75 protein-coding genes and 3 tRNA genes are annotated in these 86,149 nt (G+C 71.2%); 52 read left to right on the top strand and 26 right to left on the bottom strand.

The features are described 5' to 3' along the window. Positions 1 to 33 precede the first annotated feature (33 nt). From leuE to Voc01_RS04180, 3 genes are all read right to left on the bottom strand, one after another. Positions 34 to 672, bottom strand: coding sequence for a leucine efflux protein LeuE (gene leuE / locus Voc01_RS04190; RefSeq protein WP_239159929.1), 639 nt, complete (start codon positions 670 to 672; stop codon positions 34 to 36). Positions 673 to 731: 59 nt separating this feature from the next. After that, positions 732 to 1,763, bottom strand: coding sequence for a vanadium-dependent haloperoxidase (locus Voc01_RS04185; protein WP_203925897.1), 1,032 nt, complete (start codon positions 1,761 to 1,763; stop codon positions 732 to 734). Between the two features lie 228 nt (positions 1,764 to 1,991). Further along, positions 1,992 to 3,707: an ABC transporter family substrate-binding protein gene (locus tag Voc01_RS04180; RefSeq protein ID WP_203925896.1), complete on the bottom strand. Its 1,716-nt coding sequence runs from the start codon at positions 3,705 to 3,707 to the stop codon at positions 1,992 to 1,994. A 208-nt stretch (positions 3,708 to 3,915) separates the two neighbouring features. Here Voc01_RS04180 and Voc01_RS04175 point away from each other — a divergent pair, with 208 nt between their 5' ends. Continuing rightward, complete coding sequence (locus Voc01_RS04175; RefSeq protein WP_203925895.1) at positions 3,916 to 4,833, top strand: helix-turn-helix domain-containing protein; 918 nt, start codon at positions 3,916 to 3,918, stop codon at positions 4,831 to 4,833. Here the strand turns inward: Voc01_RS04175 and Voc01_RS04170 are convergent. After that, on the bottom strand, positions 4,830 to 6,455 hold the full coding sequence (locus tag Voc01_RS04170; protein ID WP_203925894.1) for a serine/threonine-protein kinase: 1,626 nt from the start codon (positions 6,453 to 6,455) through the stop codon (positions 4,830 to 4,832). The genes Voc01_RS04175 and Voc01_RS04170 overlap by 4 nt on opposite strands. Before the next feature lie 87 nt (positions 6,456 to 6,542). Beyond that, positions 6,543 to 7,847, bottom strand: a complete 1,305-nt coding sequence (locus tag Voc01_RS04165; RefSeq protein ID WP_203925893.1) for a nitric oxide synthase oxygenase — start codon at positions 7,845 to 7,847, stop codon at positions 6,543 to 6,545. A gap of 132 nt (positions 7,848 to 7,979) precedes the next feature. Here Voc01_RS04165 and Voc01_RS04160 point away from each other — a divergent pair, with 132 nt between their 5' ends. Both Voc01_RS04160 and Voc01_RS04155 read left to right on the top strand, forming a co-directional pair. After that, the gene (locus Voc01_RS04160; protein WP_203925892.1) at positions 7,980 to 8,849 is read left to right on the top strand and encodes an MEDS domain-containing protein; all 870 of its coding nucleotides are present in this window, start codon (positions 7,980 to 7,982) and stop codon (positions 8,847 to 8,849) included. Continuing rightward, complete coding sequence (locus Voc01_RS04155; protein ID WP_239159934.1) at positions 8,839 to 9,273, top strand: ATP-binding protein; 435 nt, start codon at positions 8,839 to 8,841, stop codon at positions 9,271 to 9,273. Before Voc01_RS04160 ends, Voc01_RS04155 begins: the two co-directional genes overlap by 11 nt. A 596-nt stretch (positions 9,274 to 9,869) precedes the next feature. Here Voc01_RS04155 and Voc01_RS04150 read toward each other — a convergent pair. The 3 genes from Voc01_RS04150 to Voc01_RS04140 all read right to left on the bottom strand — a co-directional run bounded on the left by Voc01_RS04150 (position 9,870) and on the right by Voc01_RS04140 (position 12,674). Beyond that, positions 9,870 to 11,024 (bottom strand): DedA family protein, encoded by a 1,155-nt coding sequence (locus Voc01_RS04150; protein WP_203925890.1) that lies wholly within the window; start codon positions 11,022 to 11,024, stop codon positions 9,870 to 9,872. A gap of 246 nt (positions 11,025 to 11,270) precedes the next feature. Further along, positions 11,271 to 11,702 (bottom strand): hypothetical protein, encoded by a 432-nt coding sequence (locus tag Voc01_RS04145; RefSeq protein ID WP_203925889.1) that lies wholly within the window; start codon positions 11,700 to 11,702, stop codon positions 11,271 to 11,273. Between the two features lie 9 nt (positions 11,703 to 11,711). After that, positions 11,712 to 12,674, bottom strand: coding sequence for a PP2C family protein-serine/threonine phosphatase (locus Voc01_RS04140; protein WP_203925888.1), 963 nt, complete (start codon positions 12,672 to 12,674; stop codon positions 11,712 to 11,714). 165 nt (positions 12,675 to 12,839) lie between these two features. Here Voc01_RS04140 and Voc01_RS04135 point away from each other — a divergent pair, with 165 nt between their 5' ends. Beyond that, positions 12,840 to 13,778 carry a threonine ammonia-lyase gene (locus Voc01_RS04135; RefSeq protein WP_203925887.1) on the top strand — a complete coding sequence of 313 codons (939 nt, stop codon included), beginning with the start codon at positions 12,840 to 12,842 and terminating at the stop codon, positions 13,776 to 13,778. A gap of 123 nt (positions 13,779 to 13,901) precedes the next feature. Here the strand turns inward: Voc01_RS04135 and Voc01_RS04130 are convergent, their stop codons facing one another. After that, positions 13,902 to 15,983 (bottom strand): S9 family peptidase, encoded by a 2,082-nt coding sequence (locus Voc01_RS04130; protein WP_203925886.1) that lies wholly within the window; start codon positions 15,981 to 15,983, stop codon positions 13,902 to 13,904. A gap of 123 nt (positions 15,984 to 16,106) precedes the next feature. Between Voc01_RS04130 and Voc01_RS04125 the strand changes: the two genes are divergently transcribed. The 6 genes from Voc01_RS04125 to Voc01_RS04100 all read left to right on the top strand — a co-directional run bounded on the left by Voc01_RS04125 (position 16,107) and on the right by Voc01_RS04100 (position 23,110). Then, positions 16,107 to 17,390, top strand: a complete 1,284-nt coding sequence (locus Voc01_RS04125; protein WP_203925885.1) for an FAD-binding oxidoreductase — start codon at positions 16,107 to 16,109, stop codon at positions 17,388 to 17,390. Positions 17,391 to 17,405: 15 nt separating this feature from the next. Continuing rightward, complete coding sequence (purB, locus tag Voc01_RS04120; protein WP_203925884.1) at positions 17,406 to 18,824, top strand: adenylosuccinate lyase; 1,419 nt, start codon at positions 17,406 to 17,408, stop codon at positions 18,822 to 18,824. 143 nt (positions 18,825 to 18,967) lie between these two features. Then, the gene (gene purS, locus Voc01_RS04115) at positions 18,968 to 19,252 is read left to right on the top strand and encodes a phosphoribosylformylglycinamidine synthase subunit PurS (RefSeq protein ID WP_203925883.1); all 285 of its coding nucleotides are present in this window, start codon (positions 18,968 to 18,970) and stop codon (positions 19,250 to 19,252) included. Continuing rightward, positions 19,249 to 19,956, top strand: a complete 708-nt coding sequence (gene purQ / locus Voc01_RS04110) for a phosphoribosylformylglycinamidine synthase subunit PurQ (protein WP_203925882.1) — start codon at positions 19,249 to 19,251, stop codon at positions 19,954 to 19,956. The genes purS and purQ overlap by 4 nt, the downstream gene beginning before the upstream one ends. After that, entirely contained in the window at positions 19,953 to 22,367 is a 2,415-nt protein-coding gene (gene purL, locus Voc01_RS04105) for a phosphoribosylformylglycinamidine synthase subunit PurL (RefSeq protein ID WP_203925881.1), read from the top strand. Before purQ ends, purL begins: the two co-directional genes overlap by 4 nt. After that, positions 22,364 to 23,110 carry a 2-phosphosulfolactate phosphatase gene (locus Voc01_RS04100; RefSeq protein ID WP_239159928.1) on the top strand — a complete coding sequence of 249 codons (747 nt, stop codon included), beginning with the start codon at positions 22,364 to 22,366 and terminating at the stop codon, positions 23,108 to 23,110. The genes purL and Voc01_RS04100 overlap by 4 nt, the downstream gene beginning before the upstream one ends. Positions 23,111 to 23,132: 22 nt before the next feature. Here the strand turns inward: Voc01_RS04100 and Voc01_RS04095 are convergent, their stop codons facing one another. Next, positions 23,133 to 24,725, bottom strand: a complete 1,593-nt coding sequence (locus Voc01_RS04095) for a carboxypeptidase regulatory-like domain-containing protein (protein ID WP_203925880.1) — start codon at positions 24,723 to 24,725, stop codon at positions 23,133 to 23,135. A gap of 180 nt (positions 24,726 to 24,905) precedes the next feature. Here Voc01_RS04095 and Voc01_RS04090 point away from each other — a divergent pair, with 180 nt between their 5' ends. The 5 genes from Voc01_RS04090 to amcA all read left to right on the top strand — a co-directional run bounded on the left by Voc01_RS04090 (position 24,906) and on the right by amcA (position 29,623). Continuing rightward, positions 24,906 to 25,277: a sterol carrier family protein gene (locus Voc01_RS04090; RefSeq protein WP_239159932.1), complete on the top strand. Its 372-nt coding sequence runs from the start codon at positions 24,906 to 24,908 to the stop codon at positions 25,275 to 25,277. A 215-nt stretch (positions 25,278 to 25,492) separates the two neighbouring features. Beyond that, on the top strand, positions 25,493 to 27,055 hold the full coding sequence (gene purF, locus Voc01_RS04085; protein WP_203925879.1) for an amidophosphoribosyltransferase: 1,563 nt from the start codon (positions 25,493 to 25,495) through the stop codon (positions 27,053 to 27,055). A gap of 77 nt (positions 27,056 to 27,132) precedes the next feature. Next, on the top strand, positions 27,133 to 28,281 hold the full coding sequence (purM, locus tag Voc01_RS04080) for a phosphoribosylformylglycinamidine cyclo-ligase (RefSeq protein ID WP_203925878.1): 1,149 nt from the start codon (positions 27,133 to 27,135) through the stop codon (positions 28,279 to 28,281). A gap of 72 nt (positions 28,282 to 28,353) precedes the next feature. Continuing rightward, positions 28,354 to 29,448, top strand: coding sequence for a cyclophane-forming radical SAM peptide maturase AmcB (gene amcB, locus Voc01_RS04075; protein ID WP_203925877.1), 1,095 nt, complete (start codon positions 28,354 to 28,356; stop codon positions 29,446 to 29,448). Further along, on the top strand, positions 29,429 to 29,623 hold the full coding sequence (amcA, locus tag Voc01_RS04070) for a multiple cyclophane-containing RiPP AmcA (protein WP_203925876.1): 195 nt from the start codon (positions 29,429 to 29,431) through the stop codon (positions 29,621 to 29,623). The genes amcB and amcA overlap by 20 nt, the downstream gene beginning before the upstream one ends. Positions 29,624 to 29,788: 165 nt before the next feature. Here the strand turns inward: amcA and Voc01_RS04065 are convergent, their stop codons facing one another. After that, complete coding sequence (locus Voc01_RS04065; RefSeq protein ID WP_203925875.1) at positions 29,789 to 30,034, bottom strand: DUF3073 domain-containing protein; 246 nt, start codon at positions 30,032 to 30,034, stop codon at positions 29,789 to 29,791. A gap of 176 nt (positions 30,035 to 30,210) precedes the next feature. Then, positions 30,211 to 31,278, bottom strand: a complete 1,068-nt coding sequence (locus Voc01_RS04060) for a Glu/Leu/Phe/Val dehydrogenase dimerization domain-containing protein (RefSeq protein WP_203925874.1) — start codon at positions 31,276 to 31,278, stop codon at positions 30,211 to 30,213. Between the two features lie 187 nt (positions 31,279 to 31,465). On the opposite strand from Voc01_RS04060, the gene Voc01_RS04055 reads away from it, so the two are divergent. Beyond that, entirely contained in the window at positions 31,466 to 32,305 is an 840-nt protein-coding gene (locus Voc01_RS04055) for a DUF8083 family protein (protein ID WP_203925873.1), read from the top strand. A gap of 335 nt (positions 32,306 to 32,640) precedes the next feature. Further along, complete coding sequence (locus Voc01_RS04050) at positions 32,641 to 32,850, top strand: BldC family transcriptional regulator (RefSeq protein ID WP_007073996.1); 210 nt, start codon at positions 32,641 to 32,643, stop codon at positions 32,848 to 32,850. A gap of 91 nt (positions 32,851 to 32,941) precedes the next feature. Here the strand turns inward: Voc01_RS04050 and Voc01_RS04045 are convergent, their stop codons facing one another. Beyond that, positions 32,942 to 33,319: a PPOX class F420-dependent oxidoreductase gene (locus Voc01_RS04045; RefSeq protein WP_203925872.1), complete on the bottom strand. Its 378-nt coding sequence runs from the start codon at positions 33,317 to 33,319 to the stop codon at positions 32,942 to 32,944. Positions 33,320 to 33,337: 18 nt separating this feature from the next. On the opposite strand from Voc01_RS04045, the gene Voc01_RS04040 reads away from it, so the two are divergent. Beyond that, positions 33,338 to 34,033, top strand: a complete 696-nt coding sequence (locus tag Voc01_RS04040; RefSeq protein WP_203925871.1) for a glycosyltransferase family 2 protein — start codon at positions 33,338 to 33,340, stop codon at positions 34,031 to 34,033. On the opposite strand, the gene Voc01_RS04035 is transcribed toward Voc01_RS04040, so the two are convergent. Continuing rightward, entirely contained in the window at positions 34,023 to 34,988 is a 966-nt protein-coding gene (locus tag Voc01_RS04035) for an NAD(P)H-quinone oxidoreductase (RefSeq protein WP_203925870.1), read from the bottom strand. The two genes, Voc01_RS04040 and Voc01_RS04035, sit on opposite strands and share 11 nt — an antisense overlap. A gap of 9 nt (positions 34,989 to 34,997) precedes the next feature. Continuing rightward, positions 34,998 to 35,717, bottom strand: a complete 720-nt coding sequence (locus Voc01_RS04030; protein ID WP_203925869.1) for a class I SAM-dependent methyltransferase — start codon at positions 35,715 to 35,717, stop codon at positions 34,998 to 35,000. 392 nt (positions 35,718 to 36,109) lie between these two features. Here Voc01_RS04030 and Voc01_RS04025 point away from each other — a divergent pair, with 392 nt between their 5' ends. Beyond that, positions 36,110 to 37,711 (top strand): glycosyltransferase family protein, encoded by a 1,602-nt coding sequence (locus tag Voc01_RS04025; protein ID WP_203925868.1) that lies wholly within the window; start codon positions 36,110 to 36,112, stop codon positions 37,709 to 37,711. Positions 37,712 to 37,723: 12 nt separating this feature from the next. Further along, positions 37,724 to 37,808 (top strand) — tRNA-Ser (locus Voc01_RS04020). Between the two features lie 9 nt (positions 37,809 to 37,817). Here the strand turns inward: Voc01_RS04020 and Voc01_RS04015 are convergent. Further along, positions 37,818 to 38,117, bottom strand: a complete 300-nt coding sequence (locus Voc01_RS04015; RefSeq protein ID WP_203925867.1) for a MazG nucleotide pyrophosphohydrolase domain-containing protein — start codon at positions 38,115 to 38,117, stop codon at positions 37,818 to 37,820. A 24-nt stretch (positions 38,118 to 38,141) separates the two neighbouring features. Here Voc01_RS04015 and Voc01_RS04010 point away from each other — a divergent pair, with 24 nt between their 5' ends. Further along, entirely contained in the window at positions 38,142 to 40,088 is a 1,947-nt protein-coding gene (locus tag Voc01_RS04010) for a hypothetical protein (RefSeq protein WP_203925866.1), read from the top strand. A gap of 5 nt (positions 40,089 to 40,093) precedes the next feature. Here Voc01_RS04010 and Voc01_RS04005 read toward each other — a convergent pair whose 3' ends face one another. Further along, positions 40,094 to 40,882 (bottom strand): hypothetical protein, encoded by a 789-nt coding sequence (locus Voc01_RS04005; protein WP_373873783.1) that lies wholly within the window; start codon positions 40,880 to 40,882, stop codon positions 40,094 to 40,096. A gap of 251 nt (positions 40,883 to 41,133) precedes the next feature. Here Voc01_RS04005 and Voc01_RS04000 point away from each other — a divergent pair, with 251 nt between their 5' ends. Together Voc01_RS04000 and Voc01_RS03995 are read left to right on the top strand one after the other, a co-directional pair. After that, the gene (locus tag Voc01_RS04000; RefSeq protein WP_203925865.1) at positions 41,134 to 42,729 is read left to right on the top strand and encodes a peptide deformylase; all 1,596 of its coding nucleotides are present in this window, start codon (positions 41,134 to 41,136) and stop codon (positions 42,727 to 42,729) included. A gap of 69 nt (positions 42,730 to 42,798) precedes the next feature. After that, positions 42,799 to 43,059 carry a hypothetical protein gene (locus Voc01_RS03995; protein WP_203925864.1) on the top strand — a complete coding sequence of 87 codons (261 nt, stop codon included), beginning with the start codon at positions 42,799 to 42,801 and terminating at the stop codon, positions 43,057 to 43,059. Between the two features lie 640 nt (positions 43,060 to 43,699). On the opposite strand, the gene Voc01_RS03990 is transcribed toward Voc01_RS03995, so the two are convergent. Next, complete coding sequence (locus Voc01_RS03990) at positions 43,700 to 44,827, bottom strand: globin domain-containing protein (protein WP_239159926.1); 1,128 nt, start codon at positions 44,825 to 44,827, stop codon at positions 43,700 to 43,702. A 240-nt stretch (positions 44,828 to 45,067) separates the two neighbouring features. Here Voc01_RS03990 and Voc01_RS03985 point away from each other — a divergent pair, with 240 nt between their 5' ends. From Voc01_RS03985 to Voc01_RS03975, 3 genes are all read left to right on the top strand, one after another. Next, on the top strand, positions 45,068 to 45,796 hold the full coding sequence (locus Voc01_RS03985) for a CPBP family intramembrane glutamic endopeptidase (RefSeq protein WP_203925908.1): 729 nt from the start codon (positions 45,068 to 45,070) through the stop codon (positions 45,794 to 45,796). A gap of 215 nt (positions 45,797 to 46,011) precedes the next feature. Next, positions 46,012 to 48,978: a S8 family peptidase gene (locus Voc01_RS03980; RefSeq protein ID WP_203925862.1), complete on the top strand. Its 2,967-nt coding sequence runs from the start codon at positions 46,012 to 46,014 to the stop codon at positions 48,976 to 48,978. Positions 48,979 to 49,176: 198 nt separating this feature from the next. After that, complete coding sequence (locus Voc01_RS03975; protein WP_239159925.1) at positions 49,177 to 52,215, top strand: S8 family serine peptidase; 3,039 nt, start codon at positions 49,177 to 49,179, stop codon at positions 52,213 to 52,215. A 37-nt stretch (positions 52,216 to 52,252) separates the two neighbouring features. Here Voc01_RS03975 and Voc01_RS03970 read toward each other — a convergent pair whose 3' ends face one another. After that, complete coding sequence (locus Voc01_RS03970; RefSeq protein WP_203925861.1) at positions 52,253 to 52,864, bottom strand: EcsC family protein; 612 nt, start codon at positions 52,862 to 52,864, stop codon at positions 52,253 to 52,255. Between the two features lie 1,503 nt (positions 52,865 to 54,367). On the opposite strand from Voc01_RS03970, the gene Voc01_RS03965 reads away from it, so the two are divergent. The 5 genes from Voc01_RS03965 to Voc01_RS03945 all read left to right on the top strand — a co-directional run bounded on the left by Voc01_RS03965 (position 54,368) and on the right by Voc01_RS03945 (position 57,431). Then, a tRNA-Ser gene (locus tag Voc01_RS03965) sits at positions 54,368 to 54,457 on the top strand. A 37-nt stretch (positions 54,458 to 54,494) separates the two neighbouring features. Continuing rightward, positions 54,495 to 54,567, top strand: a tRNA-Arg gene (locus tag Voc01_RS03960). A gap of 285 nt (positions 54,568 to 54,852) precedes the next feature. Beyond that, positions 54,853 to 55,536: a response regulator transcription factor gene (locus Voc01_RS03955; RefSeq protein ID WP_203925860.1), complete on the top strand. Its 684-nt coding sequence runs from the start codon at positions 54,853 to 54,855 to the stop codon at positions 55,534 to 55,536. After that, the gene (locus Voc01_RS03950) at positions 55,533 to 56,975 is read left to right on the top strand and encodes a HAMP domain-containing sensor histidine kinase (protein ID WP_239159924.1); all 1,443 of its coding nucleotides are present in this window, start codon (positions 55,533 to 55,535) and stop codon (positions 56,973 to 56,975) included. The genes Voc01_RS03955 and Voc01_RS03950 overlap by 4 nt, the downstream gene beginning before the upstream one ends. 48 nt (positions 56,976 to 57,023) lie before the next feature. After that, complete coding sequence (locus Voc01_RS03945) at positions 57,024 to 57,431, top strand: SRPBCC family protein (protein ID WP_203925859.1); 408 nt, start codon at positions 57,024 to 57,026, stop codon at positions 57,429 to 57,431. A gap of 226 nt (positions 57,432 to 57,657) precedes the next feature. Here the strand turns inward: Voc01_RS03945 and Voc01_RS03940 are convergent, their stop codons facing one another. After that, positions 57,658 to 60,135, bottom strand: a complete 2,478-nt coding sequence (locus Voc01_RS03940; RefSeq protein WP_203925858.1) for an extracellular solute-binding protein — start codon at positions 60,133 to 60,135, stop codon at positions 57,658 to 57,660. A gap of 121 nt (positions 60,136 to 60,256) precedes the next feature. Continuing rightward, positions 60,257 to 62,866, bottom strand: a complete 2,610-nt coding sequence (locus Voc01_RS03935; protein WP_203925857.1) for a DEAD/DEAH box helicase — start codon at positions 62,864 to 62,866, stop codon at positions 60,257 to 60,259. Positions 62,867 to 63,129: 263 nt separating this feature from the next. Between Voc01_RS03935 and Voc01_RS03930 the strand changes: the two genes are divergently transcribed. The 3 genes from Voc01_RS03930 to Voc01_RS03920 all read left to right on the top strand — a co-directional run bounded on the left by Voc01_RS03930 (position 63,130) and on the right by Voc01_RS03920 (position 65,033). Next, the gene (locus tag Voc01_RS03930; protein ID WP_203925856.1) at positions 63,130 to 63,876 is read left to right on the top strand and encodes a phosphotransferase family protein; all 747 of its coding nucleotides are present in this window, start codon (positions 63,130 to 63,132) and stop codon (positions 63,874 to 63,876) included. Beyond that, entirely contained in the window at positions 63,873 to 64,202 is a 330-nt protein-coding gene (locus tag Voc01_RS03925; RefSeq protein WP_203925855.1) for a TraR/DksA family transcriptional regulator, read from the top strand. The genes Voc01_RS03930 and Voc01_RS03925 overlap by 4 nt, the downstream gene beginning before the upstream one ends. 123 nt (positions 64,203 to 64,325) lie before the next feature. After that, positions 64,326 to 65,033 carry a hypothetical protein gene (locus Voc01_RS03920; protein WP_203925854.1) on the top strand — a complete coding sequence of 236 codons (708 nt, stop codon included), beginning with the start codon at positions 64,326 to 64,328 and terminating at the stop codon, positions 65,031 to 65,033. A 44-nt stretch (positions 65,034 to 65,077) separates the two neighbouring features. On the opposite strand, the gene Voc01_RS03915 is transcribed toward Voc01_RS03920, so the two are convergent. Further along, positions 65,078 to 65,479, bottom strand: coding sequence for a winged helix-turn-helix transcriptional regulator (locus Voc01_RS03915; RefSeq protein ID WP_203925853.1), 402 nt, complete (start codon positions 65,477 to 65,479; stop codon positions 65,078 to 65,080). Positions 65,480 to 65,587: 108 nt separating this feature from the next. Here Voc01_RS03915 and Voc01_RS03910 point away from each other — a divergent pair, with 108 nt between their 5' ends. After that, complete coding sequence (locus Voc01_RS03910; RefSeq protein WP_203925852.1) at positions 65,588 to 66,490, top strand: NADP-dependent oxidoreductase; 903 nt, start codon at positions 65,588 to 65,590, stop codon at positions 66,488 to 66,490. On the opposite strand, the gene Voc01_RS03905 is transcribed toward Voc01_RS03910, so the two are convergent. Beyond that, a complete protein-coding gene (locus tag Voc01_RS03905) occupies positions 66,461 to 67,453 on the bottom strand; it encodes a helix-turn-helix transcriptional regulator (RefSeq protein ID WP_203925851.1) in 993 nt (330 codons plus the stop codon). The genes Voc01_RS03910 and Voc01_RS03905 overlap by 30 nt on opposite strands. Positions 67,454 to 67,530: 77 nt before the next feature. Here Voc01_RS03905 and Voc01_RS03900 point away from each other — a divergent pair, with 77 nt between their 5' ends. Beyond that, entirely contained in the window at positions 67,531 to 67,932 is a 402-nt protein-coding gene (locus Voc01_RS03900) for a RidA family protein (protein WP_239159923.1), read from the top strand. Here Voc01_RS03900 and lexA read toward each other — a convergent pair. Next, complete coding sequence (gene lexA / locus Voc01_RS03895) at positions 67,929 to 68,570, bottom strand: transcriptional repressor LexA (RefSeq protein ID WP_203925850.1); 642 nt, start codon at positions 68,568 to 68,570, stop codon at positions 67,929 to 67,931. The genes Voc01_RS03900 and lexA overlap by 4 nt on opposite strands. Positions 68,571 to 68,694: 124 nt before the next feature. On the opposite strand from lexA, the gene alr reads away from it, so the two are divergent. From alr to Voc01_RS03855, 8 genes are all read left to right on the top strand, one after another. Then, positions 68,695 to 69,807: an alanine racemase gene (alr, locus tag Voc01_RS03890; RefSeq protein ID WP_239159922.1), complete on the top strand. Its 1,113-nt coding sequence runs from the start codon at positions 68,695 to 68,697 to the stop codon at positions 69,805 to 69,807. Further along, complete coding sequence (locus Voc01_RS03885; RefSeq protein WP_203925849.1) at positions 69,804 to 70,478, top strand: ABC transporter ATP-binding protein; 675 nt, start codon at positions 69,804 to 69,806, stop codon at positions 70,476 to 70,478. Before alr ends, Voc01_RS03885 begins: the two co-directional genes overlap by 4 nt. Then, the gene (locus Voc01_RS03880) at positions 70,478 to 72,850 is read left to right on the top strand and encodes an ABC transporter permease (RefSeq protein WP_203925848.1); all 2,373 of its coding nucleotides are present in this window, start codon (positions 70,478 to 70,480) and stop codon (positions 72,848 to 72,850) included. The genes Voc01_RS03885 and Voc01_RS03880 overlap by 1 nt, the downstream gene beginning before the upstream one ends. A 17-nt stretch (positions 72,851 to 72,867) precedes the next feature. Beyond that, on the top strand, positions 72,868 to 73,812 hold the full coding sequence (locus Voc01_RS03875) for a D-alanine--D-alanine ligase family protein (RefSeq protein ID WP_203925847.1): 945 nt from the start codon (positions 72,868 to 72,870) through the stop codon (positions 73,810 to 73,812). 77 nt (positions 73,813 to 73,889) lie between these two features. Beyond that, the gene (locus Voc01_RS03870; protein ID WP_203925846.1) at positions 73,890 to 75,101 is read left to right on the top strand and encodes a sensor histidine kinase; all 1,212 of its coding nucleotides are present in this window, start codon (positions 73,890 to 73,892) and stop codon (positions 75,099 to 75,101) included. Beyond that, positions 75,098 to 75,760, top strand: a complete 663-nt coding sequence (locus tag Voc01_RS03865; protein WP_203925845.1) for a response regulator — start codon at positions 75,098 to 75,100, stop codon at positions 75,758 to 75,760. The genes Voc01_RS03870 and Voc01_RS03865 overlap by 4 nt, the downstream gene beginning before the upstream one ends. A gap of 99 nt (positions 75,761 to 75,859) precedes the next feature. After that, entirely contained in the window at positions 75,860 to 76,369 is a 510-nt protein-coding gene (locus tag Voc01_RS03860) for a SigE family RNA polymerase sigma factor (RefSeq protein ID WP_203925844.1), read from the top strand. Beyond that, on the top strand, positions 76,366 to 77,496 hold the full coding sequence (locus tag Voc01_RS03855) for a hypothetical protein (RefSeq protein WP_203925843.1): 1,131 nt from the start codon (positions 76,366 to 76,368) through the stop codon (positions 77,494 to 77,496). The genes Voc01_RS03860 and Voc01_RS03855 overlap by 4 nt, the downstream gene beginning before the upstream one ends. A gap of 250 nt (positions 77,497 to 77,746) precedes the next feature. On the opposite strand, the gene Voc01_RS03850 is transcribed toward Voc01_RS03855, so the two are convergent. Further along, entirely contained in the window at positions 77,747 to 78,964 is a 1,218-nt protein-coding gene (locus Voc01_RS03850; RefSeq protein ID WP_239159921.1) for an MFS transporter, read from the bottom strand. Positions 78,965 to 79,025: 61 nt separating this feature from the next. Here Voc01_RS03850 and Voc01_RS03845 point away from each other — a divergent pair, with 61 nt between their 5' ends. From Voc01_RS03845 to Voc01_RS03820, 6 genes are read left to right on the top strand one after another with little or no spacing between them, the layout of a single operon-like run. Further along, complete coding sequence (locus tag Voc01_RS03845; protein WP_203925841.1) at positions 79,026 to 79,547, top strand: winged helix-turn-helix domain-containing protein; 522 nt, start codon at positions 79,026 to 79,028, stop codon at positions 79,545 to 79,547. Then, positions 79,522 to 80,112 (top strand): nucleotidyltransferase family protein, encoded by a 591-nt coding sequence (locus Voc01_RS03840; protein WP_239159920.1) that lies wholly within the window; start codon positions 79,522 to 79,524, stop codon positions 80,110 to 80,112. Before Voc01_RS03845 ends, Voc01_RS03840 begins: the two co-directional genes overlap by 26 nt. Before the next feature lie 17 nt (positions 80,113 to 80,129). Then, positions 80,130 to 81,767, top strand: a complete 1,638-nt coding sequence (locus Voc01_RS03835; protein ID WP_203925840.1) for an ABC-F family ATP-binding cassette domain-containing protein — start codon at positions 80,130 to 80,132, stop codon at positions 81,765 to 81,767. 30 nt (positions 81,768 to 81,797) lie between these two features. Then, the gene (locus Voc01_RS03830) at positions 81,798 to 82,433 is read left to right on the top strand and encodes an SDR family NAD(P)-dependent oxidoreductase (RefSeq protein WP_203925839.1); all 636 of its coding nucleotides are present in this window, start codon (positions 81,798 to 81,800) and stop codon (positions 82,431 to 82,433) included. 12 nt (positions 82,434 to 82,445) lie between these two features. Further along, on the top strand, positions 82,446 to 82,652 hold the full coding sequence (locus Voc01_RS03825) for an RNA-binding S4 domain-containing protein (protein ID WP_203925838.1): 207 nt from the start codon (positions 82,446 to 82,448) through the stop codon (positions 82,650 to 82,652). Positions 82,653 to 82,699: 47 nt separating this feature from the next. Next, a complete protein-coding gene (locus tag Voc01_RS03820; RefSeq protein ID WP_239159919.1) occupies positions 82,700 to 83,848 on the top strand; it encodes an NAD(P)/FAD-dependent oxidoreductase in 1,149 nt (382 codons plus the stop codon). Here the strand turns inward: Voc01_RS03820 and Voc01_RS03815 are convergent. Beyond that, on the bottom strand, positions 83,842 to 84,501 hold the full coding sequence (locus tag Voc01_RS03815) for an aggregation-promoting factor C-terminal-like domain-containing protein (protein ID WP_203925837.1): 660 nt from the start codon (positions 84,499 to 84,501) through the stop codon (positions 83,842 to 83,844). The genes Voc01_RS03820 and Voc01_RS03815 overlap by 7 nt on opposite strands. Before the next feature lie 179 nt (positions 84,502 to 84,680). Between Voc01_RS03815 and Voc01_RS03810 the strand changes: the two genes are divergently transcribed. Beyond that, positions 84,681 to 85,601: a helix-turn-helix domain-containing protein gene (locus Voc01_RS03810; RefSeq protein WP_239159918.1), complete on the top strand. Its 921-nt coding sequence runs from the start codon at positions 84,681 to 84,683 to the stop codon at positions 85,599 to 85,601. Beyond that, positions 85,598 to 86,143: a dihydrofolate reductase family protein gene (locus tag Voc01_RS03805; RefSeq protein ID WP_203925836.1), complete on the top strand. Its 546-nt coding sequence runs from the start codon at positions 85,598 to 85,600 to the stop codon at positions 86,141 to 86,143. The genes Voc01_RS03810 and Voc01_RS03805 overlap by 4 nt, the downstream gene beginning before the upstream one ends. Positions 86,144 to 86,149 lie beyond the last annotated feature (6 nt).

Raw genomic sequence — 86,149 nt, 5'->3', positions numbered from 1 at the left:
AACGATCAACAGACACCCGAACCCCCAGCGCCATTAGCCTGACGCGAGTCGCAGACCGAAGCCGAGGAACACCGCGCCCACGACGCTCGTCATGCCCGCCGAGAGCCGCCGCCGGCGGCGGAACTGCGTGGCGAGGAACGTACCCGTGAAGATCAGCAGGCTCAGGTACAGCGCGCTGGTCAGGCTCGCGATCGCGCCGAGCAGGAGGAACGACACCGCCGGGTACGGGTAGGCCGGGTCGACGAACTGGATGAAGAAAGAGACGAAGAACAGGATCGCCTTCGGGTTCAGCAGGCTCACGACCAGCGCCTTGCGGAACGGGTTCTCGGCGGGCCGGGCCTCGGAAGCCGCGGGCAGGGAAGGCCGCCGCCACGCGCCGCGGATCATCCCGATCCCCAGCCACACCAAGTACGCCGCACCCAGGTACTTGACCAGCGTGAACACCGGCGGGTACGCCTTCAGGAGCGACGCGACGCCCGCCGCCGAGAGGACCATCAGCACCGCGTCTCCGACGAAGACGCCCGACGCGGCCCGGTAGCCGTCGGCGACGCCGCGCTTCGCGGCGGTGGTCAGCACGTACAGAGCGTTCGGCCCCGGCAGCAGGATGATCGCGACGGTGCCGACGACGTAGGTCCAGAGATCGGTGACTCCCAGCACGCGCTCATTGGACACCCGCCGAAGATCGCGAGCAGTAAGCGCCGTCACATCCAAAGCCCCTTACCGGGGAAAGCTCAGACCGAGTGGCCGGACCACCGGCTCAGGCACCGGAACGCCACCCGCCGGCCGAGCGCCGCGCCGGCCTCCGCCGACGTGCGCAGGTGGAGTCCGGCCCATACGCCGGCTTCGACGCACTCCGCGGTGAGCTGCCGCCAGTCGGTGAACGAGCGCCCGCCCACCCGCAACGGCGTCGCCGGGTGACCGGCGAGCGCGGTCAGCACGATCTCCGCGGCGCCCGCGTACGTGGTGTGCAGGCACGGGAACTCCGGCTCGCCGGGTTCGGGCTGCACGAGCGGCGTCCACACCGAGCGGGCCGGACCGCCCAGCGCCCGCGCCGGCCGCCACCGCGGATGCCGCTCCCCGGCGGCGTACCCGATGATCTGCGCGTCGAGCGTCACCACGTGCAGGACCGCGACCAGCCCGACCCGCTCGAGGATCGGCGCGTCGAGCGCGGCCAGGGCGGCCCGGACCGCCGGGGTGTACGTCGCCAGCGACGGCTGGGTCCAGAACCGGGCCACCTCCGTCTGCTCCGGGGTGCGCGCGGCGCTGTCGGCCGATCCGAGCGTGCGGACCTCCGCCAGGTCGCGGGCGTAGTCGGGGTGCTCGGGACCGGGCGGCGGCTCCGGCGCGACGTGCGCCGGCGACGCGATGAGGTACGGCCGCCACGCCGCCGGGTGCGGACCGTCGTCGGACCGCTCGGCCAGGACGTCGTCGGCGGCGAGCCGGCCGGCGTCGATGCCCCGGGCGACGGCGCGGCGGGCGAACAACTGGTCGCGACCGAGCCGGTCGAGGGTCGCGGCCGCGGCGGCGGCCAACGGCTGGGCGGCGGCCGGCACGAGCGTCTCCAGAACGTTCTGGACGGCGGTGACCAGCGCCGCCGGCGCGGCCCGCCCACGGCGGATGTCGCGGACCGCCCGGCGCGCAGCGAGCCAGGTCACCGCCCAGATCCGGCTGGCCTCGGGCGGGCTGACCGCGCCACTCAGATCGACGGCGTTCGCGGTGTGGTCGAACCACTCCAGCACGGGGTCGTCGGTCGAAACGGTCATGCCGAACCGGCCACCCGGTGTCGTACCGGATGACCGGTTCCGCCGTATCCGACCACTGGATCCCTTCCCCCAACCAGGACCACCATCAATGCCTACGCATCGCCCTACCCTGAAGTTCGCCGCAAGCATCGGTCTCTACCTAAACGATGCTTGTCGGTTACACGACGTGGATCAGGTCTGCGCGGGTGACTGATTGTCCGAACGGTCGGCGGAGGGGCGTCCCAACGGTCAGGCGCGCAGGCCCCACTCCTGCATGTTGTAGGTCGGGCCGGCACTCGTCGCGTTGTTGCGGACGTTCGCGAAGTCCGAGTAGACCGCAAGGAGCACAGCCTTCTGGAACAGCGGCAGGTTGTACGCCTCCTTCGTCATGATCTCATCCGCCTGGTTGAACAGGTCGCGCGCCTTCTTGGCGTCGAGCGTGCGCGCGCCCTCCTCCATCAGCGCGTCGGCTTCCTTGTTCGACCAGTTGCCGTAGTTGCCGCCGGCGTTCGTGCTGAACAGGTCCTTCTTGTCGGAGGTGAACGACGAGCCGACCCAGCCGAAGATGATGAGGTCGAAGTCGCCGGTCTCGAGGGTGTTGCCGAGCCGGTCGGTCGGATCGATCGTGATCGTCACGCCGATGTTGGCGAGGTTCGCCTGGATCAGTTCGGCGGTCTGCTGCCGCAACGCGTTGCCGGTCGTGAACCGGAAGCGCAGCGGCGCCACCGGTTCGCCCTGTGGCGTGATCAGCTTGCCGCCGTCGAGCCGGTAGCCGGCGTCGGTGAGGATCTTCTTGGCCTTGTCGAGGTCACCGGAGCCCTGGCCGGTGGCCGTCACGTGGTCCTTGTAGCCCTCGGTGCCGGGCATGAAGATGTGGTTGTTCAGCGGCTCGGCGCCGGGGAAGAACCGCCCGACGGTGCGCTCGATGATCGCCTTGCGGTCGATCGCGGTGAAGATGGCCTGCCGCAGCGCCATGTTCTTCAGGAACCTGTTCTCCAGGTTGGCGTCGACGTGCTCCCAGTTCGGGCCCTTGGCCAGGTTGAAGTTCACGCCGGGCAGGTTCTTGATCTGGTTGACGAGGTCCTCGTTCGGCTGGGAGAGGAGCGCCTGCACCTCCTTGTTGCGCAGCGCGACCGGGTGCTGGGCCTGGTCTTCGACGATCCGGAAGATGACCTTCTCCAGCGACGGCTTGGTCTGGCCGTACCACTTCTCGTTCGGCACCAGCGTCACCGACTCGTCCTGCTTGTTCTCGGCGATCTTGAAGGGGCCGCCGGACCAGGTGGGCGGTGCCGCCTTGAACGCGTCGAACGAGGCCTTGAGCCCGGCCGGCGTGCCGAGGTCGCCCGCTTTCGCGGCGATGTGCGCCGGGTACAGGAAGTTGAACAGGCTCATCCAGTCCGGGTACGGGTTGTCGAAGGTCAGCGTCACGGTGCGGTCGTTGTCCGACCCGGTCACCGCCGAGATGCCGTCGTAGCCGGCGGTGGCCGCGGGGGTGCAGTCCGGGCAGTCGCGGCCGTTGTTCCACTTCCAGAACGCCTCGAAGTCCTTGGCCGAGATCGGGGTTCCGTCGTCCCAGACGGCCTCGGGCCGGATCTTCAACGTGACCTTCATCGGGCTCTCGCCCTCGACCTTCGGCTCCTCGACGAAGAGGTCCCGGCTCCAGGTCACCGTCGAGTCGGGGTTGACGATGATCGGTGCCGGCAGCATGCCGGCCATCACCTGGCCGGTCTCGTACGTGTTGCCGTCGCTGTCGAACACGTTCCAGTTCGGCAGCTTCTTCTCGATCACCAGCGTGAGCGAGCCGCCGGGTTTGGTCGTTCCGGCGTTGCAGGTATTGGGTTTGCTGTCGCACTCGGAGAATCCGGCCGAGGACGTGTTCTTGTCCTCGCTGCCGGATGTTCCGCACGCCCCCAGGACCATAACGGCGATCAACCCGACCGCCGTCACCTTTCCTGATCTGCGCATGGGCAACTCCTCGATCGGTGTCGCGGCTGGTAGCCGCGGCGTAGCAGCCAGCGTCAGGGCCGGTCGGAGCGCGGAACAACGACTTTCAGCGGTGGCTGAAACTGCCGCTCGGAATTCCCCGATTCGTGATGCATCCTTCCGGCCGTCTCATGAATCCCTTATCTAGAAGGCTTCTGTTTCGTCCACAGTGGACAACAGGGGTGGGTGAATGCTGCGTCTGCGTTTCTCCGCAAGCGATCTGGGCCGGGTGCGCCTGCGCGGCACCCTGGGTCCGCTCGCCGAGACACTGTTGGCGCTGCAGACCGTCGGGCAGGCGCTGGGCGCCCGCGACGCGGGGCCGTACGGCGAGTGGCGCCGCCGGGTGCTGGCGCGGCTGCCGTCGGTCGCGGCCGCCGCCAGGTCGCTGCCGTCGGGAACGGCCGCCGGGCTCTACGCCTACCTCGGGCCGTCCGCCACGGTCGAACAGGCGATGGTCGCGCTGAGTCGGTCAAGATCTATGGGACCGCGTGAGCACGGCCCGGCAAACCGGCTGGCTGCCCTGCTCGCGGTGGGGTACGAGTCCGGCATCGCCCCGCACTGGCCGGCGATGCGGGCGCACCTCGACGCCGAGTACGCCAGCCGGGCCCGGGTGCTCGTCGAGGGCGGGATCGACCGGCTGTTCGGCACCCTGCACCCGGGCCTGTCCTGGTCGCCTCCGGTGCTGGAACTGCGTGGGTCGCCGGCGGACCCGGTGGTCGAGCACGACCTCGCCGGGCGCGGGCTCGACGTGGTCCCCGCGGTCTTCTGCCACGGGGTCCCGGAGATCTTCCTCCCGCCCGGCGGGCAGGCGGTGCTGATCTACCCGGCGGGCGCCGGTCCCGCGACCACACCGCGCGCCGACGCGGACCGCGCGGTTCCCGACGGCCTCGCCGACCTCCTCGGGCAGACCCGGGCCGCGGTGCTCGCCGCGCTCGCCGGCGGCGGCACCACCGGCGAGGTGGCGCGCAAGCTGCGGATCAGCCCGGCGGGCGCCAGCCAGCACGCCACGGTGCTGCGGCGGGCCGGGCTGATCCTGAGCACCAGGCGCGGCAACAGCGTGCTGCACACGCTCACCCCGCTGGGCTCGGCGCTGCTCAACGGGCCTTAGGACGTGCCCGCCGGCCAGAAGCCCCCGACGAGCACCGCGATGTAGGTCGTGTAGCCGAGCGGTTCGTAGGCGGGGAGGAGCACCGAGAAGGAGTAGCAGTAGCCGTCGGCGATGAACCAGCGGCTGACCGTACGGGTGGCTCCCCGGCCGGGGTCGTTGTAGGTGTACTCCCACTCCAGGCCCTGGTTGCGGAAGTACTGCACCGGCTCCAACCGGATCAGGGCGTAGTCAGCCGGTGCGCCGGCGGAGCCGTTCGTCCACGCCTGGCTGCGGGTCTGTGCCGCGGCCAGCGAGCCCTCGGGCGGCGCCGGCCACCGGTCGACCTCGATGACCTTCGGGCCGGTCGGTTCGTGCAGGGAGGTGACGGTGCCCTTGTGCCGCACCTCCCAGCCCACCGGGGCGAACATGGCGAACCGGCCGGCCTCCGCGTAGTAGGCCCAGCCCGTGGGCGGTGACATGCGCAGGCTCGGCGGCGCGCTGGCCGGTGCGACGAACACGGGCGCCGGCGTCGCGGATCCGGGTGGTGGGGTCGCGGTCCGGTCGGGGCGGTCGGTGGCCAGCAGCACGACGGCGGCCGCGAACACGCCGAGCGCGACGATCACGGCGGTGACGATCAGCCAGGCACGTCGGCCGGGACCGCGCAGCGCGGGCTCCGGTGCGATCTCGGCCTTCGCCGGTGGTGCCGGCGCGTCGGGCGGCGGCGGCTCGGGCAGGGCGTAGTCGGCCGGCCCGTCCGGGTCTTCTCTGGTGGCTGGTGCCGTGCGCTGGCGGGGGAGGAGCCTGCCGGCCCGCACCCGGTTCTCGCCGTCGGCGATGCGCATGAGGATCCGCTCGACCTCGCTGGCCCGCAGCCGCGCCCGCGGGTCCTTGCGGAGGAGACCGGAGATCACCGGCTTGAGCGGGCCGGCGTGGCCGGGCGTCGGCGGGCGTTCGGTGGCGAGCGCGGTGAGCGAGGCCATCGCGGTCGACCGCGCGTATGGGGAGGACCCCTCGACGGCGGCGTAGAGCGTGGCGCCCAGCGACCACAGGTCGGCCTCGACCGAGGAGACCCCGTGCTTGGCGCGCTCGGGCGCGACGTACTCCGGCGACCCCCACACCAGGCCGGGCCGGGTGACCGAGGACTTGCCGCCCTGGAACGTGGCCAGGCCGAAGTCGGTGAGCACCACCCGCCCGTCGTCGGCGATGAGGACGTTGCCCGGCTTGATGTCGCGGTGCAGCACGCCGGCCGCGTGTGCGGCGGCCAGTGCCCGCAGGACAGCGAGCCCGATCTCCGCCACCCGCGCCGGCGGGAGCGCACCCTCGTCCTGCAGGATCTGCTGCAGGCTGCGGGACCTGACGTACTCCATGACGATCCACGGCCGGTCGTCGACGCCGAGCACGTCGTAGATCTGCACGACGTTCGGGTGGCTGAGCCGGGCCGTCGTGCGGGCCTCGCGCAGGGTGCGGGTGCGCAGCTCCTCGCGTTCGTCGAGGCTGAGGCCCGCCGGCGGGTCGACCTCCTTGATGGCGACGTCGCGGTGCAGCACCTCGTCGCGGGCCAGCCAGACCCGTCCCATGCCGCCGGTGCCGAGCGGGTCGCGGAGGCGGTACCGCCCGGCCAGCAGGGCCGGCGACTGTGTCATCAAGGACACTGTATTGCCTGCACAGGGCCTTGGCAGAGGGCCTGACGGGTTCGTGCGCTTTTGCTATCTCGCTTGCTATTTCGCTCGCTATCTCGATTGCGGAACGGCCGGTCTGAGTGGAAGTCGGGGGGTGGGCACCCGTCCGCGCGCCGGGCACCGGGCCGGCTGCGGGTGCTGGTGGAGCGCGTGCTGGTGGGGGCGCGGCGACGGGCGCGGCGACGGCCGGTGCAGCTGCGGCCGTCCGCTGGTGGCCAGGTCGCGGGCGTCCTCGTCCAGGTAGAAGTTCGGGCGCTGGTCGATCTCGGCGTAGTAGCGGTGGAAGACCGGCGTGATGCCGCCGGACACGGGCGGCACGATCCAGGTCCAGTCGGCCGGCACGACCCGGCCGGCCTTCTCCTCCTTGGCGCAGTGGGTGATGAAGTGCCGCGACTCGGTGTGGTGGTCGCTGATCCGCGCACCGGCCCGGTCGAACGACCACAGCACCGCCCGGTTGAGCTCGATCAGCGCCCGGTCGCGCCACAGCGACCGTTCGGTGCCGGTGTCGAGACCCATCAGCTTCGCGATCAGGGGCAGCAGGTTGTACCGGTCGGCGTCGGCGAGGTTGCGGCCGCCGATCTCGGTGCCCAGGTACCAGCCGTTGAACGGCGCGAGCGGGTAGTTGACGCCACCGATCGACAGCCGCATGTTGGAGATCGCCGGAACCGCGTGCCACCGCAGGTTGAGGTCGCCGAACCACGGCAGGTCGGGGTGCGCGAGCGGCACCTCCCACACGGCGTCGTCGGGCAGGTCGAACACGCGCACGCCGTCGCCGGGGGTCTGCACCACCACCGGCAGCACGTCGAACGCCTCGCGCTTGCCCTGCCAGCCCCGTTCGGCCATCGCCGTGGTGAAGTCGACGTAGCGCGGGTCGCCGAGCACCGACCCGTCCGGACGCCGGTAACCGGCGTAGCGCACCAGCTGTTCATTCCAGATCCGGGCGTACGGCTTCCGGGGCCCCGCGGGAGCGAAGATCGTGATCACCGGACGGATGACCTTCCGGTCCCGGTCACCGGCGGTGCGCAGGTGGTCGACGACCTCGCTGAAGATCTCGTCGGCACCGGTGACGTGCCGGCGGTCGCGGACCACGAGGCTCTTCCAGTAGAGGCGGCCGATGCACCGGCTGGCGTTGCGCCAGGCCAGTCTGGCGCCGTGCGTGAGCTCCGCCGGCGTGTGCGTGTACGTACCCGTGGCGGCGATCTCCGCGGCGACCTCGGCCAGCCGCGGTTCGGCTGGTCCGAGCCCGGGCTGGTCGGTGTGGACCCGTCGGATGAACTCGGCAGCCTCGGCGGAATCGACGGTCGCCTCCGGCTGCCACGGGAGCGCGGGCGCGTCACGGTATCCAGGAACAGGCACGATCCGGATTTTGTGAGTCACGCTCCGCAATGAATCGCACCGCGTGTCCGACCGGTTCGACGATCACCTGTGCGGGTAAAGATCGGGCGCGCTTGGAATACAGTGATCGGTTGTCCGGAGAGGGGGACGACAATGGCGCAGCCAGCCACCGTCGACGAGCTTGAGCCGGGTGACCACGCCTGCCTCACGTTCACCGACGCAGACGAGCGGCTGGACATCGTCGCGGCGTTCGTGCGTGACGGTCTCGACCGTGGCGACAAGGTTGTCTGCCTGACCGACACCCTCGACCCCGACCACCTGTCCAACGAGCTGTCCGAGCGCGGGCTGCCGGTCGAGTCGAGCATCTGCAGCGGGCAGCTGGAGGTGGTGCCGAGCGTGTCCGCCTACGTCGCCGGTGGAACGTTCGACGCGGCCGAGGTGATCCGCGGGTTGCGCGCCCGCATCGACGGTGCGCTCGCCGAGGGCTACCCCGGGCTGCGGATCTCGTCGGACATGGTGTGGGCGCTGCGTCCGGTGAGCGGCCTCGAGCAGCTGCTGACGTTCGAGGTGCAGTTCAACGAGCTGCTGGCCAGCCGTCCCGCGATCGCCGTGTGCCAGTACGACCGGGCCGGCTTCGACGCGGTGTCGCTCGCCGGTGCGTCGGCCGTGCACGGCCGGGGTGTGGCGGCGGTGACCTACCACAGCGACGCCGTCCTCCGGATCTGCCGCCAGCACATCCCGCCGGGTGTCCGCATCGCGGGCGAGCTCGACTACCGGGGGCTCGACCCGTTGACCCGCGCCCTGTCCGAGGCGGTGCGGCTGGACAGCCATCTCTTTCTCAACCTGGCACCACTAAGCTTCATCGACGTGGCGGCAGCGGGCGTAGTGCTGCAGACCGCGTACGGGCTCGTCGGGGGCAAGCTGATGACGGTGGTCTGCCAATCCACGGTCGGCAAGGTCCTCCGGGCCCTTGGCGGCGACGAGATCGCTGCCCTCAAGCTGGTCGTCCGTGATGTCGGCTAGCTGGCAGAGCCAAAGTGACGGTGGGGCGTCGGGCCGGGCGCCCGACGGGCTGGAGCAGCGCTTCGACTCGTCGAGCCTGGTGTCGCTGCGGTCGGCGGTGGCCGCTCACGGCAGCGCGCTCGGGCTGGCGGCGGGCCGGGTCAACGAGCTGGTGCTGGTGGCACACGAGATGGCGACGAACGCCGTCCGTCACGGCGGCGGCAGCGGCCGGTTGCGCATGTGGCGGGTCGACGGTTCCCTGTTCTGCGAGGTCGCCGACGACGGCGATGGTTTCCTGTTCGCCCGTCCGGACCACCGGCCCGACCTGAGCGCGTCGGGCGGCCGCGGCCTCTGGATCATCGCCTGCATGGTCGACGAGATGCGCGTCGACTCCGACGAGGCCGGCACCACGATGCGCGTCGAGCTCCGCCTCACCCGTCCCTGACGTGGCCCGGTGAGGGGGTTGGCGGTCGCTGCCTGCGTGTGCGCGGTGGCCGGTACGGTGGCGGTCGTCGTCGCCAGCGCGGCCACGGGCACGGGCTACGGATACGTCAGTGAGGCCGGCGTGCCGGGTGCGCCGCTGGCAGACCTGTACCGGGCCGGGGTGTTCGCCGTGGCGGCGGCTCTGGCCCTGCTGGCCGCGGCGCTGCGGGCTCACCTGGGTGTCGACCTGTCCGACCTGGGCCTACGGACCGGGGCCAACCCCTCGAAGCAGGCAAAAACCCCCACACCCGCGGACGACCTCGACCCCGCCTCCGGCGACCGGCCCTTAACCGCGCCGGCCGAGCCTTGCCCCGCCGACCGGTCCCTCGCCGCGGTGGCCGAGCCCCACCCCGCCCTGGCGGAAATACCCCTCGCCCTCGCGGACGACGTTCACCCCGCCCTCGGGAACGAGGCCCGCCCCGCCCCGACGAATGAGGCCGGCGCCGCCCTCTCGGACGACACCGGCCACGGAGTTCTCAGGGTTGCCAGGGACCCGTCTCCGGGCCGCCGAGGGCAGGGATTTCGAGGGCAGCTTTCCCGACTGCGGCAGGCGCTGGTTCAGGCGTGCTCGCGCCGGGTGGCCCAGACGGTCCGGCGCCTCGACCTGGACCGGCTCGCCGGAATGATCGCCGTGCTCGCGCTGGCGTTGGCGGCACCGCTGGCGGCGACCTCCGGAGCCGTCCCCTGCACCACCGGCTGCCCCCTGCCGCCGTACGAGAGCGCCAGCCACCAGGACATCGCACACGCCGTGGCCAGCATCGGCGGGTTCGGGTTGGCCGCGGTGGCCATGATCGTGCTGGCGTTGCCGTCGCTCTCGGCGCTCACCGTGCTCACGGACCCGGCCGGGACCGCGTCGCCGGTGGCGACCACCGCGTCGATGCCCGGACCGCTCGGAACCGCCACCGCCGGCCGCCTGCGGACCGCGAGCCGCCTGGGCGCCGGCCTCGCCGTGCCCCTGCTCGCCGCCGCCGGCCTGGCGATGCTCATCGTGGGCCGCGGCCTGCTGACCGGGACGCTCGAACGGGCCGCGCTGGTGACCTCGCTGGGCTGGCTGGTGGCGGCCGCCGCGACGATGGCGACGACCCGGCCCTCGCCGGCCGACTCGGACGGGGCGGCCATCCGCCGCCGCACCTGAGCCAGCGTGACCCAGCCGATCGCCAGCCCCGGCACGCCGAACAGCAGCGTGGTGTAGATGTTCGAGGTGCCGAAGACCGCGCTGCCCAGGCTGTTGGCGACCAGGCCCAGGGTGACGTACCCGGCGCCCCACAGGGCCGAGCCGATCGCCGCGTAGGCGAGGAACCGCCGGTACGGCATGCGCAGGCTGCCCGCCGCGATCGGGACGATCGTGTTGAAGATGGGCAGGAACGGCGCGGCCAGGACGACCCGGCCACCGCCCTTGGCGACCAGCTTCTCCGCGTTGTCCCACCGGTCCTGCCCGATGCGCCGGCCCAGCCAGCTGCGCCGCAGCGGCCCGGCCAGGAAGCGCCCGAGCAGGAAGGTACCGGTCCACCCGGCGAGCGTGCCGCCGACGACGGCCGCGACCACCGCGAGCCCCGCGAGCGGACCGCGGGCGGTGGTGGCCGCCAGGACGGCGACGTCGGCCGGAATCAGGATGCCGAGAACCGGCAGCGAGTCGAGTACCAGGGCGAAGCCGACGAAGACGCTCACGAGCGCGGTCGACAGCTCCGTGGCTGACCCGAGCAACTCGTCCATCTTCGTGCCCTTCCCCCTGCGTGACACCGGTTGATTCCGGCTGTAAAACACGCTATGAGCCTGAGGCGAGCGGGGCATCCGGGTTTAACCCCTGACTTGCTACCGGGGTTACCCCCGGACGCGACCCGCATCGCAACTGGCGCAATAGGTTCAGCTTCCGCCCAGTAGCCTGAGAATTAGCTGAAGGTGTGCCCCAGGGCACACGTAACCTGGGACACAAATCTGTCACGGGGGTACGACAGAAATTCAGGACGGCCGAGCTTCATGCCCCTGCCGTCCGTGGGAGCGCCGTTGCTCCTTCAGTTCGGCTTCGTGCAGATGCCGCCGGCCGCCGGCAAGCGTATCGCGGGCCAGCCGCTCCAGCTGCCGAAACGTCTCGTAGTAACCGTCGTCGTACTCTTCGACGATCTGAAAGGTCCAGCGGCCGGCGATCACGTTGCGCCCCACCAGGTCCGTGGTGATCCGGTCGGCGATCTCGTCGTGGCCGGCGGAGCGCAGCAGGGCGACGGTGTCGTCCAGCAGGAAGTCGGCCTTACCGGTGAGCTGGTGCAGGGAGTAGAGGTGGCCGCGGACCCGTTCGACGGTTTCCAGCGCCTCGGTGAGCTTGCCCAGGCCGGCGACGGTCTCGTCGGATACGCCGGCCGGCCTGACGTGCTCCTGGTCGGGGCTCTCGATCATGCGGGACGGCTACCCCGTGGCGATGTACCACACACCTGCGGCTGCGAGCAGCGCCACGAGCACCACCACCAGCACCACCGTGAGCCGGTGGCCCGACGAGCCGCCGGCACCGCCGGCCGACGGCGGCGCGTCCCCTGAGATCAGCTCGGGGGTGGGCGCCGTGCGCGGCCGCGGGCTCAGGCGTTCGCCGTTGGGTTCGTCGGCCCGGTGCGACACCGCCGCCTGCGGGCGCAGTGCGTCGGGATCGGTGTCGTCGACCTCGCAGATGTCGGCGACGATCACCGTGATGTTGTCGGGACCGCCGGCCCGCAGCGCCAGGTCGATGAGACGCTCGGCGCACTCCTCCTGGTCGCGGTAGTCGCGCAGGACGTCGCCCATCGTGGCCATGCTGACCACGTTGCTGAGCCCGTCGCTGCACAGCAGGTACCGGTCGCCCGCCACCGCCTCGCGCACCGAGTAGTTGGGCTCGATCGGCTCGCCCTGCAGCACCTGCGTCACCAGCGACCGGTGCGGGTGGTGGCTGGCCTCCTCGGCCGTGATCGCACCCTCGTCGACGAGCATCTGGACGTAGGTGTGGTCCTTCGTCACCTGCCGCAGCCGCCCCTCGCGCAGGAGGTACGCCCGCGAGTCGCCGATGTGCACCATCGCGATCGTGCGGCCCGAGATGAGGAGAGCCGTCAGCGTGGTGCCCATGCCCCGCAGCTCGGGGTTGGCGTCGACGCCGTGCCGCAGCTCGTCGTTGGCCGCGACGACGGTTTCGTCGAGAGCGCCGATCATCGCCTCGTTGGGCACGTCCTGGTCGAGCTCGGACAGCTTGGTGATGACGACGCTGCTGGCCAGGTCGCCCGCGGCCATGCCGCCCATGCCGTCGGCGACGGCGAGCAGCCGCGGGCCCGCATACACGGAGTCCTGGTTGGACGACCGGACCAGGCCCGGATCCGTGCGCACCGCGTACCGCAGCGACAGCCCCATGAGTACCAGGCCTCTCCCCTTGACATCACGCAAGCCCAGTGGTGCAGGTGAGCCTACTGACTCCGGGCCGACCGGGCGACCAGAGGACGCTCATGCGCGTCCAATGGGCTGGATCTGGCCCACGACGACGCCGCCACCGGCGCGCGGCGGCCTAGGCTCACGGACATGGATCTTGTCACATTGACGGACGTACGGGCAGCGGCCGGGAACATCGAAGGTCGCGTGGTCCGGACCCCGTTGATCGCCGCGCCCTGGGCCGGCCCGCTGTGGCTGAAGCCGGAGAGCCTGCAGCCGATCGGCGCGTTCAAGCTGCGCGGCGCCTACCACGCGGTGGCGTCGCTGCCGGCCGACGTGCAGAAGAACGGCGTGGTCGCGCACTCCTCCGGCAACCACGCGCAGGCCCTCGCCTACGCCGCCCGCGACTACGGGATCCCGTGCGTGATCGTGATGCCCGACGCCGCCCTGCCCGCGAAGATCGCGGCGACCCGGGCACTCGGGGCCGAGGTGGTGCTGGTCGGGGCCACCGAGCGGCTCACCGAGGCGGCCGCGATCGCCGCCGACCGCGGCATGAGCCTGATCCCGCCGTTCGACCACCCCGACGTGATCGCCGGCCAGGGCACCGTCGGCCTGGAGATCCTCGACGATCTCGCCGAGGTGGCGTGCGTGCTGGTGCCCGTCGGCGGCGGCGGCCTGGCGAGCGGGGTCGCGGCCGCGGTGAAGGCGCTGCGTCCGGACGTCACGGTCGTCGGGGTCGAGCCGGAGCTCGCGGGGGACGCGGCGGAGAGCTTCGCTGCCGGGGAACTGCGCCAGTGGCCGTTGGAGAAGACCTACCGGACGATCGCCGACGGGTTGCGGACGAACCTGTCCGAGCGCACGTTCGCGCACCTCCGGACGTACGTCGACGAGATGCTCACCGTGTCGGAGAAGCAGATCGAGGACGCGATGGGGCGCATCGCCGTGGGCTCGCGCCTCGTCGCCGAACCGAGCGGTGCCGTCTCGGTGGCCGGCTACCTGGCCCATAGGGAGGTGTTGCCCCCCGGCCCCGCGGTAGCGGTGATCTCGGGCGGCAACGTGGACCCGTCTGTACTCGCGCGCGTCCTGTAACCCGCCGCGCTCCGGTTCGCGCGTCGATCTTGCAGTGGTGGCCGCCGCTAAATCGCTCAAATCACGAAATAGGGGCGGCCACAACTGCAAGATCGACGGGAAGGTGGGGGCGGCGGCGGGGGGTCAGCCGGCCAGGCCCAGGCGGTCGAGGGTCCAGGCCGTCATGAAGGCCTCTTCCTTCCATGCGTCGTAGCGGCCGCTCGGCCCGCCGTGCCCAGCGCCCATCTCGGTCTTGAGGAGCACGTTCGTGGCCGGCGCGGTCGCTCGGAGCTTCGCGACCCACTTGGCCGGCTCGTGGAACAGCACCCGGGTGTCGTTCAGGCTCGTCATGACCAGCAGAGCCGGGTACTGGCGGTCGGCGACGTTCTCGTACGGCGAGTACCCCTTCATGTACGCGTACACCTCGGGGCTCTCCAGCGGATTGCCCCACTCCTCCCACTCGATCACCGTGAGCGGCAGCGACGGGTCGAGGATCGTGTTCAGCGGGTCGACGAACGGCACCTGCGCCACGATCCCGGCGAACGACGTCGGCGCCAGGTTCGCCACCGCGCCCATGAGCAGGCCGCCGGCGGAGCCACCGCGGGCGATCAGCTTGTCGGCGCTGGTCCAGCCGGCCTTGACCAGGTGCTCGGCGCACGCCACGAAGTCGGTGAACGTGTTCCGCTTCGCCAGCAGCTTGCCGTCCTCGTACCAGCGCCGGCCCATCTCGCCGCCGCCGCGGATGTGGGCGACCGCGTACACGACGCCGCGGTCGATCAGCGACAGCCGCGGAATGGAGAACCACGGGTCCATCGACGCCTCGTACGAGCCGTAGCCGTAGATGAGCGCCGGTGCGCTGCCGTCGCGCGGGGTGCCGCGCCTGTAGACCAGCGAGATCGGCACCTTGGTGCCGTCGTCGGCGACGGCCCACTCGCGCGTCTGCTCGTACCGCTCCGGGTCGAACCCGCCCAGCACGGGCTTCTGCTTGCGCAGGGTGAGCGCGCCGGTGTCGAGGTCGCAGTCGTACACCGAGTCGGGGGTAACCAGCGAGGTGTAGGCGAGCCGGAAGACCGACGTGTCGTACTCGGCGTTGTCGCCCGGCTCGACGGTGTAGATCGGCTCGGGGAACGAGATGTCGTACTCGCTGCCGCCGTCGAGCGGCACCACGCGCAGCCCGGTGAGACCGTCGCGGCGCAGCGACACCACGAGGTGGCGGGCCAGCGCGTCGACGCTGATCAGCCGGGTGCCGGGCTGGTGCTCGATCAGCGTGGTCCAGCCGCCGGGCGCGTCGACCGACGTGTACGCGAGCTCGAAGTCCTCGGCGCCGTCGTTGTGCAGGATCAGGAACCGGTGACCGTGGTGCTCGACGTGGTACTCCACGCCCTGGCGGCGCGGCGCGATCAGCACCGGCTCCGCCGACGGGTCGTCGGCCGGGATGTACCGGGCCTCACTCGTGATCTTGCTGCTGCACTCGACGAGGATGAACTTCTCCGACCGGGTGAGCCCGACGCCCACCCAGAACCGCTCGTCGGGCTCCTCGTAGACCACCACGTCGTCCGACGACGGGGTGCCGACCACGTGCCGCCACACCTTGTTCGGCCGCCACGCGTCGTCGACGGTCAGGTAGAACAGCGTGGACCCGTCGGCCGACCAGGCCGATCCGTAGAACACGCCGGGCACCTCGTCGGCGAGCGTCTCGCCGCTGGCGAGGTCCTTGATCCGGAGCGTGAACCGCTCGTCGCCGCTGAAGTCGGTGGAGTAGGCCAGGCGCTGCCCGTCGGGGCTCACGCTCAGGGTGCCGAGCGCGAAGAACTCGCTGTCGCCGGCGAGGGCGTTGCCGTCGAGCATCACCTCCTCGCCGTCGAGAGGGGCACCGTCGGCGGGGACCGGCGGGGCGGTCTCACCGTCGAGCACGGCCCGCCGGCAGTGGATGGCGTACTGTTTGCCCTCCTCGGTGCGGGCGTAGTACCAATGTCCCTTCTTGCGCACAGGCAGGGACAGGTCGGTCTCCTTGGTACGGGTCTTGATCTCGGTGAAGACCGTCTCGCGGAGGCCGGCAAGGTGGGCGGTGGCCGCCTCGGTGTACTCGTTCTCGGCCGTCAGGTACGCGATCGTGTCGGGGTTCTCCTTGGAGAGCAGCCACGCGTACTCGTCGACGACCGTGTCGCCGTGGTGCGTGCGCTCGCTGGGGACCTTCTTCGCCACGGGCGGCTGCTGCGTCGTCACTCCGCAGACGTTACCGGTCACCGCCGTCATCCCGGTTGCGGTGCCGCCTTCTCGAACATATGTTCTATGGCGACCGGGCCGGAACCTTGGAAAGGTAGCTCCGGCAGGCCAGAGGGGGTGCCGGTGGCGTTGCTCGCGGAGTTGCAGGAGATCTGCGGGCGGGCGCACGTGCGCGCGGCCGGTTCCGGCGACACGGTGGCGGGCGTTCCGGCCGGGTTCGTCGCCACCCCGGGCAGCGCCGAGGAGCTGGCCGCGCTGGTCGGCCGCGCGGCCGACGACAAGCTGGCGGTCGTACCGGTGGGCGGCGGCACGAAGGCCGACTGGGGCGGCCCACCGTCCACTGTGGATCTCATCGTCGACACGGTGCGGCTGGCCGGGTGGCACCGGCACGAGGCCGGCGCGCTCACGGCCACCGTCGGCGCCGGCACCCGGCTGCGCGACCTCGACCCGTTGCTGCGGCCCACCGGGCAGCGGCTCGCGCTCGACCCGGCGTCGATGTGGGCCGGCGCCACGGTCGACGGCGCGCTGGCGGCGGCCGAGACCGGTCCGCTGCGGCACTTCACCGGTCCGGTCGGCAACCTGGTCGACGCGATCGGGTACGTCGACGCCGAGGGTTCGGTGCGCACGGTCTCCGGGTTGGCGGCGGCCGCGCTGTGCGGGTCGCTCGGCACCATGGGCATCATCGCCACGGTCACGTTGCGGCTGCATCCGCGCCCGCCGGCCACCGTGTGGCTGCGCCGCTCGGTGTCCAACCCGGCCGAGCTGTTCGAGCTGATGCTGCTGATGGAGACCACGCCGCTCGGTGTCGCCGCCGTCGAGGCAGACTGGCCGGCCGCCGATCCGGTGCTCGCGCGCATCCCGCGGCCGGCGACGGAGCGCACGGCCGGTGCCGCCGCGCGTCGGCCGGGTCCGGGATCGGTGGTGGTCCAGATCGAGGGGACCGGGGCGGGCGCCCACGACCGCGTCCGTACCGCCGCCACCCTCCTCGGCGGCGACGCGGGCCCGCTCCCGCAGCCACCGGCGTGGTGGGGGCGGCTGCCCGGCGGTCCCGACGACATCCTGCTCCGGCTGGGCGGGCCGCCGGCGGCGCTGAACGCGGTCGAGTACGCGTTGCGCGACGCCACCGCCGGCAGCGCCTCGATGCGCGGGTCGGTGGGCGCCGGGGTGATCGTCGCGTCGCTGCCGGGTCACCTCGCACCGCGCCGCGTGGTGAGCGTCATCGAGGCGACCCGGTACACGATGACGGGCCGCGACGGCTGGTGCACGCTGCTGCGCGGGCCGGCCGACGTGCACGCCGCGCTGCGGGCGTCCGATCCCGATCTTCCCGACGCCGCGCGCCGCAAGGCGGCCGCCGACCCCGACGGACGCTTCGCGCCCGGCCGCCTGCCGCTGCGCTCCCGGGGGTAGGCGAAGATTGGCGGCGTGATCCCTGACGTGCTCGCCAACCGTTACGCCTCGCCCGAGATGGTGACCATCTGGTCACCCGAGGAGAAGATCCGGGCCGAGCGCCGGCTGTGGCTGGCCGTGCTGCAGGCACAGGCCGACCTTGGCGTGCCGGTGCCCGACGGCGTGGTCGACGCCTACCGTGCCGTTCTCGACACCGTCGACCTGGCGAGCATCGCCGCCCGCGAGCGGGTCACCCGGCACGACGTGAAGGCGCGCATCGAGGAGTTCGCCGAGCTTGCCGGGCACGAGCACATCCACAAGGGCATGACCTCGCGTGACCTCACCGAGAACGTCGAGCAGCTGCAGGTCCGCGCGGGGTTGCTGCTCGTGCGTGACCGGGTGGTGGCCGCCCTGGCCCGGCTGGCCGAGCTCGCCGTCGCGCACACCGACCTGGTGATGGTGGGCCGCTCGCACAACGTCCCCGCGCAGGCCACCACGCTGGGCAAGCGCTTCGCGACGGCGGCGGAGGAGCTGCTGGTCGCCTACGAACGGCTGCGGGACCTGATCGACCGCTACCCGCTGCGCGGGATCAAGGGCCCGGTGGGCACGGCCGCGGACCAGCTCGACCTCTTCGACGGTGACGCGACCAGGGTGGCGACGCTCGAGGAGCGGGTGGCCCGGCATCTCGGGTTCGGTCGGGTGCTCGACAGCGTCGGCCAGGTGTACCCGCGGTCGCTCGACCTCGACGTGGTGTCGGCGCTGGTGCAGGCCGCCGGCGCACCGTCGTCGCTGGCCCTGACGATCCGGCTGATGGCCGGGCAGGAGCTGGCCACCGAGGGGTTCCGGCCCGGGCAGGTGGGCTCGTCGGCGATGCCGCACAAGATGAACACCCGCTCGTGCGAGCGGGTGAACGGGCTGGCCGTGGTGCTCCGCGGGTACCTGTCGATGGCCGGCGAGCTGGCCGGCGACCAGTGGAACGAGGGCGACGTCTCATGTTCGGTGGTGCGCCGGGTCGCCCTGCCGGGGTCGTTCTACGCGCTCGACGGTCTCTATTTGACATTTCTCACTGTTCTCGCCGAGTTCGGCGCCTACCCGGCGGTCGTCGCCCGCGAGCTCGACCGGTACCTGCCGTTCCTGGCAACCACGAAGATCCTCGTCGCGTCGGTGCGGAAAGGCATCGGCCGGGAGACCGCGCACGAGGTGATCAAGGAGCACTCGGTCGCGGTGGCGCTGGGCATGCGGGAGAAGGGCGCCGCTGCCAACGACCTGTTCGACCGGCTTGCCGCCGACGGGCGGCTGGGCCTGACCCGCGCCGAGATCGACACGCTGGTGGCCGATCCGGCCGCGTTCGTCGGGGCGGCGCCGGCTCAGGTGGCGGCGGTCGCGGCCCGTGTCGGTGCGGTCGTGGCCGATCACAGTGAGGCAGCTAAATACGTCCCACCACCCATTCTGTGACCCTTATTCATACCTCGATGGGTGGATTCACCCGGTACGGTGACCGCTGAGCAGGCCCGATGCGTGGGCGTCCGTACGCCGGCATCGAAGCGACGGGTAGGCTCGATCCGCTCCGTCCGCCGAACACGTCCAGGAGAAACGCAGTGGCCCGGGTCGTCGTCGACGTCATGCTGAAGCCCGAGATTCTCGACCCACAGGGGCAGGCGGTAGCAAACGCCCTCCCCAGGCTGGGGGTCACCGGGGTCACCTCGGTGCGTATCGGGAAGCGGATCGAACTCGAGTTCGACGGAGAACTCGATCTCGACCAAGCCCGCGAGATCGCCGACAAGTTGCTGGCCAACCCGGTGATCGAAGACTTTGTCATCCATGCGCCGGAGGCCCGCGCGAGCGGAGCGAGCGCATTTGGCACGGCCGAGGCGGAGAAATGACGCGCGTCGGCGTCGTCACGTTCCCCGGTTCGCTCGACGACCGTGACGCGCTGCGGGCCGTGCGCCTCGCCGGCGGCGAGGGCGTGGCGCTCTGGCACGACGACCCCGACCTGCAGGGCGTCGAGGCGGTGATCCTGCCCGGCGGGTTCTCCTACGGCGATTACCTGCGCTGCGGCGCGATCGCCCGGTTCGCGCCGGTGATGGAGTCGATCGTGAAGGCGGCCGGCGACGGCATGCCGGTGCTCGGCATCTGCAACGGCTTCCAGATCCTCTGCGAAGCGCACCTGCTGCCCGGTGGCCTGACCCGCAATCACCACCTGCACTTCCGCAACCGCGACCAGTGGCTGCGCGTCGAATCGGTCACCACGGCGTGGACCGGCCGGTTCGACGCCGGTCAGAACATCCTGATCCCGCTCAAGAGCGGCGAGGGCAGCTATGTCGCCGACGAGAAGACGCTCGACCTGCTCGAGTCGAGCGGTCGCATCGTGGCCCGCTACGTGCCGGGCAAGGGTCTGGCCGAGGGCGACCACAACCCGAACGGTTCGCTGCGCGACATCGCCGGTATCACGAACGAGGCCGGCAACGTCGTCGGCCTGATGCCGCATCCCGAGCACGCCGTCGAAGCGCTCACGGGCCCGTCCGTCGACGGCCTGGGCTTCTTCACCAGCGTGCTGAGCGCGCTCTCCGGAAAGGTTTCGGCGTGACCCTCCAGGAGCTCGACCGAGACGTCGAAGATCAGGACGGCCCCCGCTTCGACACCGTCGAAGACGCGGCGGCCACCCCCGACGACGACCAGCCCTATGCCGAGCTGGGCCTGCGCGACGACGAGTACCAGCGCATCCGCGACATCCTCGGCCGGCGGCCCACGCAGTCCGAGCTGGCGATGTACTCGATCATGTGGAGTGAGCACTGCTCCTACAAGTCGAGCAAGGTGCACCTGCGCCAGTTCAGCGAGAAGGCGCCGAAGTCCGACCGCATGCTCGCCGGCATCGGTGAGAACGCCGGCGTCATCAAGGTCTCCGACACGATCGCCGTGACGTTCAAGGTCGAGTCGCACAACCACCCGAGCTTCGTCGAGCCGCACCAGGGCGCGGCCACCGGCGTCGGCGGCATCGTCCGCGACATCATCGCGATGGGCGCGCGGCCGGTGGCCGTCATGGACCCGCTGCGGTTCGGTGCTGCCGACCACCCCGACACCCGCCGGGTGCTGCCCGGAGTGGTCGCCGGCATCGGCGGCTACGGCAACTGCCTCGGCCTGCCCAACATCGGCGGCGAGGTCGTGTTCGACCCGTGCTACCAGGGCAACCCGCTGGTCAACGCGCTGTGCGTCGGGGTGCTGCCGGTCGACCGGCTGCAGAAGAAGGAAGCCACCGGCGCCGGCAACGTCGTGGTGCTGCTCGGAGCGAAGACCGGTCGGGACGGCATCGGCGGCGTTTCCGTTCTGGCCAGTGCCACGTTCGACGACGAGAGCCAGGCCCGCCGTCCGAGCGTGCAGGTCGGCGACCCGTTCCTCGAGAAGCTGCTGATCGAGGCGTGCCTGGAGATCTACGACGCCGGGCTCCTCGTCGGCATCCAGGACCTCGGCGGCGCCGGGCTCACCTGTGCTCTCGCCGAGACCGCGGCCGCCGCCGGCACCGGCATGAAGATCGAGCTCGACCGCGTGCCGCTGCGCGAGCCGTCGATGCTGCCCCACGAGATCCTGGCGAGCGAGTCGCAGGAGCGCATGCTCCTGATCGTCGACCCGGCCAAGCTCGACGCGGTGCTCGCCGTCGCGCAGAAGTGGGGCCTGTTGGCCACCGCGCTGGGCGAGGTCACCGAGGGGCCGGCAGGAAGGCTCGTCATCTCGTGGCGCGGCAAGACGGTGGTCGATGTGCCGCCGGGGTCGCTGGCCGACGACGGCCCGGTCTACGCGCGTCCCATGCGCGAACCCAACGACCGCTTCCTGCTGCAGGCCGACCGCGCCGAGACGCTGCCCCGGCCGCGCACCGGCGACGACCTGCGCGAGACCCTGCTGCGCCTGGCCGCGAGCCCGAACCTGTGCGACAAGACCTGGGTCACCGAGCAGTACGACCGGTACGTGCTCGGCAACACGGTGCTCGCCCAGCCGGAGGACGCCGGTGTCGTGCGCATCGACGAGGAGAGCGGCCTCGGCATCGCGATCTCCGTCGACGGCAATGGCCGGTTCACCCGGCTCGACCCGTACCAGGGCGCGAAGCTGGCGCTGGCCGAGTCGTACCGCAACGTCGCCGTCACCGGCGCGGTGCCGGTGGCCGTCACCGACTGCCTGAACTTCGGCTCGCCCGAGGACCCGGCCGTCATGTGGCAGTTCGCCGAGGCCGTCCGCGGGCTCGCCGACGGCTGCCAGGAGCTCGGCATCCCGGTGACCGGCGGCAACGTCAGCTTCTACAACCAGACCGGCGCCGCCCCGATCCACCCGACGCCGATCGTCGGCGTGCTCGGCGTGCTCGACGACGTCGGTTACCGCACACCGATGGGTTTCAACGCCGACGGCGACGTCATCCTCCTGCTCGGCGAGACGCGGAACGAGTTCTCCGGCTCCGAGTGGGCCTGGGTGACGCACCAGCACCTCGGCGGCGAGCCGCCCAAGGTCGACCTGGCCGCGGAGAAGAAGCTGGGCACGCTGCTGGCCGACTCGGCGGTGCGCGGTCACGTCGGCGCCGCCCACGACCTCTCCGACGGTGGCCTGGCCCAGGCGCTGGTCGAGTCGTGCCTGCGCTACGGGCACGGCGCGGCGCTGCTGCTGCCCGACGACGTCGACCCGTTCACGCTGCTGTTCTCGGAGTCGACGGCGCGGGCGCTGGTGTCGGTGCCGCGCGGCCACGAGAAGGCGTTCACGGCGTTGTGCGCCGAGCGCGGGGTGCCGTACACGCCTCTCGGCGTGGTCGACTCCCGTGGCGGCGCGCTCGATGTCCGCGGGCAGTTCCGCATTCCGCTCGACGAGCTGCGTGCGGCCTGGTCCGGCACGCTGCCCGCGCTGTTCGGCGAGCAGGCCGGGCCGGCACCGGTCACCGCCGACGCGGCCGAGGAGCTGGTCGAGCTGCGCGCGGCGGCCGCACCGGCCGACGACGAGCGCGAGGAAGACGCCCCGGCTTGATCCAGGGCGGGACGTCGGTCCGGTTCGAGTGGGGCGTCACCGGCGCGGCCGAGCTCGCCCGCGACTGTGCCGCGTTGGTGCTGGTCGACGTGCTGTCGTTCAGCACGGCCGTCTGCGTGGCGGTCGAGCGGGGGATCCGGGTCCACCCGTTCCCGTGGGGTGAGCAGGCGCGCGCGTACGCCGAGCGGGTCGGTGCCGTGGTCGCCGTCGAGCGGGGAGCGGTCTCCGCCCGCCAGCCGTACTCGCTCTCGCCGGCGGCGCTGGCGAACGCGCCGGTGGTGCCCGACCTCGTGCTGCCGTCGCCGAACGGGTCGGCGATCTCCGCCGCCGCCGCGTCGACCGGCCTGCCCGTGGTGGCCGCCTGCTTCCGCAACGCGTCGGCGGTCGGCCGCTGGCTCCGGAGCCAGTCCTTCGGGACCCTTGACGCACCCGTCGGTGTGGTCGCGGCCGGCGAACGCTGGCCGGACGGCCAGCTCCGCCCCTGCGTGGAGGACCTGCTCGGCGCCGCCGCGGTGATCGACACCCTGGCCGACGTCGACACCTTGCTCAGCGTCGAGGCGGCCGTCGCACTGGCCGCCCTGGCCGGCGTACCCGACGTGGCGGCGGCGGTGCGTGGCAGCGAGTCGGGCCGCGAGCTTCTCGCCCGCGACTTCGCCGGCGACGTGGAACTGGCCGTCGAGCGCGACTGCTCCGCGGTGGTACCGACACTGACGGCCGGCGCATTCGCGCCGGCCGTCCAGTGATCACGTCTACTGCCGGGAGGGTCTACTCCGGCCAGTCGTTGGAGCGGCCGCGGCCGTTGCGGGGGTCACCGGCGTAGTCGCCGCCGCGGTCGTAGCCGCCGCCCTGGCCCTGGTAACCACCGCCGCGGCGACCGTAGTCGCCCTCGTCGTAGCCGCCGCCGTAGCCGTTGGCACCGCCACCGTTCGCCGCGCCGTTGGCGCCGCCTCCGTAGCCGCCGCCCCCGTACCCGTTGGCACCGCCGCCGTAGCCCGAACCGTTGGCACCGTACTCGGAGCCGTTGGCGCCGCCCTGGTAGACGCCGGTCGCCTGGTCGGCGTAGCCGCCTCCACCACCGCCGCCGTAGCCGCCACCGCGAGGCTCGTCGTAGCCGCCCTGCTGGGCGCCGTAGCCGCGGTCGTCACGGTAGCCGCCGCCGTTGCCGTACCCGTCGCCCCGACCGTTGCCGTTGCCGTAGCCAGCGTCGCCACCCCCGCCGTAGCCGGCCTGGGTGTCGTCGTAGCCGCCGCTGTAGGCGCCACCGACGCGGGTGGGTGCCGGAGCCGGGGCGGCGTACGGGTCGGGGAACTCGTCGAGCTGCTGCTGCGGGCCGACGATCGCGGTCTGGTCGTTGGCGTTCGAGTGGCCGCCGACCATCGTGCGGTCGTACGCGCCGGCACCGGCCGGCGCCATCTGCGGGTTGCCGCCGTACCCGTCGGCGTCTTCGCTCTCGCCGTCGTCCTTGCGGCGCATCACCAGGAGCACGATCGCGCCGATGCCGAGCAGCACGAGCAGCACACCCATGCCGATCAGCGCCCACGAGAGCATGCTCGGGCCTTCGCCGTCGCCGGACGTGTTCTGCTGCGCCACGGGCTCCGACGCCTCACCGCTCGGCTCGGTGGTGGGCTGCTGCTCCGACGCCACCGGCGCCGACGGTTCCGCGCTGGCCGCCGTGGGCTTCATGCGGATGTTCAGGGTGAGCGCCCGACCGGCCACCGCGGTCTGCGTGGCCGTCGCGTCGGTGAAGTTCTCCTTGGACGCGGTGACGGTGACCTGCCCGGCCACGATCGGCTTGTTGTTCGACGGCCTGATCGTGTACTTGCCCTGGTTGTTGGCCGTGGCGTCGTGCGTGTTGCCGGCACTGTCCTTCAGCGTGACCTGAGCGCCCGGCACACCGTCGCCGGTGGCCTGGTCGGTGACCGTGCCGTTCACCTCGGTGGCCGAGGCCGCCTGCTGCGGACCCTGCAGGGTGACGTTGACGCTGTCGTCTCCACCGTTGGCGTCGACGTTGATCGACCCTTCGCGGTTCTGCCCCGGCTGGAGGCTGCTCGGGTTCTTCGCGCTGATCGTGATGGTGACCCGCTGGTCGTTGTCCTGCTCGTCGAAGGCGTTGTCGTTGCAGCGGAGGCCGCCGCCGCTGGCGGAGCAACCGCCCGGGCCACTGAGAGTGACGTCGTTCCCCAGCCCGTTGACGGAGATGTTCGCCTCGGGATTCAGGGACTGCGGCGGGGTCAGCGTGATGGTGATCTGCTTCTGCTCGCCGGGCTTCAGCGTGAGCTGGCCCGGGTTGGCAGTCACGTTCGCGAGCGCGGGCGCGGCCGGCAGGAACAGCACGGCTCCGCTGACCAGTGCGCCCACTACGGCTGACCGCAGCAGGAGGCCTCGTCGTTGCGCAGTCACGTCAGTATCCCCTCCGGCATCGACGGCTATGATCTTGCACTTGCCTTCTTCACCGCAGCAAACTATGCCCTAGACTTCTGTCCGCGCGAAAGGCGACCGATGTTGCCTTCCTATTTCCCGCGGCCATATTGTCCAGGTGTGTCCGCTACGCGCCCAGAATATGAAGCTGTCTTAAGGCTTCTCACGGTGCTCGACGACGGTGTCGAACCGGACCGATCCACCTTACGCGCCGCCGTCCGGTGGTTGCTGGGGGCGCTTGCGTCCGCTAGTCCGGGCAGGTCGGTCGAGGTGCGGGTGCCGCCGTACGGGGCTGTGCAGTGTGTCCCTGGATTACGGCACACCCGCGGAACTCCACCGAATGTCGTGGAAATGGACCCGATCACCTGGGTCGAGGTGGCCACCGGTCGATCGAGTTGGGCCGACGCGGTGGCGGCGGGCCGCATCCGGGCCAGTGGCACGCGGGCCGACCTCAGCGAGTTCCTCCCGATCCGCCACGCCGAGGCGGGCTAGACCCGGTCAATGTGGGCACCACCAGCGCGGATGGCTGCCCGGCGGGGGAAAGCGCACCGCTGACCGTGCCTGTTCGCCGTGTGCTCACGTACACTGTGATCCGCGACGGCGACCCCCGGCGGGCACCGATCGCCCGGTGGTCTCTGACCTTCCCCAGTGAGATTCCCCGAACAGCCACCTCGCTACATCAAGCGCCTGACATTGAGGGAGCGGTAGTGCCCCGAGGCGATGGCCGGCTCAGCCACGACATCGACCCGCAAGGCCCTGGCCCGCAAGACGCCTGTGGCGTCTTCGGGGTCTGGGCCCCGGGCGAAGAGGTGGCGAAGCTCACCTACTTCGGTCTGTACGCGCTCCAACACCGTGGGCAGGAGGCGGCCGGCATCGCGGTCTCCGACGGTTCGGGCGTCACCGTCTTCAAGGACCTCGGCCTGGTGGCCCAGGTGTTCGACGAGCCGGCCCTCGCGTCGCTGCGCGGGTACCTCGCGGTCGGGCACACGCGGTACTCCACCACCGGCGGCTCCACGTGGGAGAACGCCCAGCCGACGCTGCGGGCCACGCCGTCCGGGTCGTCGACGATCGCGCTGGCGCACAACGGCAACCTCGTGAACACCGCCGAGCTCGCCGTGCGGGTGGCCGACCTCGGCCTCGCCGAGCCCGGTGTCACGTCCGACACCGCTCTGGTCACCGCGCTGCTCGCGGCCCGTCCCGACCTGTCGGTCGAGGCCGCCGCGCTCGAGGTCCTCCCGACGCTGCGCGGCGCGTTCAGCTTCGTCTTCATGGACGAGGACACGCTGTACGCGGCCCGTGACGCCAACGGCGTGCGTCCGCTGGTGCTCGGCCGGCTGGAGCGCGGCTGGGTGGTGGCCAGCGAGACCGCGGCGCTCGACATCGTCGGCGCGAGCGTGGTGCGGGAGATCGAGCCCGGCGAGCTGATCGCGATCAACGAGCACGGCCTGCGGTCGAGCCGGTTCGCGGCGCCCGACCCGAAGGGCTGCCTCTTCGAGTACGTGTACCTCGCCCGTCCCGACACCACGATCGTCGGTCGCAACGTGCACGCGGCGCGGGTCGAGATCGGACGCACGCTGGCCCGCGAGCACCCGGCCGAGGCCGACATGGTGATCCCGGTGCCCGAGTCGGGCACGCCGGCCGCGATCGGGTACGCCGCCGAGTCGGGCATCCCGTACGGCTCGGGTCTGGTCAAGAACGCCTACGTGGGCCGCACGTTCATCCAGCCGTCGCAGACGATCCGGCAGCTCGGCATCCGGCTCAAGCTCAACCCGCTGCGCGACAACGTCCGCGGCAAGCGGCTGGTCGTCGTCGACGACACGATCGTGCGCGGCAACACCCAGCGGGCGATCGTGCGCATGCTGCGCGAGTCGGGCGCGATCGAGGTGCACGTGCGCATCTCGGCGCCGCCGGTGAAGTGGCCGTGCTTCTACGGCATCGACTTCGCCACCCGGGCCGAGCTGCTGGCCAACGGCCTCGACCTGGAGGGCATCCGGCGCTCGATCGGCGCCGACTCGCTCGGCTACGTCTCGCTCGAAGGGCTCATCGCGGCCACCGAGCAGCCGAAGAGCCGGCTGTGCGCGGCCTGCTTCGACGGGCATTACCCGATCGACCTGCCGCCCGACAACGTCATCGGCAAGCACGTGCTGGAAGGGCTCGCGCGGGTCGCGGCCCAACCTCACGGAGCCGCGGTCGGTGTGGGTGCCGGTCCGGGCCCGGGCGTGGGCCTGGTGCCGAGCGCGGGTGGAGCCGACGCGCTCCAGCGGCCCTGACGCCGCGGATCCCGTCTCAGCTCCACCCGACCACCTCTCTAGCGCTTCAAGCCGTCGCGACCGAACAAGGGGAGAACGTGACGCACGTGGATGAACGCCCAACCGGCGGTGGGTCCGGACCCAACAGCCCCGACAAGCGCCTCTGGAACGCCGGCGGCCGAACCGCTCGCCGCCGTACCGTGACCTACGCAGACGCCGGTGTGTCGATCCACGCCGGAGAGCAGGCGGTGGCGATGCTCAAGTCGAAGGTGAAGCGCACCACCCGGCCCGAGGTCCTCGGTGACCTCGGCGGTTTCGCCGGGCTCTTCAAGCTCGACATGTCGAAGTACAAGGAGCCGGTGCTGGCGTCGTCGACCGACGGTGTGGGCACCAAGCTCGTCATCGCGCAGACGATGGGTATCCACGACACCGTCGGTATCGACCTGGTCGCGATGGTGGTCGACGACCTGGTGGCGTGCGGCGCCGAGCCGCTGTTCCTGCTCGACTACATCGCCTGCGGCGAGGTGGTGCCCGACCGGATCTCCGAGATCGGCGCGGGCATCGCCGACGGCTGCCGGTACGCCGGCTGCGCCCTGCTCGGTGGCGAGACGGCGGAGCACCCGGGCGTCATGCGTCCCGACGAGTACGACATCTCCGGGACCGGCGTGGGCGTCGTCGAGCACGACGCGATCCTCGGCAAGCACCGGGTCGAGGTCGGCGACGCGGTCATCGCGATGCGCTCGAGCGGCCTGCACTCCAACGGCTACTCGCTGGTGCGGCACGTGCTCCTGGGCGCCGGCCGGATGCGGCTCGACACGGTGTTCGACGAGTTCGGCCACCAGCGCACCCTGGGCGAGGAACTGCTCACGCCGACCAAGATCTACGCGCGGGACTGCCTCGACCTCATGAAGGAGGCCGACCTGCGCGCGCTGGCCCACATCACCGGCGGTGGCGTGCCCGGCAACCTCAGCCGCGTGCTGCCCGACAACGCCGACGCGGTCGTCGACCGGTCGACGTGGCGGCCGCAGCCCATCTTCGACCTCGTGCGCGAGAAGGGCCGCATCGACGACCCGGAGATGGAGAGCACGTTCAACATGGGCGTGGGCATGATCGCGATCGTGGCGCCGGCCGATGCCGACCGCACCCTGGCCTTCCTCGCCGGCCGCGGCATCGAGTCGTGGCAACTGGGTGAGGTCGTCGAGGGCACCGGATCGGTGCAGATGGTGGGCTCCCACACGCGCGGTTGAGCGCGCCTTTGATCACAGGCGCTTAGCCCGCTGGTCGGCAGCGCCTACGCTGGACCAATGGCATGGACCGGGATGAGTGGAATAGCCACCGTCCCGGGCTATGTCGTGATGCAGCCGACAACCCTGTGCAATCTCGACTGCACCTACTGCTACCTGCCCGAACGGGCCCTCAACAAGCGGATGCCGGTGGCCGTCGCGGAAGCGGTGGCCATCGACGTCAACGAATGGGCTAGTCGCACCGAACGGTTCTCCGTGGTGTGGCACGGCGGCGAACCGATGACCGCCGGGCGGGCGGCCCTGGCCGACCTGATGGCGCCGTTCCGCGGCGTCGAGCACCACGTGCAGACCAACGCCACCCTCATCGACGACGAGTGGTGCGCGTTCTTCGCCGAACACGGCATGCACGTGAGCGTCAGCGTCGACGGGCCCGCCGAACGCAACTCGGCCCGCGTCACGCGGTCCCACAAGCCCGCCTACGACCGGATCGAGCGCGGCATCGCGACGCTGCGTGCCCACGACGTCCCCTTCTCGGTTCTCTGCGTGGTGAGTGACCCGCGGCCGGAACTGGCCGGGGAGCTCTACCACTACTTTCTCGACCTGGGCTGCGACGTCCTCGGCATCAACATCGAGGAGCAGGAGGGCGTCAACGGCCGGGCCAACGCGCACGCCGAGGCGGACGTGCGCGCGTTCTGGGCGGCCCTGGTGGCCGAATGGCGGCGGAACCCGCGGATCCACGTACGGGAGATCGAGCACGCGCTGCGGTACGCCGGTGCCGTGCTGGCCGGCGCGGCCGACGACGTGCTGCCGAAGCGGCTCGACCCGATCCCGACGATCGCCGTCGACGGACGGGTGTTCGTGCTGTCGCCGGAGCTGGCCGGGTTCAGCGACGAGCGGTACGGCGACTTCTCGTCGGGGAACGTTTTGAGCACGCCACTACGTCAGATTCTGTGTGCGGCGGCAGACGGACCCGGCTGGGTCGGCGAGTTCCTCACCGGCGTGGAGCAGTGCCGGGCGACCTGCCCGTACTTCGGCTTCTGCGGCGGTGCCCACGCGGCCAACCGCTACTTCGAGCTGGGCCGCTTCGACGCCACCGAGACCGACCACTGCCGCAACAGCAAGATCCGCCTACTGGAGGGAGTGCTCGACCATGCCTCTCACGGAACCTGATCCCGTGACTCAGCGCGTACGGAAGGCCGCGGACGGCCTGGCGGCGCTGCTGGCCGAAGCCGAGCAGGCGCGTACAACGCGGGACGAAGAGGGGTCCGACGGCGCAGCGGTGTGCGCCTGGAACCACTTCGAAAACATCCCGACGTTCTACAACTGGAACAACCGCCCCCGCTGACCCAGCGCCCTGTTCCCGCAGCTGTTCAAGCTGCTGTTCCCGCTGTTGTGCACAAGGGCCGGCCCGTGGCGGGCCCTTGTGCACATCGCGCGGTCGACATCGCGCTGTGACGCCTACCCACGCTGCTGCGGAGGTAGGCGTCTGAAAGGTCTACGCGCTGAGGAGTCAACGCCGACGGGCCGGTGGGCTTCCGTCGTCGTCGTCACCGGTGTAGTCACCGGTGTCGTCTAGGTCGTCGCCCTCGTCATCGTCGTCGGCGGCGAACTCGTCGTACTCGTCGTCGACCGGACTTGACCTGGAGTTGCCACCCGCCAGCTCGCGCTGCAACGCGGCGAGGTCGGTGTTGGGGGAATGGTATTTCAACTCCCTGGCCACCCTAGTCTGCTTGGCCTTCGCACGGCCGCGCCCCATGGCTCGACCCCCTCGCACAGAATTACGGGGCAGCCATTACCGGCATGCCCCTCACGTCAGGCATCTCTCGTGGCTCATACGGTACATGTCGGAGGCACACTTCGGCATCTCGCCCTCCGGGTAACGTTCCACACCCGGAAGGTTCGCTCGTAAGCACCCGACCGCCGTTGCGGTCGTCACGGCAGAAGGATGCTCCGCAGCCGCCCCACGTCGGCCATCCGGCGCTCGGCGAGCCGGTCGGCGGCCACCGCCGGAGGCACGCCCTCGGCGTCGGCCAGGCGCAGAATCTGGCGTGTCGTCTCGAAAATCCCGGACGCGCGCAGTTTGGCCCGTTCGAAGTTGAAGCCGTGGATCTCGTCGGCGACCTGGATGACCCCGCCGGAGTTCACGACGTAGTCGGGCACGTACAGCACGCCCCGTTCGGCGAGCAGCTTCTCGACGCCGGGGTGGGCGAGCTGGTTGTTCGCCGCGCCGGCCACGACCGCGGCGCGCAGCGCCGGAACGGTGTCGTCGTCGAGGGCGCCGCCGAGGGCGCAGGGCGCGTACACGTCGATCGGCTCGCGGATCAGCGCCTCCGCGTCGGCCACGAGCGTCACCTCGGGGTGGTGGGTCCTCGCCCACTCGAGCGCCCGCTCCGAGACGTCGGTGGCGACCACCGTGGCGCCGTCGTCGAGCAGGTGCCGGGTGAGGTGCTTGCCCACCTTTCCGAGCCCGGCGACGCCGACCGCGCGTCCCCGCAGCGACGTGGTGCCCCACCTGTGCTCGGCCGCCGCACGCATGCCCTGGTAGACGCCGTAGGCGGTAAGGACCGAGGAGTCGCCGGCGCCACCGTTGACCTCCGACCGCCCGGTGACGAACCGGGTCTCGCGGGACACGACGTCCATGTCCTGCACATAGGTGCCGACGTCGCAGGCGGTGTAGTAGCGGCCGCCCAGCGACTGGACGAACCGGCCGTACGCGCGCAGGAGCGGCTCGGTCTTGTCCTTGTCGGGGTCGCCCCAGATGACGCCCTTGCCGCCGCCGTGGTCGAGGCCCGCGAGGGCGTTCTTGTAGGCCATGCTCCGGGACAGTTCGAGAGCGTCGTGGACCGCGTCGGCCTCGCTCGCGTACGGGTAGAACCGCGTGCCGCCGAGCCCCGGGCCGAGGGCGGTGGAGTAGAGCGCGATGATCGCGCGAAGTCCGGTGGGCTTGTCGTGACAGAAGACGACCTGTTCGTGACCTGATTCAGCGCTGAATACGGTCATTGCCTGCTCCTCGTGAGTGGTGGCCGGTCCTTGTGGGACTTCCGCTCGCCGGCCGGGGTGTGGGGCCGGCAGCGGTTGATCTGTCGCCGGTGAGGCGACGGTGATGATTTTCAGCCTAGTGCTGTTGGCTGGTGAGGTAACCGCGTCGTGTTATCAAATGGACCCCTATCCGTGCGACGATCGCGAGGTGCCGTCCCTGTTTGCCGCCTACCTCCGCGTGTACGAGCCGCTCGCCGCGTTCGACCGCGAACGGCAGGTCTACTGGCGTCGGTACGTCAAGGAAGGTCGCGCGGTGGCGCCGCTCGAGGGTCCGAGCCGGCAGCGCACCTCGGTGATCGAGGCGCTGGGCGCCAGCTGGACGCGGCTGCCCAACCTGCCCGACGAGGCCTACGTCCTGGAGTGGGGCGACTCGCTGCTCATCTGCCCGTGGAACCTGCGGGTGCGCGTCGCCGAGGCGGCGCTGACCGCGCGCGACGGCGTGCCGCCGGTCATCGCCGACGCGTTCGTGCCGCCGGCGCTCGCGGGTCAGGCGCAGTCGGTCGTCGACGACTGGCGCAGCGGCGCCCGGGTGCTCGAGCACGGCCTGCCCCGGCTGCACGAGCAGGTGTCGACGTGGGGCGTGCCGCTGCGGTGGTTCGCGTTCGTCGACCTGGCCGACCGGGAGCTGTCCACCCGCCCGGGCCGCCGGGTGCTGCGCTACCGCTGCGCGATCTCGAAGGCCCGCGCGCGGGCCCAGGAGGCGCACGCGATCCTCGAACGGTCGCTGGGCGACGTGCCGATCACCCAGGCCGTCGCGGAGACCTCCCGGTGGCTCGACGAGTTCCACGACAGCTCCCTGGTGGAGCTCGACTACGGCGGCCTGGTCGCGCTCATGTCCGACGACCAGCTCATCGCCGACGACTCGCCGGGCCTGATCGCGCACGGCCTCACCGCCGTCGCGGAGGGCCGCGGCGACGACGCCACGAAGGCGTACGAGCAGCTGGTGGAGCGCTGGCGCGCCATTCAGCTCCTCGAACGGTGCAACTAGCAGCACCCTTCACATTCCCCAAGATCCGGGCGAGGGGTCCCTCCGGCTGCCAAACGTTGACCGGATGGGTCAATTTGCCGTCATCTGATGGGTGATTTGCTGCTGGTCGAGATGAAGTAGGTTCGGATCAGGCGACCACTTAGGGTGACAATCAGCGTGAGAAATCGGCATTCGCACGCTTAAAAGCGGAAAATTCGTCTGATTCATCATCCATCCATACAGTCACCTTCATCCGTTCGGGTAATGTCGGACATCGGGGACTAGCCGGACCATGAGAAGCGCGTTCGGCCGGCGGGACCCCGGCCTTCGCTCTTGAGCACATGTGAGGAGAACCGATGGCATCGCGCACGCACGAACCGGAACCTTTACTGACACCGGCGGAGGTTGCGTCGATGTTCCGGGTCGACCCGAAGACTGTCACGCGGTGGGCCAAGGCTGGAAAGCTGAGCGCGATCCGCACGCTGGGGGGCCACCGCCGGTACCGCGAGTCCGAGGTCCGCGCCCTGCTGCAGGGCCAGATCCCGCAGCAGCGCCAGGGCGACTGACGACAACCGCACAGCCAGACCTGTACACGGGAAGAGGCGCTACCGGGATTCCGGGAAGCGCCTCTTCCCGTATACGAGAAGTCTTTTGGAATTAATCCAAATCAATGCGGATCCCGACGGTACCGGTCTTGCCCCGGCGTAGCCGGCTTCCGTAGACGGTCAGGTACCCCATCAGACCGTACTTTCGGGCAAGCACCTTCCGCAGTTTCGCGGTTTCTTCGTCGGACATGATCGTGGCCCGGCCGGGCACCGCGGGTCCGGTCACCTCGCCGCGCAACTTGCACGGCGCCACGGTGACCGCCGGGTTGCGTCCGATCCGTTTGACCTTGAACGACGACCGGACCGTCCATACGGCGAGGCCGGATTCGTACCCGCACACCCAGATCGGTGTCGATACCGGTGTGCCGTCCTGCCGGTAGGAGGCCAGCGAGACGTACTGCGAGGCGGCCAGCGACGCGAGATCAGACATGGCCGGTACAGTACGCCGATGGTCAAGCTGTCGATCCTGATGCCGGTCTACAACGAGGAAGCCCGGGTGGCGGATGCGGTCAAGCAGGCGCTTGACGTCTCGTACCCCTGCGAGGTGGAGCTCGTGATCGTCGACGACGGCAGTCGCGACGCCACCGCCGAGATCCTCCGTGGGCTCGACGACCCCCGGCTCACCATCGTCATCCAGCCCCGTAACCAGGGCAAAGGCGCGGCGATCCGCAAGGCGGCCGAGACGGCCCGCGGTGAGTACATGGTGATCCTCGACGCCGATCTCGAGTACGACCCGCAGGACATCCCGAAGCTCCTCGCCCCCGTGCTCGACGGGAAGGCCGAGGTCGTCTACGGCAACCGGTCGTTCGGATCGCACAGCTCCTTCTCGTTCTGGTACGTGATGGGCAACCGGGCGGTCACGACGTACGCCAACATGCTGTTCAACTGCTACATCGGCGATCTGGAAACGTGCTTCAAGCTGATGCCGTTGGCGCTGTACCGGTCGCTCGACGTGAAGTCGCGCGGGTTCGGCATGGAGGCCGAGGTCACCGGCAAGCTGCTGCGCAGCGGCGTGCGCCCGTACGAGGTGCCGATCAGCTACCGGGCCCGCACCCGGGAAGAGGGCAAGAAGATCACCTGGAAGGACGGCGTCGAGGCGCTGGCGATCCTGGCCCGCGAGCGGGTGCGCAGGCCTAAGCGGTAGTCAGCAGGATCTTGCCGGTGTGGGCGCTCTCGGTCATCACCCGGTGCGCCTCGGCCGCCTGCGGGAACGGGATGCGGCGGTCGATCACCGGCTTGATGCGGCCCTGCTCCACGAGCGGCCAGACCTCGTCGCGGACGCCCGCGACGATCGCCGCCTTCTCCTCCAGCGGGCGGGCCCGCAGCGTCGTGGCGGCGACGGTGGCCCGCTTGGCCAGCAGGAGGCCCAGGTCGAGCTCGGCCCTGCGGCCGCCCTGCGCACCGATGATCACCAGCCGGCCGTTGGTCTTCAGCGCCCGGAGGTTCCGCTCGAGGTACGGGCCGCCGATGATGTCGAGCACCACGTCGGCGGCGACCTTCTCGGCGAAGTCCTCCGACTCGTAGTCGATCGCGGTGGCACCCAGTGCGGTGATCGCGGCGTGCTTGCTCCTGCGCGCGGTCGCGTGGACCTCGCAGCCGAGGGCCACCGCGTACTGGATCGCGAACGTGCCGATGCCGCTGGCGCCCCCGTGCACCAGGAGGGTCTCCCCGGCCCTGAGGCCGGCGACCATCCGGAGGTTGGACCAGACCGTGCAGGCCACCTCGGGCAGCGCGCCCGCGTCTTCGAGGGAGATGCCCCGGGGGACCGGCAGCACGCAGGCCTCGGGTACGGCCACCCGCTCGGCGTAGCCGCCACCGGCGAGCAGGGCGCATACCTCGTCGCCCTGCTCGAGGCGCTCGCTCCGCTCGCGCAGGCTCCGGCCCTTCCCGGCGCGGCCGGTGAGGCGGCCGGAGCACTCCAGGCCCGGGTAGGGCGGTGCTCCGGCGGGCGGTGGGTACTTTCCGGCGGCCTGCATGAGGTCGGCCCGGTTGACGCCGGCGGCGACGACATCGATGAGAACCTCACCGGGACCGGGGACCGGGTCGTCGACCTCTGCCCACCGGAGTTCGCCGCCGTCGGCGATGACGATCGCGTGCACGCGTCGAGCTTATTGGTCTTTCCGGGTGACCCGCGCGACCGCGACGACCGACTGGCCGAACGGCGGGTTCGCGATCTTCTCCAGCGCCCGGTTGACCGGCGCGACGAAGCGGTCGTACACGAACACCAGCTTGCCCGGCCCCGGCATGAGGCGAAGGATCTTCGTGGTGAAGACGTAGCCGAAGAGCCCGAACATGTTGGCGTAGTGCAGCTTCACGATCTCGAGGCCCGCGGCCTCCATCGCCTTGCGCATCGACTTCTTCGTGTATCGACGCACGTGACCGGTGGCGATGTCGGCCGGGCTCATCGCCCAGTTGAACGCCGGAACCACGATCACCACGTGCCCGCCGGGGCGGACGAGCTCGCCCATGCTCCGCAGCGCGCTCACGTCGTCATCAATGTGTTCCAAAACGTTGTACGAGACCGCCGCGCTGTAGTCGCCCGGCTCCCCTGCGGGAAGCATCAGCTCGCGGACGTCCATGTTGGAGTCGCCGGCGAACCGCTCCTTGAGCGCCACCAGGCGGTCGGGTTCCACCTCCGACACCGTCATGCGGGGTACGTGCGCGAACCATTCTTCCGCGTAGTCGCCCAGTCCGGCACTTACCTCGATCGGGTGGTCGCCCAGGTAGGGAACCGCGAAGCCCGCGAACCACTTGCGGTGGTTCACGCACATCGACAGGCCCTCAAGGACCTCGGACTGGACCCTCTGGTCGCCCAGGATCTCCGCCATCCGCGCTCGTTTCCCGTCGTCAGTCATGGTGATCAGTACGGCTAGAACCCGGGTAGCCTACCCAAGGGAGATTTCGGGAGCATCTCAGGCGCCGTACACTGCCCCGGGTAGTCGCCTCGCTCGGCGACGAACCAGCCTGTTCAGTTGGCCGACGCATACGGTGCAGGGAGGCAGCAAGGGTGAGCAGCACGGTGACGCCGCTTGCCTCCGAGGCTCCCGAACCGGCACCGCAACTCGCCGAAGCCCCCCGACGCATCCGTATCCGTCGATGGGTTCCTGATGCGATCGTAGCCGCCGCGTTCCTCGGGATGGCGGTTTTCGTCACATATGGATTGTGGCGTGGAGATGGGGTCCTGCGGGAGAACCGCGACGACCCGATCTTTTTTCAATGGATGCTCATCCATGCCTCGCGGATCTTCACCCACGGCGAGAACCCGTTCTTCGCGGAGCAGATCAACGCGCCGTTCGGCCTCAACCTCATGGCGAACACCTCGGCGCTGGGCTGGGCGATCCCGCTCGCGCCGGTCACCATCCTGTTCGGTCCGTGGATCTCGTTCCTGATCATGCTGACCGCGGGGCTGGCCGGCACCGCGTACGCCTGGTACCACGTCTTCTCCCGGTACCTAGTGTCGAACCGGGCCGCCGCGATCATCGGCGGAGCGTTCTGCGGCTTCGCGCCGGGAATGATCTCGCACGCGCAGGGCCACCCGAACATCGTCAGCCAGTTCCTGGTGCCGTTCATCGTGCTCCGGGTGATCAAGCTGCGCGAAGATCCGGAGCGGTGGCGGCGCAACGGCCTGATCCTGGCCGGCCTGGTGATCTACCAGACGTTCATCAACGAAGAGGTCCTGTTCCTCACCGCCCTGATCATGGTCGTGTTCGTGGCGCTGTGGGCGGTGCAGCGGCGGTCCGAGGCGCGGGCGCTGCTGGTCCCCACGCTCAAGGCGGCCGGACTGTGTCTGGCCGTCGCCGGCGTGGTGCTGGCGTACCCGTTGTACTGGCAGTTCTTCGGAACGTCGGCGTACCACGGGCTGCCGCTGGGCGTGCAGGGCATGGGTACCGACCTGCTGGCCGTGAAGTCCTACTCGTACGAGTCGGTGCTCGGCGGCACGCACGCCACCGCGAGCAAGCTGGCCTCCAGCGGCTCCGAGGAGAACACGTTCTTCGGGGTCCCCCTGCTGTACGTGCTGCTGGGCGTCGCGGTCGTGCTGGTCCGGTCGGCCGCCGGACGCGCGCTGCTGATCACCACGGTGTGGTTCTGGTGGCTGTCGCTCGGCCCGTACGTGCTGATCGGCGGCGAGGCCACCGAGATCAAGACACCCTGGTACTACATCGCCGAGCTGCCGCTGTTCAACTCGGTGGTACCGACGCGAATCGGCCTGGCGCTGACCCCGATGATCGGTGTCCTGCTCGCCCTGGCGATCGACCGGTTCCAGCCGGTCCGGTTCCGGATCCTGTGGACGTCGATCGTGATCGCGGCGCTGCTGCCCATCGCGCCGACGCCGCTGGACACGTCGCCGCCGCACGTGCCACCCACGCCGGTGTTCTTCACCAGCGGCGCGTGGCGCGAGGTGGTCCCGAAGGACGGCGTGGTGCTCTCGACCCCGCCCGGCTGGGTGCCGTACCTCAGCGCGATGTCGTGGCAGCTCGACACGAACCTCGACTTCGACATCGTCGGCGGCTACTACCTGGCCCCGACGCCGGGCGATCCGACCCGCCGGGCGAACTTCGGCCCCGCCTACCCGCCCACGATGCGCCTGATCTGGTACGTCGGTGAGGGCGGCGTCGACGCGTTGATCACCGATGAGCACCGGCGGCAGGCCGTGAAGGACTTCCGCGACTACAAGGTCACCACGCTGGTGCTGCCGGTCACCCAGCCCCGGTCCGACCTGGTGAAGAACACGGTGCAGCAGCTCCTCGGCCCGCCGCGGCTGATCGAGGACTGCTGGGTCTGGGACGTAAGGCAGTTCGTGGCGAACGGGGTACCCGGCTAAGCTGTGGGCACTGGAGGGGTCGCCTAGTGGCCGATGGCGCTGGTCTTGAAAACCGGTATGGGGAAACTCATCGTGGGTTCGAATCCCACTCCCTCCGCTTCAGGTGTCACACCCCGCCGCGGGCTTCGATCGCGGCCAGCTTCCGCTTGATCGCGGTGTCGAGGTCGATGCCGGCCAGTTCGGCGGTCACCCGGGTGACGATCACGATGTCGGCCAGCTCCTCGGCCACGGATTCCCAGGTGGCGGGCTGCCGGGCCCGGCCGGTGGCGCGGCGGTAGGCCTGGATCGCCTCGCCCACCTCCTCGGCCAGGCAGAGGATCTGGGTGTCCAGGCAGGTCCGGTCGTCTGCGTGACGGGTACGGACACGTTCCGCGATGGTCCGGATAGCACCTTCTGTCTCTGACATAGCGGAACAGCCTAGACTCCGGCCGTGGCGATCGATCAGAGCGAACCGGGGCACGAGCCCGCAGACGGTCGGCGTACCGCTGTGGAGTCGGAGAGCGAACCGCCCGGGTCGCCCGATCCGGTCAGCCTCGAGAAGGAGCCGGAGGACGACGCGGAGGACGACGCGGAGGACGACGCGGAGCCCGCGGAGAGCCAGCCGGAGCAGGCGCCGCTGGTGTACCGGCTGGCCCCGTATCTCGCGTTTCTCGCGTTCGCCGTCTACCTGCTCAACGACCTGTGGGGCGGCCCGGGGTCGTTCATGCTCCTGGACAACTACCAGGACCAGGTGTTCTTCGAGTGGCTCCTGACCAACGGCGCCAACGCGATCGCCCACGGCGAGAACCCGCTGTTCTCGGACAAGATCAACGCGCCGTACGGCCTCAACCTGATGGCGAACACGTCGGTGCTCGCGCTCGCGCTGCCGCTCGCGCCGGTCACCTGGCTGTTCGGTGCCGACGTGACGTTCGCGGTGATCACCACGATGGCGCTCGCCGGCACCGCGTCGAGCTGGTACTTCGTGCTCAACCGGCTGCTGGGCCACCGGGTGGCGGCGGCGGTCGGCGGCCTGTTCTGCGGGTTCGCCCCGGCGATGGTCTCGCAGGCGACCGGGCACCCGAACATCTCCGGCCAGTACGTGCTGCCGTTCGTCGTGCTCGCCGTCACCAGGCTGGGCCTGCCCGGGCGGCACTGGGCGATGCGCGGGCTGATCCTCGCCGGCCTCGTGGTGCTGCAGGTGTTCGTCAACGAGGAGCTGCTGTTCCTCACGGCGCTCGCGCTGTTCGTGTTCCTGGTCCCGTACGCGTTCGCGCGGCCGCGCGAGCTCTGGACGCGGGTCCCCGACGCCCTGAAGAGCCTGGGCACGACGGCGCTGGTCGCCGGCGTGGCGCTCGCCTACCCCCTCTACCACCAGTTCTTCGGCAAGGGCTACTACCGCGGCCTGCCCGACTACATCCTGCTGTACGGCGCCGATCTCGGCGGGTACTGGAACTTCGCGCGCCGGTCGGTGGCCGGCGACCCGCTGGTGACGGCGAAGCTCGCGCAGGGCGCCACCGAGGAGAACTCGTTCTTCGGCTGGCCGCTGCTGCTCGTGCTGCTCGCGGTGGTGATCTGGCTGCGCCGCGACGCGATCGTGCGGTCGTTGGCGGTCACCGGTCTGGTGTTCACGTTGCTGTCGCTCGGGTCGGCGCCGAAGAAGAACGGCGAGGCCTTCGACATCATCGCGCCGTGGGGCTGGCTCGACGCGCTGCCGCTGTTCGACTCGGTGGTGCCGACCCGGCTGGCGCTGGTGGTGACCCCGGTGGTCGGGTGCATGCTCGCGGTCGCGGTGAAACGGTACGACGAGGCCGTGCGGCACCGCACCGCCGAGACGCTGGAGGGGGAGACGAACGTCGAGGGGACGGTGGTGCGCCTGCTCGGCGTCGCCGTGCTCGCCATGGTGCTCGGTCCGCTGACGCCGACGCCGCTGCCGGTGTTCCCGCGTCCGTTCGTGCCGGAGTTCTTCACCACGGCCATGTACAAGGACCACATCCCCCGCGACGGGGTGGTGCTCGGCGTGCCGCCGGGCTGGAGCCCGAGCCTGCACGCGATGCAGTGGCAGACCGCCACGAAGCACGACTACAGGATGTTCGGCGGGTACTTCCTCGCCCCGAACCCGAACGACCCCGACCGGGTGGCGATGTTCGGGCCGATCTACCCGCCCACGATGTCGATGCTCGGGCAGGTGGCGGAGCAGGGCGCGCTGGTGACGGTCACCCCCGAGATCCGGGCACAGGCCGCCACCGACTTCCGCGCGACCGGCGTGACCACGCTGGTGCTGCCCGCGCACCACTGGCGGGTCGAGGAGCTGCGGACGATCTGCGACGCGCTGGCCGGGCAGGGTCAGCTGCTCGGCGGCATGTGGGTCTGGGACGTGCGGCCGCTGACGGCCGGCTGAAAGCCTCAGCGGATGCAGCAGCCGCGGCAGACCTTGGGCTCGGGCAGCGTGAACGCCAGGCAGCACGTGCGCCGGGCGATGTGCAGGCCACCCGTGGCCGGGTCGGTGGTGATGTCGACCAGGTCGTCGATGCCGAGCGCGCCGAGCACCGTGTCGATCGTCGGCAGGATCGGGCCCGGCACCGAGTCGGCGGCGCGGTAGAGCGCGTGCGCCACGCCGGAGGCGAGTGAGCCCCAGAGCGTGCGCTTGCCCAGGTGTACGCGGCCGCGGATGCCCGCCATGAGCGCGTCGAGGTGGTCGCTCACGAGGGCGCGCTTCAACTCGTCCAGCAACGCCTTGTCATCGGCCCGCACGAGGACGCCCGGGCGGGCCGTGCCGGCGAGCGGGTCGGTGGCGAGCATGGCGACGAACGGACGGCGCAGCGCGAGCTTGAGGAACGGCTGGTGCTCCGAGTACGTCACGAGGACGTCGTCGAGCGCCGGCAGCGGCACCCTGCGGGCGCCGGCGTAGCCGATCAGCGCGGGCAGGGCCAGCCAGTAGGAGTAGCACTTCCAGGCGAGGGCGGCGGCGACGTGCGGCTGCGCCTTCCACCGTTGCTCGGCGGTCGAGAGGAACCGGGTGAGCCCGTCGCCATCGACGAGGTCGCTGGCCGGGATCCAACCCGTGGGATCGTCGACGACGAGGGTGGGCGCGAGCCCGCGCACCGCCGTCTCACCGTGTCTCACCGCGACGTCACGTAGCGTGGTGACCACGGGGGAGAGCGACGCTGCCAGCACATCGTGCGGCGTGGTCAGCACCACCGTTGTCTACCCCCGATCCCAGCCTTCAAGCGCCTCACCATACAGGTATTAGGGAAGGCTAACCAACGACCGAATGCGGTGCGGATCAGTCACGGAAAGTGGCGCGAATCCGGTAGCGGTGTGCCGACCGCGCCCGGCCGATGCCCTGTCAAGGCTTTTGTCAGCAATCCGTCGACTTGGTGATGCCGTTCTGTCAGGACGGTGACACTGAGCGTACAGGGGACGTCTCCCTGGGGGCTGGGTACATGGGCACGGGCGAGTCGCCCGTACAACGGGCATCGGCGGAGTTCGTCACAGAGTTTGCACGCTGGCGGCTCGAACGCGGTCTGTCCAAGAAGCAGTTGGCGGCCGAGATGGGCTTCGACCCGTCCTACCTCAGCCATGTCGAGGCGCACCGCCACCGTCCCACCGAAGACTTCGCCCGACGCGCCGAGGCCGTTCTGCAGGCCGGCGGCGCGATCTGGCGGCGTTTCCGCGAGTACGACGAACTCCGCGCGTCGTCGCGGGCCACCCGCCAGGCCGCGACCGCGCCCGCCGCCCAGATCCCCAGCCAGCGCGACTCCGACGCGTGGCTGCCGCCCAGCGCCGGTCTGGTGGTCGAGCGCGAGGTCGCGCGGCTGTCGTACGTCGACGGCCGGTACCGCTGCACCGTGCGCCGGTCGCTGTACAACGCCGGCAACGAGCCGGTCACGAGGTACCTGATCCGGGTCGCGGTCGACCGCTTTCCCAACGAGAGCGAGCGGTCGAACCAGTACCACCGCGAGCACCCGCTCACCTGGGACGAACTGCACCTGATCGCCAGCTGCGGCGGCGAGCGCATGGAGTGGCGCCCGAAGACCGACCGCGACACGTTCAAGGAGGCCTGGCTCCTCTTCGAGAACGAGCGTGGCCGGTTCCCGCTCTACCCCGGCCAACGCGCCATGATCCAGTACACGTACCACGTCGGCGCCGACAAGTGGGGGCCGTGGTTCCAGCGCGCCGTCCGGCTGCCGACCAGGCGCATCCGCATCGAGCTCGACCTGCCCATGGCCATGCGCCCGGTGGTGTGGGGCGTCGAGACCACGCTCAGCGCCGAGTCGGTGCCGCTGCGCACCCCGATCGAGCAGGAGATCGAGGGCGACCGCGCGGTCTTCGGCTGGCAGTGCGAGAACCCGCCCCTGCACGCCCGCTACCGGCTCGAATGGCGCTTCCGCGAACCGGCCGAGTCGGCGGTGCCCGCCCAGCGCACCGTGGTCGCGGCCGGTAACGGCCGTGGTCACTATGTTCCGGGACGCACGGAGCCCGCGCCGGCGCCGCCCAGCGTCCGGATGGCGGCGGCCGGCATCATCCAGCGGGGCGCCGACGTGCTCCAGTCGCCGGGCCGCTGGTTCGACCTGCCCCGCGAGTCGGCGCTGGCCGAGGAGACCGTCGAGCGGCTCGGGCTCGCCCTGGTGCACGTGGCCCGGTTGCACCGCTTCCGCAAGGGCATCGGCCTGGCCGCGCCGCAGCTCGGCCTGTCGCTGGCGGCCGCGGTGGTGCGCCCGGTCGGTGCGCGGGAGCCGATCGTGTTGCTGAACCCGCGGGTCGTGGCCGCGTCGGCCGAGACCGACGAGCAGTTCGAGGGCTGCCTGTCGTTCTTCGACGTGCGTGGGCTCGTGGCCCGCCCGCTGCGCTTGACGGTGGAGAACTCGCTGATCTCCGGTGAACGGATCCGCGTGACCTACGAGCAGGCCGTGGCCCGCCTGGTGGCCCACGAGATCGACCACCTCAACGGTCAGCTGTACACCGACCGCATGCCGGAGGATGCGCCGCTGGTCCCGGTGACCCAGTACGACCAGGCCGACCAGCCCTGGGTCTACTGACGTTTTCCACAGGTCTGTCCACAGGCCTTGTGTGCTCGTCGGCGCGCGTTGCACGGTGCCTCCTCGTGGATGCTGCCCGCCTGCAACCGCGGCAGCCCGCCGACGACGCGGGTCCTCGTCGTGGCGGCGCAGTTGGCGGTGCCGCGCCCGGTGGTCGCCGGTCCGTCGGCCGCGCTCTGGTACGAACTGCCGGTCGTGCGGCCGGGCCTGTGGTTGTGGACCGGCCCGAACGGGTGTGGCTCGGTGGCTGGCGTGCGTCTTTTCCGCGACGTGTTGGCACCCGGAGACGTCGGTCGCGGAGACGGCATTCCGGTGACGGCATTCCGGTGACGGGGCCGGGTCGCACGGTCTTCGACTGCCTGCGGGTGCTCCCGACGAGCCGGCGCTGCGGGTGCTCGACCGCGCCCTCCACGTCGGCTGGGTCCACCCGGGCGACCTGGCCGGGCGGATACGTGACCACGCCGGTGGGCGTGGAGTCGCGCGGGCGAAGCGGCTCCTGGCGGCGACCGGTACCCGTTCGACCGCCGAGCGGCTGGCGGTGGCCCTGCTCCGGGAGGCCGGCATCGGTGGCGTTCCGGGCGGCCAGGGTGGTGGTGGAGATCGACGGTTGGGCGTACCACGGCGACCGCGAGCGGTTCCAGCGCGACCGCACCCGCCAGAATCGGCTCGTCGCCGCTTGATCAATTTCACTGGCGAGAAAGTCAAGTGTGGCTGCACTTTTCCGCCAGGTAACTGTTCACCTGGTTGTGGTGGCTGTTCGCCGGACAGTTGTGGTCGCTGTGCCGCCAAAGGTGTCCGGCGGGGGTCGGAGGCGACCGTGTCGGCCGGTGTCGATCGAGGAGGTCATGGCGATGGTGGACTTCCGTACACGTCATGGCATGTCTGGAAGTCCAAGATCGGGCCGGGAGACACAGCCCTCGGCGCCCACCACCACCTGAATAGTTACTCCGCCAGTGAAGTTGATCAAGGGTCAGAGGTCGCCGAAGGCGTCGTACTTGATGCGCATCGCGGGGACCTGCATCTCGGCCAGCGTGCGTAGCGTGTTGCGGACCATTCCGGGGGAGCCGGACACGAAGAAGTCGTGGTCCTGCCAGGGGCCGTAGCGGGCCACCACCTCGTTGAGGTTGCCCTGTTCGCCCTGGAACTCGAAGTCCTCGCTGCAGGCGGGCACCACCGACAGCCACGGGTACGAGTTGGCCAGCCGGTTCAGCGCGGGCAGGTCGTACAGGTCGTCGCGGTCGCGGGCGCCGTAGAAGACGTGCACCCAGCGGGTCCGGTTGTATCTGGTCAGCTCCTCGATCAGGGCCTTGATCGGGGCCAGCCCGGTGCCGCCGGCCACACACACGATGTCCCGCGTGGAGCGGCGGTCGAGCACCATCGAGCCCATGGGCGCGGCCAGGCGCAGCATCTCGCCCGGCTTCACCTTGCGGACCAACGCGCTCGACACCCAGCCGGCGCCGACGGCGCGCACGTGGAAGTCGATGGAGCCGTCCTTGCGGGGGGCGTTGGCCGCCGAGTAGACCCGCCACAACCGGGGCTGGTGCTTGCACTCCAGGCTGAAGTACTGCCCGGCGCGGAACTCCAACGGCTGCAGGGGGCGCACGGTGAGCACCGCGATGTCGCGGCCGCGGCGTTCGTGGAACAGCACCTCGGCGTGCCAGTACGGCGGGTTGTCCGCGTCGTTCTCGGCCCCCTTGATCATGATGCCGGCGATCGCCCCGTAGGCGTCGCGCCAGGCCTGGTCGTACTCGGGGGCCCACTCGTCGCCGGCGAATGTGCGCAGCGCCTCCATGAGAGCCGCACCGACCACGTCGTACTGCTCCGGGGTCACGTGGAACTTGCGGTGGTCGCGGCCGAGGGCGGTCAGGTACTCGTCGAGGCGGTCCGGGTCGTCGACGGACTGCACCGCGGTGACGATGGCGCCGAGCAGCCGGGCCCGCTGCACGTCCATCTGGACCGGGAACAGGTCGCGAAGCTGCGGGTTGCTCAGGAACATGCGGGCGTAGAAGTAGCTGGCCAACTTGTCCTGTTGTTCCTCGACGAGCGCCCAGCTCTCCTTCAACAACCGCGACAGGCTGCCGGCATCCGGGGTACGCACGAACTCAGCGTGCAGTTCGGTGACGGCCGGCATCGCACATTTCGTGCGACCTCCCTCACCCTGCCGTGCGCACCCTGGCCGTTCGAGGGACAGCGATCGGGTGGCTCGAAATACACCGGCAGAGGACAGGCATACCCTTTCCCTTACCCTAGTCGTTCTCACAGGGTTGTCGAACACGTGTACTAATTCGTCGACGGATAGTGTTTGCTCGTGGTCGACGATCAACGGCGTAACCGCCGCATGGAGGTGCTGCTCCTCCTCGCCGTCTCGCTCGGTGCCTCGGCGGTGTACGCGGTGGTCAGGTTGGCCGCGCGGCTCACGGCGCCGGGTGGGCTGGCCCAGCAGACGGCCACGCTCAACGCGTCACAGGCACCCGGCCGCCCGTGGCTGGACCTGACGTACCAGCTGCTCGGTGTCTTCTTCGGGGTGGTTCCGGCGCTGTTCGCGGTCCACCTGCTGCACCGCGACCCCGGCGACGCGCGCGCGATGCTCGGCCTTGACCGCAGGCGGCCCGGCTTCGACCTCGCGACGGGCGCCGGGCTCGCGGCGCTGATCGGGCTGCCCGGGCTCGGGTTCTACGTGGTGGCGCGGGCGATGGGTCTCAACGCCAACGTGGTGCCGGCCGCGCTGCCCGACCACTGGTGGGCGGTGCCGGTGCTGATCCTGGCGGCGCTGCAGAACTCGGTGCTCGAAGAGGTCGTGGTGGTCGGCTACCTGTTCGAGCGGCTCAAACAGCTGGGCTACCGCGCGACGACGGTGGTGCTCACCAGTGCCGTGCTGCGCGGCGCCTACCACTTCTACCAGGGTATCGGCGCTTTTGTCGGGAATGTCATCATGGGTGCCGTTTTCGGGCTCTTCTACCTACGGTTCAAGCGCGTACTGCCCCTCATCGTTGCCCACGCGCTCCTCGACATCGTGGCGTTCGTCGGGTACGCGCTGCTCAAAGATCGACTGACGTTCCTGCGCTAGCTGTGTCCGACGTGGACAGTCACCGATGGTCATCGGATAGATACATCGACCCATCACTCTTCTCTTACGTGCAGATATGCAAATAAGCTCCTCGCCGCAACGTGGGCCACCCTCGACCCACGAAGGCTCGGAGGTCAGCACCTGTGTCGTTAAGGAAACGGGTCGGGCTGAGGCGCCCGGCCACGGTCGCGATCGCCACTGCGGCAATCGCGACGATGACGGTGGCGAGTTCCACCTGGGCGCAAGCCGCGCCGGCCGCCAACGCGGTCAAGCCCGGCCTGTACATCGTCCAGTTCGACGACAACCCATTGTCCGGCTATACGGGCGGGATCAGCGGAATCGCCGCGACCAAGCCCACCGCCGGCAACAAGCTCGATACCAAGACCTGGAACTACGACGCCTACCGCAAGTATCTGCAGAGCAGGCGTAGCGACACGTTGAAGCGGGCGAAGCTCAACGGCAAGAAGCCGGTCTACGAGTACAACACCGTGTTCAACGGCGTCGCCGTCAAACTGACCGGCTCGGAAGTGCAGAAGCTGCGCTCCACCGCCGGTGTGAAGGCCGTCTTCAAGCAGGAGATCCTCCAGCCGCAGACCGCCGACACGCCGAGGTTCCTCGGCCTCGACGGGCCCAACGGCGTCTGGCAGAACAAGTTCGGTGGCGACGAGCACGCCGGTGAGGGCGTGGTCGTCGGCGTCATCGACTCCGGCATCTGGCCCGAGAACCCGAGCTTCGCGGCGCTGCCCGAACCCCGGCCCGACGCCGACGCCCTCGCCGACTGGCAGGGCGAGTGCCAGCCGGGCGAGGAGGCTCCGTTCGTCGAGTGCAACAACAAGCTGATCGGCGCCCGGTACTACCCGATGGAGGACCTCGCCGACAAGGACTACGTCTCGCCGCGCGACTGGGGCGGCCACGGCTCGCACACCGCCAGCACGGCGGCCGGCAACCACGGCGTTCCCGCCGTGATCAACGGTGAGCCGCAGGGCAACATCAGCGGCATGGCGCCGGCGGCCCGCATCGCCGCGTACAAGGTCTGCTGGGAGACGAACTCCGGTGCCGGCTGCGGCACCGCGGAGATCCTGGCGGCGATCAACGACGCGGTCTCCGACGGCGTCGACGTGATCAACTTCTCGATCGGCAGCAGCGCGCAGAGCCCGGTGCTCGACTCGGTCGAGCTGGCGTTCATGAACGCCACCCTGGCCGGCGTGTTCGTCGCCGCCTCGGCCGGCAACAGCGGCCCCGGCGACGCCACCGCCGACCACGGCTCCCCGTGGCTCACCACGGTGGCGGCCAGCACCCACGACCGGACGTACGACAAGTCGGTCACCCTGGGCAACGGCACGACGTACACCAGCCGCGGCTACGGCCCGGCGCTGCCGTCGAGCCCGCTGATCGACTCGGTCAACGCCGGTCTGCCCGGCGCCGACCCGTTCGAGGTGGAGCGGTGCTACAGCCCCGCCGAGTCGTCGGACGGCAACGCGACGCTCGACCCGGCGAAGGTAGCCGGAAAGATCGTGCTCTGCCGGCGCGGCGGCAACGCCCGCACCGACAAGGGCTGGGCGGTCAAGGAGGCCGGCGGCGTCGGCATGGTCATGTACAACGACCCGAGCAACTCCGTGAACGCCGACTTCCAGCCGGTTCCGACCGTGCACGTCGACACCGTGGTGGGTCAGGCGATCAAGGCGTACGCCGCCACCGCCAACCCGACCGCGTCGATGACGGCGGCGGTGCGCAAGAAGGCGCAGGCTCCGGCCGTCGCCATCTTCTCCAGCCGCGGCCCGTCCGAGCCGTCGCAGGGTGACCTGCTCAAGCCCGACATCGCGGCACCGGGTGTCGACGTGATCGCCGCGGTCGCCCCTCCGGGCAACCACCAGAACGACTTCGACGCCTACTCGGGCACCTCGATGGCGAGCCCGCACATCGCCGGCATCGCGGCTCTGATGAAGCAGAAGAACCCGACCTGGTCGCCGATGGCGATCAAGTCGGCGCTGATGACGACCGCGGGCCAGACCGACAACACGGGTGGACCGATCAAGGAGGAGAGCGGCGCGAGCCTGATCCCCTCCAGCCCGAACGCCTACGGTGCCGGTCACGTGAACCCGGCCGCGGCCTACGACCCCGGCCTGGTCTACGACTCGGGTCCGGAGGACTGGCTGCGCTGGATCTGCGGCACCTACAACGAGATCGGTGACGTCGAAGGCGCCGGGTTCAACTGCGCCGACGTGGCGGCCGCGGTCGGCACGGCCGACCCCAGCGACCTCAACGGCGCGTCGATCGCGGTCGGCGACCTGGCGGCCAAGCAGACGATCAAGCGCACGGTCACCAACACCACGAACCAGGCCAGCGTCTACGTGCCGAAGGTCGTGGCGCCGGCCGGGTACACGGTCAAGGTGACGCCGTCGGTCCTGACGGTGCTGCCGCGCCGCTCGGCCACGTTCACGGTGGAGATCACCCGCACGAACGCGGCGTTCGGCGTGTGGCAGTTCGGGTCCCTCACGCTGGCCGATCTTCGCGGTCACAGCGTGCGGACCCCGATCGCGCTGCGGGCGGCGCCGGTGGCGAGCCCGCTCGAGCTGAGCCTCAGCGGCACCAGCGGCTCGAAGCCGTTCGTGGTGCGGGGTGGCGTCAACGGTCCGTTGAACACCAAGGTCAACGGGCTGGTGCCGAACAACGTGTCGACCAAGCGGCTCGTCGGTACCAACGTCTCCTTCGACCTCGCCGACCCGGCGGAGGGTCCGGCGGTCTCCAAGACGACGATCGCCGTTCCGGCCGACGCGATAGTGGCCCGGGCCAGAACGTTCGCGTCGGAGTATCCGGCGGGGACCGACCTGGACATCTACGTCTACTCGGACGGCGAGCTCTGGGGCGGTAGCGCCAGCAGCGGTACCGACGAGATCGTCGACCTGGACCCGGGAGCGACGTACGACGTGTACGTGGTCCAGTACGCGGTCGCCGACGGGGTCACGGCGCAGGACGTCAAGCTGCACTCGTGGGTCCTCCGTCCGGTCGCCGCGGGCAACCTGACACTGTCGCCCGCGAAGCCGACGGTGTCGGCCGGCGCGCCGACGACGCTCACGGCGAACTGGTCCGGGCTCACCCCGGGTCGGATCTACCTGGGCATCCTCCAGTTCGGCCAGGGTGGCAACCTGACGAACGCCACCGTGGTGACGGCCCGCACGTAAGCCGTCCCTGACCGATGGGCCCCGGCATCCGCCGGGGCCCATCTCTTTGTCCAAAATGGACAGACACGCTCAGTGATCGACAGGTGCCACTTTCTAGATTCGACCGGAATGAATAGCCTTCGTGCAGGCCTCGGGCCAGCGTGTGCCCCTCGTCGGGCTCGGGCCGCTCAGGGGATTCAAGCCGACACGGAGGTTTGTGTGTCATACACGATGCTGCCGGCGGGACAGCGGCGCGGGCGGGTCAGAGCCCTGCTCGCCATCGGTGCCACGAGCGCCGTAGTCGCCGGTCTCGCCCTTCCGGGCGCGGTTTCAGCCAAACCGCTGCGCGCCGAGAATTCCGCGATCTATCTCGTGCAACTCGCCGGCGATCCGCTCGCCACGTACGCCGGCGGGGTTTCCAACATTCCGGCAACCAGGCCAGCCGTCGGCCAGAAGCTCGACACCCGCAGCTGGAACTACAACGCCTATCGTCAGTACCTGCAGAAGCAGCGGTCCGAGACGCTCAGCCGGGCCGGTATCGACGAGGGGAAGAAGGTCGCCGACTACGGCGTCACGTTCAACGGCTTCGCCGCCGCCCTCACGCCCGAGGACCTGCGGAAGCTCGACGCCCTGCCCAGCGTGGCCCGGATCTTCAAGAACCGGATCCACACGGTCCAGACGAACAACACCCCGCGTTTCCTCGGCCTTTCCGGTCCGAACGGGGTCTGGAACCAGTTCGGTGGCGGGCAGGCGCGCGCCGGTGAGGGACAGATCGTCGGCGTCATCGACTCCGGCTTCTGGCCCGAGAGCCCCAGCTTCCGCGCGCTGTCCGAGCCGCGTCCGGACGCCGACACCATCGCCGCCAAGTGGAACGGCACCTGCGACGCCGGCGACACGCAGCCGGTCGAGTGCAACAACAAGGTGATCGGCGCGCGCTGGTACGACTTCGCGGGGAACCAGCGCCAGCGGACGGGTGAGTACCACTCGCCCCGTGACCGCAACGGCCACGGTTCGCACACGGCGAGCACCGCGGCGGGCAACCCGGCCGACGCGTCCGTCGCCGGATCGGCCGTCGGCCAGGTCAGCGGCGTCGCGCCCGCGGCGCGCCTGTCGATCTACAAGGCGCTCTGGTATGTCCAGGCCACCGGTTCCGCGACCGGCACCGAGGTCGACATCGTGGCGGCCATCGACGACGCGGTCGCCGACGGCGTCGACGTGATCAACTACTCGGTCGGTGACACCGTCGACGACGTCGGCGCGGTCGAGGTCGCGTTCCTGCAGGCGGCCGCGGCGGGGGTCTTCGTGTCGGCGTCCGCCGGCAACTCCGGCCCCGGCGCGGCGACCGTCAACAACACCATGCCGTGGGAGACGACCGTCGCCGCGAGCACGCACGACGTGATGTACGCCAGGAACGCGGTGCTCGGCAACGGAACGACATTCGAGGGTGTCGGCATCGGCGCCGCGGGTCCGACCGCACCGCTGATCAACTCGTCGGCCGCCGGCCTGCCCGGTGCCAACGAGAACAGCGTGCGGCAGTGCCACTCGAATCCGCCCAGCCTCGACCCGGCGAAGGTCGCCGGCAAGATCGTGGTCTGCGAACGCGGGGTCACCGGTGCCAACGCGCGGGTCGACAAGAGCCTGGCCGTGCGCAACGCCGGCGGCGTCGGAATGATCCTGGTGAACGTCGTCGACGCCACGCAGAGCCTGAACGTCGAGGTCCACGCGGTCCCGACGGTGCACCTCGGCGTCGAGCGGGCCGAAGCGGTGAAGGCGTACGCGGCCACCCCGGGTGCGACCGCGTCGCTGCCGGCGCACACCACGAAGCCGCAGCGCGCACCGGCCGTGATCGGGTTCTCGTCCCGCGGTCCGTCCCAGGCCAGCGGTGGTGACCTGCTCAAGCCGGACATCTCCGCCCCGGGCGTCGACGTGGTGGCCGCCGTGCCGCCGGTGGCCAACGCGCTCGGTTCGTTCTACGACGTCAAGGGCGGCACGTCGATGGCGGCGCCGCACATCGCCGGGATCGCGGCGCTGATCCGTGCGCAGCACCCGACGTGGTCGCCGCTCGCCGTCAAGTCGGCGATGATGACCACCGCCTACCAGACCGACAACCAGGGCCGACCCATCGGCCAGGTCGGACTGGCCGCCGCAGCGTCACCGCTCGACATGGGTGCCGGGCACGTGCGGCCGGGCTCGGCGTTCGACCCGGGCCTGGTGTACGACTCCGGCCCGCTGGAGTGGTTGCAGTGGGCCTGCGGCGTCGGGGCGAACCTGCCGCCGTTGGGTGACGGCAGTTCGGTGTGCGACGCGGTCGGCACGATGGACCCGAGCAACCTGAACTACCCGTCCATCGCGATCGGCGCTCTCGCCGGTAGCCAGACGGTGACCCGCACCGTGACCAACACGACCAACCAGGCGAGTGTCTACGTCGCCAAGGTGGAGGCGCCTCCGGGCGTCACGGTCAAGGTGACGCCGTCGGTGCTGACCGTGCTGCCGAGGCGCTCGGCGACGTACACGGTCGAGTTCACGCGGACGTCGGCCGCCTTCAACAAGTACGCGTCGGGTGCGGTCACGTTGGCGGACCTCCGCGGTCACAGCGTCCGGTCGCCGTTCACCGTGCAGCCGGTGGCGATGAGCGCGCCGACCGAGGTCGTCGGCACCGGCACCAGCGGATCGCAGCAGGTGAAGGTGCAGCCCGGTTACAACGGCTCGGTCACCGCGACCGCGTTCGGGCTGGTCGCTCCGGATGTGAGGACGTCGCGGCTGGTCGGTGCCGACCAGGAGTTCGACCCGAACAATCCCGCGACGAACCCGGCGGTGGCCAAGCACACGGTGACCGTTCCGGCCGGTGCGAAGTACGCCAAGGTGAACACGTACGGCAGTGACTACCCGACGGGCACGGACATCGACCTGTACGTGTACCAGGGTTCGGCGCTGGTCGGCGTCGGTGGCAGCAGCGGCTCCAACGAGGAGGTGCAGCTGCCGGGTGCGGGCTCGTACGACGTGTACGTCGTGCAGTACGCCACGGCACCGGGCGTCACGGAGCAGGACGTGAAGCTCTACGCCCACGTGGTCGGCAACTCCAACGCCGGCAACTTCTCCGTCACGCCGTCGAGGCACACGGCGGTCGTGGGTCGCGAGGTCACCTTCACGGTGAACTGGTCAGGGCTGACCCCGGGCACCCGCTACTTCGGGTTCCTCGAGTTCGGCGACGGCAGCGCGGCGCCCGTGCGCTCCGCGCTGGTCACCATCACGACGTAGGTGTGCTGCCCTGCCGACCCGGTCGGCAGGGCAGCCCCTAGGTCCGCGTCCGGTAGTAACGCAGCGCCCGGGTCACCAGATCATCGGTGGCCCGGGCGTTCGTCACCGCGCCGATCAGTGCCCCCGCGCCGGGGATCAGCCGCAGCACGCGCCGGGCACCGACCCGCAGCACCCCCATGGCGAGGATGCGCACGAGCGGCCGACGGAGCCGCCCCGGGTCTCCGGGCACGTCGGATGCCCGCTCCATCGCCGAACTCACCGCCGTGCTGGCCTCGGTGGTCGAGTCGTGCACGCCCAGCAGGTAGAGCAGTTCGGCGGCCCGCTCCGGAGCTGTCGGATCCTTCCCGTGGGCGGCGGCGAGGTGCAGGATGAGCTCCGCGTGCAGGGCCTGCAGCGTCCCCTCGTCCAGCAGAACGGCGAGCGGGCCGGCAAGCCCGGCCACCGCCCCCCGGTTACGCGCCCGTCGCACGAACTGGTGCGCCGCCGCCCGCGCGATCGCCTCGCCGGACGAGCCGGGGTACTGCTCCCGCAGCCACGCGATACCCGTGGCAGCGCCGGGACCATAGTGGGCCACCGCCGCGAGCGCGAGCAGTTCGGCGGCCTGCGTGGGCCGGTCCCGGAAATCCTGGAGGCTGGGGGCCGCGGTCACAAGATCACGATTGGACGCGGGAACTGGCCTGGGCTGGGCGGGCAGAAGCTCACCACTGAGGGCTGCGGGAGCCGGTGGCTCGGCCTGGGGTGGCTCGGCCTGCGGTGGGGCTGCTGGCTCGATCGGCTGCGGCTCCGATGGGCCGGCCTGCGGGGTGGCTGGCGGCTCGGCCGGTTGTGCGGCCTGGGGCTCGGCCGGCGGTGCCTCCACCGGGGTGGCGCTGGCCGCGGGCTTCTTCGTCGACGGCTTCCTGGCCGGCGCCTTTCTGGCCGCCTTGGCGGCTGGTGCTGTGGCTGGGCCTGCTGGTGCTGTGGCTGGGCCTGCGGGCGCTGTCGCCGGGCCGGGTGGCGGAGCTGGTTCCTGGGACGTGGTGCTGACGGTCTTCCGGGCGGTCGCCTTCTTGGCGGCTGCCTTCTTGGCTGCCTTCCTGGTTGGAGCGTCCGCGGTTGGAGCGTCCGCGGTCGGGGTGGTCTTCGCCGGGGTGGTCTTCGCCGGGGTGGTCTTCGCCGAGGTTGCCGTCGCTGGAGCGTCGGGGGCCGGGGTTGGCTCGGCGGTTGGTGGGGTCGGGGTGGCGGTGGGCCCAACGATGGGCTTGTCCGTGGCGGACTTCCTCGCGGCGGCCTTCTTCGGCGGTGGTTCCGTGGGGGCCTTCTTCGGGGGTGGTTCCGCGGTGGCCTTCTTTGCCGGGGCCTTGCTTGGAGTTGCCTTCTTTGCCGGCTCCGGGGTGGTGGCGGCCTCCTTCGGCGGCGGTTGTGCGGCGGGTTTCTTGGTGGGGGCTGGCTCCGGGGTGGCCTTGCGTGCTGGGGTCACGGCTTCGCTGGGCCCTCTGCGCGGTGGAGTGGCCTTCCTTGAAGGCTGCTTGCCCGGCGTGGCTTTGGTGGTGGGAGCGGGCTCGGGCTCCGGGATGGGGAGCTGCTCCTGGTTCTCGGAGGGTTGGCGTGCCTTTCTCGGCCGGCGGGGAGGTGGGGACTCGCTGGCCGGCACGGTGAACGGGGCCCGGGAGGGCTGGGTCTGCGGGGGCGTTCGGCGGGTCGCCTCGCCGGTGGGCCGGGGTGCTGGGGCATCGGGCTCACCGGCTGGGGTGGCCGGCGTACCTGACCGGGCGGGGCGGCGACCCGGGGCCTCGGCCGGTGGTCCGCCCGTATCCTCTGATCTTCCGGAGCCGAAAGCCGGCGGGGGCCGGCGGGCGCCGGGCACGCGCGGAGCCGGCGCCGGCTCCTCCTGGCCGGCCGGTGGCAGGAAGACCGGCAGACCGGGGCCGGCCTTGCGCGGTCGCTCCTTCGCGCCCGGCGGGGGAGCGGCAGGCTCGGTGCGCTTGCGCGGCCGCGCCGGGGTGGGATCGTCCGCCATGATGCGAGGTTAATCGCCGGTAGCCCGGGCTGCCTGTTCAGGCGGAAGGCGTTTCGAAGTTGGGGGCGGGTCCCCCGTTGGGGAGTTGCTTTGCTCGGGGACGCGGGGGACCTGTATCCTCGGTCGACGGTGGCCCGGGTACGGGTCGTCGTGGGAGGCTTCGCCTAGTACGGTCTATGGCGCCGCACTGCTAATGCGGTTTGGGTTAACCGCCCATCCCGGGTTCGAATCCCGGAGCCTCCGCGGTCGGACAGGGTATGTACACTGGCCGAGCACGTAAGCGCCCGTAGCTCAATGGATAGAGCATCTGACTACGGATCAGAAGGTTAGGGGTTCGAGTCCCTTCGGGCGCGCAAGATCGTCAGCAAGATCGTCAAGGCCCTGGGCAGCAGAGATGGTGCTCGGGGCCTTCGTCGTTTCCGTCCACTGTGGACGTGGTGAGGGTTCCGTCACAGGGCGTGGTTCTCGTGCTGGCCTTGAGGCGGGTGCGGCGCAGGCACCGCATCGGTGTCGTCGCCGCCCGAGGTCAGGGACGGGATCGTAAGATCAAGTTCTCGGACGACGGTGCGGATCTTTTCCAACATTCGTCTCAGGTTGATGCGCCAGGCTGGTCACGACCGCTGTGGAGGTGACCGAACGTGTACGTGCTCATCGCGGACGACGACGCCGCCATCCGGGACTCGGTGGCGCTGGTGCTCCAGGTCGAGGGGTACGAGACCAGCACCGTCGCCAATGGGCTCGCGGTGCTCGAAGGTGTCGACGCGAACCCGCCCGACCTGCTGATCCTCGACGTCATGATGCCGCGCCTCGGTGGGCTGGAGACGTGCCGGCGCCTGCGGACGGCCGGGTCGGACCTGCCGGTGCTCATGCTCACCGCCCGCGATCAGGTAGCCGACCGGGTCACGGGCCTCGACGCCGGCGCCGACGACTATCTGCCGAAGCCGTTCGCGACCGAGGAGCTCCTGGCCCGGGTCCGGGCCCTGCTTCGCCGCCGCACCGTTGCCACCGGGGAGCCCACCGCCCTGTCCTTCCTGGACCTGCGTCTGGAACCGGATCTGTTCGAGTCCTGGCGCGGCGAGCGTCGACTGCAGCTGACCCGCACCGAGTTCTCGCTGCTGGAGGTGTTCCTGCGCAACCCGCGCCGGCTGCTCACCCGGGAGGTGCTGTTCGACACCATCTGGGGCTACGACATGAGCGCGACCACCAACAACCTGCAGGTCTACATCAGCTACCTGCGACGGAAGCTGGAGGCCGACGGCGAACCCCGGTTGCTGCACACCGTTCGCGGCGTGGGATATGTGCTGCGGGAGACGCCGCCGTGACGTCGCCGCTGACCCGGGTCCGCGACTGGTGGCGCTGGTCGTCGCTGCGGACCAGGTTGTCGGTGATGACCGCCACCGGGATCGCGGTCGGCTCCTTCGCCGCGTCGGTCTTCGCCTGGCAGGTGCTCGCCTACGAGCTGCGTCACTCGATCGAGGAGCAGTTGCGGGGTGACGCCGCCGCGCTGCTCGCGGTGACCGACCGCGACGGTGCCGCCGCCGCCACGCTGCCGTCGGCCTCCGATGCCGGGCTGAGCGCCCGCATCCTGCTGCCCGACGGCACGGTCCGCTCGCCGGTCGGGCTTCCAATCGCCCTGCCGGTCACCGCCGACGCCCTGCGGGTCGCCGACGGACGGGCTGCCGGCCGCTTCGACCTCGTCGAGGTCGACGATGGCATCGACGACGACGACAACTACTTCGCATACGACGACGATGTGTACCTGGTGTACACGGTCCACACCAACGGTGGCGCGATCCAGATCGCCCGGGACGGCCAGTTCTACGGCCGGGCGGCCAGTTCGTTCGCGCTGTTCCTCCTATTGGACGCGGTGGTGTGTGCCGGCAGCGGTGTGATCGTCGGGCGGATGGTGGCACGCACCGTGCTGGCGCCCGTCGACCGGCTCACCGCCACGGCGGTCCGGGTGGCCCGCACGCACAATCTGGACGAGGCGATCGCCGTGCGCAGCGGTGGAGAGATCGGCCAGCTCGCACAGGCCATCAACGACATGCTCGCGGCGCTGGACGCCGCCCGCCGGTCCCAGCGTCTGCTGGCCGACGACGCCGCCCACGAGCTGCGTACGCCGTTGACGAGTCTGCGCCTCAACATCGAGCTGCTGATCCGGCTGGATCGCCGGGGCACGTTGCAGACCGCGCTCGACCCCGCCGCGCGCGCCAAGCTGCTCGACGACCTGGGCGTGCAGGTGGTGGAGCTCAGCACGGTCGTCGCCGAGCTGACCGACCTGGCGCGCGGTGACGTCGCCACCGAGCCGACCGAGGTGGTGAACCTCGCCGATCAGGTGGTCGCGGCGGTGACGCGGGCCAGGTCCCGGGTCCCGGACGTCGATCTCGTGCTCGACCTGGCACCGGTACCCGTGCCGGTCACCGGGCGCCCCGCGGCGCTGCAGCGGGCCGTGCTCAACCTCCTCGACAACGCCGGGAAGTGGTCGCCGCCGGGCCAGCCCGTGTACGTGCGGCTGGGTGTCGAGGGCGGCGCCGCGGTGCTGGAGGTGGATGACGGCGGACCGGGCATCGACGCGGTGGACGTGCCGCGCGTGTTCGACCGGTCCTACCGGGCCGATGCGGCGCGGGACCTGCCCGGCTCCGGTCTGGGTCTGTCGATCGTGCGCCGGGTCGTGGACACGCACGGCGGCGAGGTGACCGTGCACCGGTCGGATCGCGGCGGTGCCCTGCTCCGGGTACGGCTGCCTGTCGCGTCGCGTTGATGCGCCGCTGTGAAGCGCTGGCGTCGGCGTCCGGTCCACAATGGAGGGATGAGACCCAGCCGGCCGAGGCTGCGGCGGACGCTCGAGGTCGAGGGGCCACGCGCCGCCGACGACGTGTGGGACCGCTACGTGCGCCCGCGTCGTTGGCCCGAGTGGTCGCCGCAGATCCGTTCGGTCGAGTATCCGCATGAGCGACTGGCTGCGGCGACGTCCGGCGTGGTGCGTGGGCCGCTGCGGTTCCCGGTGCCGTTCCGCGTCGTCGACGTCGACGACGCGGCTCCGGTGCGGACGTGGTCGTGGACGGTGTCGGCGGCCGGTGTCGAGCTGACCCTGGTCCACACCGTCGAGGCGACCGCGTCCGGCACGAGGACAAGGCTGACGATCGACGGCTTCGCACCGGCCACGGCCGTCTACCTGCCGGCCGCATGGTGGGCGTTGCGCCGACTGGTGAACTGACACTCGCCGGGGACTGTTGCAACCCTTCGGCCGGCGGAGCACCTCATGTGGGTGGAGATTGCGACCGGCACGACATCGATCGGCATCGTGAGGCCACGGGGGTTGTCAGTGAAGGTGCTTCTAGGGGTGCTCGTCGCACTCGTGCTGCGGCGTCGGGAACCCGATCGGAGGCAGCACAAACCACAGCGGCGGGCGACGTGGTGGGAACTGTGACTGCCGGGACGCGTCAGGTCGGGGACGGTGTTGGTGACTGGGCCCTGGTCGTGGGCAGTGCACTGGTGGGGTTGGTCATCCGGGCGGTGTGCAGGCTCTTGGCGAAGTGCTCGGGCAGTCTGGTTCCGTTCAGCACGGCCGGCCGCATGAGTTCGATGAACACCTGCGCGACCTCGCTGTAGCTCGGGGTGACAGGACGGGGATAGGCGGTCTGGATCGCCGACAGGATCAGGTGGGCCCGGTTCCGGTCGTCGGTGCCGTCCGTCTCGTAGGCGCTCTTCGTGACCGGTGCGTAGGTCTGGTCGGTGGTGAGCTTGCGTTGCCGTTTGTCGTCGGTGAGGTAGCGGATCAGGTCGATCGCCGCCTCCGGATTTGCCGACCGGGACGACACGGCGAGGTTCTGGCCGCCCAGGATCGCGGGGCCGAACAGGCGTCCGGGTCGTAGGCCGCTCAATCTCGTGGCGAACGCGGGCCACAGCCGTACGGTCTGGACCTGGCTCCAGGTGGCATGTCTGACGCTGAGGAACTCCGCCGACCGCTCGTCCGGCGGAAGGTCGACCGTGGCGAGGTCGGCGTGCGCGTCCAGGACCGCTCCTGCCGCGATCGCCTCCCGCAGCGGTCCGATGGCCGCGTCCCACTCGGCCACGGAGATCTGGTCGGGGAAGGTGCCGTCGTCGTTGAGGAGCTTGGGGTTGTGCGCCAGGGCGGCTTCGAGCATGTTGACCACCGACGACTCGTCCGCGGTGAACTGGCCCGAGTAGCTGGGTCGTCCCGCCGCGCGGGCCAGCGTGACCAGGTCCGGCCAGCCGGTCGGCGCCGGCACGTCCGGTCGGTGGAACAGCAGCCCGACATCGGTGTTGAACGGCAGCGCCCAGTACCGGTCGCGCCACCGGCAGGTGTTCAGCGGACGCTCGAGGAAGCGGTCGACGTCGACGGCGCCGTCCGGCAGCGCGGTGATCAGACCGGCGTTGGCGAACCGGCTCAGCTGAGGCGCGTCGAGAAGGAACACATCGGCGACGGGGTCGCTCCACATCGCGGAAACCTGGTCGTCGGCGCTGCCCGGGACGGGTGTGATCGTGACCTGGATTTGGTGGTCGTCATTCCACTGGTCGACCAGGTCCTGACGGGTCCCGGCGGGACTGGGATCGGTGCCGGCGAGCAGGGTCAGCGTTCCCGGCCGCCGTGCCGGAGACGGGCCTGTGCGGGGAACGTGCCCGCCGTTGCTCTTGTCGGAGAGGCTCAGGACGACGCCACCGGTCGCTCCGGCCGCGGCCACGGCGGCGGCCATGGCCAGTACGCGACGACGTCCGAACCGTCGCGGCGCCGGCGGTGCGGAGGGTTCGGGTTCGGGATCGGAGGGTGCGGGAGTGACGGGCGCACCCGCGAAGGCGAGGGCTGCCCCTTCCGCGACGGCGAGATCCGGCTGGCGTAGAACCCGCGGTTCGACGCGCAGCGCGCGGACGAGCATCGTCGCGACGAGCGGGACGCGGCTCGACCCGCCGACGAGGTACACACCGGCGAGCTGGGTCGGAGTGACGCCCGCGCTGTCGAGGGTCGCGGTGGTCAGCTCGACCGTACGGGTCACCACCGGCCGTGCCAGTCGGTCGAACTCGGTGCGCGTGAGCGTGACACGGACGTCCAGCACCGGGATGTGCAGGTCCACCCGCGGCAGCCGGCTCAGCCGCTCCTTGGCCTCACGCACACCCTCCCGCAGTTGCCACCGTGCCCGCCGGTCGTCCTCGTCCTGTGAGGTGAGCAAACGCTGCCAGGTGACGGCATCGGCGGTCAGTTCGGACCCGAGGTGCGTGACGATCCGGTCGTCGAGGTCGATCCCGCCGACCGTGGCGAGTCCCTCGCTGCGGAGGACCTCCGGCACCCCGTCGGGGTCCCACCGGACGACACTGACGTCGAAGGTTCCCCCACCGAAGTCGTAGATGAGCACGGCCCGGTCGGTGCCCGGCCGGTGGTCCGGTCCGGGGACCGCGACGTCCGCGCCCCGCAGGGTGGGGAACAGGTTCGCGGCGGCCGCCGGCTCGGACAGGTACCGCGGCCGCGGGAGGGCCACCTTCTCCGCGGCGCGGGCGAGCACCTCACGCCGGACCTCACCCCACCCGTCCGGGTGGGTCATCACCAACTCGTCGGGCCGGGTACCGGCCATGCCGACAGCCTCGTCGAGGACCCGATGCAGCACCGCCGCCACCAGGTCCACCACCGGGACCTGCCGCCTGCCGAGCAGGACGCTCTGCTCACCCACACGGCGCTTCGGCGTCGGTTCGCACCAGGACGGCGTCGCCAGCGCCTGTTGCAGGGCGTCCCGGCCGACCAGGAGATCGCCGTCCGGGCCGAGGCACACCGCCGACGGGAGGAGGGGCGAACCGTCGAACAACAACGGTCGCGACTCCCCGTCGCCGTGGCGTAGCACCGCAACCGTGTTGGACGTCCCGAAGTCCACCGCCAGCCGCCAACCGGCGGCACCGTCGTTCGTGTGCACTCGGGAACGAGAGCAGCAGTGTCACGGTCCGCGCAACGCCGACCGTGCGATCAGACGACCGCAAACGGATGAACTGATCGCCCGTCCGGGCGCGGGATCCCCCGATGGGGAAGCCCGCCGTTCAGGAGTTCAGCAGCCGCTTCCGTTCCGAGGCGACGACCTCGCGGGCCAGTTCCGCCTCGGACAGGTCGACCGCGTCCGGCGCCGCGTCGGCGATGTCGCTGCCGCGGGCGAAGTCCTCGAAGAGTTTGCGCTTCGCCTCGAGCAGTTCGACGATGCGTTGGTCGACGCTCTCCTCCGACAGCAGCCGGTGCACCTGCACCGAACGCACCTGACCCATCCGGTGCGCCCGCGCGATCGCCTGGGCCTCGATGGTCGGCTTCAGTTGGGGTTCGCAGAAGATGACCACCGATGCGGCCTGGACGTTCAGGCCTACGCCCCCGGCCACGATCTGCGACACGAGAGTGGCTCCGTGCCTCGCCGCCGAGAACTCGTCCACCATGCGCTGCCGATCGTCGGAGCCGACCGAACCGGTGAGCGGCCCGAACACCGGTCCCCGCAAGGTCTTCGCCACCAGGTCGAGGATGCCGCGGAAGTAGGAGAAGACGATGACCTTCCGCTCGTTCTCCTCCGCCTCGCGGACGATCTCGACCAGCCGCCGCACCTTCTCGGACTTCGCGCCCTGGCGCATCGCCGCCTGACGCATCTCCATGAAGTTGCCGCTGTCGACCGCCGCCCGGTAGGCCGCGGCGTCCTCTGTGGACAGTGGCAGCCACTCGTCGACCTCCACCAGCCCCGGCAGTTCCGACAGCACGTCCTCCTGGTTGCGCCGCAGGTACGCCGGCGCGATCTGGCGGCGGAACGCCTTCGCCGACAGCGCGGCGCCGTCGCTGTCGACCGTCAGGTCGGGACGCACGTAGGACGCGAGGCTGCGGAACTCCGACACCTTGTTCTCCAACGGGGTGCCGGTCAGCAGGACGGCGCGGGCCGCGCGCTCGACGATGGCGGCGGTGCGCACGGAACGCTGCGCGTTCGGGTTCTTGATGTAGTGCGCCTCGTCGACGACGACGCAGGCGAGGTTGGGACCGGGCTGCCACGCGGCGAGCGTCTCGAACGTGGTGACCGCGACACCGCCGTCGCGTTCCCAGACGCGGGCCGCGTGGTCGCGGTCGGCACCGTGCACCCGGTGGGCGGAGAGCGTCGACTTGCCGGTCACCTCGCGCACCCAGTTCGTCACGACGGCCGCCGGGCACACGACGACGAAACGGTTCTCGCCCCGGCTGCGCAGGTGCGCCAGCACGGCGATCGCCTCGAACGTCTTGCCGAGACCCATCTCGTCGCCGATGATCACCTTGCGCTGCACGAGAACGAAGCGCACCGCGAAACTCTGGTAGCCACGCAGCGACGCCTTCAGGTGTTCGCCGTTGAGTGGCTGGTCGCGCACCGCCTTGACGATGTCGTCGGGCAGATTGCCGTGCGTGGCCTCCTCGTCGCCGGTGAGGAAACCGAGTTCGGAGAGCATCGCGAAGTAGTCCGCCGGCCGGGCGAGGAAGTCCTCCCACGGGTCGCGGGTCCGGTAGCCTGACGGCTTGGTGCGGCGCAACTGTTCGGCCCGGTGCCGCACGACGTCGATGCTCTCCCACAGTTCGCCCACCGGCAGTTCCCGAAGCGGAACCACCAGCAGATGCGTGGTGGAGAAAGTGAGCCCTTCCACGATCGGCGCCAGTTCGGCCGCCCGTTCCAGGTCGGCGGCGGCGCCCCGGGTGCGGCGGCGGGCGTCCCACTCGGCGAGGCAGCGCAGCAGCTCGGTCACCTCGGGGCTGCGCCGGGTGACGTCGATGCGCACCGGCGTCTCCTCGAACGTCGTGTGCCGCAACGTCTGCGCGGCGCCGAGGATGTGTCGCGCCGACACTTCGCCGAGACCCGGCAGCGTCGGCAGTGTGTCGGCGTCGGCCAGAACCTGCGCGACGGTGTGGATGCCGGCCGGTGCGAGGCCGCCGAGCCGGAGCCGGTCACGGGTCGCCGTCTTCAACGCGTCGGTCGACATCTCCCGCAGCACGCGCATCGTCTCGACCCGCCGCACGAGGATCGCGGCGTCCCGAGCCGCGGCGCGGTACTCCGCCTCGCCCTGCACGATCCTGTCGATGGCGGCCAACGCCTTGGCCAGGCCGTCGAGCGCGGACCGTTCGATGACCTCAGGGCTGTGGGCGGGATCCTCGGGAACGACACCGAGCGCGGGATCGACGAGCGCCTCGAAGCCCACGGACTCGTCGACGGTGCGCTCGCTCAGCTCCTCGAGCCGCTGCGGCCAGCCCGTCTCGATGAACACGTCGTGCTGGCGGCGCAGGAACGCTGCCGACGCCTCGGCCCGCTGGCGCTTCCTCGGCCCGGCGAGATAGCGCCGCAGCCCCAGGGCGGCGTTCACGTCGGCCCGCGCGCGCGGCACCTCGACCGTCAGCAGCCGGATCAGCGCCTGGTCGCCGCGGGTGAACGTCGGCAGCACAGCGCGTTCGCGCAGGGGACCCACGATCCAACCGTGCTTGCGTTCCAGCGGCACGACCCGCCACGCGTTGCGTCGCGCGTGCTGGACGACGACGGCGCGTGACTCCAGGAGGCGTTCGGCGGCCTCCGCCGTCTCCTGCACGCTGCCGTGCCTGCGCTGGACGGCCGCGGCCTGCCGACTCCACCGGGTGAAGTCGACCATCAGGGCACGCAGCTCGGTCCGGTCCATCCCTCCAGTCTGCCTGGCTTCCGGATGGCGGGCCTCGTGCCGTTCGGCCAGCACGCGGTCCAGCGTGACGCCGGGCATCAGGCGCCCGTCGGCGGGCCACGTCGAGCGCAGGCCGTACCGGCTCCAGACCGGGCCGGCGGCACCCCGCCCAGGCCACGAACGGAACGACGATCAGCCAGCAGGTGCCGTCGACCAACCGCCGCTTGAGCGTCCACTGTGGACGTTTCGGAAACCCGTGGCGACGGCGTGGACCGGTCGTGATAATGGCCGGCGTGGACGAGGTCAGGGTCGTCGTCGCTCATGAGGAGCGGGTGACGCTGCGGGTCGGCGACGTGTTCCTGAAGGTCGACTCGGATCAGGCGCGCATCGACGTCGAGGTCGAGGCTCTGGCCCTCGCGCCGGTCCCCACTCCGCGGGTCCTGTGGCGCCAGCCGCCCGTGCTCGCCATCTCCGCCGTGCCAGGCACGGCGCTCGGCGTGCTCGGGGAACCGTCGGCCGCGTCGTCGGCGGCCTGGGCGGCGGCGGGGGCCGCCATCCGGACATTGCACGAGGCGCCGCTGCCGCCGTGGCCCGGCCGGAGCCTCGACAGCATCGTCGCGGAGCTCGACAGCGAGTGCGAACAGCTCGTCGCGACCGGTGTCCTTCCCGCCGACCTGGTCACGCGCAACCGCGAGGTCGCCGAGGCCGCGCTCCGGCCGTGGACGCCGGTGTTCACGCACGGCGACCTGCAGATCACCCACATCTTCGTCGAGGGTGACGAGGTCACCGGCATCATCGACTGGTCGGAGGCGGCCCGCGGCGACGCGCTGTGGGACCTCGCGACCCTGACGCTCGGACACGAGGAGCGCCTCGACGACGTCCTCGCCGGCTACGGCACCGCCGTCGACGTCGACGTGATCCGGGCGTGGTGGTCGCTGCGGAGCCTGACGGCGGTCCGCTGGCTCGCCGAGCACGGCTTCGACCCGGCCAAGCCGGGCTGCGAGATCGACGTGCTGAAAGCCCGCATGTGACGGCCCGCGACGAGCTTCTGCGGCTCCGCGCGAGCGCCGAGGCCGAGGCGGCGACCCTGGCCAACGACCTGGAGGCGCTGTTCACCGCCTCCCGCGACTCGAACGCCGACGACGAGCACGACCCGGAAGGCGCCACGATCGGCTTCGAACGTGCCCAGTTGACCGCGCTGCTGGCCGCCACCCGACGACGGATCGCCGAGGTCGACGAGGCCCTGCACCGGGTCGACACCGGCACCTACGGCGTCTGCGAGGGCTGCGGGCGGCCGATCGCCCGGGAACGGCTCGAGGTCCGGCCGTTCGCCCGGCGCTGCATCGCCTGCGCGTAGAGCCTCGGCCCCGACACCTCCTGGTCGAGTTCTGCTCCGGTGCCGAACCCGTGCCGGCAACCGGATGGCACCCGCGCCGCCGTTGGCTGAACACCGGAACTTCGGAAGCGGTGAGGTGGCGCGGTGCTCGGTGTACTGATCGGAAAGTCGCTGGCGGTCAAGGTGGTCGCGGGTTTCGCCGCCGTGACCGTGGCCGGAACGGGCGTCGCCGCCGAGACGGGTGCCCTGCCGGCATCCGTCCAGCAGGCGGCCCACGATGTCGCCGGTGGCCTGGGAGTGCCGGCGCCCCGTGAGGCGGCGGAGCAGCCGGAGACCGGTCCCACCGAGGAGCCCGGCGCGACGCCGAGCGTCGCGCCGTCGGCGAGCCCCGAGCCCGACGCCAGCGGGACGCCCCGCGGGCCCGACGCCTCCGGACCAGCGGCCCGGGGTCTCTGCCAGGCGTACCGCTCGGGCGGCAACCGGGACAGCGTGGCCGGGCAGGCGCTGGCACAGGCGGCCGGCGGAGCGGACAAGGTGGCCGCGTACTGCGACGGCGTCCTCGCGGGGAAGGACGAGAAGGCCGGAAACGCCGGCGACGACAGGAAGCCGCAGGCCGCCGACGCCGGAAAGGGCGGCGGATCCGGCAAGGACAAGAACGGCTCGAACGGATCCGGCAAGGGTTCGGGCAACGGCTCCGACAAGGGCGCGGGCAATGGGGCCGGCAATGGTGCCGGTAAGGACAAAGGCGCCGGCAACGGCGGCGGCAAGGACAAGGGCGCCGGCAACGGCGGCGGCAAGGACAAGGGCGCCGGCAACGGCGCCGGCAAGGACAAGGGCAAGGGCAAGGGCTAGGACGGCAGCTGACCGCCGCCCCGGCGGCGGAACCTACCGTGGACTCAGCTGACGGCGGCGTCGAACCGGGCGCGGGCCTCGAAGACGCGGTCCATATGGGACTCCGCCCAGGCCTTGATCGCGAGCATCACCGGGAAAAGTTCGTGGCCGAGCGGGGTCAGCTCGTAGTCGACGCGGACGGGCACCGACGCGGTGACCGTCCGGGTGACCAGGCCGTCGCGCTCCAGGGTGCGCAGCGTCTGGGTGAGCATCTTCTGGCTGACACCGGCGATGCGGTGGGCGAGTTCGCTGTGCCGCTGCGGCCCGCCCGCCAGCGCCGGGATCACCAGCGCGACCCACTTGTCGGTGAGCCGGCTCAGCAGCTCGCGGGTCGGGCAGCCGGCCAGGAAGGCATCGTAGTCTCGTTTTGCCTGCTCACGTCGCTGCGCCGCGGTCGTCGTCGCCATCTTCCACCTCTTCCGGTGCCCTAGGCACTCCAAGGTACCTACTTTCTCACGGTGCCTTCCTCTTCGTACGGTCGGGGTGATCACGAGATCCCCATGAAGGAGACGGCGATGCGCGCGGTGAGGTACACGGAGTTCGGAGGGCCGGAGGTCCTGCACGTGGCGGAGGTGCCGGTGCCCGAGGCCGGTCCGGGGCAGGTGCGGGTGCGGGTCGGCGCGTCCGCGCTGCACCCGGTCGATCTGATGGTCCGCGCCGGGCGGTTCCCGGCACCGCTGCCGACCGGGCTGCCGTACACGCCCGGATGGGACGTGGCCGGCACCGTCGACGCGGTCGGTGCGTCGGTCGACGGCTTCGCGGTCGGAGACGCGGTCATCGGCTTCTCGTCGTGGCTGCAGACCACCGTCGGCGCCCACGCCGAGTACGTGGTGCTCGACGCCGCCTCCCTGACCGCGGCGCCCACGAACGTCCCGGCGACCGAGGCGGCGACCCTGCCGACGAACGGCCTCGCCGCCGCGCAGGCCCTCGAGTTCCTCGCGCTCCCCGAAGGCTCGACCGTGCTCGTCACCGGCGCCGCCGGGCAGGTCGGCGGGTTCGCGCTGGCGCTGGCCCGGGCGGCCGGCCTGCACGCCACGGGACTCGCCGGCGACGACGACCGGGCGTTCGTCGAGTCGCTGGGCGCGACGTTCCTGTCCCGGTCGGACGACCCGAAGGGCACGTTCGACGCGGTCGTCGACCTGGCCGTGATCGGCGCCCCACTGCTCGACCTCGTCCGCGACGGCGGCGGCTACGTCGCCGCGTCACCCCCGCTCCGCCCGGAGCCGGTGCGGGGAATCCGGACGTTCGCGCTGGAGGTGCTGCCGGACGGGTCCCGGCTGGCCCGGCTCGTCACGCTGGTCGAGAGCGGTGACCTCCCGCTGCGGGTCGCCGAGGTGTACCCCTTCGCCGACGCCGCGGCCGCCCACGAGCGGATGGCCGGGGGCGGCCTACGGGGCGGCGTGGTGATCGTCCCTTGACGCGTAGCGGCCGGCGAGCGCCGTCGCGCGGTCGTACAGGGACGCGCGTAGCCAGTCCGGAGCCAGCGCCTCCGCGTTCGTGGAGAGCTGCCACAGCGCCCATTCGGCGTGCCGCCGGTCCTGGAACGTGACCTCCAACCGCAGCCAGCCGTCGACGTCGGACGCCTCGGTGAGCACGGCCACCGCGGTGCCGACCAGATCCTCCCGCCGCGCCGGGTGCACCCGCACCCGCACGGTGACCTGGTCGTCGCCGGCGCGGAACCGGGTGCTGCGCTCCCGCCAGATCCGGTTCAGGTCGACCCGGTCGGGCCGCTGCGCCGGTTCGGCGAGGGCCTCGGCGGCCAGGATGCGCGAGAGCCGGTAGGTGCGGTCGGCGCCCGATCTCGTGGCCAGCAGGTAGCCCTGGTCGCGAACGGTCACCAGGCCGATCGGGTCGACGGTGCGCCACCGCGGGGCGTGCCCCACGGCCGCGTAGTGGATGCGCAACTTGCGTCCGGCGAACACCGCCCGGCGAACCTCCGCCACCGTGGCGTCGGGCACCTCGTCGGCGACCGTGCGGCGCGCGAGCAGATCGGTCTCCGGGTCGATGAGCAGACGCTCGGCGACGCCCGCCGCGGCGTCGCGGTGGCTCTCGGGCAGCGCGTCGACCACCTTGAGCATCGCCGAGGCGAGCGCCGAGCCGAGACCGAACACCTGTGCGCCGCGCCGCGATCCGGCGACCAGAAGGGCGAGCGCCTCGTCGTGGTTCAGCCCGGTGAGGTCGGTCTGGAAGCCGGGCAGCAGCGCGAACCCGCCGTGCCGGCCGCGTTCGGCGTAGACCGGGACGCCGGCCGCCGACAGCGCCTCGATGTCACGCAGCACGGTGCGGGTGGAGACCTCCAGCTCGCGGGCCAGCGTGGCCGCGGAGAGCCGACCGCGCTGGCGCAGCAGCAGCACCAGGGAGACCAACCGGTCGGCGCGCATGCCCAAAATATATGACACAGGATGTCGTGATTCGTGGAGAGGCTGGTCCCACTGGCAGCAACCCGAATGGAGACGACGTGGCAGTGGAACGTGTGGCGGTCAACCCGGTCACCTGGTCGGTGGAACTCGGATTCAACCAGGGCGAACTCGTCTCGGGTCAGTCCCGGACCCTGTACTGCTCCGGGCAGACCGCGATGGGCGACGACGGCAGGCCCCGGCACGACGGCGACATGGCGGCGCAGTTGGCGCTGAGCCTGGACAACCTGGAGGCGGTGCTGCGCGAGGCCGGCATGTCGCTGGCGAACCTGGTGCGGCTCAACGTCTACACGACCGACGTCGACGGGCTGTTCCCGCACTACGGCGTGCTCGCGGCGCGGCTGGGCGCCGCCCGGGTGGCGCCGGCCACCACGATGCTCGGGGTCACCCGGCTCGCGGTACCCGGCCAGCTGGTCGAGCTGGAGGGGACCGCCGTCGGCTAGGTGCGGCGCAGGACGGTGACGACCTTGCCGAGGATGACCGCGTGGTCGCCCTCGAGGTCGTCGTAGGCGGGGTTGCGGGGCTCGAGGATCACATGGCCGCCGCGACGGCGGTAGACCTTGACCGTCGCCTCGTCGTCGAGCATCGCGGCCACGATGTCGCCGTTGTAGGCCTCGGACTGCTGCTTCACGACGACGATGTCGCCGTCGCAGATCGCCGCGTCGACCATGGAGTCGCCGCGGACGCGGAGGCCGAACAGGGTGCCCCGGCCGACCAGGTCGCGGGGTAACGGGAGCACCTCGTCGAAGCTCTGTTCGGCCAGGATCGGCGTGCCGGCGGCGATGTCGCCGAGCACGGGCACGCCGATCGTCGCGTTGTCGGTGCGCTGGTGCGGAACCGGCTGGAGGAACCCGCGGATGTCGACTGGCCGCGTCGACCGGCCGCGCCGCAGGTACCCGAGGTCCTCCAGGGTGCGCAGGTGCCGCCCGACCGACGACGGGGACGCCAGCCCCACCTCGTCGGCGATGTCGCGGGTCGACGGCGAGTAGCCGTACCGGAGCGCCCACTCCTGGATCACGGCGAGGATCTGACGTTGCCGCGGGGTCAGCGTCGAGGTGTCGAGGTCCTCATCGGTGAGCATCCCGAAATCTTGCCGGACCGGCGCGGGCCGCGCGGGGCGGCTCGCCGCAGGATCAGCCTCGAGGACCGGTGATCGGCACCTCAGACGGAGGTGACGGCCCACCCGCGGCGGTCACCGTGATCGCATGACAGTCCTGATGTCCGTACGACCGCGGGCGACGCTGCGGGTGGACCTCGGCGCCGTGACCGCGAACGTGCGCACGATCGGGTCCCGGACGGCCGGCGAGCTGATGGCGGTGGTGAAGGCCGACGGCTTCGGCCACGGGCAGGTGGACGTCGCGCGGGCGGCGCTCGCCGGCGGCGCGACCCGGCTGGGCGTCACCAGCCTCGACGAGGCGCGTCCGCTGCGCGAGGCCGGCCTGACCCAGCGGATCCTGAGCTGGCTCAACCCGCCCGGCGCCGACTTCACCGAGGCACGGCGGCTGGACGTCGAGCTCGGCGTCCCCGGCCTGGACCACCTGCACGCGATCGCCCGTACCGCGCCGGGCGCGCGCGTCCACCTGCAGTTGGACACCGGGCTGGGCCGCGACGGCGCCGAACCCGCGCGGTGGGACCGGCTGTGCCGCGCCGCCCGGGACGCCGAGCGGGACGGTCGGGTGCGGGTCGTGGGGGTCATGGGTCACCTGCCCTGCGCCGGACGGCCCGGCCACGCGGCCAACGCCCGGGGCCGCGACCGGTTCGCGTGGGGCCTGCGGGTGGCGCGGGCCGCGGGCCTGCGCCCGGCCGACCACCACCTCGCCGCGACGGCCGCCACGCTCAGCGATCCGCTGTCGCACCACACGATGAGCCGGATCGGGGCGGGCCTGGTCGGCATCGACGAGTCGGGCACCGTGCCGCTGCGGCCCGCCCTGACGCTGACCGCCCCGCTGGTGACCGTCCGCAGCGTGCCGGCCGGCACCGCGGTCGGCTACGGACACACCTGGACGGCGAGGCGGGCGACGCGGCTGGGACTGGTCCCGGTCGGCTACGCCGACGGCCTGCCCCGGCTGGCGTCCGGACGCGCCGAGGTCTGGGTGGCCGGCGCGCGCCGTCCGGTGGTCGGCCGGATCTCCATGGACATGACCGTCGTCGACCTGGGACCCGGCAGCCCGGCGTGCGCGGGCGACCCGGTGACCGTCTTCGGGCCGGGCGACCACGGCGAGCCGACCACGGCGCAGTGGGCGGGCTGGGCCGAGACCCTCGAACACGAGATCGTCACGGGCCTCAGCGCCCGCCTGCACCGGAGGAGTACCGGATGACGCTCGCCGCCACCGCGCGGGGCCTGACCAAGGCCTACGGCCGGGGCGAGGCCGAGGTGCACGCCCTGCGCGGCGTCGATCTCGACCTCCCCCGCGGACGGTTCACGGCGATCATGGGACCGAGCGGGTCGGGCAAGTCGACGCTGATGCACTGTCTGGCCGGGCTCGACCGGGCCAGCGCCGGCACCGTCACCGTGGCCGGCACCGACCTCGGGTCGCTCGACGACGACGCGCTCACCGTCTTCCGTCGCGAGCACGTGGGCTTCGTGTTCCAGTCGTTCAACCTGCTGCCGATGCTCACCGCGTTGCAGAACATCGTGCTCCCGCTCGAACTGGGCGGCCGGAAGATCGACGATGGGACCCGGGAGCGCGCGCACCGGTTGGCCGACACCCTCGGCGTGGCCGACCGCCTCGGTCACCGGCCCGCGGAGCTGTCCGGTGGGCAGCAGCAGCGGGTCGCCATCGCGCGGGCCCTGATCACCGGGCCCGACCTGCTGTTCGCCGACGAGCCGACGGGCAACCTCGACAGCACGACGTCGGCGGAGGTGCTCGACCACCTGCGCCGGTCGGTCCGCGAACTCGGCCAGACCGTCGTGATGGTCACCCACGACCGCGACGCCGCGGCCCGCGCCGACGACGTGGTCACCATGCGCGACGGGCGGATCGCCTGATGCGGACGGTACTCCTCGCGTCGCTGCGCATCCACGTACGCAGATACGTCGCGGCGGCGGTGGCGGTCGTGATCGGGGTCGCGTTCGTCGTCGTGATCGGGGTGATCACGGCCGGTGCGCGGGCCGGTCTCATGGACGGCTTCGGCGCGCCGTTCCGCAACGCCGACCACGTGGTCGACGGGACCCGCACGGAGGGCGCGATCGCGCTCGTCGAGCGTCTCGGAGCGAACGCGGCGCCGATCGGCCGGGCCGAGCTGACGATGCGGTTCGACGGCGGGGTGCTCCCGGGAACGGTCGTGGGCCCGATCACCACCGCGCCGGAGCTGCGCTGGCAGACGCTCCGGTCGGGCCGCTTCCCGACCGGCACGGGCGAGGCGGTCGTGGACGTGTGGGTCGCCGAGGCCCGGGAGATCGCCGTCGGCGACCGGGTCCGGATCGGCGAGGGCGCCACCGTGGCCGACGTGGAGGTGGTCGGCATCGTGACGTCGCCCTCGTCGCCGGGGCAGGCCTCGGTGTACGTCACCTGGCCGCAGCTCCTGCGGTGGCGGGACAACCTCGACGCGAACACCGTCGCGGTGCGCGGCGAGGTCGGTGAGGTTCCGGCGGGCGCGCGGGTGCGGTCGCCGGAGGAGTTCATCAACGAGCGGCGGACCCAGCTCAACCACGGCGTCGACGCGTTGTCGGTGCTGCTGCTGGTGTTCGCCGGCATCGCGGTGTTCGTCTCCGCGCTGGTGATCGCTAACACGTTCGCGATCCTGTTCGCGCAACGGCTGCGTGACTTCGCGCTGCTGCGCTGCGTCGGCGCGACCCGGCGGCAGGTGGCGCGGTCGGTGCGCCGCGAGGCGGCCACCGTCGGGGTGCTCGCGTCGCTGACGGGCATCGCGGTCGGCGTCGGCCTCGGCTACGGGCTGATCGGCCTGATCAACGCGCTCGCGCCCCGGGCGCCGATGGGCGCGGCCAATCTGCCCACGCCCTGGCTGGTGGGCGGGTTCGTCGTGGGCCTGGCGGTCACGATGGCGGCGGCGTGGTTGCCGACCCGCCGGGTGACGCGCGTGAGCCCGCTCGCGGCGCTGCGTCCCACGGTCGCCGTCGACGTGCGCACGCCTACGAGGGTGGTGCCCGCCGCCTGCCTCCTGGCCGTCGGGCTGGTGCTGCTCGGGGTGGCCGTCGCCCGGGACGCCACGGCGGTGATGCTGGCGGGCGGGGGCCTGGTGTTCGTCGCCGTCCTGCTGTTCGGGCCGGTGCTGGTCCCGCGCCTGATCCGGGTCGTCGGCGCGCCGCTGGGGGCGGCCGGGCGGCTGGCGCGGGAGAACGCCGTGCGCAACCCGCGCCGGACCGCCGTCACCACCGCGTCCCTGCTGGTCGGCGTCACGCTGACGACCGCGGTGCTCACGGGGTTGGCCACGACCCGCGCGGCTGTCGAGGGGAGACGCGGTGAGCAGCACCCCATCGACGCCACGCTCACCTCGGCCGGTGGGCCGGTCGCCGCTGACCTGCTCGACCGGGTACGCCGTACCCCCGGCGTCGACGACGCGATCGCCGTCGACGGCGTCATGGCCGAGGTCACCGGGTTCGACCGGCCGGTACCGGTCGTCGCCGTGCCGGAGGCGGACCGGGTGGCCCGCGACGGCGGGGCGTTCGCGCGGGTCGAGCCCGGAACGATCCGGCTCGACCGGGCCGCCTACAGCAGGGTGACGCCCGGCGAACCGGTGACGGTCCGGGTCGGCGACCGGCAGGTGCGGGTGCGGGTCGCCGTCGGTACCGGCTGGGGGTCGGCGGGCGTGGTCGCGCCCGACACGCTGGCGGCGCTCACCGACGCGCCCGAGCCGCAGGCCATCTGGGTCCGGGCCGACGCCGGCGCCGACGCGGCGCGCCTGGTGGGCGACCTCGACGAGCTGGCCGACTCGGCCGGCGCGCGGATCACCAACCAGCTGCAGCCCTGGGAGTCGGAGAACCAGGAACTGCGGACGCTGACGTGGATGGTGCTCGGGCTGCTCGGCATCTCCGTGGCGATCGCGCTGATCGGGATCGCGAACACGCTCGGGCTGTCCGTCCTCGAACGCGGCCGCGAACACGCGATGCTGCGCGCGCTCGGGCTCACGCGCAGGCAGCTGCGGCGGATGCTGGCGGCCGAGGCGATGCTGCTGTCGGTGGTGGCGACCCTGCTCGGCACCGTGCTCGGCGTCGGGTTCGCGTGGGTCGGCCACGAGACGTTCGTGACGCGGGCACTCAGTGGCGCCACTCTGCGGGTCCCGTGGCTTTCGCTCGGTGTCGTGATCCTCATTGCCGCCCTGGCCGGGCTGCTCGCGAGCGTTCTCCCGGCCCGCCGGGCCGCGCGGGTGACGCCCGCCGCCGGACTGTCCCTCGACTGACCCGTTTGGAGCGACCCATGACACCGACCCGCATCGCCGTCATCGGCGGCGGCCGCAACTGTGAACACGACGTCTCCCTCGCGTCGGCCGCCGGGGTGGCCGACGGCCTGGAGAAGGCGGGCTACGAGGCCGTCCGGCTCACCATCGACCCCGCCGGGGAGTGGCGCGACCCGGACGACAAGCCGACCGGTCTCGCCCGAGCGGTCCGGGTGCTGCGGTCGTGCGCGGCGGTCTTCCCGGTGCTGCACGGTCCGCACGGCGAGGACGGCACGCTCGCGGCCCTGTGCGACCTCGCCGGCGTGCCGTGCGTGGGGTCGCCGCTGGGCGCGGGCGCGCTGGCGATGGACAAGTGGGTCACGAAGCTCGTCGCGGACGCGGTCGGGGTCGGCACGGCCCCCGGGCGGCTGCTCACGCGCGGCGACGCGTGCGACTTCAGGGGTCCGGTCGTGGTCAAGCCGGTCACCGCGGGGTCCAGCCACGGGGTGACGCTCGTGCGCGACGCCGCCGCGCTCGAGCCGGCCCTCGACGCCGCGTTCGCCCACGACGACCGGGTGCTCGTGGAGGACGTCGTGACCGGCCGGGAGATCGACCTGGCGGTGCTCGGCCGCCCGGACGGGTCGCGGGTCGTGGCGCCGGCGCTCGAGATCGTCGTGCCCGGCGGTGGGATCTTCGACCATGCCGCCAAGTACGCCGGCGAGCCCGACTTCGTCGTCCCGGCGCCTGTGGACCGGACGGACCGCGAGCGCCTTGAACGCGCGGCCGTGACCATGTACGACGCGCTCGGCTGCGCCGGCGTCGCCCGGGTCGACTTCTTCCTCACCGAGCGGGGGCCGGTGCTCATCGAGGTGAACACCATGCCCGGCTTCACCGCGCGGTCGCAGGTGCCCCGGATGTTCGCGGCGTCCGGAATGTCCTTCGACGCTCTCCTCGACCTGCTGGTGCGCGATGCGCTGCCGGTCTGATATCGCAATTCTTTGCCGGCCCGGCCCCACGGGTGGTTCCCTGTGCGGGACATGTGCCCACCTTCCTGGATGACCGGATGAGCGAGATCGACTGGCGCCCGTCGCTGCCTGAGGCGGTCGTCGCGCTGATCGTGATCGCGGTCGGCTTCGTCGAGGCCGTCGTGTTGTACGCGATCACGAACGGCCGCGTCGACGGCTTCGCGCAGACGCTGGTCGTCGCGTTCGCGGTGGCGGCCTCCCGCCGGGCACCGGCCGTGGGGCTGGCGCTGGTGTGGGTGCTGGGCCTGCTCCACGTGCGGTTCGGCGTGCCGATCATGCTCGTCGAGTTCACGTTGACCGCCGTGTTCTTCGGGAGCGCCCGGTGGGGCCGCTCGGCGACGGTCGTGATGAGCGCGTTGTCCGTGCCGCTCGCCGTGGTGGTGGCGTTCGTCCTGCACCAGGGCCGGACGATCTTCCTGCACCTCCTGGTGGGCGGGTCGCGGGTCGACGACGTCATCAGGCAGCGACCGACGCTGGAGCTGGCCCTGTCGCTGGTCGCGATGCTGCTCGTCGCCGCGCCCTGGCCGGCCGGGCTGGTCATGCGGTCGCTCGACCGTGCGAAGGTCTCGCGGGCATCGATGCTGGCGGCGGAGGAGGCCGCGACCGTGGCGCGGCGCGAGACCGACCACATCCGCGAGATCGTCGAGCTGCGCGACCAGCAGACCCGACTGGCCCGCGACGTCCACGACGTCGTCGGTCACTCGTTGGCGGTGATCCTGGCGCAGGCCGAGTCGGGGCAGTACCTCGACGACACCGAGCGGCTGAAGAGGACGCTGCGAACGATCGCCACCTCGGCGCGTTCGTCGCTGCAGGACGTGCGTCAGGTGCTCTCGTCGACCCAGGACCCGGCCACGGTGCCGGGGTTCGACGGTCTGATCGCGGGCGTGCGCGACAGCGGACACGAGATCGTCGCGACCGAGGTGGGTACGCCGCGTCGGCTCACGGGCGAGAACGCGGCGGTGGCCTACCGGGTCTTCCAGGAGATGCTGACGAACGCCATCAAGCACGGGCGGCGCGACCGGCCGATCGTCACCGAACGGCACTGGACGACGACACCGGCCGACGCTCTGATGATCGAGGTGACGAACGGGACCGAGGGCTCTGGTTGCGACGGCCCCCTCGGCCATGGACGCGGCCTGGACGGGATGCGGCGCCGGCTCGACGAGATCGGTGGCCACCTGGACGTGCAGGCCGCCGAGACCACGTTCACCGTGACCGCGATCGTTCCGGCGCGGGACGGCACCCGATGAGCGACGAGATCACCGTGCTGCTCGTCGACGACCAGGAGCTGTTCCGCGAAGGCGTGCGGGTCATCATCGACGCGCAGGAGGGCATGCGCGTGATCGGCGCCGCCGGCGACGGGGTCGAGGCGGTCCGTCTGGTCGAGGAGCTGCGACCCGACGTCGTGCTGATGGACATGCGGATGCCGCAGATGGACGGCGTGGAGGCGTCCCGGCAGATCTTCGCGCCGGAGCGGGTCGCCCGGCGTACGAGACCCGTCCGCGTGATCGTGCTGACCACGTTCAACCTCGACGACCGTGCCGCCACCGCGATCCGTCACGGCGCGAGCGGCTTCCTGCTGAAGGACACCACGCCGCTGATGCTGCGTGACGCGATCCGCACCGTGCACGCCGGCAACGCCGTGCTCGCCCCGCAGGACCTGGCGACGCTGCTCGACCGGCAGTTCCAGGCGGAGACCCCGCCGCCGGCGGCGTTCGTCGGGCTCACCGACAAGGAGCGCGAGGTGTTCACGGCGGTGGCCCGCGGGCTGTCCAACGCCGAGATCGCGGCGGCGGTGTTCCTCAGCGAGTCGACGGTGAAGACGCACGTGGGTGCGATCCTGCGCAAGCTGGCGCTGCGCGACCGGGTGCAGATCGTGGTGTTCGCCCACCGGCACGGCCTGGTCTGAGCCGTCCGTTCACGAAAGTTCCCGGGCACTGCCACAATCCGGCGGTGTCGGTGCGTTTCGAGGGGGACCGATCCGGCAGCTTTCGAAGGTGGCACATCCGTGACGTTCGACGAGTTCGTTGCCTTTCGGCTCGGCGCGCTGCTGCGCTACGCCACCGTGGTGACCTGTGACGCCCACCTCGCGGAGGACATCACGCAGGACGTCCTGGTGCGGGCGCAGGCCCGCTGGGAGCGGATCAGCGCGGTGGATGCTCCCGAGCGGTACGTGAAGAGGATGGTTCTCAACGAGTTCCTGTCCTGGCGGCGCCGTCGGGCGGCGCGTGTGGTTCCGCTGGCCTGGGAGCAGCTGGACCTGTACTCCGCGCCGGCCGCCGACCCGTCGACCGCGGTCGACGAGCGTGACGCGGTGCTGCGGCTGGTGGCCGCCCTGCCGCCGAAGCAGCGGGCCGCGGTTGCGCTGCGGTTCTACGAGGACCTGCCCGACGAGGAGATCGCCGACCTGCTCGGCTGCCGGACGGTCACGGTACGCAGTCTCATTTCGCGAGCCCTGGCGGCGCTGCGCAAGTCGTTACCCGCCCCGTTCGTCATGACCTTGGGAGAGCACCGATGACCACCAGCACCGAGGACCTGCTGCGCCAGGCACTGCAGCGCCAGGCCGAACGGGCCCCCGATCCCGACCGGGTACGCGCGGACCTCCCGCGCCGCGCCGTCCGCCGTAGCCGCCGCCGGTACGGCACGCTGGCCGGGGGGCTGGTCGCGGCGGCCGCGCTGACCGCGTTCGCCGTGCCGGTGCTCGCGCTCGATGACGCTCCGGTACCGCAGGGGGCGGGGCCCGGTGCGCCTGCGTCGTCGCCCGCGTCGTCGGGACCGGCCGCGCCGGTCGCGCCCACCGCTGTCGACCTGCGGTACAAGCCGACGTGGTTGCCGGCCGGCCTCACCGAGCGGTCGCGCACCGTGCCTCTCGCGTCCGGGTTCGGCTATGACGGACCGGTGCGGGTCTGGAAGCGGGCCAACACCGACAGCGGCTTCGACATGGGCGGCTCCCGGTTGGAGTTCGCCGTGGTCAAGACCCAGAACGGCGTCGACCAGTTCGACGACGGCGGTCAGCCGGTCGACATCAACGGCCGGCCGGGTCGCATCAGTGGCGGAGCCGCGAACCGGAAGTCGTCGGTGCACTGGGTGATCGACCCGCAGACGGTGATCTTCATCCACAACATCGAGGTGGTCTCCGAGGCCGACCTGCTGAAGATCGCCCGCTCGGTGCAGCCCGACCAGGGCCAGGTGCCGGTCCCGATGAGGTTCGGCTGGCTGCCGGCGGGGTTGTCCCCGGCGGCGTCGCAACTGGTCGGTGACTCGGCCAGCCGCTGGCAGCTGGAGCTGACCGGCTACGGCAAGTCGCCCGGCGCCGACTCCGCGACGACGGAGAAGAAGGAGTCGACCCGCAGCGCCGACCGCGGCATCTACGCCCGGCTCGGCCCGTCCACCGACGCCCCCGAGGGCGGCGAGTCCATCGTCGTAGCCGGCCGGCCGGCCCGCCTGGTCACCCGCGCCATCGAAGGTCCCGCGGCCGGCATGGGCCAGCACGCATGGGTCGTGATCGACCTGGCATCCGGCCTGAAGCTGACGGTGTTCACCCTGTTCCCGGACGTGTCGCGCGAGGACCTGCTGGCGACGGCCGCCGCAGTCGAGGTAGGCCAGCTCCCGGACCTGGGCTGGCTGGGGGCCCCGACCCGCTGACCGCGTGTGGCGCCGATGGCGCCGACCGCGTTGACCGTCTGGCCCCGGTGCGAGCTTTCGCACCGGGGCCAGAGCCGTCCGCCGGCCCGTCACGCCAGCACACTCGACCTCCCGTTACGGCGCGGCACGGGTGTCGGACCCGGTGGTGGATCGGGCGAGTTGGCGGTACGACGCGAGGATCGGGCCGAGGAGTGTGCCGTCGGTCCAGGTGCCGCCGGACGCACCAGGTCGGGCGAGTACATCGCGCTGACTAACGGGCGTCAGGGCCGGGCGCGACACCGTCGCGCTCGGCCGCGTCCATGCGGCTGTCCGTGACGATCAGCATGCCGGCCAGAAGCGCCAACGTCACGACGGCCATGACGGCGAAGACCGGCCGCAGCCCGAACGCGTGGGCCAGCAGTCCGCCGGCGGCGGCGCCGAGCGGCATGCTGCCCCACGCGACGAGGCGGTAGCCGCTGTTCACCCGGCCGAGCAGGTGGTCGGGCGTGACCCGTTGCCGCAACGACACCGTGACGATGTTCCACACGACGTTGGTGGCGCCACCGACGAAGAACGTGGCACCGGCGAGGTACGGGTTCGCGGAGACGGCGAGCACGGCGAACGGCAGGGCGCGGGTCACGATGGTCAGGGCGAGCGCGCGGGCCCGGCCGAGCGTGCGCTGGATCCGTTCGGCCACGAAGGATCCGAGCAGGCTGCCGGCCGCGAACGTGGTCATGAGGAGGCCGAATCCGGGCGCCGACAGGCCCATCGGACCCACCGCGTACAGGACGAGGATCGCCATCACCGCGTTGTTGGCGAGGTTGGAGATGCCGACCATCACCGCGAGCGTCCGCAGCAACCGGTGCCGCCAGAGGAAACGCAGCCCCTCCGCGATGTCGGCGCGCAGCGTGGTGCGCCCGGTCCGCTCGGCCCGGTAGGAGCCCCGCATCGACACCAGGGCCACCGCCGCCAAGGCCCACAGCGCCGCGGGCGTCCCGAACGCCACTCCCGCGCCGAGCGCGACGACGAACCCGGCCAACGCCGGACCGACGAACTCGTTGGCGGTCAGTTCGATCGCGTAGAGGCGCCCGTTGGCGCGGGCGAGGTCGTCGCGCGGCACGACCCGGGGCAGGATCGACTGCGCCGAGGTGTCGTACACCGTCTCGGCGACGCCGATGGCGAGGGCCGCGCCGTACAGCAGCCAGATGGTCCCGAGGTCGGCGACCACGCACACGGTGAGGGCGGCCAGCAGGGCGCCGCGGGCCACGTCCGCTCCGATCATCGCCCGGCGGCGGTCGACGCGGTCGGCGAGCGCGCCGGCCGGTAGGGCGAACAGCAGCCAGGGCAGGGTGACCGCGAAGGTCACGCCGGCGACCAGCGTCGGTGACCGCGTGAAGCCGACGGCGGCCAGGGGCAGCGCGACCTTGAACGTCCCGTCGCCGAGGTTCGACAGGCCCGACGAGGCCGCCAGCCGCCAGAAGTTCGCCACAAATGGACAATCCCACATCGATGGAGAAAACTCCATCGGTGGACTAATGTAATGTTGACCGGTGCACGAGCGGAAACCACCCGAGGCGCGGCGCGAGGCGACGGTGCGCGAGGCGAAGGCGATGTCGCACCCGCTGCGGCTGCGCATCCTCCGGCTGTGCCTGCATCGCGAGCTGACCAACAAGCAGCTCGCCGAGCGGCTCGGCCGCGACCCCGGAACCGTGCTGTACCACGTGCGTCACCTCACCGACGCCGGCCTGCTGGAGCAGGGTGAGGTGCGCACCGGCGAGAGCGGCGCGCTCGAGAAGCCGTACCGGTCCACCGGGTTGTCGTGGTGGCTGTCGAACCCGCGTCCCGAGGAGCCGCTGGCGCCGATCGAGGCGTTCCACGAGGAGCTGCGCGAGGCCGGTCCCGAGTCGATGCGCACGCACGCCCGGTTCGCGCTGCACCTGTCCGACGACGACATCGCCGACCTCGACCGTCGCATCGGCGCGATCATCGACGAGTACATCCGCACCGACGACGAGCGCCTCGACCAGCCCTTGCACGGAGGGATCTTTGTCATCCACCGGCTCGCGGAGTAGCGACACGCTCTCCGCGCTCGTGCGCGCCAACGGCTGGCTGATGCGGGTGCTGGCCGCGGTGCGAGACGCATCCGTCCCCGACGCGTGGGTGGGTGCCGGGGTGCTGCGCGACCTGGTGTGGGGCGGGCGCTTCGGCGCCGGGTTCGATGCCACCCTCGTCCGCGACGTCGATGTGCCCTTCTTCGACCCGTCCGACCTCACCCGGGCCAACGACGACCGGGTGACGGCCCGGCTCGGCGAGCGCCTGCCCGAGGTGCCGTGGGAGGCGAAGAACCAGGCGGCCGTGCACACCTGGTACCCCGCGAAGTTCGGCGGCGGGCCCGTCGAACCGTTGCGCTCGATCCGGGACGCGGTGGGCACGTGGCCCGAGACCGCGACCGCGGTGGTGGTCCGCCTGAACGCCGACGACGGGATCGAGATCTGCGCGCCGCTCGGCCTCGACGACCTCCTCGACGGTGTGTGGCGACGCAACCCGCGACGGGTCAGCGTCGAGGCGTCGCGCGCCCGGCTCGACCGGCACCGGCCGCACGAACGCTGGCCGCGCGTCACCGTCGTCCCGCCGTGATGGGGATACTGGTCGGCATGTTGAAGGCCGTGTCCCTGTCCAAGCGTCACGACGGTGACACGTTGTTCGCCAAGCTCAACCTCGTCGTCGGGCGGGGAGACCGGATCGGGCTGGTGGGCCCGAACGGATCGGGGAAGTCGAGCCTGCTCAATGTCCTCGCGGGTGTCGAGCCGCCGACGGGTGGGCAGGTGCTGCGTTCGCCCGGCGCCACCGTCGGGTACTTCGCCCAGCAGGTGCCGGATCCGAACGCCCGGGTGGGTGAGTTCCTCGCGGCGGGGCTCGGCGACGTGGTCGAGGTCAACGAGCGGCTCGACGTCCTGCGCGAGCGCCTCACCCACGACCACAGCGCGCGGGCCCTCACCGAGTACGGCGACCTCGACGACCGCTGGACCCACCTCACGGGGTGGAACGCGGAAACCTGGCTGGCCCAGGTGCGGAACCGGCTCGACATCGAGCACCTTCCCGCCGGGTCGACGCTCGGCGAGATCAGCGGCGGCGAGCAGGCCCGGCTGACGCTCGCCCGCGTGCTGCTGGAGGCGCCCGAACTGCTGCTGCTCGACGAGCCGACCAACCACCTCGACGCCGACGGCATCGCCTGGCTCGGCGACTGGCTCGCCCGCTTCCCCGGCGGCGTCCTGGTGGTCAGCCACGACCGGGACTTCCTCGACCGGGTCGTCACCCGGATCGTCGAGCTCGACGGCATCCACGAGGAGCCGCAGTTCTACACCGGCGGCTACACGGAGTACCGCGCGGAGAAGGCGCGGCGCTGGGCGAAGCTCCTCCTCGACTACGAGGCGCAGGAGAAGGACCGCCGCCGCTGGGAAGCCGACATCGAGAAGACGAAGGAGTACGCGGCCGACAAGGAGGCCACGATCCTCAAACGCGGCCGCGACCAGCAGAACCGCCTGGCGAAGAAGGTCGCGAAGAAGGCGAAGGCGCGCGAGCGCAGGCTGCGCCGGCAGATGATGGCCACGAAGTGGCTGGCCGAGCCGCAGACGCGCCCGCCGCTCGTCATCAAGATGCAGGGGGACGCGCCTGAGCCCGGCCCGGTACTCGACGCGACCGGTCTCACCGTCGCCCTCGGCGGGCAGACGATTCTGCGTGACGTCGACCTGACCGTCCACAGTGGAGACCGTGTCCTCATCGGCGGCCGCAACGGCGCGGGGAAGTCGACGCTGCTGCGCGTGTTCGCCGGTCAGCTGGAGCCCGACGGCGGCACGGTCTCCGGCCGCGGCGTGCTCCTGCCGCAGACGCACGACACGGTGCGCTCCGGCGTCACCGTCTTCGACTACTTCCGGTCGCGGCTGCCCGTCTACGCCGACGATGCCGAGCAGCTGCTCGAGGCGTACCTGTTCGGGCCCGACCAGTGGAACCGGCCGCTGCGCGCCCTGTCGGCGGGTGAGCTACGCCGCCTGCTGCTGGCCGTCATGGCCAACTCGCCGGCGCGGACGCTGCTGCTCGACGAGCCCACCAACTACCTCGACTTCGACGCCCTCGAGGTGGTGGAGCAGGCGTTCGCCGAGTTCGAGGGCACGCTGCTGGTGGTGACGCACGACGCGCGCTTCGCCGCCGCGGTCGGCTGCGGCCGCACCTGGCGGGTCGCCGACGCGCGCGTCACCGAGGAGCTTGACCCTCACACCGATGTGAGGCCCTAGCGTCGACCCGTCACACGAAGGGACGGGGACATGGCTGGAGCGGTGGTCATCGGTGCGGGGCCGGGGATCGGGCGGTCGGTGGCGGTGCGGTTCGCGCGGGAGGGGCTTCCGGTCGCGCTGGTCGCGCGGAGTGCGGCGACCGTGCGTGCCACGGCTGGAGACGTCGAACGGTTGGGCGCTCACGCGGTCCCGTTGACCGCGGACAGCGCCGACGAGACGGCCCTGCGCGCCGCGCTCGACACCGCGACCGACCACATTGGACAGCCGGACGTGGTGGTCTACAACGCCGCGGTCATCCGGGCGGACGCCATCGGCGGGCTGTCGGCCCGGGGCCACCTGGACACCTGGGCGGTCAACGTGGTCGGCGCGCTGACCGCCGCCGCGCACACGCTGCCGGGTATGGCCGAGCGGGGCGGCGGGTCGTTCCTCGTCACCGGCGGGATGCCCGAGCCGAAGCGGGAGTACGTGTCGCTGTCGCTGGGCAAGGCCGGTGTGCGGACGCTCGTGGCGCTGCTCGACCAGGAGTACGGGCCGTCCGGCGTGCACGTGGCGACGGTGACGGTATCGGGGGTCGTCGCCCCGGGCACGGCCCACGACCCCGACGACATCGCCGACCACTACTGGCGGCTGCACGCCCAGCCGCGGGAGAACGAGGTCGTCGTTTGAGAGGATGGCCGGGTGCGCGAGGTCACCATCACCACCGACACGATCCGGCTGGGCCAGTTCCTGAAGCTGGCCGACGCGGTCGACGTCGGCTCCGACGCGAAGTGGCTCCTCGGCGAGGGTGTCGTGTCGGTCAATGGGGAGCCGGAGGCCCGGCGCGGGCGGACTCTCGTGCGCGGTGACGTCGTGACGGTCGACGGTGTCGACCTGCGGGTGACCTGAACGCGTAGCCGATCCCCGGTAGATCATCCGGGGGTTACGCTCCGGCCGTGGCGACGCGTGTGGTGGTGCTGGGTGCCGGGTTCGGCGGCCTCGAGGTGGCGACGACGGTCACCCGGGAGTGCGGGCCCGACGTCGAGCTGACCCTGATCGACAGGGCCGAGGGCTTCGTCTTCGGGTTCTCCAAGCTCGACGTCATGTTCGGCCGCACGCCACCCGGGCGCGTGCTGCACCGCTACGCCGACCTGGTGAACCCGGGTGTCCGCTTCGTGTCGGCCACGGTCACCGCGATCGACCCGCACACCCGGCGGATCGAGACCACGGCCGGCCCGTTCGAGGCCGACCTCCTCGTGGTGGCGCTCGGCGCCGACCTCCACCCGGAGGCGACACCGGGGTTGCTGGAGGGCGGGAACGAGTTCTACACCGTCGATGGCGCGTTCCGGGCGCGTGAGGTCCTCGAGCGGTTCGACGGCGGCCGCGTCGTCGTCGCCGTGACGTCGACGCCGTTCAAGTGCCCGCCGGCGCCGAGCGAGACCGCGCTGCTCATGCACGAGTTCCTGACGTCACGCGGATTACGTGACCGGTCGGAGATCGCGCTCGTGATGCCGTTGGGCACCCCGATTCCGCCGTCTCCCGACGCGTCCGCCGCGGTGCTGGCCGCGTTCGCGGAGCACGGCATCGAGTGGCACCCCGAGCGGCTGGTCCGCGGGCTGTCCGACGGGAAGGCACTGTTGAGCGACGGTGGTGAGCTGCCGTACGACCTCTTCCTCGGCGTGCCCGTGCACCGCGTGCCCGAGGTCGTCGCGGCGTCGGGGATGGCCGTCGACGGCTGGGTCCCGGTCGACCCGCTGACGCTGGAGACGCGCTTTCCCGGCGTCTACGCCATCGGCGACGTGACGAGCGTGGGCACCCCGAAGGCCGGCGTGTTCGCCGAGGGTCAGGGCGCCGTGGCCGCGGAGCGCATCGTCGCGACGATCCGGGGCGATGCGCCGGAGACCCGGTACGAGGGGCGGGGAATCTGCTACCTCGAGTTCGGCCACGACCGGATCGCGAAGGTCGACGTCACGTTCCGGGCGGGCGAGAAGCCGGTCGGCACGCTGGTCGGGCCGTCGGTCGCGTTCACGGCCGACAAGACCGGGTTCGGCGCCGAGCGGATCCGTCGCTGGTTCGGCCGCGACTGGACGCCCGCGGATCAGTAGGAGCCGGTCGACTGCGAGGTCGACCACGCCTTGCACGGCGTGTCGTACCGCTGGTCGATGTATCCGATGCCCCACTTGATCTGCGTGGCGGGGTTGGTCTGCCAGTCGCTACCGGCGCTCGCGAGCTTGCTGGCCGGGTACGCCTGCGGGATGCCGTACGCGCCCGAGCTCTTGTTGCGGGCCTTCTCGTTCCAGCTGCTCTCCTTGGTCCACAGCTTGTCGAGGCAGGCCATCTGCTGCAGGTCCCAACCGTGGGCCAGCACCATCGCGCAACCGACCTTCCGGTTGCCGCTGTAGATGTTGCACGACGCGGGTGCGGCCGGCGGCACCACACCGGGCTTGCCGGTCTTCGACGGGGTCGCGCTCGCCACCTTCTTCGCCTGCTCGGCCGCGGCGGTCGCGGCCTCGTCGGCCTTGCGCTGCGCGGTGTCGCGGGCGGCGCGTTCCGCCTCCGCCCGCTCCGCGTCGGTCCGCTTTTGATCGGCGCTGTCGGCCGCGGCGGTGTCGAGGGGACCGGGGTCAGCGGCGTCGGTTGCGGCGGCCGGCTCGGTGGGACCGTCGGCGGCGACCGCCACCCCGCCCGCCACCGCTCCCACGAGCAGGAGCACGGCGAGGGAGCGGGACAGACCGACCCTGTGCCAGAACCGGATCACCAGATGATGAAAACGGCTCGCGGTGACCGCTCGCGAGCCGACCGGATGCTCTGTGACGGCCGTCACTCTCCGGAAAGCCCTCAAAGTGGTCACTCAGGAACTAACGGGCCGCCTCCGGCGCCGGTTACCCGAGCAAGAACGGTCGGGTCCGGACGCGTACCGCTCGCGATACTCGACGTGTGGAACGGGATCGCCTTCGGGAACTGCTCGACGCGGTGCTCGCCGACGACGCGGACGGTGGGGCGCGAACGCTGAACGACATGGCGGGTGACGCGTTCACGTCTCCGTTCCATTTCAGCCGGATGCTGTCGCGCGAGACGAAAGAACCGCCCGTCGCGATGCGTCGCCGGGTGTTGCTGGAGCGGGCCGCCTGGCAGCTGCGGCGCGGGTCGTCGGTCGCCGATGCCGCGTGGGCGGCCGGTTACGACTCGGTCGAGGGGTTCTCGCGGGCGTACTCGCGGGCCTTCGGCCACCCGCCGAGCCGGCCCACCGCGCGGCACTGGCTGCCGGCACCGAACGGCATCCATTTCCATCCGCCGATCTCGCTGTGGGTCGACTCGACCGAGCGCGTCGGCAACCCGCTCGCCGAACAGCTCGTGCGCCACGACCTCGACGACACCCGCGCGCTGCTCGCGTACGCCGCGCGGCTGTCCGACGCCGAACTGCACGAGGTGAGGCTGCCCGGCACGGTGGTTCTCGAATGGGACCGCGCGGAGGAGTCGATCGGCGGCGTCCTCGCGAACCTCGTGTACACGAAGGAGATCTGGCTCGCGTCGATCGAGGGACGCGACACGCCACAGCGGTCCGGCGACGACCTGCTCGGCCGGCACGACGCCGTCGCCGCCGACTGGCTGGCGATGGTGCGGGACCTCGACGCGCGCGGCGGCTGGAACGACCGGCTCATCGACGCGCTCTGCGAACCACCGGAGAGCTTCGTGATGAGCAGCGTCATCGCGCACGTGCTGACGTTCTCCGCCCACCGCCGTCAACTCGCCCGGCACATGCTGCGGCTCGCCGGTCACAAGGTCGGTCCGGGTGACCCGATCACGTGGCTGCGCCGTCACCGCAACGAAGACACGACAGGAGACGACCTCGCATGACGAAGACGACCTACTACACCGCCAGCACCCTCGACGGGTTCATCGCCGACGAGCACCACTCCCTCGACTGGCTCCTGAAGCAGGACATCGACAAGGACGGCGCGATGAACTACGACGCGTTCATCGCCAATGTCGGTGCGATCGTCATGGGCGCCTCGACGTACGAGTGGATCGTCAGGCACCACGTCGACAAGGGCGAGGCGTGGTTCTACAGCCAGCCGTCGTGGGTGTTCACCCACCGCGACCTGAAGGGCATCGACGGGGCCGACATCCGGTTCACCCAGGCCGACGTCGAGTCCGTGCACGCCGAAGCCGTCGAAGCCGCGCGGGGTAAGGACATCTGGCTGGTCGGCGGCGGCGACCTGGCCGGCCAGTTCGCCGACGCGGGCCTGCTCGACGAGGTGATGGTCAGCTACGCGCCGGTGACCGTCGGCGCCGGCTTCCCGCTCCTGCCGCGGCGGCTCGACCTGCGGCTGCGCGAGACCGGGCGGAACCGCGCGTTTGTGACGGCTGTCTATGACGTGGTCGGCAGGCTGCCGTAGGGTCCG

Source organism: Virgisporangium ochraceum, assembly GCF_016863655.1.
Classification (GTDB): Bacteria; Actinomycetota; Actinomycetes; order Mycobacteriales; family Micromonosporaceae; genus Virgisporangium; species Virgisporangium ochraceum.
This window is presented reverse-complemented; position numbering and strand designations above follow the sequence as displayed.

What these genes read in the sequence shown, in the direction of transcription:
- Voc01_RS04185 (WP_203925897.1), bottom strand. Translation starts at nt 1,763, where the DNA reads ATGACCGTTTCGACCGACGACCCCGTGCTGGAGTGGTTCGACCACACC.
- Voc01_RS04180 (WP_203925896.1), bottom strand. Translation starts at nt 3,707, where the DNA reads ATGCGCAGATCAGGAAAGGTGACGGCGGTCGGGTTGATCGCCGTTATG.
- Voc01_RS04175 (WP_203925895.1), top strand. Translation starts at nt 3,916, where the DNA reads ATGCTGCGTCTGCGTTTCTCCGCAAGCGATCTGGGCCGGGTGCGCCTG.
- Voc01_RS04170 (WP_203925894.1), bottom strand. Translation starts at nt 6,455, where the DNA reads ATGACACAGTCGCCGGCCCTGCTGGCCGGGCGGTACCGCCTCCGCGAC.
- Voc01_RS04160 (WP_203925892.1), top strand. Translation starts at nt 7,980, where the DNA reads ATGGCGCAGCCAGCCACCGTCGACGAGCTTGAGCCGGGTGACCACGCC.
- Voc01_RS04155 (WP_239159934.1), top strand. Translation starts at nt 8,839, where the DNA reads ATGTCGGCTAGCTGGCAGAGCCAAAGTGACGGTGGGGCGTCGGGCCGG.
- Voc01_RS04150 (WP_203925890.1), bottom strand. Translation starts at nt 11,024, where the DNA reads ATGGACGAGTTGCTCGGGTCAGCCACGGAGCTGTCGACCGCGCTCGTG.
- Voc01_RS04145 (WP_203925889.1), bottom strand. Translation starts at nt 11,702, where the DNA reads ATGATCGAGAGCCCCGACCAGGAGCACGTCAGGCCGGCCGGCGTATCC.
- Voc01_RS04140 (WP_203925888.1), bottom strand. Translation starts at nt 12,674, where the DNA reads ATGGGGCTGTCGCTGCGGTACGCGGTGCGCACGGATCCGGGCCTGGTC.
- Voc01_RS04135 (WP_203925887.1), top strand. Translation starts at nt 12,840, where the DNA reads ATGGATCTTGTCACATTGACGGACGTACGGGCAGCGGCCGGGAACATC.
- purQ (WP_203925882.1), top strand. Translation starts at nt 19,249, where the DNA reads ATGACGCGCGTCGGCGTCGTCACGTTCCCCGGTTCGCTCGACGACCGT.
- amcB (WP_203925877.1), top strand. Translation starts at nt 28,354, where the DNA reads ATGAGTGGAATAGCCACCGTCCCGGGCTATGTCGTGATGCAGCCGACA.
- amcA (WP_203925876.1), top strand. Translation starts at nt 29,429, where the DNA reads ATGCCTCTCACGGAACCTGATCCCGTGACTCAGCGCGTACGGAAGGCC.
- Voc01_RS04065 (WP_203925875.1), bottom strand. Translation starts at nt 30,034, where the DNA reads ATGGGGCGCGGCCGTGCGAAGGCCAAGCAGACTAGGGTGGCCAGGGAG.
- Voc01_RS04060 (WP_203925874.1), bottom strand. Translation starts at nt 31,278, where the DNA reads ATGACCGTATTCAGCGCTGAATCAGGTCACGAACAGGTCGTCTTCTGT.
- Voc01_RS04050 (WP_007073996.1), top strand. Translation starts at nt 32,641, where the DNA reads ATGGCATCGCGCACGCACGAACCGGAACCTTTACTGACACCGGCGGAG.
- Voc01_RS04045 (WP_203925872.1), bottom strand. Translation starts at nt 33,319, where the DNA reads ATGTCTGATCTCGCGTCGCTGGCCGCCTCGCAGTACGTCTCGCTGGCC.
- Voc01_RS04040 (WP_203925871.1), top strand. Translation starts at nt 33,338, where the DNA reads ATGGTCAAGCTGTCGATCCTGATGCCGGTCTACAACGAGGAAGCCCGG.
- Voc01_RS04030 (WP_203925869.1), bottom strand. Translation starts at nt 35,717, where the DNA reads ATGGCGGAGATCCTGGGCGACCAGAGGGTCCAGTCCGAGGTCCTTGAG.
- Voc01_RS04025 (WP_203925868.1), top strand. Translation starts at nt 36,110, where the DNA reads ATGCTCATCCATGCCTCGCGGATCTTCACCCACGGCGAGAACCCGTTC.
- Voc01_RS04015 (WP_203925867.1), bottom strand. Translation starts at nt 38,117, where the DNA reads ATGTCAGAGACAGAAGGTGCTATCCGGACCATCGCGGAACGTGTCCGT.
- Voc01_RS04000 (WP_203925865.1), top strand. Translation starts at nt 41,134, where the DNA reads ATGGGCACGGGCGAGTCGCCCGTACAACGGGCATCGGCGGAGTTCGTC.
- Voc01_RS03995 (WP_203925864.1), top strand. Translation starts at nt 42,799, where the DNA reads ATGCTGCCCGCCTGCAACCGCGGCAGCCCGCCGACGACGCGGGTCCTC.
- Voc01_RS03985 (WP_203925908.1), top strand. Translation starts at nt 45,068, where the DNA reads ATGGAGGTGCTGCTCCTCCTCGCCGTCTCGCTCGGTGCCTCGGCGGTG.
- Voc01_RS03980 (WP_203925862.1), top strand. Translation starts at nt 46,012, where the DNA reads ATGACGGTGGCGAGTTCCACCTGGGCGCAAGCCGCGCCGGCCGCCAAC.
- Voc01_RS03945 (WP_203925859.1), top strand. Translation starts at nt 57,024, where the DNA reads ATGAGACCCAGCCGGCCGAGGCTGCGGCGGACGCTCGAGGTCGAGGGG.
- Voc01_RS03935 (WP_203925857.1), bottom strand. Translation starts at nt 62,866, where the DNA reads ATGGACCGGACCGAGCTGCGTGCCCTGATGGTCGACTTCACCCGGTGG.
- Voc01_RS03930 (WP_203925856.1), top strand. Translation starts at nt 63,130, where the DNA reads ATGGCCGGCGTGGACGAGGTCAGGGTCGTCGTCGCTCATGAGGAGCGG.
- Voc01_RS03915 (WP_203925853.1), bottom strand. Translation starts at nt 65,479, where the DNA reads ATGGCGACGACGACCGCGGCGCAGCGACGTGAGCAGGCAAAACGAGAC.
- Voc01_RS03910 (WP_203925852.1), top strand. Translation starts at nt 65,588, where the DNA reads ATGCGCGCGGTGAGGTACACGGAGTTCGGAGGGCCGGAGGTCCTGCAC.
- Voc01_RS03905 (WP_203925851.1), bottom strand. Translation starts at nt 67,453, where the DNA reads ATGCGCGCCGACCGGTTGGTCTCCCTGGTGCTGCTGCTGCGCCAGCGC.
- lexA (WP_203925850.1), bottom strand. Translation starts at nt 68,570, where the DNA reads ATGCTCACCGATGAGGACCTCGACACCTCGACGCTGACCCCGCGGCAA.
- alr (WP_239159922.1), top strand. Translation starts at nt 68,695, where the DNA reads ATGACAGTCCTGATGTCCGTACGACCGCGGGCGACGCTGCGGGTGGAC.
- Voc01_RS03885 (WP_203925849.1), top strand. Translation starts at nt 69,804, where the DNA reads ATGACGCTCGCCGCCACCGCGCGGGGCCTGACCAAGGCCTACGGCCGG.
- Voc01_RS03880 (WP_203925848.1), top strand. Translation starts at nt 70,478, where the DNA reads ATGCGGACGGTACTCCTCGCGTCGCTGCGCATCCACGTACGCAGATAC.
- Voc01_RS03875 (WP_203925847.1), top strand. Translation starts at nt 72,868, where the DNA reads ATGACACCGACCCGCATCGCCGTCATCGGCGGCGGCCGCAACTGTGAA.
- Voc01_RS03870 (WP_203925846.1), top strand. Translation starts at nt 73,890, where the DNA reads ATGAGCGAGATCGACTGGCGCCCGTCGCTGCCTGAGGCGGTCGTCGCG.
- Voc01_RS03865 (WP_203925845.1), top strand. Translation starts at nt 75,098, where the DNA reads ATGAGCGACGAGATCACCGTGCTGCTCGTCGACGACCAGGAGCTGTTC.
- Voc01_RS03855 (WP_203925843.1), top strand. Translation starts at nt 76,366, where the DNA reads ATGACCACCAGCACCGAGGACCTGCTGCGCCAGGCACTGCAGCGCCAG.
- Voc01_RS03835 (WP_203925840.1), top strand. Translation starts at nt 80,130, where the DNA reads ATGTTGAAGGCCGTGTCCCTGTCCAAGCGTCACGACGGTGACACGTTG.
- Voc01_RS03830 (WP_203925839.1), top strand. Translation starts at nt 81,798, where the DNA reads ATGGCTGGAGCGGTGGTCATCGGTGCGGGGCCGGGGATCGGGCGGTCG.
- Voc01_RS03805 (WP_203925836.1), top strand. Translation starts at nt 85,598, where the DNA reads ATGACGAAGACGACCTACTACACCGCCAGCACCCTCGACGGGTTCATC.